We start from the raw sequence: 111,837 nt of genomic DNA on the forward strand, positions 1-111,837 counted from the left end.
CCGAATTCATCGCCGATCTCGAAGGGTGCTGCCCAGAAATAGCGGGTCCGCGCGATCGTTACCGAGCCGGTCGGGTTGGCGGCGGCGAGTGCGCCGATGGTGACGCCGCTGTCGAGCACAGTCGAGGCAGAGCCAAGGCCGCTCTTCAGCCCGGAGCTTAGCGCGCCGGTGCCGGCGCCGATTGTGCCGAGCGGAAAGTCGACTGTTGCCGCCTGAGCTGCTTCGTAGCCGAGGTCGCGGTAGGGAGGATAACGGCCCCAATCCTTGTCGCCGCCATTGCGCAGGTCAAACAGGATCGCCGTCGGCACGATCGGCACCCGAAAGCCGCCGACATCGACGCCAATGCCTTTTTCACGCAACGCCGCCTGCACGCCCGACGCGGCGTCGAGGCCGAAGGCCGAACCGCCCGAAAGCACGACGGCATGAACCGCCTCGATGGAATTGTGCGGTTCGAGCAAATCGGTCTCGCGCGTGCCCGGCGCGCCGCCGAGGATCTGCACGCCACCGACCGCCGGTTCGTCGCACAATACGGTGGTGACGCCCGATTTCAGCCTGGCATCCGACGCGTTGCCGACGCGCAAGCCGGCGACATCGGTGATCAGATTGCGCGGCCCGGTGCGAAACATCAATTCGTCTCCGCCGGCACGAAACGCGTCCCGTCGAAGCGGAAGGCGCGATAGAGGTTTTGGCTCAGATCGCCTTTGTCGTCGAAACGCAGCGGACCGATCGCGGTGGTGAAATCATGCCCGGTTAGCGCGTCGGCCAGCCCCTTGCCCGAGGTCTCGGGCGCGGCGGAGGCCGCCTTGGCAATCTCCACCGCCGCATAGGCCGGCAGGGCATAGCCATCCGGCGCGATGTTTTTGGCCGTAAACGCCGCCAGCACCTTGGGATCGGCGACATCGGCCCATTCCGGCGGCGCGATCATCAGCGTGCCGATGGCGTAAGGCACATCGCCGGGTGGCGTGCGCAAATTCTCGCCGCCGGCAAAGACGATGCCGGCCTCGAGCTGGCCGGCGTCGCGGCCCATAATGGCGATGTCGTCGCCGTCGCCACCGGCAAAGACATGCGTCGCGCCTGATTTCTTCAGCCGGCCGATCAGCCCGATCTGGTTGTCGAGCTGGGGCCGGAACGTGTCTGTGAAGACCGGCTTCAGCGCCGCCTGTTCGGCCGCTGCGCGCAGCGTCTCGGCGGTTTCGCGGCCATAGATGGTCCCGTCATCGACGATGGCGAACAATTCGCTCTGCCACAGCCGGGTCAGGATGCCGGCCACCGCATTGCGCTCGTCGTCGCCGCGTGGCCCCAGCCGGTAGACCGGCCAGCCGGTTTTGGCGCGGCGATCGGTCAGGCTTTCGGTGCGCACGCCAACGGTGATGACCGGTATGTTGGCGTCCTTGAGGATCGGCAGCGCCGCCTGGATCGCCTCGGTGCAGAGGAAGCCGACGACGATATCGACCTTCGCAGCGGCGAATTCCCTGGCGGCGGCAGCCCCGCCAGCGGCGGTGCAGGCATCGTCGACCGTCCTGATCTCGGCGCCGTTGGCTTCTGCTGCCAGGGCAGCGCCCGCCTCGATCTGCTTGCCCAGGATCGCCGACGGACCGGACAGGGGCGCGGCGACGCCGACAAGCAGCGTCTGCGCGCCGGCGCTTGCCGGCAGCAGCCAGAGCAGTGCCGCTATTACAGCTGTTGGGGGTCGCATTCTGACGACGAATTCCTCCGTGCCGGTCGCATGCTTCCAGCGTCTCTTCCGCCAAGACCTAAAGGCTGCCCGCCCCAGGCGCAACACGGGAATTTCCGGATTGGCGTCAACCACTTCGCTTGTGGCCTATTGTGTGCCGCCATATATAACGCTTGGGTTCCCGCTTATGGAAAATCATCGGTGTTGAAGTTGAACGACATAGGGCCTCAGGCCTATCGCGACGCGATGGCCCATTTTGCCGGCCACGTCCATGTGGTGACCACCGACGGCGCCGCCGGCAAGCGCGGCACAACGGTGATCGCCGCCTGTTCGGTGTCGGACACGCCGCCGACCGTGCTCGTCTGTCTCAACCGCGAGAACGTCAAGAACGAGCTGTTCGTGCAAAACGGCCGGTTTGCGCTGAACACCCTGGCTTCGCACCAGCAGCCGCTATCGGTGGCGTTTTCAGGCCTGACCGGGCTGTCGGCCGATGAGCGTTTCGGGCTTGGCGAGTGGGATGTCATATCGACGGGCGCGCCTAGCCTGAAGGGCGCTCTTGCGGTTTTCGACTGCGAATTGATCGACACCAAGGATCTCGCCACCCATCGTGTGCTTTTTGGCAAGGTGACAGGCCTGCGCATGGGCGATAATTTGCGGCCGCTGATCTACCACGCCCGCGACTACCACGTGCTGCAAAGCGGGGCAGAGGCGGCAACGGAGAAAGAATGACCGAGCTGAAACCGCGCCCCGCGCCGCGGACGATCGACGAAACGCTCGATCTCCTGACCGGCGCGGACTATGTCGCGGACCGCTCGCTCGCAACGGTGCTGTTCCTGTCCCTGCGCATGCAGCGGCCGCTCTTCCTCGAGGGCGAGGCCGGCGTCGGCAAGACCGAGATCGCCAAGGTGCTGGCGCAGGCACTCGGCCGCCGGCTGATCCGCCTGCAATGCTATGAAGGGCTCGACGTCTCGTCCGCTGTCTATGAGTGGAATTACGCCGCGCAGATGATAGAGATCCGCATGGAGGAGGCGGCAGGCTCGGTCGACCGCTCCGACATGGAGCGCAATGTCTTTTCCGAAAAATACCTGATCCGCCGGCCGGTGCTCGATGCGCTGACCGGCAAGGCGGGTGCGGCCCCGGTGTTCCTGATCGACGAGCTCGACCGCACCGACGAAGCCTTCGAGGCGTTCCTGCTCGAAATCCTGTCCGATTTCCAGGTGACGGTGCCCGAGCTTGGCACGATCAAGGCGGAGGAGCCGCCGATCGTCATCATCACCACCAACCGCACCCGCGAAATCCACGACGCGCTGAAGCGGCGCTGCCTCTATCACTGGGTCGACTATCCCAATGCCGAGCGCGAGCTGGAGATCGTGCGCCGCAAGGTGCCGCAGGCCAACAGCCGACTTTCCGCGGAAGTGGTGTCGTTCATCCAGAAGCTGCGCCGGGTCGAGCTGTTCAAGGCGCCGGGTGTCGCCGAAACCATCGACTGGGCCGGCGCGCTGACCGAACTCGACAAGGTGGCGCTCGATCCCGAAACCGTCTCCGACACGATCGGCGTTTTGTTGAAATACCAGGACGACATTGCCCGCATCGGCGCGGGCGAGGGCCGGCGCATCCTCGATGAGGTCAAGGCCGAACTGGCGGCGGCGGAGTAGGGCAGTGAAGGCGCCGGGTGCTTACCCCAAAGAGACCGACCCCAGAGAGGCGACGGAAGACGGGCGCATCGCCGACAACATCGTCTATTTCGCCCGCACCTTGCGCAAATCCGGCATGCGGGTCGGGCCGGCTTCGGTCAAGGATGGGATCGAGGCGGTGCTGGCAGCCGGCATCGGTTCGCGCGACGATTTCTACTGGACGCTGCATGCCGTGCTGGTGTCGCGGCACGAGGATCACCCTGTTTTCGACGAAGCCTTCCGGCTGTTCTGGAAATCGCGCGAGCTGATCGAGAAACTTCTGGCGATGTTCTCGCCGGTGGCGCCCGACACCAGGGAGAAGCAAAAGCCGCGCACGGCAGAAAACCGCGTCAGCCAGGCCATGTTCGAAGGCCACGAGAAGAATCGGCCGGTCAGGGAAATCCCGGAGATTGAAGTCGACGCCCGGCTAACCTTCTCTGGGAATGAAGTGCTGCGCGGCAAGGACTTTGCCCAGATGAATGCCGACGAGATGGCAGACGCCAAGAAGGCGATTGCCCGGCTGCGGCTGCCGTTCGACATGGTCCGTAGCCGACGCTTCAAGGCAGACCTGCATGGCCGCCGTATCGATCCACGCGCCATGATGCGCTCGGCCGCGCGCACCGGCGGCGAACTGATCCTGCCGAAATTCCGCTCAGCCCGCGAAGTGCATCCGCCGCTGGTGGTTCTCGCCGATATCTCCGGTTCGATGAGCCAGTACACGCGCATCTTCCTGCACTTTCTGCATGCGCTGACCGAAAAACGGCGGCGCGTGCACACCTTCGTCTTCGGCACGCGGCTGACCAATCTCACGCGGCAGATGCGCCATCGCGACCCCGATGCCGCCCTTGCCGACTGCTCGGCGGCGGTCAAGGACTGGTCGGGCGGCACCCGCATCGGCGATACGCTGGCGGAGTTCAACAAGCACTGGTCACGCCGCGTGCTCGGGCAGGGCGCGGTGGTGCTTTTAATCACCGACGGTTTGGAGCGCGACGATGTTTCCGGCCTGTCGCAAGAAATGGATCGCCTGCACAAATCCTGCCGGCGGCTGATCTGGCTCAACCCGCTTCTGCGCTTTGGCGGCTTCGAGGCGCGGGCCCGCGGCGTCAGAGCGATGCTGCCTCATGTCGACGAGTTCCGCTCGGTACACAATCTCGATGCGCTGGCCGACCTCTGCGCCTCGCTGGACAAGAAATCCGCCGCTTCGGTCGATCCGCGTCGCTGGCTGGACGCTGGTGTCAGGCGCGCCGCATAGCCATATTGGATTCCGAAAACAGGCTCCCAGAGAAAAACAGACTTTGAGGCAAGCGATCATGGACAACAGCATCTATCTCGATGAAGCCCGCGATCCGCTGATTATCGCGGAGGGCTGGATGAAGGACGGCAAGGATGTCGCCATCGCCACTGTGGTCGAGACCTGGGGTTCGGCGCCGAGGCCGGTCGGCAGTCATCTGGTCATCGACGCCGAAGGCAATTTCCACGGCTCGGTCTCGGGCGGCTGCGTCGAGGGCGCCGTGGTAAGCGAGGCGATCGACGTCATCGACAGCGGCAAGGCCAAAATGCTGGAGTTCGGCGTTGCCGACGAGACCGCCTGGCAGGTCGGCCTATCCTGCGGCGGCCGTATCAAGGTCTATGTGGAGCGGCTCGGTTAGGCATGGATCCCTACGCTCTCAAAGCCCTCAATGCCGAACGCCGTGCCCGCCGTGCGGCGATCCTGGTGACCGATCTCGGCGACGGCCGCGACCGCATCGTGCGAGAAGGCGACCAGGTTGCCGGCGATCTCGGGCAAGCGATCGCCAAGGCTTTCCGCACCGGCAATTCGGGTTCGGTCGAGGCTGAAGGGCGCACCTTCTTCCTCAACGCGCATTTGCCGCAGCCGCGCCTGGTGGTAGTCGGCGCCGTCCATATCAGTCAGGCGCTGGCGCCGATGGCCAGGATCGCCGGCTATCCCCTGGAGATCGTCGATCCGCGCACCGCTTTCGCCACGCCGGACCGCTTTCCCGACGTGGCGCTGCATGCCGAATGGCCGGAAGATGTGCTGAAGCGCCAGCCGCTCGACAGCTACACGGCGCTTGCCGCCGTCACCCATGATCCGAAGATCGACGATTTCGCACTGAAGGCGGCGCTCGACGCCAATTGTTTTTATATCGGTGCGCTCGGCAGCCGCAAAACCCACGCCAAACGCGTCGAGCGCCTGCTGGCGCTCGGCGCCAGTGCCGACCAGATCGCCCGCATCCATGCGCCGATCGGCCTCGACATTGGTGCGGCCAGCCCAGCCGAGATTGCCGTGGCGGTGCTGGCGCAGGCCATCCATGCCTTCCGCTCCCGCGGGCTGGAAGCGAAAGGTGCTGCGGCGTGAGATTCGGCCCGGTTCCGATCGACCAGGCCGAAGGCGCGGTGCTCGCGCATGCCACCACGGCCGGTGAGCGGCGCTTTCGCAAGGCCCACAGGCTGAGCACGCAGGACGTGGCGGTGCTGAAGGCGGCCGGCATTGCCGAAATTGTCGCGGCGGTGCTTACCGCTGATGATCTGAGCGAAGATGCGGCGGCTGAAAAGATCGCTGCCAGCATGATCCATCGCAACATCGAGGCAAAACCCGCCGCGACCGGCCGGGTCAATCTCCATGCCAAGGCAGCCGGTGTCTTCACCGTCGACGCGGCCATGATCGACGCTATCAACACGGTCGACCCGACCATCACCATTGCCACGCTGGCGCAGCACGCGCCGGTCGAGCAAGGCCAGATGGTGGCGACGGTCAAGATCATCCCGTTCGCCGTCGCCTCAGCTTTAGTCGACAAGGTGGTGAAAATCTGCGCCGGCGGCGAGATCTTCGCCGTCAACGCTTATCGGCCGGTGCGCATCGGCGTCATCCAGACGGTACTGCCCGGCATCAAGGCCAGCGTGCTCGACAAGACGCTGCGCGTCACCGAGGCGCGGCTGGCACGCTCCGGCGGCCGGCTGACGACGGAGCGCCGCACGCCGCATGAAATTGCGCCCCTCGCCGAGGCAGCGGCCGCGCTGGCGCGCGACAACGATATGGTGGTGATCTTCGGCGCCTCGGCGATGAGCGATTTCAACGATGTCGTTCCGGCGGCGATTGAACGCGCGGGCGGCACGGTGATCCGCGCGGGCATGCCCGTCGATCCCGGCAATCTGCTGGTGCTGGGCACGCTCGACGGCAAGCGCGTCATCGGCGCGCCCGGTTGCGCCCGCAGCCCCAAGGAGAACGGTTTCGATTGGGTGCTCGACAGGCTGATCGCCGGCCTCGACGTCACAGCCAAGGACATCGCCGGCATGGGCGTTGGCGGCCTCTTGATGGAAATCCCGACCAGGCCGCAGCCGCGCGAGCCGCTGCCGGCGAGAGCCGGGCTGAAGGTCGAGATCGTGCTTCTGGCCGCCGGTCGCTCCAGCCGCATGGGCGGGCCGAACAAGCTTCTGGCGCTGTTCGACGGCAAGCCGCTGGTGCGCCGCACCGCTGAACGGGCGCTCGATTCCAAGGCTTCTGCCACCGTTGTCGTCACCGGCCATCAGCGCGAGCGGGTGCACGCCGCGCTCTCGGGCCTTGACGTGATCTTTGCCGACAACCCGGATTTTGCCGACGGCCTGTCCTCGTCTCTAAAAGCCGGCATTGCCCGCGTTGGAGCCGAGGCGGCCGGCGCCATGATCGTCCTCGGCGACATGCCGGGCATTTCCTCGACCGATCTCGACCGGCTGATCGAGGCCTTCCGTAGGGACGGCGGCCGCTCAGTGGTGCGTGCCGCCCATGACGGCCGCCGCGGCAATCCGGTGCTGTTGCCACGCGCGCTGTTTGGAGGCATCGCCCACCTCGAGGGCGACACCGGCGCCCGCCATCTGGTCGAGGCCGAGGGACTAGATGTCATCGACGTCGAGATCGGCGACGGCGCGTCGGTCGATGTCGACACCCGCGAGGCGCTGGAAGACGCCGGCGGCGTGCTGCAGGATTGACAAAGCGAAGCCGAAAAACGCATGCCTTTAGCATGGCTCTCTCTTTACTTGCCTCAGCGCTTCTACCCCCCTCTGGCCTGCCGGCCAGGCCGACAGGCCAGAGGGGGGTAGCCGCGTTCCATACCCTTCTGGTTTCACTTCTTTTCTTGTTCTCCGCCGCCCACGCCGACGCGCTCGAACTAAAACCCTACAAGGATGACCTCTTCGCCTATCCGGCGACGCTCTCGTCCACGGACAAAGGCGCCTACACCGTCATCGACTATCGCGAGATGCGCGACATCAACGACCGCGACGAGGTGCCGGAAAAGCGCGTGCAGGCTAAGTATACCGACACCGGCGTGCGCAAGGTGCAGCGGGATTTGATGCTGAAAACCGATGCCGGCGATGTCAGGCACGTCGCTGTCGGCAAGACCGAGGGCGCGGGCATCATCGTGCTTTACCTGCACGGGCAGGGCGGCAGCCGCAAGCAAGGCGTCGATGACTTCACCTTCGGCGGCAATTTCAACCGCATCAAGAACCTGATGGCCGGCAATGGCGGCCTCTACCTCTCACCGGATTTCACCGATTTCGGCGACAAGGGCGCGGCCCAGGTCGCGGCGCTGATCGGCCACTATGCCGAGGCTTCGCCGGACGCGAAAATCTTCGTCGCCTGCGGCTCGATGGGCGGCATGCTGTGCTGGAAGCTGGCCGGCCGCAACGATACGGGACGGCGCATAAACGGGCTCCTGCTGCTCGGCTCGCTATGGGATGACAGTTTCCTGTCGAGCCCCGCCTACAGGCGCCATGTGCCGGTGTTCTTCGGCCAGGGCAGCAAGGACCCGGTCTTTCCCGTGGAGAAGCAGGAAGCCTTCTTCCGCTCCATCATTGCGAACTCGAAAGCCTATCCGACCCGGTTCGTCCGGTTCGAGACCGGCACCCATGGCACGCCGATCCGCATGGTCGACTGGCGCCAAACGCTGAACTGGATGCTGTCGAAAGCGCCCTGAGGCATATCGCCCAGAGGTGCCCGTTGGTTTTGGCGATCATGGTTCGGCCGATATCCTTACTGGTGTAGGCTGATATGATCCAACAGATCGGAAGCACAGCGATGGACGCTCACCCCTTCAAGATCCAAATTCCGAACGAACAACTTGAAGATCTCCAGCGCCGGCTTAGCGCAACACGATGGCCAATTCCGCTAAGCGAAGCGGGCTGGAGCGATGGGGCCGACCTGCCGTTCATCAAGCGTCTTGCGGATTACTGGCGAGACCGCTTCGACTGGAGAGTGCAAGAGGCGCGGCTGAACCGGCTGCCGCAATATCTGACGAGGCTGAACAACCTAGATGTCCACTTTGTCCGCCAGCCAGGCAACGGACCGGCGCCGCTGCCGCTGATCATAACGCATGGCTGGCCCGGCTCCTTCATCGAAATGGAACACGTCATTCCATTGCTGACAGACCCAGCTGCCCATGGTGGTGACCCGGCCGACGCTTTCCACGTGGTAGTTCCCTCCTTGCCCGGATACGGCTTTTCGCAGGCGCCGACGGAACCAGGCTTCCATTCCGGCCGCATCGCGGAGTTATGGGTACAGTTGATGCGCGGGCTCGGCTACGACCGCTTCGCTTCCCAAGGAGGCGACATCGGCGCAGGCGTTTCCGCCTGGATGGCACGGCTCCATTCCGAAAGCGTGCTTGGCGTCCACGTCAATTACATTCCCGGGAGCTATCGGCCACCCTTGGGTGCAGGTCTGCCACCTGTCACCGTTGAGGAGCAGGCCTTTCTGGACAAGGCCGCGGCCTGGACGGCAACGGAGGGCGCCTATGCCCATCTGCAGGGCACGAAGCCTCAGACGCTTGCTTATGCGCTGACAGACTCGCCGATCGGTCTCGCAGCCTGGATGATCGAGAAGTTCCGTAGCTGGAGCGATTGCGACGGTGACGTGGAGCGCACCTTCGGCATGGACACGCTCCTTACGGATGTTTCTCTCTATTGGTTCAGCAACGCGCTCACCTCGTCCTTGCGGCTCTACAAGGAGAATCGACTGTTCCCTCTTGCGTTCGAGACGCTGGAACGCGTTTCGCCGCCATTTGGGGTAGCGCTTTTCCCTCGCGAGTTGCCGATGCCGCCTCGATCCTGGGTGGCGCGGGTCTTTGACGTTCAGCGATGGACATCGATGCCGCGAGGCGGCCATTTCGCTGCGCTGGAGGAACCGAGTCTTCTGGTCGAGGACATTCGCGCCTTCTTCCGGCCGATGCGTTCGCGGCCTGAAACGAGAAGGCGAATGTGAAGGACTGCTTGAGCGCGGCGGTTCCTGATAAGATCCCTACGGCGCGGTGTTGTAGTCGACCACCGTCTGCGGGTTCTCCTCGCCATCGTAAGACGCGTCCACATCATATTGGACGAGGGAAAAATCGCCGTTACGGAACAGGTATATCCCTTTGTCCGAGGCGTCGCCGATGCCGCGCCATTTGTTGAACGTGGTCAGCGTCTTGGCGTCTTCGTCATATTCGGAATTGGCCGCCCAGCCGGTGGTGCGGAAGCCGATGATATCCATGCCCAGCAGTTTGCCGTCGCTGTCATTGTTCTCGTAACGGATATCCATTTCGGGCTCGGTGAACTGCAACTGCCGCACGCCCGATACTTCGTCGGTCATGTAGTAGACCGAACTTGCGTTATAGGCTGCCGCTTGGCAGTAGAACTCGAAAAGCCGCGTTTCCTTGTCGGGATCGCTGGCAGCCGCGTCCTTTGCCTTGTATTTGATCGAAAAGATGTTCGGCTCCTCGCCGAGAAACTGCTTGTCACACTGATCACCATAATCGGCGGCGAACAGTTTCTTCACCTGCTCGAGTGCGGTGTCCTTCTTCGGCGGCGGCGGCCCGTCACCACAGCTTGGCGGCAGCGCCTCCTCGAAATCGGCCTTGGACGGCTTCAGCGCGCCCTTGTCGATAAAGATCGGTCGGAACGGCGGGGCCTGGATCTGAGCGCTGACCTGGCGCAGCGTGTAGCAGCCGGCGAAGACCGCTTCATTGCCGTCCTTGTCGGTGGCGCGGATTGCGACAGGAACGCTGTAATAGATGCTGCCGGCCGCACCTTCATCGGAAATGGCGCCGGTTTCGACGTCGACCTTGTCGGTGCCGTCATAGCCCTTGACGAAGGTATCAAAATCCTTTGCCGGCTTGGTATCGCCGTAGTAAGCCCAGGCGCGGGCGAATTCGTGCCGGTTGATGGCGCTGTAGAGCGAGCGGATGACGGCTGCGGCGTCCGACCTGTCATCGACGTAAGGGGCTTGGTCATCGGCTGCCTGATCACCGGCTGCTTGTTCATCGTCGGCGAACACAGCCTGGCCGGATGCGGCAAGGGAGCAAAAGGCGGCCGCTGCCAGAAAGACGCGTCTCATCGGAGAATCTCCACCACGAAGGAGTCTATCATAGAGATTGCGGCGACGTGGTGACGCTTGAAAAATCCTCCGGGAAGGCGCTACGTCCCGCCGTCGGCGCTTCAGCCGCAATGGAGATTTGAACGTGACACTATCGATGTACGAAGCCTCGGTGCCGGTGTTTTCGGCCAGGCTGAAGGCGCTGTCCGGCGTGCTGTCGGCGGCCGAACAGAATGCAACCGAGCGCAAGATCGACCCGCAGGTGTTTTTGACCGCGAGGTTGGCGCCCGACATGTACGCGCTGGTCAGGCAGGTGCAGGTCGCCACCGACCACGCCAAGGGCGCGCCATCACGGCTGGCCCGTCGCGAGGTGCCGAAATACGAAGACAATGAAGCGACCTTCGCCGAGCTTCAGGCGCGCCTGACCAAGACGCTCGATCTGCTGGCGTCATTCTCGGCCGCCGAATTCGATGGTTCGGATGAAAGGGTGGTCGAACTGAAGTTTGGCCAGCGCGAAGCCTCGATGCCCGGCATGCAGTATCTGCTGCATGTCGCCATGCCCAACTTCTATTTCCACGTGACCACCGCCTACGACATCCTGCGCCACAACGGCGTGCCGCTGACCAAGGGCGCCTATCTCGGTAATCGTTGAAGCATTCGCCGTTGCGAGGTTTCCCGGCCGCTGCCGGGAAACTTCGTCTGGCGCTGGTTCAGCGCCAAGGCTTACTCAACGCAGTGACATTTCGCGCGCGATGCGCGGGAAATCGGCCGGCTTGACGCCGATGTCGGCGCGGTCGGCATTGCTCATCGAGTGAAGCAAGGCCAGTGCCGAGCGGTAACGCTGATGCTCCTGCGGACGCGGGCGGGCAAACATTTCAGTGAAGAACCCCATGATTCGGCCCCTTGTTGATCCTCCACGGAGCCGAGTATAGGGAAATTGTGAAGATTGTGCAGTGCAGCATTTGCATGGCAGCCATGCCCGGCGAATTTTTTTCGGCACAATTGGCGCATGCGCTGAAACTTGTGGCGCGTCCCCACCGTATGCATAGACGCTGGCACATGGCCGGCTTTTCCTCGCCACTCCTGGCGAATTTCCGGACTGCATGCAAATGCAGTCCGGCTTTTTGTTGGGTCTTGCGCATCGCCAACCGGGCCCGCCCAAACCTCGCAAACGCCTAAACTGGTTAAGATCAGCGGCATTCATTTTTAACGAGCCGGTTCTATGCTGCGACCGGCTCTGTTCGCACGCTTAAACGAGGGGGAGGCTGACATCGGCGCCAAGCGGGATTTCGCTTCCTTGCTCGACGATCTGTTCGTTGCCTCCGACAAGGATGAGGCGGCGGAAGAGACGAGCGCCCGGCCGTCGATCCCGTTCGACTATCTCTCCGTGGCCGACGAGCTTCATTCCGGCCGCATCAAGGTCTCGGGCGAAACATTCGCCGCCGAATACCGCGAGGCGGGAGCCGATCTGGCCGCAGAATTTGCCGCCCTTCTCGATCATGCCAAGCTGGCGCTGGCCGGCGAGGAGGCAAAGCCCGAGGAAAAGCTGCCGCCGATCGACCCTGACGCGATCGCCGTCGAGCTCGGCCTCGATCATCCCGTCAAGAACGCCGATCTCGGCCGCATGCGCCGCAGCTTCGCCTTCGCCAACCACCCCGACCGCGTCGCGCCGCATCTGCGCCAGCGCGCCATGATCCGCATGCAGGTGGCCAATATGCTGATCGATGAGGCCAAGCGGCGCGCGCTGGCCGGCGTCCGGCGCTGACTTTTCCAGGGTTCACGCAAAAGTCGGGTTCCCTGAGGGTTGGAGAGCGGCGCCGCTTTCCCTATACATGCGGCTTCCTTCCCGCGTAGCCGCGCAAATTCCCGCCGGAGAAACCCCATGCACAAACGCCGTCTCGGTCGGACCGATCTTCTTGTTACCCAGATCTGCCTGGGGTCGATGACCTGGGGCGAGCAGAACACCGAGGCCGATGGCCATGCGCAGATGGATCTGGCTTTTGAGCGCGGCGTGAATTTCATCGACACCGCCGAGCTCTACCCGATCCCGCCCAAGGCCGAGACGCAGGGGCGCACGGAAAAGATCATCGGCGGCTGGATGAAGGCCAAGGGCAACCGCGACAAGGTGATCCTGGCCTCGAAGGTGGTCGGCCGCACCGCCAACAGCTGGTTTCGTGGCGACCGTCCGTCGAAATTGGTGCGCGCCGACATCTTTGACGCCATCGACAAATCCCTGTCCAAGCTCGGCACCGACTATCTCGATCTCTATCAGATCCATTGGCCGGAGCGCGACATTCCCTGGGGCGCCAACCCGACCCGCGTGGGTGCTGTGCCGCGCCGTGCCGATGCCGTTGGCGCGCCGGCCGCCGAGACGCCGATCGCCGAGACACTCGCCGTCTTCGAGGAGCTCGTGAAGGCGGGAAAGATCCGCCATCTCGGCCTGTCGAACGAAAGCTCCTGGGGCGTCATGCGTTTCATCGCCGAGGCCGACAAGGGCGTCGGCCCGCGCGTCGTTTCGCTGCAGAACGCCTACAATCTGGTCAACCGCACGTTCGAGGTGAACCTCGCCGAGGCCTGCGAACGCGAGGATGTCGGCTTTCTCGCCTATTCGCCGCTGGCGCAGGGCTATCTCACCGGCAAATACGACCATGGCGCACGGCCGCAGGGTTCGCGCTCGCAGCTGTTCAACCGCGGCCAGCGCTACGAGACGCCAAATGCGGCGGAGGCGCAGCTCGCATACAACAAACTGGCGCGTTCCTTCGGCCTTGAACCGGCGCTGTTTGCCAACGCCTATGTCGCCAGCCGGCCTTTCGTCACGTCCAGCATCATCGGCGCGACGACGATTGCCCAGCTTGAGATGGCGCTGTCGTCAGCCGACGTGACCTGGACCGACGAGATGCAGAAGGGCGTGGATGCGATCCACCAGCGCGTCGGCAATCCGTGCCCATAAGCAGACCGTTTGGCCGGGATTGCCGAGCAAAGACAAGGGGAAGGGGACAGCCATGGATTTTCCGATCGAGACCGTCAGGGGAAAATTTCCGGCGCTGGACCTGACCGACAAGGGCCGCCGGCGCATCTATCTCGACAATCCGGCCGGCACCCAGGTGCCGCAAGCGGTTGCCGACGCGGTGGCGCGCTGCCTCCTCACCACCAACGCCAATCTCGGCGGCTATTTCGAAACCACGCTTGCCGCGCAAAAGGTGTTCGACGACGCCCATGCGGCGATGGCCGATTTCCTGGGTGCAGCGAGCGCGGAGGAAATAATCATCGGCGCCAACATGACGACGCTGACCTATCACATGTCGCGCACGCTCGGCCGCGGCTTCAAGCCGGGCGACGAGATCATCGTCACCCGCATGGATCATGAGGGCAATGTCTCGCCCTGGCTGCAACTGGCCGAAGACCTTGGCCTCGTCGTTCGCTTCCTGCCTTTCGACGAGAAGAGCTGGCAGGTCGAGGAGACGGCGCTGAGCGCTCTGCTCACCGACAAGACGCGGCTCGTTGCGCTGAACTATGCTTCGAACCTCACCGGCTCGATCAATCGGGTGAAAGCGCTGACGGCCATCGCCAAACAGGCCGGCGCGGTGGTCTATGTCGACGCCGTGCAGTTCGCGCCGCATGGGCTGGTCGACGTGCAGGACCTCGGCTGCGACTTCCTGGTTTGCTCTGCCTACAAGTTCTTCGGCCCGCACATGGGCATTCTTTGGGGCCGCCGCGACATCATCGATGCGCTGAAACCCTACAAATGCCGTTGCTCGTCCAATGGCCTGCCGGAGCGCTTCGAACTCGGTACGCCGCAGATCGAACTGATGGCCGGACTTACCGCAGCGGTCGATTACTTCGCCGAACTCGGTGCTGCGGCCGGCGAGGGCGGTTCGCGAAGGCAAAAGATCGCAAAGGCATACGAAGTGTCGATCGCCTACGAGAACCCGCTGGCGCTAAGGCTGATTGAATGCCTGTCGGATATCGAGGGCCTGACCATCCGCGGCATCACCGATCCGGAGCGCGTCAGCGAACGCGTGCCGACGGTTTCCTTCACGGTCGACGGCATCGTGCCAGAGACGATCGTGCGCCAGATGAATGCCGAAAACATCTTCCTGTGGTCGGGCCACAACTACGCCTGGGAGATCGTCCACCAGCTCGGCATTCCGGCCGAGCAAGGCGTCGTGCGCATCGGCATCGCGCATTACAACACGGCAGCCGAGATCGATGAGACGCTTGAGAGCGTGCACCGGGTCATCGCCATGCTGAGGCAACAGCGGGCCTGAATCAGCGCTGTTTGCCTCCGAAACCGGTGAGGAAGGCAGTGAGATTGTCGCCGAGTTCGTCGCAGAGATAGCCGCCTTCCTGGACGATCACCGTCGGCAGCCCGAGTTTGGCAATCGCCTCGCCGATGCGTGCGAAGCCGGGCGTGGTCACCGAAAGCCCGCCGAACGGATCGCCCTCGAACGCATCGAGACCCAGCGCCACGACCAGCGCGTCCGGCGAGAAGGCGCGGATACGTTGGAACGCCACTTCGAGGGCCTCCAGAAACGCCGCGTCGGCGGATTTGCGCGGCAATGGCAGGTTGAAATTATAGCCGAGGCCCGGCCCTTCGCCGCGTTCGTTGGCATGGCCCCAGAAGAACGGATAGAAGCGCACCGGATCGGCATGCAGCGACACCGTCAGCACGTCCGAGCGCCTATAAAAGATGCCTTGCGTGCCGTTGCCGTGATGCAGGTCGACATCGAGGATCGCCACCCGCGCCGCCTGCTTGCGCAACACCTGGGCTGCGACCGCCGAATTGTTGATGAAGCAGAAGCCGCCGGCGACATCGGCAAAAGCGTGGTGGCCGGGCGGCCGGCAGAGCGCATAGGCGGCAGGCGCGCCTGATATCGCCGCTTCGGCTGCCTCGACCGCGCTCCAGGCGCTCCATAGCGCGCTCTGCCAGGTCTCGGCTGAAATCGGGCAGGCGGTGTCGGCCATGTGGTAGCCGGCCTGGCCGACCGCCGAGGCCGGATAGGACCCTGTGCGGGCCAGTGGATGGATGTTGGGGATGACTTCCGCGGATGCGCCCTCGATGCGCTGCCAGCGCGCAAAAATGTGTTCGAGGAAGGCGAGATACTCCGGCGTATGCACGGCCGCCACCGGGCCTAGGCCATGTTCCCTGGGCCGCTCGATCATCAATCCGGCGGATTTTGCGCCGGCTAACAATCGCTCTACCCGCTCCGGCTGTTCGGGATTGGGCTGCGGCGCACCGCTGGACAGAAAGGCCTTCGGGTCGTGGCGTTTCTGCTCCTCGGCAAAGAAGGCTTTCATTCCGCTTCCCCATCCTGCGTTGCATCGGCAAAGGCGAAAAAGGCGTCGCCGACGATCTTCTGCGTCTGCTCATAGCTCGACCAGGCGATGCCCAGCCTCTCGTAAAAGGCCTTGGCGCCGTCATTGTCGGTATCGACCGACAGCCTGAGGTACGCGCCGCCGTCCTTGCGGCAGTCGCGCGCGACCCGGCGCAGCAGTTTTTCGCCGATCTTGCGGCCGCGAAACCGGTCCTCGACATAGAGGTCCTGGATATAGACGCCGGGCCGCCCCATCCATGTCGAGAAGATCGGGAAATGCAGGCAGAGCCCCGCAAAATCGCCGCCGATCTCGGCGATCAGGGTGGAGAAGGCGGGTTTGTCGCCAAAGCCGTAGCGGCGGAGATCGTCGGCAGTGGACGTGATCTCCTGATGCGCGCCGATATGGGTGCCGAGCTTGAGCAGCGCGGCATGGATGGTGTCGACGTCGTCGATGGTGCCGGGGCGGAGGGTGACTGTACTCACGATAGGCAAGGCGCCCAGGCACCCCCCTCTGTCCTGCCGGACATCTCACCCTCAAGGGGGGAGATTGGCAGCTTTGGCGCTGCCATCCATTTTGCAACGATTGAGATTGGCGAAGGCCGCAGTGACATCCGATCTCCCCCCTGTAGGGGGAGATGGCCGGCAGGCCAGAGGGGGGTGTGCCAGAACGCCATCATCGCAGATCAATCATCTCAAAACGCCGCCCTATCGCCACCCTTCAGCGCCAGCATCTCGCGCGCCTCGGTCGGCGTTGCGACTTCCAGCGACAACCCGTCGAGAATGGCGCGTATCCTGCGCACCTGATCGGCATTGGATTTCGCCAATTGCCGTCCATCGTAGAGACTGTCCTCCAGCCCGACGCGGACATTGCCGCCCATCGCCGCCGCGATCGAGATCAGGGGCATCTGATGGCGGCCGGCGGCGAGCACCGAGAACTGGTAGCTGTCGCCGAACAGCTTGTCGGCGATGCGCTTCATATGGATAAGATTGTCGGGATCGGCGCCGATGCCGCCGAGAATGCCGAGCACGAACTGGATGAACAGCGGCCCCGACACCAGCCCGCGGTCGCGAAAATGCGCCAGCGAATAGAGATGGCCGACATCGTAGCATTCGAACTCAAAGCGCGTGCCGCAGCCCTTGCCGAGCTTTTCGAGCACGCCTTCCATATCGGCAAAGGTGTTCTTGAAGATGGTGTCGCGCGTGGCTTCGAGCAGCTTTGGTTCCCACTCGTGCTGCCACTCCCTTGGCTTGTCGAGCATCGGGAACAGCGCGAAATTCATCGAGCCCATGTTGAGCGAGCACATTTCCGGCTCGGCCCGCAGTGGTGCCGCCAGCCGCTGGTCGAGCGTCATCAGCGACGAACCGCCGGTGGTGATGTTGATCACCGCATCGGTCGCTTGCTTGATGCGCGGCAGGAACTGCATGAACACCTCAGGATCGGCGGTCGGCCGGCCGTCTTTGGGATCGCGGGCGTGGAGATGCAGGATTGAGGCGCCAGCCTCGGCCGCCGCGATGGCGTCGGTCGCGATCTGGTCCGGCGTCACCGGCAGATAGGGCGACATGGACGGGGTGTGCACCGAGCCAGTGACCGCGCAGGTGATGATGACTTTCCTCGGCGCCATTCTTTAGCCCTCAGCCTTCGACCGGCAGGTCGAGTTCGGCGGCCAGAACTTCCAGCGAATCGCCGATGATGGAAATGATCTCGCCGACCTCTTCAGCCGTGACGATCATCGGCGGCGCCACCATGAAATTGTCGCTGTCGACACCGCCCTTGACCCTGCGGCCGTAGATGATCAGCCCGCGCTCGTAGGCGAGGTCGAGCAGGCGCTGCGTGGCTTTCTTGCCCTGTTCGATCGGCCGTAGAGTTTCGGGATCGGCAACCATCTCGGCGCCGGTGAGCAGGCCTTTGCCTCGGACATCGGCGATGAACGGAAAACGCTTCGCCAGCCCTTTCAGCCCGTCCATCAGCACGTCGCCCATCGCGGCGGCATTGGCGATCAGGTCGAGGCGGTCCATCTCGCCGAGCACGGCGAGCCCGGCCGCGCAGGCGAGCGGATTGCCGGCATAGGTGTGGCCATGCTGGAAGCCGCCCGACGCCAGCAGCGGCTCGACCAGCCGCATCGGGGCGGCCAGCGCGCCGAGCGGCGCATAGCCGGAGCCAAGCCCCTTCGACAGCGCGACGATGTCGGGCTTGCAGTTCCAATGGTCGCCGCCAAGGAATTTTCCGGTGCGGCCGGCGCCGCTCATCACTTCATCATGGATGAGCAGGATGCCGTAGCGGTCGCAGATCTCGCGTATACGCGGATAATAGCTGTCCGGTGCGACGAGGGCCGAAGTCGCCGCACCGCCGATCGGCTCCATGATGAAGGCGAGCATGCTGTCCGGGCCCTCGGCCTGGATCTTCTCCTCCAGCATGTCGGCATAGCGGACGCCGCGCTGCTCCATCGAAAGATTGTCGCGGTCGCGCCATGCCGTCGGCGCCGGCACGGTCGGCATCACCCGCATCATCGGTGTGAACGTTTCGGCCAGCGCATCGTCGCCGGTTATCGAAAGCGAACCCAGCGTGCCGCCATGATAGGAGGGAAAACGCGTGATAACCTTCCAGCGCTTCGGCTGGCCGGTCGCGACCGCCCATTGCCGCGCCAGCTTGATGCAGGATTCCGTCGCCTCCGAACCGCCGGAGACGAAGAAGATTCGGTCCATGCCCTCCGGCAGTTTGCCGGCGAGCTCCCGCGCCAGTTCTTCCGCCGGCTCGTTCTCGAAATGCAGGCGGTAGGCGAAGGTGGCGCGGTCCATCTGCCGCTTCATGGCGTCCAGCACATTGCGGTTGGAGTGACCGATATTAGCGACCATCGGCCCGCTCGATCCGTCGATGAAGCGGCGGCCGTCCTGCGTCCACATATAGATGCCTTCGGCGCGGTCGATCAGCGGCCGGCGCAGGCTGGAGAGGTAGAACAGGTGCGAGGGCGCGCGCGTTTCTGAACCAGTTGATGAGGGCTTCTGCATGTCAGGACTTTCCGAGGTAGCGATCGATTACATTCCTGGTCACGCGCTCGACCATCGGGTCCTGCCTGAGCAGGCCGGCGACCCATTCGCAGCTTCCGGCGTGGAAAACCTCGCCCTTGCCGCGCGGGAAATTGACGATCATGCCGTTGCCGCGTTTGACCTTTTCCAGATTGGCGTCGGTCGCCTCGCCAAACAGCGTTTCGGCCGTAAAGCGGCCATCCTCGTCGGTGAGAAACTGGTCCTCGATCGGGATATCGGCGCTTTCCTCGACCTGGCTCGCCATGCCGACGGCCAGCACCTGCAGCCCGTCAGGCGCACCGCTGTCCGGTGTCGGATAGGGCAGGCCGCCGCGGATCTCGAAATCGAGCCCGTCGACCTCATAGCCATAGACATGGCTGTCGGCGCCGAGCAGGTCGCCATAGTACATGCCGGTGCCGGCAAAGGCCCAGTGCTCGGGCCGATAGACCGGAAAGCCGCGCACGCCGCGCGGTGCGCATCCGCCCCAGCCGGCATAGACGCCGCGCGTCGCGTTGAGGCCGAACGTCATTGCGCCGGGACGACCGATCTCAGGCGCTTCCCAGGAGTTGGTGGCGCGGGTGACGTCGCCGCCTCGGAAGTAGGCTGGGTCTTCGGCGCGCGCCCGGTATTTGTAGCAGACCTGCCGCCGGCCTTCGTCCTCGAGCCTGGTCTGCCACATGAAATTGCCGGCAAAGCGCGCCGCATGACCGCCGCGCTCGACGTAGCTGTCGACGGCGTCTCGCATTTCCCAGGTCCAGTACTCGTCATGGCCGACGAAGACCACACAGTCGTAGCCGTCGAGAATCTCGGGCGAGAAGTGCAAATCGTGCTGGCTGGCGAGATCGACGCCATAGCCGGCGCGCTCGGCAAAGCGGAAGAAGTGGCTGTCATAGCTCGCCCAGCCGGAGGAGGTGTATTTCTTCGAATGTCCGGTGGCGTACGCCCATTCCATGTGCGGATAGCGCGGCACTGTTTTCGGCGGCACCGCAACCTCCAGCGGCACGCGCGGCGCATCCTTGGGCAGCACCACGAAGCCGCGGCACCAGGGCCGCTGGGTCGACACCATGCGCGCATATTGGTCGCGGCCCGGGCCGGTGATGCCCTGATAGGCGTTGGAGCCGCCCCATGTGTTGTAGGACAGCCAGGTGCCGGTCCCCGCCACCTGCAGCACGCGACCGGGTTTTCTGCCGGGCAGGGGCGCGACGATGATGAGGTGATGGCAATGGATGGGCTCGCGCCCGTCCGCCGTCAGCGTCAGCCGATAGGCGCCGGATGGCCAATCGTCGCTGATGCGAAATTCGAAAGACGCCTCCCAGCCGCAGCCTTCGACCGAGCACTGGTCGGGCGTATCCTGCCAGCGCGCCGAAAGCCCCGTTTGCTCGAAGACCTTTGTCTCGCTGCCGCCGTCGCGGACAATGACAATGCTGAAGCGCGGCGCCGTCGAGCTGACATGCAGCGTCACGGTCTCGCCGGCGCGGTAGGAAAATCGATCAGAATAGCACCAGATCTCGCCCCGCTCGCCGTCCATTCCCGGCCATTCATAGTAATGGCCGCGCACTGCCTCGCGGCGCTGCTCAGGCGTCAGTCCGAAATCGGGAAATTCGGTTGGCAGATGGGTCATGAACACCGGAAAAGTGACAGGCCGCCATTTCGGCCATCTGCCGGCCAAGCGTCAAATGGAAACGATCGGGCCAGCAATTGCATACGACACAATTGCTTGGCCGCTCTTGGCCGCACCCGGCAAACCGACTATCTCAGGCGAGGCGGTATGTTCCGCCTCGGGAGCCGGCATGCTGAGAGTGCAGAAGGTCAAAGTCGACGACATCTACGTGCCGACGGCGCGCAAGAAGACGCTGCATCCCGAAACGGTCCGGCATCTGGCCGAAGACATACTGGAAAACGGCATGAAGACGCCGATCCAGGTTCGCCATGACGGCAAGCGCCACATCCTGGTCGAGGGCCTGCACCGGCTGGAAGCCGCCAAATGGCTCGGCGAGACCGAGATCGACGCCTATCTGGTGCAAGCCAAGCGCCACTGAGGCGCGCGACCGATCGACAACAGCCAAACCGGTCATTTCCTCAGCAGATTTTTTCGCAGGGCCTGTCGGCATGCGGCGTGCTCGCTCGTCCTTGGGGCGGAACCTGAGGAGACCGACATGTCCAGACCAATCTATTTCGCCATTCTTGCCTCGGTCGCTGCCTTGTTTGCAGCGCCCGGCCCAGCCAATGCAGAGGAGACCAAGCCCGCCATGACCACCGAGGCAACAGCCATGCCGAAGCCGGAAAAGTCGGGCCTGCTGCCGATCGACGGCCTGAATTACTACTATGCCGTCTATGGCAAGGGCGAACCGCTGCTTCTGCTGCATGGCGGCCTTGGCACGTCGGACATGTTCGCGCCGCTGCTGCCGAAGCTGGCGGAAAACCGCACCATCATTGCCGTCGACCTGCAGGGCCATGGCCGCACCGCGCTCGGCGAGCGACCCTTCAGCCTGGAGGGGATGGGCGACGACATGGCTGGTATCGTCAAGGCGCTCGGCTATGACAAGGTCGACGTGCTTGGCTATTCGCTGGGCGGCGGCGTCGCCTTCCGCATGGCCGTCCAGCATCCCGAGACGGTGAGACGTCTGGTCCTGGTCTCGACCGGCTTCGCCGCCAATGGCTTCTATGACGAGATGCGCGGCCAGCAGGCGCAGGTGAGCGCGGCCGCCGCCGATTTCATGAAGGACACGCCGATGTACAAATCTTACGTCGCCGTCGCCCCACGTCCCGACGATTTCCCTAAACTGCTCGATGCGCTGGGCAATTTCATGCGCAAGGATTACGACTATTCCGCCGATGTGGCGAAGCTGAAGATGCCAGTTATGCTGGCCTATGGCGACAGCGACATGTACAAGCCCGAGCACGAGATCAAGTTCTACCAGATGCTCGGCGGCGGGCTGAAGGATGCCGGCTGGATGCGTGAGAACCTGTCGCAGAACCGGCTGGCCATCATTCCCAACCGCACCCACTACGACGTCTTCTTCGCACCGGAACTGACGGCCGCGGCACTGCCCTTCCTCAATGGCGAAACCAAGGTGAAGACCTGGGACGAAGTCCTCAGCGAAACGAAATAGCTTGCCTGAAAATACATGCCGGCCGTCTCGAAGAGGCGGCCGGCTTTTTTGTGCCTGCGAAACCACGAAGCCCTGGCGCAGCCATTAGTCCTATCGGCGCAATCGATGGCGCCATCAGGGCTTTTCAATTGACCGAAAGGTACCTGTCGATATCATCAAGAGACCTTCAGTGTGATGGGTTCGAATGATGACGAAATACCAGGGCGGATGCCATTGCGGGGCAGTGCGCTACGGCACCGAGGCGGCGCCGCTCAACCAGCGCGTCTGCCACTGCCGGCGCTGCCAGAAGGTGATCGGCGCGGCCTTCAACGCCCGCCTTTTGTTTCGCATCGACGATGTCACCGTCGAGGGAGAGGTGGCGACGGTCAACACCTCTCCGGACCTAAAGCGCGGCTTTTGCGGCGCTTGCGGCACCACGCTGTTTTCCCGACGCGACTCCGCCGGCATCGTCGGCATCACCACCGGCTCGCTCGACGATCCCTCACTTTTCAAGCCGGAGATGCATATGTGGACCGCCTCGAAGCAGCCTTGGCTGCAGCTCGAAGACGGCCTGCCGCACCATGAAGGCGCGCCGCCTCCGAACTGACGCCGGCCTTACCGGAAATTAATCCCGAAACCACGACATAGCCGGCAAAGCGTCATTGGCGGGCCATGATTGCCTGCCTATCTGTCGTCTGCGGGCGGGTATCGAGGAGACGACCGATGAGCGACAGAATCAGCACCCTGGACGAGCTTTTGAGCGATCCGATGGTCCTCCTCGTGATGGAGCGTGACCGCGTGCGCCCCGAACAGGTTCGCCTGCTGCTCGAACGTGCCCGCCGCCCGGCCGCCGACGCCGTGCCACCGGCGCATGTGGTGGCGAAAAGCTGCATGCAGCAATGGCTGGGAAGGTAAGGCTATGATCCTTCGTCCGGCCAATTCCTAATAACTTGATTCAAACTTTGTTGGTAATTTCTCGTTAGTAATCGAGGCCGGTTTGTCCGGCGGCGTCTGTTTGCCTTCGGTCTGTTGTGTTTTGCGTACAGGTCCAGATGCGGATTTCAGGCGTCGTCAGTTTCATGTTGGCATCGCTGTGGCTTGCCGGCTGTTCGTCCACAGCGGGCGTCGATGGCTTGCAACCGTCGAACGAGACGACCAGTTCGGTCGTGCGTCCGAGCGCGCCGGTCACCGCGGCTCCGGCGGGGACCGCCGACCTCGCGCCGATGCGGTCCGACATGGTGGCCGACAACGCTGTGGCCGACAATGCGCCGCCCTTTTCCATGGTCGAGGAAGAAGAGGCCATCGTCGCGGGCACGCCGCAGGGGAGCACCAGACCACAGCTCGAGCCCGCCGCTCTGATGTCTGCGCCGAAGCGGTTGACGCGCGCTGCGCCGGCCATGCTGGCCTCGCCGGTCACCCGCTACGGTTTTCGCGACGCCAAGCCGATCAATTTCGGCAAGGCTTCGCCACGCTACCTTGCCGTCCACGGCGTCGACGTCTCGCGCTGGCAGGGCAATGTCAACTGGGGCAAGCTGCGCGCCCAGGGCGCCAACTTCGCCTACATCAAGGCGACCGATGGCGGCGACCATCTCGACCCGATGTTCATGAAGAACTGGCGCAATGCCGACGCCGCCGGGCTGAAGCGCGGCGCCTATCATTTCTTCTACTGGTGCCGCACCGCCGGCGAGCAGGCCGACTGGTTCATCCGCAATGTGCCGAGGGTCGAAGGCGCGCTGCCACCGGTAATCGATGTCGAGTGGAACGGCGAATCTTCCTGCAAGCGGCGGCCGTCGCGGGCCACCGTGCTGGAAAAGATGAAGGTGTTCATGGACAAGCTGGAGCGCCATTACGGCCAGCGGCCCATCATCTACACCGCACCGGATTTCTATCGCGACAATCTCAAGGGTGCGTTTCTCGATTATCCGTTCTGGCTGCGCGCTGTGGCGCGGCATCCCTCAAAGGTCTATCCCGGCCGCAAATGGCTATTCTGGCAGTACTCCGGCTCCGGCCTGTCGCACGGCGTGACCGGCCGCATCGACCTCAACGTCTTCCATGGCGACGAGCGCGCCTGGCGGGCATGGGCAGGCGGGCAGACGACCGTCGCCGACGCCGACTGAACGTCAGGCCGGTGCCGGTGCGCCTGCGCTGCCTGCCGCTGCGCCTTGGGTTGAATTTTCAGCGTCTCGCTAACGATCCGCTCACTGTGTCCTTTAGCGGTATCGCAACAGCCTTCCGGTAACGTGCCCGTGATCGGGTTTTCGGAGGGATCCATGCGCAATCCAGTTGTGGCTGTCGCACTTGCCGCCGCCGTCGGCTACGGGTTTTTCAGTTCGCTCGGCCACATGCCGGGCGGAAGTGCCACCTCGCTGGCGGAGTCGAAGCAGAACGTCGTGTCCTATTCCACCGAGGACAAGGCGATGCAGGCCGCCAAGGACAGCGGCCGCTCGACCCTCAAGCGCTTCCACGAACTGATGGACGCCGGCACGCCGGGCACCTACACGGTAAAATTCCCGCTGACCCAGAACGGCGCCACCGAGCATATCTGGCTGCAGCTGGTCGGCTACAGCGACGGCTCCTATATCGGCCTGCTCGCCGACGTCCCGGTCAATGGCAACAAGTACAAGATGGGCGACAGGATGACGGTGACCGAGGCCGACGTCGAGGACTGGATGATCAAGAACGGCAAGGTGATCTATGGCGGCTACACCACGCGCCAGGCGCTTGCGGATATGCCGAAGGAACAGGTTGCAAGATACGGGTTGACCTTCAAGGACTGAGGGTTGAGGCGGGGGCGAGTTTTATCGCGGTGCCTAGAGGGCTGTCGCGCTTTTCGCGTTCGCGTATCTCAGCCGTCTGCGCCAGCACCCAGTCGCGAAACACCTTGATTTTGGGCGCGTTGCGGCGGCTCTCCAGATGCACCAGCCAATAGCCGTCGCCGTCCGATCCAAGCACGTCGAATGGCTGTATCAACTGGCCCTTTTCCAACAGGGCGCTGTAAAGGTTTCTGGTGAGGATCGCGGCGCCCTTGTCGGTCAGCGCCGCCATCGCATCATAGGCCTGCGTACCCAGCTTCGGGCCAGCGATGACGCGATCGGGCTCGAACGGCACGCCGGCAGCCTTGAACCAGATTTCCCACCAGGGATCGTCGGCACAGCATAGCGGCACTTGGTAGAGATCCTCGGGGCGGTGGATGCCGCCAACGCTTTCGGCGAGTCTCGGGCTGAGCATCGGCGTATAGTCCGCCTTGAACAGATAGTGAGCCGTCAGGCCCGGCCAATTTCCACTGCCGGTGCGAATGCCGACATCCATGTCGCCGCGCGTGAAATCGACCAGCCCGTGCGATGTATTCACCTTCACGGCAAGGTCGGGATGCATCAGCTGGAATGTTCCAAGCCATACGGCCAGCCAGTTCGATGCGAAGGTTTCCATGGTCGTCACCGACAGCACGCCGGTCGCTCCACCCTTGGTGGCGACCCATGCGTCGGCCAGGGTCGAGAACGCGCCTGTTGCGTGCGGCGCCAGCTGCTGTCCGGCCTCGGTCAGCGCGATCTGCCTTGTTTTTCTTATGAAAAGCGGCGTTCCGGCACGTTCTTCCAGCACCTTTATCGATAGCTGGCAGCTGATTGGGTCATGCCGAGTTCTTCGGCTGCCTTGGTGAAACTGCCCAGCCGGGCCGCGGCTTCAAAGACCCTGATGGCTCCTAATGGTGGCAGTTCCCAGCTCATGACGCATCAATCCCGCTGATGCATACTACGCGACGTTCGATTGGAAACCAAGCCCGGAAAACGGCATGCTGCATTCATCGGATCAAACCCTGGAGGATACGGCAATGACCACCACCATCGCTCTCTACAACACGCTTCGCCGCCCGGTGCTCGACCTCTTCACCGCGCCGTTCAGGCCTCGCAAGCGCGGCCTGCTCGACCGCCGCTCGCTGTCGGATCATTTCCTCAGGGATATCGGTATGCTTGACGGACGCGTGCCTCCCGGCACCATTGGCTAAGCAAGCTCTTTGACCATGGGGGAAAGATGACTGTGCCATCCGAGGATCTGGCGAAGAGCCGCCAAACGATCAACGCCTATGAGGACTATGCCGAACGCTACGACGCTCTGGTGCGGCACGTTCCGAACCAAAGAGAACAGAAATGGCTGAAGCGCCTGGTGAAGATCGCCGGCAAAGGCGGCCGGATTCTGGAAGTCGGTTCGGGACCCGGATACGATGCGGACTTCGTCGAAGGGCTCGGTGTCCAGGTTCGGCGCGCAGACGCAACGAAGCGGTTTCTCGAGTTGCAGGCCGCACGCGGCAAGCATGGTGAGTTTCTCGATCTCATCACCGACGATCTCGGAGGCCCCTACGACGCGGTGCTGGCCTTGTGCGTCCTGATCCACGTGCCGCGCGAGCAGGCCGACCAGGTGCTTGCCAAGATTGCCGGGTCGTTGCGGCCGGGCGGCGCCTTCCTCGTCTCGATGCGCATTGGCGATGGCGAGAAGAGCGGCGAATATCATACGGTCTACTGGCGCAGGGACGACTTCGCGGCCCGCCTCGAAAACGCCGGGCTGGTCCTTGTCGGAGACGAATTCAACGTCGGCCGCGATCGCGAAGAGTGGACCACCTTTCTGGCTGTGAGGCCGTCATGACGGGCCGCGGACTGTTTTTGTTCGTGCTGCTCAGCCTCCTGTGGGGCATTCCCTATTTGTTGATCAAGCTGGCGGTTGCCGAGGTGTCGGTGCCCTTCCTGGTCTTTGCCCGAACAGCCGTCGGCGCGCTCGCGCTGCTGCCCTTCGTCCTTGTCCAGCGCAGTTTCGGATGGCTGAAGACACATTGGCCGGCGGTCGCCGCATTCTGTCTGGTCGAGATGATCCTGCCATGGGGGCTGATCACCCATGGCGAAGTCAGCATCGACAGTTCCACCGCGGGACTGCTGATTGCCATGACGCCGGCCGTAACCGTCGCGATCTCAAAGCTGATGGGTTCGGATGAGCGGCTGGGGATACGCCGCTGGACCGGCCTTTTCCTCGGTTTTGCCGGTGTCTTCGTGCTGGCGCTGCCGACCTTGGGTGGCGGATTTCTCGCGGTCGTCGAGATTCTCATGGCCGCGGCCTGCTATGCCTCGGGTTCGATCATCGCGTCGCGCTGGCTCAACGATTTGCCGGCAACCTCGCTGACGGCAGTCTGTCTGGCAGGGGCCGCGCTGATCTACGCCGTGCCGGCGGCGTTGGCCTGGCCGGCGGCCATGCCGTCGACAATGGTGGTTGGCGCAATCCTCGGTCTTGGCGTGTTTTGCACGGCGATTGCCTTCGCCACCTACTTCCTGCTGGTGCGGGAGATCGGCCCCGAACGGGCGGTCGTCATAACCTATGTGGCGCCCGCCGTCTCCGTGGCAGCCGGCGTGCTCGTCCTTTCAGAGCCGCTCGATATCGGCATTGTAGCGGCTTTCGCGCTCATCCTGTGCGGATCATATCTCGGCACGTGGCGCGCTCCGCCAGAACCGTCCGTGTCCGCGACCTCGGCAAGTTGACCGGCGGCCGCCAGCCGCCGTCAGAAATAAGGGCGCAGGTTCTCGCGAATGCGGTCCAGCACCGTCTTTCCCGAGATATCGGCGGTGAAGGTCTTGCCGGTGATGGTCTCAAAGGCCTGCGTATAGACACGCGACGTCTGCTCGATGAGTTCGGCGGGGATTTTCGGAATACGGTCCTTGTAGGGATCGCAGCGTGCGGTTACCCAGGCGCGAATAAAGTCCTTGTCGAAGCTTTGCGGCCGCTCGCCTGCCTTGAAGCGCTCCTCATAGCTTGCCGCAAGCCAGTAGCGGCTGCTATCGGGCGTATGGATTTCATCGGCAAGGACGATGGCGCCATCCTTGTCCGTGCCGAACTCGTATTTGGTGTCGACCAGGATCAGGCCGCGCTTGGCGGCCAACGCTTTGCCGCGCGCAAACAGCGCCAGCGCATAGCGCGAGACGGTGTCCCATTGCTCTTCCGACAACAGGCCGCGCGTCAGGATCTCGTCACGCGTCAAGGGCTCGTCATGGCCGCCATCGAGCGCCTTGCTGGTCGGCGTGATGATGGCCTGCGGCAGCTTCTCATTGTCGCGCAGTCCGTCCGGCAGGCGGATGCCGTACATATCGCGTTCGCCGTTCTTGTATTTCGTCAGCACCGAAGTGCTGGTGGTGCCGGCGAGGTAGTCGCGAACAACGATTTCCACCGGCAGAATGTCGAGCCTGGTGCCGACGACGACATTGGGGTCGGGGTAATCGAGCACATGGTTGGGGCAGATGTCCGCCGTTTCCTCGAACCAGTAGCGCGCCGTCTGGGTCAGCAGTTCGCCCTTGAGCGGGACAGCGGTCAGGATCACATCGAAGGCGCTCAGCCGGTCGGTGGCGATGATGATGCGGCGGCCATCCGGCAGATCGTAATTCTCGCGGACCTTGCCTTTGTAGTGGTTCGGGAGTTCCGGAATGAAGGCATCCGAGAGAACGCGCAGTGCTGTCATCCTGGTCTCATGGCTCCTAACAGTTTGGGCGACTCTTAACAAAGTTGAGGGGGCTTCGATACCCGAGGAAGGGCGGTTCGTCCTTTGCGAATAATCAAGACATTGCCTTCGCCGTGCTATCTATTTGCAGCTTCCGGCACTCCTGGGGGACGCGGTGGACGTAGAGCTCAAATTTCTGATTGTCGGATTTGCCTGCGCGATCGCGGGCGGTCTGTCGTTCATCACCTTCGTCAAGTGGCGCGAGGTGCAGGCGATGAGCCACTGGCTGCCGGCGCCGGGCAAGATCATCTCGTCGCGCGTCGAGGCGCGCGAAGTCAGAAGGTCGGGCGTCGGCTCGGACAGCAGCGACACCACCGAGATGCGCAATTTTCCGGCGATCACCTTGGAATACAAGGTCGGTAAAAAGAAATTTCAAAGCTCGCGCTACAGCGTGAAGGAGAATCTGGGGAATTTCGAAGTCACCGAAACCCTGGCGCAGTTTCCCACCGGCGCTGAAGTGACCGTCTTCTACAATCCGGCCGATCCGGGCAAGGCCGTGATCGAACGCACCCTGCCGGACGGCGCCTTCAAGTTCATGGTCAAGCTCTCGGCCGGGCTGGTGATCGGCACGGTGGTGCTGGTGTTTTTGCTCGGTGGCGTGCTGGAGGCGATCCGGCCGCACCTGCCCAAGCCGCAGAACCTCGGCGCCGGAGCGCTGCTGCTGTTCATGGGCCTGATGATCCTGCGCATGGCCTTCGTCCAGAAGTCGCTTGCCGAGCAGGCGGCAAAATGGCCGGTCGCGCCCGGCCGCATCGATTCCTCCGGTCTGCAGGCGCTACGAAACTACAGCGGCCATCGACGCTGGAGCACCGTTTTCAAATCCCGCATCGTGTACAGCTACGGCGTCGCAGGCCAGCACTACACCTCAGACCGCGTCACCTTCGGCGCCACGGTCACCGCTTCAATGCCCGGCCTCGTCAGCGGCCAGGCGCGCAGCTATGCCGAGGGCGGCAAGGTCGACGTGCATTACGACCCAGCCAACCCCGCCTCGGCAGTGCTCGAATGCAGCGTGCGCGGGCTTTGGCTGCTGTGGGTCTGTTCGGCCGCGTTTCTGGGCGGCGCGGCGTGGCTGGTCGGTTTTATCTGAGGCGCCCACTTTCATGACGAGACATCCAATGATCGTCCGCAGGCTGGCTGTCGTTTCCCTGGCTCTGCTCGGCGCCGTGCAGGCAGCGAGCGCAAAAGAATGTCTGCTCAGCCATGCCACCTACCGCGAGCCGCGTTCGGGCGCGGTGATGCAATTCCGGCCGCTGAACAATGAGCCGGCGGCACTGACGGCCGAAGTGTTTTCGGTGACCGTGCCCAACACCGACACGCGCTTGCCGGCCGACATCACCTTGACCAATGGCAAAAATTCGCTTCCGCTCGGCACCATCCACCACGCCTGCACCGACGACGACCGCGAAGCGGGGCTGGAGGATGGCAGCGGTCTCTGCCGGATATGGATGGGCCAGGTCTATGCCTTGACCGGAGGCGGCGCCGAGCAGCTGAATTCGCGCGAAGCGACACCGGCGCCGAAAGGGCTGTTGCTGCCCGATTTCGGCGCGGCCTTCACCGAATTTGCCGATTTCTCCAATGCCAATCCGGACGGCTCGGCCTGGGACGCCTTCACTTTGACAGGATGCAGCGATGAATAACGCCATGAGACTGATTGTCTGGATCTGCACGCTGTTTGCCTCGGCTACGATATCAGCCGCAGCGCGGGCGGACGAGCCGGCGCCATCGCGCCCGCCGATCGACAAATGCGTCTGGGAAAAAATGGCCGACAAGACGGTTGGGCTGGCCGCTTGGGCGCAGCGCTGCGATTTCGGCTTCCGCCAGATCCATTTCGAGTTCGCCGGCAATGCGCTCGCCATCAAATACAGCGATGGCGGCACGCCCGATCCGCTGGTCGAGGTGTTCGACATCAAATCAGGCGAAACCGCCGAGGCCGCAGTGCTGCGCCTGTTGCTGGAAAAGACCGATAAACCAGTCAGCGCCCGCTGCGTGCTGGCGCCCTACACCGAGGGCACCGTGCCCGCCGGCGTCAAACGCTACACATTCAGCCCCGATGCTGCCTATGCGAAAGAGCTGAAGGCGCTAGCCAATGACGAAGTTCCCGAACCGCCCTGCGGCGACTGGGGCGAAATGCCGGATGGTATTCAGTATTTCGAGGCGCCGGCGGGGCGGAAGGTGCTGTTCGTACGGGCGGGGCAGGACGAGCCGTTGTTTGATGAGCAGACGCTGCGGGTGGTGTCGGCGGGGTAGGTGCTGAGATCCTGATCGCAGGATCTGTCTTATGCTTCGACGTATTCCGCGAGGCTGACGCCTTTCGGCACGTCCAGCCCATCGGCACGCAAGCCTTCGATGTGAAAGCGTATAGCGTCGCGAACTTCGGTTTCCACTTCTGGCACGGTCGCACCGGTCGCGATGCAGCCGGGTAAGTCCGGCACATAGGCAGAGAAATTGTTTCCTGTTTTTTCGATCACTACCGCGTAACGCATTGACCACTCACAGATCGGTTTGATCGATCAGCCTACTCAGGCCTTTCTTCGATTGTATGGAGACTGGTTTGTGGGCTTTAGGGACACCCCTTCCTCAGAAGCCTTCGATTGCACCGCTCCCGGTGTACGGCCAAGCTTTAGGCCGATAATGCGTGTAGGGGTGTTATCTTTCGCCAAAACCTTAAGCTGCTTAATCTCTGCCGGTTGCCATATCTTCCCTGAATTGCGTTCTGTCTTCGGTGTCTTAGCCATTTTATGACCTTTATTTGCGTTGCTGCTTTGTTCTACAAGGGTCTTACGTGCAAGGCAATCTGTCTTGCACGTAACGATTTAGTTTCTCGCAGCTAATTTAGGAATATCCCGTCACTCTGCATGCGGCACTCGCAGGCGTTCCTGCAGAGGGGTTTGGTATCTGGAGCAGTATTGCCCTATAGCCGCGCAGCAGCGGCGGATGCCGTCCATGCGGCGTAAATATCTATGCGTTGAGTGAGCCGCGCTGTGATTGCTTGCCGTTAAAAAATAACGAGAGTTGACCGAGGGGGTCCGGAGTCCGTTCCAACGAAGCTCTTTTTGGGAGTTCGGAAATTACAGCTTTGATCCAATTGCCATCGTTGGACGCAACGGTTTCATTTTTTCGTACTTTAAGCCGACTCAAGTGTCGACTAATTCTAATGGCCTGCTTCTCAGTCAATTTATATGACTTCCGAATTTCGTTTGCTGATTTATATTTTTTGCAAAAGGAATACGGATAAAGGAAGCAAAGAGCAAAAGCTGTTGCTTGCCATTCGGCGCTATTAGGTAGGGGGGTATTTCTGACGCTGTCGCTATATACTGCGTCAGCGTTATTCAGGCCAAGCGCCGCATACCTGTGATGTAGAAACAGGTGCCCAACCTCATGGAGGAGAACTTCCATAGCGAACGCCGACTTATTTGCGGCGGCCTCATAGATGCTCTCGGATACAACGATCCCCAGCGGGTCTTCAGAAATGAAGGCGCGCCGCGAGCCCATCGTTACATCGTCTTCTATGAAGAGATAAAGCCCCGGAAAAATCTTAGGTAAATCGATTTCCAGATATCGAATTATATCCAGTTCTCCTTCGCCAGGCCCAAACGCGGACGTCCGAATTGTCTCTGCCAAACGATTGATTTGGTGGAGAGAGGCTCCTTTGGCGACATAGACGTTTTTCATCGCACATCACCGTATCGTGGCTGCGAAACGCGCGTAAGCCTGTAAGTCGGGTCTTGGGCCGCAAGTGCTGCTTCAACCTCTTCGAGATCTAAGCCGAGAACTCCCATCGCCAGCACGACATAGTGCGCAGGGGGTATCTTTTGGCCACTCTCCATAAGAGAAATATCGCGGGGACTTGTATTTACCAGTTTTGCCATTTCAGGTCGGGTCATTGTCATGGCTGTACGCCCTTCGGTACATAGCTGTCCAAAGGGCGTAAGCTGGTAGTGGTCATTCGACGCCACAACTTTTGTTGTAGCCATTTCGGTGCTCCTTCTCAGCTGCACCCGCTCGTAGAACCGCAGGTGTCGCACTTCTCGCAGGTCCCGTTCCGCACCATTGTGAAGTTGTGGCATTCCGAGCATTCGTTGCCGGTATAGCCCTGCATCAATGATTGCTGACGCCGCGTAGAGGCAAGTGCCTTTGCCTCGGCCGCTTCTTTCGCTGCTTCGTCGGTGAACAGCCCGGTTGGGTCGGCTGCCTCTTCGTAAACGATGTCTTCGACCAATTCCTTGGCCCGCTCCTCATAGTCGCGCTTGTAGGCGATGGCTTCGTCGCTTGCTGGTTTCAGCGCTAGCACGTTGGAGCCCGAGAATGCAGTTGGAGTGACACGGGCAGGGGCCGCAGCGGGTGATCCGGCAAAGCCCTTGGGGTCGCCACCTAAGCCCGTCACCAACTTCACTGGTGACGCGCCGCGGGTAAGGCCCTTCGAGAACGGAGTAGCCTTGCCTTCGTTAATGCCGCGTCCGAGCGCCGTCTTGTCGAAATCCGACTGGTCGACATGGGCGAGGTCGTGGCGGCCGAGATAGGACACGGCAAGCTCGCGGAACACGTAGTCGAGGATCGACGTCGCATTCTTGATCGCGTCGTTGCCCTGCACCATGCCGGCCGGCTCGAACTTGGTGAAGGTGAAGGCCTCGACAAATTCCTCGAGCGGCACGCCATATTGCAGGCCAAGCGAGATGGCGATGGCGAAGTTGTTCATCATCGCCCGGAAGGCAGCGCCTTCCTTGTGCATGTCGATGAAGATCTCGCCGATGCGGCCGTCATCGAATTCGCCCGTGCGCAGGTAGACCTTGTGGCCGCCGACGACCGCTTTCTGGGTGTATCCCTTGCGGCGGTTCGGCAGTTTTTCACGATCGCGATAGAGACGTTCGATGACGCGTTCGACGATCTTCTCGGTCACTTGCACGGCGCGCTGTGAAGCGGGCGCAGCGATCAGCTGCTCGACCGCGTCGTCCTCGTCATCCTCGCTGTCGGCGAGCAGCGACGAATTGAGCGGCTGGGACAGCTTTGAGCCGTCGCGATAGAGCGCGTTGGCCTTCAGCGCCAGCTTCCACGACAGCATGTAGGCGCCCTTGGCGTCTTCCACCGTCGCATCGTTGGGCATGTTGATGGTCTTGGAGATGGCGCCGGAGATGAAGGGCTGTGCCGCCGCCATCATCTGGATGTGGCTGTTGATCGACAGCGAGCGCTTGCCGATCTTGCCGCACGGGCTGGCGCAGTCGAACACCGCCAGATGCTCGGCCTTGAGGAAGGGCGCGCCTTCCAGCGTCATCGCACCGCAGACATGGATGTTGGCGGCCTCGATGTCCTTCCTGGAGAAGCCCAGCGCCGGCAGCATCTCGAACGAGAAGTCGTTGAGCTGCTCATCGGTGAAGCCGAATGTCTCCTTCACCCAGTCGGCGCCCAGCGTCCACTGGTTGAAGACGAACTTGATGTCGAAGGCCGACTTCAGCGCCGCATTGAGCGCCGCGATCTTGTCGTCAGTAAAACCCTTCGCCTTGAGCGAGCCGGGGTTGACCGCCGGCGCCTGGTTCATGTTGCCGTGGCCGACAGCGTAAGCCTCGATCTCGGCGAGCTGGCTCTCGGAATAGCCCAGCGTGCGCAGCGCTTCCGGCACGGCGCGGTTGATGATCTTGAAGTAGCCGCCGCCAGCGAGCTTCTTGAACTTCACCAGCGCGAAGTCGGGCTCGATGCCGGTGGTATCGCAATCCATGACCAGGCCGATCGTGCCGGTCGGCGCAATCACGGTCGCCTGCGCGTTGCGGTAGCCATGCTCTTCGCCGAGTTCGATGGCGCGGTCCCAGGCAGCCTTGGCGTGCGTGGCCAATTCCTGCTGCTTCAGGTCGGACGCGACCAGCGGCACCGGATTGACGGCGAGTTTCTCGTAGCCCTGTTTCTCGCCATAGGCGGCACGGCGATGGTTGCGCATGACGCGCAGCATGTTCTGCGCATTGCGGTCGTAATCGGCGAAGGCGCCGAGCTCGCCGGCCATCTCGGCCGAGGTGGCATAGGCAGTGCCGGTCATGATGGCGGTGAGCGCTGCGCAGATGGCGCGGCCCTCGTCGGAATCATAGGGAATGCCGGACGTCATCAGCAGGCCGCCAATGTTGGCATAGCCGAGGCCGAGCGTGCGGTATTCGTAGGACTGCTTGGCGATCTCCTTCGACGGGAACTGCGCCATCATCACCGAGATTTCGAGGACGACGGTCCACAGCCGCACCGTGTGCTCGTAGGCGGCGATGTCGATCGTGCCGTCGGCATTGCGGTAGGGCAGCAGGTTGATCGAGGCCAGGTTGCAGGCCGTGTCGTCGAGGAACATGTATTCCGAGCACGGATTGGAGGCCCGGATCGCACCGGCCGAAGCGCAGGTGTGCCAGTCGTTCATCGTCGTGTTGAAATGCAGGCCCGGATCGGCCGAAGCCCAGGCGGCGTAGCCGATCTTTTCCCAGAGGTCGCGTGCCTTCAGCGTCTTCAGCACCTTGCCGTCCTTGCGGGCGGTCAGGTGCCAGTCGGCATCGTCCTCGACGGCGCGCAGGAAATTGTCCTTCAGCGACACCGAATTGTTGGAGTTCTGGCCGGAAACGGTGAGGTAGGCATCGGAATCCCAGTCGGTGTCGTAGGTCTTGAACGACATCGAGGTGTAGCCCTGCTTGGCGAACTGGATGACGCGGTAGATGTAGTTCTCCGGCACGGCCGACTTCTTGGCCGCCTTGATCTCGCGCTTCAGCGCGGTGTTGATCGACGGGTCGAAGCAGTCGTCATCATGGCCTTCGCAGTTGATGCAGGCCTTCATGATCGCTTCGAGATGTTTTTTCACGATCTTGGAGCCGGTGACCAGCGACGCCACCTTCTGCTCTTCATTGACCTTCCAGTCGATGAATTCCTCGATATCGGGATGGTCGGCGTCGACAATGACCATTTTCGCCGCGCGGCGCGTGGTGCCGCCCGACTTGATTGCGCCCGCCGCGCGGTCGCCAATCTTGAGGAAGCTCATCAGGCCGGACGAACGGCCGCCGCCGGACAGCTTTTCGCCTTCGCCGCGCAGCATCGAGAAATTGGAGCCGGTGCCCGAGCCGTATTTGAACAGGCGCGCTTCGCGCACCCACAGGTCCATGATGCCGCCTTCGTTGACGAGATCGTCCTGCACGCCCTGGATGAAACAGGCATGTGGCTGCGGATGCTCGTAGGAGGACTTCGACTTGGTCAGCTTGCCGGTAAACGGGTCGACATAATAGTGGCCCTGGCTCGGACCATCGATGCCGTAGGCCCAGTGCAGGCCGGTGTTGAACCATTGCGGCGAGTTCGGCGCAACGCGCTGGGTGGCGAGCATATAGGCGAGTTCGTCGCGGAAGGCGCTCGCGTCTTCTTCCGACTTGAAGTAGCCGCCCTTGTAGCCCCAATAGGTCCAGGTGCCGGCCAGCCGGTCGAAGACCTGGCGGGCGTCGATTTCGGAACCGTAGCGCTCGGCTTCCGGCAGCTTGGCAAGCTCGGCCTCGTCGGCGACGGAGCGCCACAGGAAGGAGGGGACGTCGTTCTCCTCGACCTTCTTCAGGCGCGCGGGCACGCCGGCCTTGCGGAAATACTTCTGCGCCAGGATGTCGGCGGCAACCTGCGAGAACTGCGCCGGCACATCGATATTGTCCAAGCGGAACACCACCGAGCCGTCCGGATTCTTGATCTCCGAAAGCGCCTTGCGGAATTCGATCTCCGCGTAAGCTGATTGGCCTGGCTTGGTGAAACGACGCTCGATGCGCATTGGTCCGGTCCCTTTTGTCTATATATAGCGCTTTTCCCCGGGGATTTCTGCCCCCAATGCGAAACGCGCATGTCCGCCGTCTGCCGGCGTTCGAAAACACCGGCTCTCCTTGTGGCAGTCTTCGTCGCCTTGCTGGTCGAACTTCTTGCGAAGCCGCTGTTCCAACTCTGCGCCGAACCCTGCGGGTCCCTCAAAACTGAATTTTTTCCTCGATTCCCTCGACCGAGGGAAATTCACACTATCTAGCGTCGAACCTGCCTGCAAACACTAAATATAGTGTTAACAGACAATTTATTCCAGTCCGACAAATCTCCCTTTTCCTCCCGAAGCCCCACGATCCAACGCTTCCGCCAGCCTCGTAAACAGGCGGAAATCATGGCCAAAACGCACAAAATCCGGGGAAATGACCGGGCTCGAAACTCTCCGGTCGCGCCCTCAACAAGAGCACATGGCACATAAAAGGCGACTCGGTTTGCGTCGTCAAGGATTCGTTTGCGTAGCTTTTGTGACCCCAACATCTTGTGTGTCACATATGTGGATAACGGGGACAAAAAGCGGCTGAGGGAAGCCCGATTCTGCCGGCGTGGACCGCTGGTGAGCGGTTCACCCGAGACAGGCCCGGCCGGATTCTGGCTCACAGCCTTTTCATTTTAGCTGGCGTGCATTATGTCTTTGGCGTCGCGCGGGGGCGCGTCTTGTCAATTCCAAGAGCATCCGTTACGCCCCGCCCATGACAGTTACCGTCCGTTTTGCCCCCTCACCAACCGGCCGCATTCATATCGGCAATGCCCGCACCGCCTTGTTCAACTGGCTGTTTGCCATGAACAACAAGGGCCGTTTCATCCAGCGCTTCGACGACACAGACATTGCCCGCTCGAGGCAGGAATTTTCCGACGCCATCCTCTACGACCTGCACTGGCTGGGGATTTTTCCCGACGCCACCGAATACCAGTCGCGGCGCTTCGAAACTTACGACGCGGCAGTGGAGCGGCTGCAGAGGGCCGGCGTTGTCTATCCCTGCTACGAGACCCCCGAAGAACTCGACCTGCGCCGCAAGGTGCGCCGCACGCGCGGCCTGCCGCCGGTCTATGGCCGCGAGGCGCTGGCGCTTTCGCAGCAGCAGATCGCCGAATACCGCTCCGATGGCCGCCGGCCGCACTGGCGCTTTCTGCTGCCGAATTTCACCAGCGATCCGCTGCTGCCCGAGCGCACCGAAATGCACTGGAACGATCTGGTGCGCGGCGAGGAAACCGTCGATCTGGCCTCACTGTCCGATCCGGTGCTGCGGCGTGAGGACGGCACTTATCTCTACACGCTGCCTTCGGTCGTCGACGACATCGAGATGGGCGTCACTCATGTCATTCGCGGCGACGACCACGTCACCAACACCGGCGTGCAGATCGCGTTGTTCAAGGCGCTAGGCGCCGAGCCGCCTGTCTTCGGCCACCACAATCTCTTGACCACGGCCTCGGGCGAGGGCCTGTCGAAGCGCAGCGGTGCGCTGTCGATCGAAAGCCTGCGCGAGGAGGGCATCGAACCGATGGCTGTGGCTTCGCTGGCCGTCCTTGTCGGCACCTCGGAAAATGTCGCAGCGGTGCATGACATGCCGGCACTGGCCGCGCGCTTCGATCCCGCCGCCACGTCGAAATCGGCGGCCAAATTCGACCCGGACGAGCTGTTCGTGCTCAATCGTGCGCTCATGCACCACATGCCGTTTTCCGAGGCGCGGGATCGGCTGATCGTGCTCGGCATCTCCGGCGACAAGGCCGAGCCGTTCTGGTTGGCGGTGCGCGGCAATCTCGACCGGCTGAGCGACGCGGTCGGCTGGTGGCGCATCCTTGCCGACGGCCCGCAGCCCGCGCCGGAATTTTCCGACGAGGATCGCGACTTCCTGCAGCAGGCCTTCGACCTGTTGCCGGAAGAGCCGTGGACCGGTACGGTCTGGAAAGACTGGACGGCCAGGATCAGGGAAGCCAGCGGCCGCAAGGGCAAGGCGCTGTTCATGCCGCTCAGGCTGGCGCTTACCGGACTTGCTTCCGGGCCGGAGCTTGCAGATCTATTGCCGCTGCTGGGTCGGGAAGGAACGCTGGCCCGACGACCCTGACCTTGCGCTGGTCCGGCGGGATCAGCGACACCGGCGACACCACCGGCTTGACGGCAAGGCGCTTGATGGCGGCGCGGTCGAGCCCGCCTTGTACGTTCGCCAGCGTCTCCGGATCCGCGCCCGGATCGGGTTTGGCCGCCGGCACCGGAATGAACGGCGTGGTCTCAATATCGGGCTGAAACTGCTCGGGCGGTGGCGGGTTACCGCCGATGATCTTGAAATTTCCGGCCTGCGCGTTGCAGCCACATGCCTGCGGCCGCGACTGGTTGGGTTGTTTGTAGAGATAAGCGGTAGGCAACTCGCTGTAGGGCCTCCCGGTCACCGACGACGTCATGTTGGCCGAATCGTCTTCCATGCCGCGCGAATAGAACACCTGCATTTCGGTGCCGGGGCAGCTCGATTCGCAATTCTTCTGGTCGCGCTCGAAATCGCCGAGCGAAGCCGAGTTCGACATCGGGAAGAAATAGCCGTCGCAGGTGCGCACGCAGCTCGTATGGAACTCGCCGCCGACCGTCGGGAAATCCGGCACGCCGGGCTGATTGAGCACCCGGCGCACATTGCGCTCCTCGCCGGGATCATCGGGCTGATCGAGCGTGTCGATCTGCCGGTTGCCGCCGAAAAGCTGGTCGAACAGATTGCCGTCGTCGGGTTCGCGGCTGGCTTCCTGCAGCGGCTCCCGGCGCGGCGCGGGCTCGTCGCGGCAGCCATTGGCGTCGAGCGCGGCCAGGATGCGGCCGCGGTCGCCCCGCGAGCCGCCGCCGGCAAGCTGCGCGCGCTTGGCTTGCAACGCATCGAGATTGGCGTTCATGCGATCGATGCTGCTGTTCAGCGCAGCACATTGGCTGACATTGCGCGAAAACAGCGAAAACCCGCAATTCGCATCGCTCGCACGACCGCGCACCTTTGATAGCTGTTCGAACTGGCGGGAGATGGCCTTGTCATACTTCCGCACCATGCTGGAATTGCCGCCGCCATTCGATGAAGAAGCAAGCTCGGCTTCCAGTTGACGGCAAACGCGGGAGGCGGCCTGCGGTTCAGTGGTGGCGACGGCCGAAAGCACAAGCGCGCCGAGCAGCGCAGCCAGATGCTTCAGCCTCCATCGTCCGCCCGTCATTGGCCGAAACCCCGCTTGCCTGCCTGTCTACCGGATTCGCGGTTAACCGTTCCCTCAACCTACAACCAAAGATGGTCTTAGCCCATAGACGCGTTGCAGGAGGCGTTTGGATAGAGCGGCAACTGTGCGATCTCACCGCTGCATGAAAAAGGCGCAATCGCCCCGGAATTATCCCACGATCCAGCAATGCCCCGGGGACCTGGCATGACCGCGATTACCCGTCGAACCGCACTGCAGTTCGGCCTCCTGTGCCTGGCGGCGCCCGCAGCCTTGGCGCAGGAAAATCCAGCCGCTCCGGACTGGCGCAGCAAATTGGTCGAAGCCGCGCGTGAGCAGATCGGCGTCACCACCTTCTACGACCCGGCCTATGTCCGCCTCGGCTATCCCGGCGGCGACGTCGCGCCGGATAGGGGCGTGTGCACGGATGTCATCGTGCGCGCCTATCGCCGCGCCTTCAATCTCGACCTGCAGAAACTGGTGCATGAGGATATGGCCGCCAATTTCGCCGCCTACCCCAAGACCTGGGGCCTGAAAGCGACCGACCGCAACATCGACCACCGACGGGTCGGCAATCTTGCCGCATTTTTCGGGCGCAACGGAGTTTCCTTGCCCGCCAGCGAGTATCCTCCCGACTTTCAGCCGGGCGATATCGTCACCCAGATGCTGCCCGGCAACCTGCCGCACATCATCATCGTCTCATCCGAACGCTCGGCGGACGTGCCGGAACGAGCGCTGGTCATCCACAATATCGGGGCGGGCGCCCGCGAGGAGGACACGCTGTTCGCCTTCAAGCAGACCGGGCATTACCGCTTCGCGCCTGCGTGAGAAACTCAGCCGAAATGAACCACCGCCTGCGCCTTGTGCGCCGCCTCGACCACCGCAAGCGCCGTCATGTTGACGACGCCGCGCGAGGTCACTGACGGGGTCAAAATATGCGCCGGCTTGTCGGTGCCAAGCAGGATCGGCCCGACATGCAGCGCGTCCATCATCGTGCGCAGCGCGGTCAGCGTGATGTTGGCGGAGTCGAGGTTGGGGAACACCAGGAGATTGGCTTCGCCCTTCAGCCGCGAATGCGGATAGACGCGCTGGCGCAGATGCTCCGACAGGGCTGAATCGGCATGCATCTCGCCGTCGCATTGCAGGTCGGGCGCAACGCGCGCCAGGATCGCCGCCGCCTGCCGCATCTTCAGCGCGCTGGGAGAATCGCGCGAGCCGAAATCCGAATGCGACAGCAGCGCTGCCTTCGGCTCGATGCCGAAGCGCTGGATTTCCTCGGCCGCCAGAATGGTCATTTCCGCGATCTCCTCGGCCGTCGGGTCGACCGAGACATGGGTGTCGGTAAGGAAGATGATGCCGCGTTGGGAGATCAGCATCGACAGCGTCGACAGGTCGCGGTCCTTGACGCCTGCGCGTGGTCCGATGACCAGCGTCACATTGCGCAGATGCCGCTCGAAACGGCCCTCGAGGCCGCAGATCATGGCGTCGGCATCGCCGCGCTTCAGCGCCAGTGCCGCAATCACCGTATTGTCGGTGCGCACCATGGTGCGCGCGGCCTCCGTCGTCACGCCGCGCCGGCCGGCAAGCTCGATCAACAGGTCGACATAATGGCGGTAGCGCGGATCGTCCTCAGGGTTGATCAGGCCGAAATCGACGCCCGGCTTGATACGCAGGCCGTAGCGCTTCAGCCTGACCTCGATGACATGCGGGCGGCCGATCAGGATCGGCTCGGCAATGCCTTCCTCCAGCACCACCTGGGCTGCGCGCAGCACGCGCTCGTCCTCGCCGTCGGCATAGATGACGCGCTTGGCGGTCGACGCCTTGGCCGACGAAAACACCGGCTTCATCACCAGGCCGGAGCGGAAGACGAAGCGGTTGAGCTGGTCGATATAGGCGGCGAAGTCGGTGATCGGCCGGGTCGCGACGCCGGTGTCGCAGGCAGCCTTGGCCACCGCCGGCGCGATGCGCAGGATCAGGCGGGGATCGAAGGGCGAGGGGATAAGGAAGTCGGGTCCGAAGATCGGCGTCTCGCCGGAATAGGCGCGGGCGGCGACGTCGGATGGTTCTTCGCGGGCAAGCGCGGCGATCGCCCGGACCGCGGCCATCTTCATCTCCTCGTTGATGGCGCTGGCGCCGCAATCCAGCGCACCGCGGAAGATGTAAGGAAAACAAAGCACGTTGTTGACCTGATTGGGGAAATCGGAACGGCCGGTGCAGATCATCGCGTCGGGACGAGCGGCGCGCGCGACCTCCGGCATGATCTCGGGATTGGGGTTGGCCAGCGCCAGGATCAACGGCTTAGGCGCCATATGATCAAGCAATTCCGGCTTCAGCACGCCGGCGGCCGACAGGCCGAGAAAAACGTCGGCGCCAGGGATCACATCGGCCAGCGTGCGCGCCTCGGTGTCCTTCACATAGGGGTCTTTCCAGCGATCCATCTCGTCGGTGCGGCCCTTGTAGGCGACGCCGAAGCGGTCGGTGACCCAGATGTTCTCTACCTTGGCGCCAAGCGAGACCAACAGGTTGAGGCAGGCGAGCGCTGCCGCACCGGCGCCTGAGGTGACGATCTTGATGTCGGAAATGGTCTTGCCGGCGAATTCCAGCCCGTTGAGCACCGCGGCGGCGACGATGATGGCGGTGCCATGCTGGTCGTCATGGAAGACGGGAATGCCCATGCGGGCCTTCAACTGCGCCTCGACCTCGAAGCATTCGGGCGCCTTGATGTCCTCGAGATTGATGCCGCCGAATGTCGGTTCCAGCGCCGAGATCGTCTCGACCATGCGCTCTATGCCCGGCGCGTCGATCTCGATGTCGAAGACGTCGATGCCGGCGAATTTCTTGAACAGCACCGCCTTGCCTTCCATCACCGGCTTGGAGGCGAGCGGGCCGATATTGCCGAGCCCGAGCACGGCCGAGCCGTTGGAGACGACGCCGACCAGATTGGCGCGCGCTGTATAATCGGCCGCGGTTGCCGGATTGTCGCGGATTTCGAGGCAGGGCGCGGCAACACCCGGCGAATAGGCCAACGCCAGGTCGCGCTGGTTGCCGAGCGGCTTGGTCGCCTGGATCTCGAGCTTTCCCGGCCTTGGATGCTTGTGGAAGTAGAGGGCGGCTTCGTCGAGGTCCGAACGTGCCGTTTTCTTGTTCTCGCCTTCCATGCGGCCGCTCCCTCAAACCTGCTTTGCAGCCTTTTAGCACGCAAAAATGGTTTTTCGCGACGCCAAATGACGCAAGGGCGGCTAAAACAACCCGGTCCGGAAAGATCGAACTATTTCAGATGATTGCGCTGAAATCCTGCCGATTATCCATCGAGCCCTTCAGAACGCGCTGACATAGAGGCCGCCATCGACCGGGATGTTCTGGCCGGTGAGATAACCGGCATGGACCGAGCACAGAAAGGCGCAGATCTGGCCGAACTCTTCCGGCGTGCCGAGCCGCTTGGCCGGAACGTCGGCGCTGATGCGGGTCTTGCGCGCTGCGGCCGCTGCCGGGTCTTCCATCGTGCCGGCCTCATGCGGGCCGCGCAGCCGGTCGGTGTCGAGCTTGCCCGGCAGCAGGCTGTTGATGGTGACGTTGCGGTCGATCACCGTGCGCGCCACGCCGGCCAGGAACGAGGTCAGCCCGGCTCGCGCGCCGGACGACAGATCGAGGCCGGGAATCGGGACGTAGACCGACAGCGAGGTGATGTTGACGATGCGGCCGAAGCCGCGCATGGCCATGCCGTCGATGACGGCCTGCACCAGTTCGATCGGCGTCACCATGTTCTGCGTCACGCCTTCGAGGATCTTTGCGCGGTCGAGTTCGCGGAAATCGCGCAAGGGCGGGCCGCCATTGTTGTTGACCAGGATATCCGGGTCGGGGCAGGCGGCAAGGAGCGCGTGCTGCACGTCGGGTTTCGAGACGTCGCCGACGATCTCGGTCACCTTCACGCCGTAGCGTTCGCGGAGTTCGGCTGCGGTTTTTGCCAGCAGCTCGGCATTGCGGCCGTTGACAACGAGATCGCAGCCGGCCTCGGCCAGCGCCATGGCGCAGCCGCGGCCCAGCCCCTTGCTCGATGCGCAGACGATGGCCTTCTTGCCCTTGATGCCGAGATCCATGACGATTTTCTCCTGTGAATGGCGCGGCACGCTAGCCCTTTGGCTGGCCCAATCGCAACCGTCATACGGTTGTTGCATGAATCGGGGCATAGCCTGCGCGAAAGCAACGGTGACGATCTGATGTCCGGTACAGAAACCCGCACTTTCCGCAGCATGTTCATATCCGACCTGCATCTCGGATCGAAGGCGGCCAAGGCCGAGTTCCTGATCGATTTCCTGCGGTATCACGACGCCGATATCATCTATCTCGTCGGTGATATCGTCGACGGCTGGCGGCTGCGGCGCAGCTGGCATTGGCCGCAGAGCCACAATGACGTCGTCCAGAAACTGCTGCGCAAGGCGCGCAAGGGCGCCTCGATCACCTATATCGCCGGCAATCACGACGAATTCGCGCGCCAGTTCCAAGGCGTGCATTTCGGCGGCATCGTCGTTGCCGACCGCGCCATCCACGAAACCGCCGATGGCAGGCGCCTGCTGGTCATCCACGGCGACCAGTTCGATACCGTCGTCCACAATGCACGCTGGCTGGCCTACCTCGGCGACTACGCCTATGACGCCGCGATGATGGTCAACCGCGTGGTGACGAAGCTCCGCCATTTGCTGGGTCTCCCTTACTGGTCGTTCTCGTCCTGGGCTAAGGTCAAGGTCAAGAAGGCGGTCAACTTCATCGGTTCGTTCCAGACCGTGCTGACTGAGGAGGCCCGCCGCTCGCATGTCGACGGCGTCATCTGCGGCCACATCCATCACGCCGCGATCGAGACTTATGAGAATGTGCAGTACATCAACACCGGCGACTGGGTGGAGAGCTGCACGGCGGTGGTCGAACATTTCGACGGCAAGATGGAGATCATCCACTGGGCGCTGGTGCTGCCCGAAGCACCGGACGAGCCGTTCATCCCCTTGCTGATCGAAGACAGGGTCGTCGAAGCGGCATAACCCTCCTGTTAATCGACTGGTCCAGGCAGTTTCGGACCGCTTTCGCGCATGTTAAGGGATCGATCTGCGTTGCAGCCCTTTGTGCAGCGTAATTGGATCGATTCATGTCGCTGCCGCCGCTCTCGCCTGAACAACTCGTCAAACCGCGCCATTTCGAACTGCGTATGAGCCTGATCTTCGCGACATTGTTCGTGTCGCTGGGAACGCATGTGCCTTATTTCCCGCTGTGGCTGCATGCCCAGGGTTTCCACGCCGAGCAGATCGCCATCATCCTGGCGGCGCCGATGTTCCTGCGCGTGGTGACGACGCCGCTGCTGACCGCGCTGGCGGACCGGGCGAAGGACAGGGCCGATGTCTATATTGCGCTGGTGGCCGCGACGATGGTGCTTTCCGCCGGCTATTTCCTCAACCCGACCTACGCCATGGTGCTTGCCGTATCGCTGGCGCTGACGGTGGTGTGGACGCCGCATTCGCCGATCGCCGATTCGCTCGCGCTGTCGGGTGTGCGCCGCTTCGGCTCGAACTACACCGCGATGCGCAAATGGGGCTCGATATCCTATCTCTGCGCCAATGTCGCAGGCGGCTTTATCCTCGCCTGGACGAGCCCGCAGGCCGTGCCGGTAATCATCTTTGCGGCATTGTCTGCCGCGCTCGTCGCCGGATTGCTGGCGCCGCGGCTTGGCCGCCCGCGCCGGGCTTCGCCGCTATCTGCCGCCGACATCCAGCATCAGGCGCCGAGCCTTCTCAATCCGTATTTCCTGTATTTCACCCTCGGCGTCGGCATCATCACCGCCAGCCATGCCTTCCTCTACGGCTTTGTCTCAATCTACTGGAAATCGGTCGGCATCAGCGATTCCGTCGTTGGCCTGCTGTGGGCCTGGGGCGTGGTGGCCGAGGTCTGCATGTTCGTGTTTTTCGACCGTATTTTTGCCTCCGTCTCAGTCGTCAAGGTGATGCTGATCGCCGGCGTCGGCTCCATCGTGCGCTGGATCGCCTTTCCGTTGATCTGGCCACTCGGGCTTGGCGTTGCCGGTTTCTTCGGCGTCCAGACCCTGCATTCGGTGTCGGTGGCGATGGTGTTGATCGGCCTGCAGAAGATGATCGGCGAAACGGTTTCGGAAGAACGCACGGGTGCGGCGCAAGGCATCGCCTATTTCTTCAACGGCTTCTTCATGGCGGCGGTGACGCTGGCGTCCGGCCCGCTTTATGAGCGCTACGGCGTCGACGGCTTCCTGGCGATGATCCCGATCGCCATCATCGGCCTGGCGCTGATCGGGCTCGCCGCGCGTTCAGCCCCACAGCATCCTGTCAGGCGGTGACACCAGCGACCCCTGGTAGACGAGCCCGGGCTGGCGGTCGCGGGCAAGCAGCAGCGGGCCGTCGAGGTCGACGAACTCGGCGCCCTGTGCAAGCAACACAGCCGGCGCCATCGCCAGCGACGTGCCGACCATGCAGCCGACCATCACGCCGAATCCCAGCTCCCGGGCGCGGTTGCGAAGGGTAAGGGCGGCGGTCAGGCCGCCGGATTTGTCGAGCTTGATGTTGACGGCGTCATAGAGGCCGACAAGCGCTTCGAGGTCCTTCGCCTCGTGGACGCTTTCGTCTGCGCAGATCGGCACCGGATGCGCGATGTGGCGCAGGATGGCATCATGGCCGGCGGGAAGCGGCTGTTCGATCAGGGCTATGCCATGTTCGGCGGCGAAAGCGAGATTCTCGATGATGTTGGCATCGGTCCAGCCTTCATTGGCGTCGAGGATGATGCGGCTGTCGGGCGCCGCTTCGGTCACGGCGCGGATGCGGGCCAAGTCGTTGTCGCCGCCGATCTTGACCTTGAGCAGCGGCCGCCCGGCATTGGCGCGGGCTTGCGCCGCCATCGCCTCCGGCTCGCCCAGCGACAGCGTGTAGGCCGTCACCAGCGCCGACAAGGGCACAGCGTGGATGGCGTCTGCGACCCCAACGCCGCTGATCTTGGCCTCCAGGTCCCACAAGGCGCAATCGATGGCGTTGCGGGCAGCACCCGCCGGCATCGCATCGAGCAGGTCCTTGCGGCTGATGCCGCCTTCTATCTGCCGGCGCATGGCCTCGGTGGCGTCGCGCACCCCCTCCATGGTCTCGCCATAGCGCTTGTAGGGGACGCATTCGCCCCATCCGCGATTGTCCCCATCGCTGATCGTGCAGGTAATGACTTCGGCTTCGGTCTTCGACCCGCGCGAGATGGTGAAGGTGCCGGCAATGGGAAAACGCTCGGCCTCAACCGAAATGACACGCGCCATAATTTTCTGCTCCGGCTATGCGACAACGCGTCGTCGGCAAATCGACAGGTACGACCCGTCAGGCTAAACAGGACGCCATGTTGACCATCGGCAAACGCGACGCAAGCGGCAACGCCGCCAAGGAGGCCGACCACCAGCCCCGCGTTGCGGTCGGCGAGGAGGGCGGCGTCCTCGGCTGCGCTTTCTCCGGCATCTGGACGACGACGACAGTGGCGCTGATCGACGCCGAGATGCGCAAGATCGAGCAGCGCAAAGGCTTCCAGACGCTCGCTTTGGATCTTTCCCACATCGAGAAGATGGACACCGCCGGCGCCTGGCTGATCGATCGCCTGGTCAGCGTCTTCGAAAAGAAGGGTGTCGAGATCAAGATGCAGGGGCAAAGCGATGTCGCCTCGATCCTGCTCGGCGCCGTTGGCGAAGCTGTCCGGCGCGAGCCCGAATCGCGCGGCGTCCGGCGCCCCAACATCATCCTCCGCGGGCTGGAGGCCGTCGGCCGCCGCATCTATGAGATGCGCGACGATTTCCTCGCCTCGATGAACATCCTCGGCGCCACCATCGGCGGCGCCCAGATGAAGCTCGGGCGCGGCCATGCCATCAATCCGGCGGCGATCTTCAACCAGATCGATCGCATGGGGGTCGGCGCCATCCCGGTGGTGGTGCTGATGTCGGCGATCGTCGGCGCCATCGTCGCCCAGCAGGGCGCCTACCAGCTCAATTATTTCGGCGCCAACATTTTCGTTGTCGATCTGGTCGGCGTGCTGATCCTGCGCGAACTCGGCGTGCTGATGACCGCCATCATGATCGCCGGCCGCTCCGGCAGCGCCATCACCGCCGAGATCGGCTCGATGAAGATGCGCGAGGAGGTCGACGCGCTGAAGGTCATCGGCCTCAACCCGATCGGCGTGCTGGTGTTTCCGCGCCTGGTGGCGCTGGTGATCGCGCTGCCCTGTCTCACCATCGTCGCCAATTTTGCCGCTCTTGGCGGCGGCATCCTAGCCGCCTGGCTTTATTCCGGTATTGCGCCGACGGCCTTCATCGACCGGCTGCGCGGGGCAATCGATATCAGCACCATCTTCGCCGGGCTGATCAAGGCGCCGTTCATGGCCATGATCATCGGTACCATTGCTTCCGTAGAAGGCATGAAGGTCGGCGGCAGCGCCGAATCGCTGGGTCTGCACGTCACCGCCTCGGTTGTGAAATCGATCTTCGTCGTCATCATCCTCGATGGCCTTTTTGCCATCTTCTACGCATCGATCGAGTTCTGACATGATGCACAGAAACTCAAAGGCGACCAAAGCTGTGCAGGGAATGGAAGAAGACGATATCGTGCTGTCGGTGCGCGATATCACCGTTTCCCTGGACGACAAGCTGATCCTCGACAAACTGGCGCTCGACATCAAGCGCGGCGAAATCCTCGGTTTCGTCGGCGCCTCGGGCGCCGGCAAATCGGTGCTGCTGCGCACGATTCTCGGCCTGCTGCACAAGCAGTCCGGCACGATCAAGCTGTTTGGTCTCGACCTCGAAAAGGCCAGCGACATCGAACGGTTGCGCATCGATATGCGGCTTGGCGTGCTTTTCCAGCACGGCGCCCTGTTTTCGGCGTTGACCGTGCAGGAAAACGTGCAGGTGCCGATGCGCGAATATCTCGATCTGCCGAAGAAACTGATGGACGAGCTGGCCTTGCTCAAGATCGAACTGGTCGGCCTGCCGCCGGACGCCGCGCAAAAATTTCCCTCGGAGCTTTCGGGCGGCATGATCAAGCGCGCCGCCCTGGCGCGGGCGCTGGCGCTCGACCCCGACATTGTCTTCCTCGACGAGCCGACTTCCGGCCTCGACCCGATCAGCGCGTCCGAATTCGACGAACTGGTGGTCAAGCTGCGCGATACGATGGATCTGACGGTCTATATGGTGACGCACGATCTCGACACGCTGTTTACCGCTTGCGACCGCGTGGCGGTGCTCGGCAACAAGAAAATCCTGGTCGAAGGCACGATCGACGACATGCTGAAAAGCGAAGAACCGTGGGTCAAATCCTATTTCCGCGGAAAACGCGCTCGGCAACTTGATCTTGCCGCGCGCGCATAGACATAAGTGGGGCAATGGAAACCAGAGCCAACTACGTAATTGTCGGCATTTTCACCCTGGCTGCAATCCTGGCGGCGTTCGGGTTCGTCTATTGGACCGCCCAGATCGGTGATCGCGGCGAGACGGCGGAGCTGCGCGTGCGCATTCAGGGTTCGGCCTCCGGCCTCGGCCCCGGCAGTCTGGTGCTGTTCAACGGCGTCAAGGTCGGGGTGGTCAAGCGGGTCTATTTCGACCGCAATGACCCCAATGCCGCCATTGCTACGACCGAGATCGACCAGACAACGCCGCTCACCAAATCGACGCAGGCCGATATTGGCATCGCCAGCCTTGCCGGTCAGGTCAACATCGAATTGAAGGGCGCCGATCCCAAGGAACCGAACCTGCTGGAAGAGGCGGCAAAGGAAGGCAGGACCGCCGAGATCATCGCCAATCCATCGGCGGTCACCAACCTGCTGCAAACGGCACAGAATATCTTCACCCGTGCCGACAAGGTGCTTTCCGAACTCGAAGGTTTCACCAGGGATGTGCGCGGGCCGCTGACCCAGACCGTCAAGAACGCCCAGACATTTTCCGATGCGCTGGCCAGGAATGCCGACGGCATCGACAAGTTCCTGACCGCCGTCAGCGCGCTGTCGGACGAGTTGAAGGGTGTTTCCGGCAAGCTCGACGGCACACTGAAGGCTGCCGAAGGCCTGCTCAATGCCGTCGACAAGGACAAGATCAAGAGCATCGTCGCCAATGTGGACGCCGTCACGGCCAATCTGAAGGAGACCAGCGGACAGCTCGATGGCGTGATCAAGAACGTCGATACCGCGGTCGGCTCGGTCAACGATTTCGCCAAGCGCACGCAAGGCACGCTGGCAAAGGTCGACAATGTGCTCGACGGCATCGATCCGGCACAAGTGCGCGTGGCGCTCGCCAACATTCAGAAGGCCAGCGAAAACGCCAACAAGGCCGCCGCCGACATCGCCAAGGTGACCGACAAGTTCGCCGACCGGGCCGACGACATCGACGAGACGATCAAGGACGCCAAACAGCTTGCGTCGCGCCTCAACGATGCCTCGGTGCGCGTCGACGGCATCCTGAAAAGGGTCGATACGCTGCTCGGTTCGGGCCAGGCCGACGGCGTCATGGCCGATGCCAGGGACACGCTGAAGTCGTTCAAGCAGGTCGCCGACACGCTGAACGCCCGGCTTGGCACGATCACCGACAATATTGCGCGCTTCTCGGGCCAGGGCCTGTCGAATGTCGAGGCGCTGGTCCAGGACAGCCGGCGTTCGATCAGCCGCATCGAAGAGGCGGTGACCGATCTCAGCCGCAACCCGCAGCGCATCCTGTCGGGCGGCGACGGCGAGGTCCGGCAGTTCGATGGCAGGGCACGGCGTTGACTTCCGTGCCCGCCCGCAGCAATTACATGGACCGCGGATGCGGATTCATCATACGATCCGGGGACAGTGGGGATCACGCGTGACGTTCGGGTTGGGTGGGTATAGATCGGCAGTCGTTTTGCTTGGCTTGACGCTGGCTGGTTGCGCGGCATTGGGAGGCAAGCCGGCGCCGCTCGATACGTTCGAGCTGTCCGCCCCGTCGATCGACGCCCATGGCCACAGCCGCCGCCAGATCCTGATCGCCCAGCCCTCCGCGCTCAAGGCGCTGGACAGCCAGAACATCGTCATCAAGCCGTCAGATCGCTCGATCCAGTATCTCAAGGGCGCGCAATGGGCCGACCGGCTGCCGCTGATCGTGCAGGCGAGGCTCGCCGAAACCTTCCAGCGCTCCGGCAGCTTTGCCGGCGTCGGCAAGCCGGGCGAGGGGCTGGCGATCGACTACCAGGTGATCGTCGAGATCCGCTCCTTCGAAGTCCGCGTCAATGGTGGCGAGCATGCCGAGGTCAATCTCTTCGTGCGCATCCTGAACGACCGCGACGGCGAGGTGCGCGCCTCGAAGAGCTTCACCGCATCCGCTCCCGTCTCGGGCAGCGGCAATCCGGCCTATGTCAGCGCGCTCGACAGCGCCTTCGGCGAGGCGGCGAAGGATATCGTGAGCTGGACGGACTCGGTGATCTGAGCGAACCCGGCGAGGCGCTTGAGACCCAGGAACCTTAGCCGCCTGCCAGACGGTTGGTGACCAGTTCTGCCTTCATCCAGTGGGTTTCACTCTGGACATGTCCTGCCCGTACATATTTGCCCATGCGAATGGGCATGTCTGCCTCAGCAAATGCTTCGGCAACCCTAGCCACAAAGCCTTCTTGCTTGGCCTTATCCAGGGACGCAGCCAGATTATCGAAGAGGTTGGGGCTGAAAGGCCCACGATAGAGCGTGGGAACAGGAGTGATGCCCAGTTCCTCAAACCGGGCCAGGGTCAAATCCCACGGTTGAATCTCGGTCCCGATGATCCATGCAAAGCCAAGAAAAAATGACGGCAGCGCATCATACGCAACCGAATGTCGGGCATAGAGGTTCTCGCCGACAATCCGTTCATCGTCAGCAAGTTGCGGTGAAACATTTGCTGCAAATGCCTTCAGCCAGTCTCGGGATGGATGATAACGGCTATCGGGACTGCGCGCGTGAGAGCCATCGCGATGAAGGGTTGTGTTCTCTCCATCCATCTTCTCGGTGACCACAAGATCAGCCACCCTTAGTCCTTCAAGCGACGCCATGACCTTGTCGTCGCTGGTGGCTCCGACCGATATCGGCAGATGAAAGGTGCGACCGTATTTCCTCATGCTGGAGGCATAGCTTGCAGCCCATCGCGCCAGCAAGGGCAGCCTGAGTTCTTTGCGCTCGTCATTGTTCGATCCATGACAAACGAAAAAGGCGGGAAATTTCCCGCCTTCTTCATTTTGATGCAGCAATCGTAGCTAGTGCAAACGGCCGCTCGCATGGGCCAGCATGGTGTAGACCTTGCCGGTGTCCGACGTCAGGTAGGTCTGCGCCATGATGTTGTCGCGGTCGTTGCGCGAGACGTCCTTGAGCAGCTTCTCGAAATCGTCGCAGTAGCGGTCGACGGCGGCGCGGAACTCCGCCTCGGCCTGATATTTGCGGCGGATTTCGTCAAAGGTCTGCTGGCCCTTGAGCGTGTAGAGGCGGCGCGTGAACACGTCACGCTCGCCGCGCCGGTAGCGGTTCCACAGCTCGATAGAGGCGTCGTGGTCGATCGCCCGGGCGATATCGACCGAGAGCGAGTTGAGCGACTCCATGACATGCAGGGGCGAGCGCTGGGCGGGAGCCGCGCGCGGTGCTTCCGCGGGCGCTGCCGGCCTGGCGACTTCCTCCTCACGGGATGCCCCGGTCAGGAGATCGCGCACCCAGCCGCCTTGCGGCGTACGGGCGTTGGCGTCGCGCTGGCGCGGTGCTTCGGCAGGACGTTCGATATCGAGCGTGCCGCGCAGGCCGCCCAGCGGCGCCTGCGGAGCAGGGCGCTCCGGCTGTGGCGCCGGCGGCGGGCGGCGTACCGGCTCGGCCGGGCGCTGCACTGGCGCCTGCGGCGCCGGGCGCAGGGCGCGCGGTTCGGCATTGTCGCCGCCGCGTCCCGATTTCGCAACGATATCCGAAAGTTCCTTGAGCGCGTTGATCTGCTCGGCAACGGCACGGCGGATCGCCGAGGTCGATTCCTTGGCCTCTTCCGGCATCTCGATGACGCCCTTCTTGAGCTCGGCGCGGGTGAGGTCGAGCTCGCTCTTGATCGAGCTTGCGGTGCGCCGCATCTCCTCGGTCGCGTCGGCGAACCGGCTGGTTGCCGAATCGACCACTTCCGTTATGGCGATGCGGATCTTGTCGGCTGATGCCAGCGTCTTGCCTTCGGCATTCTGCATCGTCTGGCCGACAAGGTTTTCGAACGAACGCATGACCTTCTCGAGGTCTTCCGACTTCTTGACCAGGCCGACGGCTAGGTCTTCGAGCGACGACTGCCGCTCAAGCGTGTGTTCGAGATTGCTCTGCGCCGAGCTCAACAGATCCGAAGCCGAGGACAGCAAGCGGCTGTGCTCGTCGAACTTGGTGGCGATCGATGCCACTTCGCGCAGGGTCGACGACGACAATTCGGTAAGCCGCGTGGTGTTCGAATCGACCAGGCGTGCCGAGCTGGCGAAGGTCTGCGCGGCCTTTTCGGTGGTCGCCGCGAAGCTTTGCGTGCTGCCGCTCAGACGTTCGTCGACCTGGCCGAGGTTGATCGCCGCCTGTTCGATCAGCTCACCAAGCTGCGAACTGGAGACGCTCATGCGGCCGATGAGGTCGGCGACGCTATCGGCGAGCGACGAGCGCGCGCCTTCGACGGCCGACAACGTTTCCGCGGTGCGGCTGGCGAGCGCGTTGACGAGGGCGGCGTTTTCGCTGCGCAGCTTCTCGGTCGCGCGTTCGGTGACCTCTTCCATGCTCTTTTGCAGTTCCGAGCCGCCCTGGGCGAAGCGCTCGACCAGCGGCCGCGCGGTTTCGTCCAGGATCTTCGCCATCTCGGCCGAACGCGCCGCCAGCATCGTGTTGAGCTCGCGGGTATTGGTGCCGATGGTCTTGGCAGCGTCGTTGGTGCTCTGGCCGATGTGCTGGCCGACTGCGGTAAAAGTCTCCGCAATCGTGTTGGCGCGCGAGATCAGCTGAGCTTCTGCGCTGGAAACCTGCTCGTTGAGCTTCTCGCCCATCGTCTCCGTCGTATAAAGAAGGCGGTTCTCGACGCTGGCGACCTGTTCCTCGACGCGCGAAGCTGCGGACGCAACGCTCGCGGCCAGCCGCTCGTCGGCGCCGGCCAAAGCCTGCTCCATCTCGCGGGCGTGGACGGCAAGTTCCTGGCCGGTCTGGCGTGCGCGTTCGGCAACGCGCTGCTCGGTGCTGGCGAAGGCACCGACGATGTTGTCGGCATGCTCGCCGATCGTCGACGTGGAGTCGGCGATGCGCGACACCAGGCGGTGATCGGCCTCGTCGAAGATGCGGCTGATCTCGGTGGCGCGTGCCGACAGCGCGTCCGAACCCTCGGCAATGCGCGAGATCAACTGCTGGTCGGCAGCGGCGAAGATGCGGCCAAGGTCGGAGGCGCGGGCCGCGAGCGCTTCGGCGGATTCGCCGATGCGCATGCTCAGCCGCTGGTCGGCGCCCTCGAAGTTGCGCAGGATGTCGCCGGCGCGGTCGGCCAGCGACTGCGCCGTCTCGACCGCGCGCGCGACCAGCTTCTGGTCGGCGGCGTCGAACGTGCCGGCGATCTCGCCGGCGCGGGCAGCCAGCCGTCCGGCCGTTTCTTCGGCGCGGGCGAGCAGCGAGTTCGACGTCTCGTCGTGCCGGGCAAGCAGCACGCTCGTTGTGTCTTCGGCGCGAGCAAGCAAGGCATTCGTCGTATCCTCGGCGCGAGCAATCAGGGCGCTCGACGTGTCCTCGGCACGGGCGTGCAGACGGCGATCCGCGTCCTCGAAGGTGCGGGCGATGTCCTCGGCCCGGGCCAAAAGGGCGGCCGAGGTCTGCTCGGCACGCTCGGCGATCTTGCGGTCGGCGTCACTGAAGGCAGCACCGGCCTGTTCGTGCAGCGCGCTGGTGACTTCCATCACCTTCTCGCGGAGCGCGCCGGCAACGAAGACGGCGCTCTTTTCGAGCACGCTGCGGACATTGTCGACACCCACCGACAACGCGCGCTCCATGGTTCCGGCGCGCTCTTCGATGATGCCGGTCTGCTTGCTGAAGGCCTGCTCGATCTTCTCGACATCGGCAGCGATTGCCGCTGAGATATCGGTGCTTCTGCCGGCAATCTGGTCGATATGGCCCGACAGCGAGCGGTCGACATCCTTGCGTATGTCGGCGAGCTTTGCCAGATCGTCTTCCAGCGCCTGGGTCAACATGTTGCGGCCTTCGGCCAGCTTGCCGACATGGCCGGCGATGATGTCGTCAACCTCACCGCGGCTTGCCGACAGCTTCTGCAGGTCGGCTTCCAGCGCACGTTTCAGGATGTCTCGCCCCTCGGCCAGCTTCTCGACCTGGCCTGCGACCAGTCCGTCGATGCTCGACCGGCTCTCGGCCAGCTTGGCGAGGTCGTCCTCGAGAGCCTTCGACAGCGTCGCGCGATCCCGGACGAGCTTGTCGCTGTGACCCTCGATCAGGCTGTTGACATTTTCCAAATCCGCTTCCAGCACCCGTGCGAACTCGCCACGGTTTTCGCTCAGCTTCTGCGACTGGTCGGCAATGGCGCTCCTGATCGCATTGAGATCGGCTTCGAGCGCCCGTGTGAGGATGTCCCGGCCCTCGGCAAGCTTCTCGACCTGCCCGGCGACCAGCCCATCGATGTTGGAGCGGCTCTCCGCCAGCTTGGCGATGTCGTCTTCCAATGCCTTTGAGAGCGCCGAACGGTCCTGGACGAGCCTGTTTTGATGATCGGCCATGATGCCGCTGACATTGTGCAAATCGTCCTGAAGCGCCTGGGATAGCGTCGAACGATCCTGGACAAGCCGGCTCGAGTGGTCGGTGATCAGGCTGTTAACATTCTGAAGGTCCTCCTTAAGCGCCTGGGATAGCGTCGAACGATCCTGGACAAGCCGGTTCGAGTGGTCGGCGATCAGGCTGTTCACATTCTGCAGGTCGGCCTCCAGTGCCCTGGAAAGCTGACCGCGCTCTTCCGCCACCTTGTCGGAATGACCCGCGATGGCACCCTTGATGGTGTTGAGGTCGGCTTCGAGCGCGCGCTTGAGGATATCGCGGCCCTCGGCCAGCTTCTCGACCTGGCCGGCGACCAGCCCGTCGATGCTCGACCGGCTCTCGGCGAGCTTGGCGAGGTCGGCCTCGAGCGTCTGTGACAACAGGCCACGATCGTCGGCAAGCCGGCTCGAATGGTCGGAGAGCAGGCCTCTGATGCCGGACAGGTCGTTCTCCAGCGCCTTGCTGAGTTCGGTGCGATCCTCGGCCAGTTTCGCCGAGTGGTTCTCGATCACGCCCTTGATGCCGATAATGTCGTTTTCGAGCGCCTTGGTCAGGATGGCGCGGCCTTCGGCGATCTTTTCAACCTGGCCAGCGACCAGCCCGTCAATCGAGGCGCGGCTGTCGGCGAGCTTGCCGAGATCGGCTTCCAGGGCGCGCGACAGAATGTTGCGGCCTTCGGCCAGCTTACCGACATGCCCGGCGACCATTTCGTCAATGATCGTACGGGCTTGCACAAGTTTTCCGGAGTCTTCATGCAAAGCCTGGTTGAGCCGGTTGCGGCCTTCTTCAAGCCGCTCGAGATGGCTGCCCAGCGACGCGTCGATGGCGGCGCGCGACTCGTTGACCTTGCGCAGATCCTCTTCCAGGGCGCGCGAGATCAGGTTGCGGCCTTCGGCCAGCTTCTGCACCTGGTTGGTTACGGCCGCATCGATGCCGGCGCGGCCCTCGGCGAACTTCGCCAGGTCCGCCTGCATGGCAGCCGCCATGCGTTCGCGGCTTTCGGACAGCTTGCGGCTGTGGTTTTCGACGGCGTCCTCGATGCCGACACGGGCATCGGCAAGACGCTGGATGTCGGTGTCGAAGGAGCGCGACACGACATGGCGGGCGGCTTCCATCCGGCCGGCGAAATCGCTGGCGCGGGCTTCGAGCATCGACGAGGTCGACGAGACGATGTCGGCCATGTCGGCGCCGATCTGGGTCTTGCCCTGATCGATCATCGCCGACAAATGATCCTTGCTCTCGGCAAAGGTGTGGGCGATCTCGCGGGCGCGCTCGACCAGCGTTTCGTTGATCTGGCGGGCGCGCGCCTCGAGCGCGGCGTTGAGCTTCTGCGTGCCGGTATCGAGTGCTTCGGCGCGGGTCTGGAATTCGCTGATCAGCGCCTGGCCGCGCTCGGCCAGCGTCCGCTCGATGCCGTTCAGGCTGGACTCGAATTCCGAACTCAGGGTGCGGGCGGCGCCGCCGAGCAGCGACACCATACCGGTGGTGCGGTCGTCGAGCAGGTCGGTCAGCGACCGGGTTAGGCCGTCTGTGGTGTCCGTCAGCTTGGCGATGCGGGTGTCGAGCAGCGAAGCAAAGGCTTCGCCCGATGTCGACAGCCTGTCGGTGATCGAATCCAGCCGGGTTTCGACCGAATCGAAGATCGACATCGAGCTTTCATTGATGCGGTCGATCAGCGTGTCGCCGGAATTGGTGATCGTCATCGACAGCTTGGTCGACGCGTTGAGGATAGAGTCGCGAATAATGTCGGAGGCGGCGCCGATCTCGTCCTTCAGCGTTTCATGCGCGCCGGTGATCGAGGCGCGCACGCGCTCGGCATGAGTGACGACGGCTTCGCGCTCGCTGCCCAGCCCGTCGACCAGCGACCGGATGCGCGATTCATTCTCCGAATAGGAGCGTTCGATCTGGTTGACCTCGCTGTGGACCAGCGTTTCGAGCTCGACGGCGCGCGCCAGCGTGCGCTCAATGCCTTCGCCCATCGCCGCCACTTCACGGCGAACGGCCTGGCCGATCATCATCACGCGATCCTGGGCGAGGTTTTCCGGCTCCGCCAGACGGAAAGCCACCTCCGTCATCGACTGCGCGGCAATGCGCATTTCCTGCGCGCGGCGGATCATCGCCGCGAAGGCCCAAAACAGGACGACCGGTATGATTGCCGCGATCGCCAGGCCGATCAGTTCAGGGCGGGCCAGGATTTGATCGAATGTACGAATTTTCCAGATGCTGGGGCCAAACAGCAGATTGGCAACGCCGCCGGCGCCGGCGATCCAGGCCAGCGACACGAACGCCACGACCCAATAGATCGTGCTAGACGCGCGCCGGTTGAGGCTGTGCAGCAGCGTCTTGTAATCTTTTTGGCGGTCATCGTTTGCCGGCTTGAAGCCGGCTGGCTGAGCGCTGTTGCGCGATTCGACCGGGCGCAGCTCGGCGGGCTTGGCTGCCGGCTTCGCACTCTGGTTTTGTTGGACGGGCGCGTTTTGAGCGGGGGCGGGCTTCTGGGGGCGGCCTTCGCGCGCCAGTTCGTCCGCGGCCTGCGATATCTGCGCTTCCAGATCTTCCATCGACGCCGCAATATCGAGATCGCCGCTGCCGTCTCCGCTGAGATCGAGGTCTAGTGCCTTTTCGAGTTCCCTGGCTACGTCGCTGTCGAGAGTTCTGGTCGTCGTTGGTTTCTTCGCCATGCCTTCGCTACCCTGTACTAGCTGCCGAGGGACTTCTTATTTTTGCCTGATTCTGGCTCGTCTTATCCCACGCAGGAGGCTGAAAATGGACCTTCGTATCGTAATGACACACAGGGGTAAAGAAAACATGCATTCCGCGAGATACGTAAAACTTTAAATATAAGGTTAACGACAACGTGATCTAACCGCCTCAGCGGCAACAATTTTCCAGCCCATTCATTAACGCGTTGGCGACGGAAATCGCTTAGTTTTTTCGGCGATCGGCACAAGGAGTTTCAAATTGGTACGCGGTGAAAGCGGCATTGCCTTCTCAATGCCGGGCGGCGATGCGTCGGGACCGGCCCGTTCGCGCCCAGTGGATCTGGCCCACCTGGCCCGTCAGACAATGGGCGATCGCGCCCTCGAACAGGAGGTATTGGCACTGTTCGTACAGCAGGCGCTTTCCGTCCGGGACAGAATAGTCGATGCCGACGTCAGGGAGCGACTGCTTCTGGCGCATGGGCTGAAAGGTTCGGCGCGCGGGGTCGGCGCCTTCGCCATCGCCGACTGCGCCACCTCGATCGAACAGCAGCCGGAAGATGCGCGCATCCTCAAGCGCCTCGGCGCCCTGATCGAGGAAGTGCGCGATTTCATCGCCGCCATCAGCCGGTAATGGCTGCCGCTCGGCAGCGGCCACCGGGATGAATCGACGGGGCCAGGGCGTGCTTTGGCCAGCTTTCCGAAAAAACGTCACAAAGCGGCGCTTTCGCGCGGCAGTTGACTTGTCCGGCGGAGTGATTATCTCGGCTGGGACTCCCTTCAGGTGACAAATGACCAAGCTGACCTTCATTGCCCATGACGGCACTCCTTTCGATGTCGAGGCCGAAAACGGCTCGACCGTCATGGAGAATGCGATCCGTAGCGCGGTGCCGGGCATCGAGGCAGAATGCGGCGGCGCCTGCGCCTGCGCGACCTGCCATGTCTATGTCGACGAAGCCTGGACGGCCGAGGTCGGCGAGCCGGAGGCGATGGAAGAGGACATGCTGGACTTCGCCTATGACGTCCAGCCGAACTCGCGGCTGTCCTGCCAGATCAAGGTGCGCGACGCGCTTGACGGCCTCGTCGTGCGCGTGCCGGCTCGCCAGGGTTGATCTCCCGTACCATCTGATTTTTCCCGCCGCCGCTTGGCAGCGGGCCAATGCTCATGCAGTCTCGCGCCAGTTTCGCCCCAGTTTGACAATGAGGCTCGCCTGGCATGACCGATATAATCAAGACGGACGCACTCATTGTCGGGGCGGGGCCGGTCGGCCTGTTCGCCGTGTTCGAACTCGGCCTCTTTGACATGAAGTGCCATCTGATCGATATCCTCGACCGGCCCGGCGGCCAATGCGCCGAACTCTATCCGGAAAAGCCGATCTACGACATTCCAGGCTGGCCCTCGATCTCGGCGCAAGGGCTGGTCGACAAACTGCTCGAGCAAATTCACCCGTTCAAGCCGGATTTTACCTTCAACCGCATGGTCTCCAGCCTGGAAAAGCTGGACGACGGCTCATTTCGGGTCACCACCGACGAGAACGAGGTGTTCGAAGCCAAGGTGGTGGTGATCGCCGCCGGTGGCGGCTCGTTCCAGCCCAAACGGCCGCCCATTCCCGGCATCGAGGCCTATGAGGGCAGGAGCGTCTTCTATTCGGTGCGCCGTATGGAGGAATTCCGCGGCCACGACCTCGTCATCGTCGGTGGCGGCGATTCCGCACTCGACTGGACGCTGAACCTGCAGCCGGTGGCAAAAAGCGTGACACTGGTCCATCGCCGGCCGGAATTCAGGGCGGCGCCCGACAGCGTCAACAAGATGTACGCCATGCAGGAGATGAAGCAGCTGGAGTTCCGGGTCGGCCAGGTGAGCGGCCTGACCGGCGCCGATGGCGAGCTGGCCTCTGCTACCATCAAGGGCGGGCCCGACGGCGACATCGAGGTGCCGTGCACGCGTATGCTGCCGTTCTTCGGCCTGACCATGAAGCTGGGCCCGATCGCCGAATGGGGGCTCAACCTTCATGAGAACCTCATTCCGGTCGATACCGAGAAATTCCAGACCTCCGTGCCAGGCATCTTTGCCGTCGGCGATATCAACTGGTACCCAGGCAAGCTGAAGCTGATCCTGTCGGGTTTTCACGAGGTGGCGCTGATGGCGCAGGCCGCCAAGCGCATCATCAGCCCCGGCGAACGCATCGTCTTCCAGTACACGACGTCGTCGACGAGCCTGCAGAAGAAGCTCGGCGTCGTGGAGTAGGTCCTACAGGGCTTTCCGGATCACTCCACCAGAACGACCGGCGCCTCGGCGTCGTCGCGGCCGCGCAGTGACTTCTCCGGCATCAGCGCCAGCGTGATCAGCGCCAGCACGAGCGTGACGGCCGCGGCAAGGAAGATCATCATGAAGGGCGTCGCCGAGACGATCTGTCCGGCAGCCGGCGCGCCTTCGCCGGCAAGCGGCAGGCCATAGCCGAGCGCGACGGCGCCGAGCATGGCGACACCGAGCGCGCTGCCCAGCGAACGCAGGAAGGTCAGCGCGCCGGTGGCAACGCCGAGATGCGCGCGGTCGACGGCGTTCTGCACCGATACGGTGGCGACCGGGAAGGTGGTGCCGCTTCCAAGGCCGATGCAGATGGTCAAGAGCTCGACCACCAGCAGCGAGGCGCGGCCGGCGACCAAGCTGAGCACGCCAAGACAGATAATGGCGAAGAGAACGCCGACCATGGCGATACGCTTGTAGTGGAAGAAGCGCGGTATCGTGCGGCCGCTGAACGTCGCGCCGGCGACCGTTCCGAGCAGCAGGCCGAGCATGGCAAGGCCCGACTGGCTGACCGACAGGCCGATGATCGACTGCAGATAGACCGGCAGGTACACCGACAGGCCGATATTGGCCGCCTGCAGCAGAAACATCGACGCCGTGCCGGCAAGCACGATCGGATTGCTCAGCACTTCAAGCGAAATCAGCGGCTCGGCCGCACGCATCAGCCTGAGCGCGAACGCACCCCAGAAGACCGCCGAACAGGCGAGCAGGCCGACGATCTCGCGGGAGACCCATGAATAGGCGCTGCCGCCCCAATTGAGGGCCAAAAGCAGCAATGCCGTCGCCACCACCAGAAGCAGCGCGCCCAGCGCGTCGATGCGATGCCGCTTTGCGGCGACCGGCAGTTTGCGCAGCGGCTTGTTGATGATGGCCATGGCCAAGATGCCGAGCGGGATATTGATCCAGAAGATCAGCGACCAATGCAGATGTTCGGCAAATCCGCCGCCGAGCAAAGGCCCGGCGATGCTGGCGACAGCCCAGGTGCCCGAAATCCAGGCGGCATAACGCGCGCGTTCACGCGGCGGCACCAGGTCGCCGATGACGATCTGCGCCAGGGCGAACAGGCCGCCGCCGCCCGCACCCTGGATCGCCCGGCCGACAACCAACACGAACATGTTGGGGGCCATGGCGCTGACCAGCGATCCCAGAAGGAAGATCAGGATCGCCGCATAGACGGTCGGCCGGCGGCCATAGACGTCGGAAATCTTGCCGTAGAGCGGCGCCATGGCCGTCGCCGTCAGGAGATAGCCGGTCACGATCCACGGCAGGTAGTCGGCATGGCCGAGCGAACGCCCGATGGTCGGCATGGCCGGCGCGACGATTGTCTGGTCGAGCGCCGCCAACAGCATCGACAAAAGGATGCCGGCGATTATGACGTTCTTCTCGCTTTCCGTCAGCGGTGCGGCGGGAGGCAGCCTAGCCGGCTTGTCGACAGCTTGGTCCATATCATTTCATCCATAAAGTTTGAGAGCGATTGCGCGGCGCCAAATGGCCGCTCCGCTACGCGCCGCCTCAATTGGTCTTGATCTGGTGTTTCGAAGCTCGCGCCTTGCCAGCCTGACATATCTTGCGAGCCTGACATATGTCGTCCCGTATAGGCCGATTTCGACCTATGCCCGAAAATTTTCTGGGGCTGGCCTCATGTTTCGGCAGAATTGGCTTGGTATCAGTCCGTGTTTCAGCCGGGCGGAAGCTGGCCCTTCTCGACGCGCTGCATGCGGTAGCGCAGCAGCCGCAGGATGCGGCTTTCGAAATTCACGCCTTCCACGCGGTCGAAGCGCAATTGGTCCTGGTCATGCCTGGCGAGTTCGGCCGCGGTGATCTGCGCCGCCTTCGCCTTTGCCCCGGCGCAGGTCTTTTGCGCAAAGCTCGCGTTCAGCGCGTCTTCGAGCAGACGGCCGTGGTTCTTGGCGATCTCGACATGACGCTCCTCATGGCGCTTGATGTCGGCCGACAGCGTGTCCCAGAACAGTCTGACATCGGGATCGGCCTTGCGCGGCCTGCGCCACTCCGGAAGGATGACCTTGACCTTGACGGTAACGGCGGCCTTGGCGATGCGGCAGGTGTCTGCGGTTTGCGCGTAGCTGATGCGGGTGGTGAACGCCATCTGGGTGGCGCCTGGATGCCGCATCCCGGTGCTTTTCACCTCGGGTCCATGCTTCGACAATTGCGTCTCGATGTCATCGAGCGTGCTGCCGCCGATGGCAAAATAGCTGTAAGTCTTCACCAGATTGGCAGCATTCGCCGGCAGGACGGTCAAAGCCAGCATCAGGGCGCAGAGCAGGGGTCGTTTCATCATGTTGCCTCTTCACTCACCTTGCTTTACGGCCGTTGCCGGCGCAACGGAATTGATCTTCCACCGATCACGCATCGTTGATGGATTGCAAGCGCTCGATGAGCCACATGCCAATGAGCCACATGCCAATGAGACACATGGTTGAAGGACAATGACGACAAGGCGATGGCAACTGGCGCATAAGTGCCATCTCGACCTTGGCGAGAAAGCCATTGTGGTCGGCATTCTCAACGTCACGCCCGACAGTTTTTCGGATGGCGGACTGTTCATCACGCCTGACCAGGCGGTGGCGCAGGCGCACCGCATGGTGGAAGAAGGCGCCGCCGTCGTCGATATCGGCGGGGAATCGACGCGCCCCGGCGCCTCGCCCGTGACGCCTGAAGAAGAGCAGGCCCGCATCCTGCCGGTCATCGCCGCGCTCGCCAGTTCAGGCGAAGCCCTGATTTCGGTCGACACCTATCGCGAGGAAACCGCGCGCCTCGCCGTCGCCGCCGGCGCGCATATCGTCAACGATGTCTGGGGCTTGCAGCGTGAACCCGGCATCGCCCGCGTCGCCGCCGAGACCGGCGCCGGACTGGTCATCATGCATACCGGGCGCGGGCGGCAAAAACTGCCCGACGTCATCGCCGACCAGTTTTTGTTCCTCAAGGCTTCGCTGGAAGTCGCCAGGCGCAGCGGCGTTGCGGACGATCATATCGTACTCGATGCCGGCTTCGGCTTCGCCAAGGAGACGGCTGAGGAAAACCTCGACCTGATGGCGCGGTTTTCCGAGCTTAAGGAGCTCGGTTTTCCCTTGATGGCCGGCACCTCCAGAAAACGCTTCATCGGCACCGTCACCGGCCGCGAAGCCGGCGCGCGCGCCGCCGGGACGGCAGCCACCAGTGTCATTCTGAGGCTGAAGGGCGCCGATCTGTTTCGCGTCCACGATGTCGCAATCAACGTGGACGCACTGGCGGTCGGCGATGCTATGCTGGCGCGCGAAAAGCCAGGACGCTGAGCCCAGGACACTAAGAAATGTACGTCATCCGCATGAAGAACTGCGCCTTCTTTGCCCGGCACGGCGTGCTGGATGAGGAAGAGGCGCTTGGCCAGCGTTTTTATGTCGATGCCGAGTTGACGGTCGAGCCCAGCCGCCCGCTGGAGGATGATTCCATCGAGGACACCGTCAATTACGGCATCGCCTTCACGGTGATTGAAAAGATCGTCACTGGACATCGCCGCTTCCTGATCGAGGCGCTGGCGCTCGAAGTGGCGAAGGCGCTGACTTCACGGTTCCCGCAGATCAGGAAGGCCGAGATCACCGTGCGCAAACCCAACGCACCGGTGCCCGGCGTGCTCGATTATGTCGAGGTGACCGTTGTCTGGCCAGAGTAACAATAACACGGTCTATCTCAGCCTTGGCGGCAATCTCGGCGATCCCTCGGCCTCGATGGCGGCGGCGCTGCGCCTGCTCGACGCCGACGAGAGCACGCGCGTCGTCGCCGTCTCCTCACTTTACCGCACGCCGCCCTGGGGCAAGCTCGACCAGCCGGATTTCCTCAACGCCGCTGCCGAAATCTCGACCTCGCTGGCGCCAAGGGCGCTGCTCGACCTCTGCCTCGAGGCCGAGCGCAAGCTGAAGCGGGTGCGCGAGGAGCGCTGGGGTCCGCGCCTGATCGACATCGACATATTGGTGTTCGGCGACCGCACAATCCACGAAACCGGGCTGGAGGTGCCGCATCCCCGAATGGTGGAGCGCGCCTTCGTGCTGGCGCCCTTGGCAGAGATCGCGCCGGATCTGGCGGTGGGCGGCAGGAGCGTGACCGAGCGGCTCAGCGCCGTCGATACGTCAGGCATAGAGCGGCTGGCTTCCGGCCGCGATTGGTGGCTGGGTTAACCGGAGAAGCCGCCGCCATCGAGAAATGCCTGTTCGTCCGCCGTCGTCTCGCGGCCAAGCATCTTGTTCCTGTGCGGAAAGCGGCCGAAGCGCTGGATGATGTCGCGGTGCTCGATGGCGTATTTCACATACTCCGGCGCCCTGGCGGTGGTGAGCTCGACCGATCTGTCCTGGTCGGCGGGCAGTTCCGAATGTTCGTAGGGCAGGTACAGGAAGACGCGCAGGTTTTCTTCCAGCGAAAGGTCATGGCCGGCCGCAATCGCCTTGGCGGCAAAGTGCCGTGCCAGCGGATCGGTGGCGTACATATGGCCTGAGCCGCGAAAGCAGTTGCGCGGAAACTGGTCGAGCAGGATCATCAGCGCCAGCGAACCCTCGGCATGCTCCGACCATGCGTCGCACTCGCGCCGCGCGGCGGCAAAGTGCAGGTCGAGAAACCTGCTGCGGAAATCCGCGTCGAAGACGTCGTTCTTCTCGAACCACGCGTCTTCGCCGGCCTCGCGCCAGAATTTGGTGACGGCGAGCGCGCTCTCATCCGATGCGGTCATCAGCTTTCCCCCTGATCGGCGGGCTCGGGCTTGTGCAGCACGCCGGCCGTCTCTTCGTTCAGCGCCTGGCCGGGCCGGCGCGGTTGCGTCAGCGGCGTCGGGATCGGCGTGCCGGTATTGCCCCTGAGGAAACGTTGCCCGGCGCGGACGCCTTCGGCCAGCTGCGTCTCCAGTCGGGCATTGTCGCGCCGTCGCACATCCTCGATGACATCGGCGACATCTTCCGGCTCGACGCCCAAAACCTCGAGCGCGGAACCGCCGAAGACGAGGGCCGATTCGAAGGTCTCGCGCAGCTGGAAGTCGACCCCGGCGCGGATGAGCGACAGGGCGGTGCCGCGATCGAAGGCACGCGCCAGGACAGTCAGCAACGGGAACTCCGCCTTGATCAGTTCCGCCATGCGCACCGTGGCGTCCGGCTTGTCGACGCAGATCAGCACGGCGCGCGCGCGGCCTGCACCTGCGGCGCGCAGAATGTCGAGCCGCGTGCCGTCGCCATAGTAGACCTTGAAGCCGAAATCGGCGGCCGCCTGTATCATTTCGACATCATTGTCGATGATCGACACATCGATGCCGCGCAACAAAAGCGGCTGGCTCGCGATCTGGCCGAAACGGCCGAAGCCGATGACCAGTACGCTGCCGGTAAGGCCGTCGGCGATGTCGACGCCTTCAAGCGACTGCTCGTCGCGCGGCGTCAAATATTTGAGCGCAATGATGGCCAGCGGCGTCAGCACCATGGAGATGATGATGATAGCGGTCAGCGTTGCGTTGGCCCGGCTGTCGATGATGCCAACCGCCGCTGCGGCCGAATAGAGGACGAAGGCGAATTCGCCGCCTTGCGCCATGATCACGGCGCGTTCCAGCGCTTCACGATGACCGCTCTTCAGCATGCGGGCGACGAGGTAGATGCCGAGCGCATTCATCGCCATGTAGGCGACGACATAGACGGCGATCAGCCGCCAGTTGTCGGCCACCACATGCAGGTCGAGCGACATGCCGACGGCGAGGAAGAACAGGCCAAGCAGGATGCCGCGGAATGGCTCGACGTCGGCCTCCAGCTGGTGGCGGAAGGTCGATTCCGACAACAGCACGCCGGCCAGGAAGGCGCCCATCGCCATCGAGAGGCCGGAAAGCTGCATAACCAGCGCCGACCCCAGCACGACCAGAAGTGCTGCCGCCGTCATGACTTCGCGCGCCTTGGCGTCGGCCAGGATGCGGAAGAACGGATTGAGCAGATAGCGGCCGGCCACCACCAGCCCGACGATGGCGCCAAGACCGATGCCGATTTCGGTCAGCCTCTGCTGCAGGGTCATCTCGCTGCCGCCCGGCGCCAGGAAGGCGACCAGCGCCAGAAGCGGCACGATTGCCAGATCCTCGAGCAGCAGGATGGACACGATGCGCTGGCCCTTGGGGCTGGCCATCTCGCCACGCTCTTCCAGAAGCTGCATGACGATCGCCGTCGAGGTCAGGACAAAGCCGGCGCCGGCAACGAAGGATTGCGCGATCGGAAAGCCGCCGGCGAGACCAACACCGGTGAGCAGCAATGCGCAGACGCCGACCTGCAGCGCGCCGAGGCCGAAAATCTCGCGGCGCAGGCCCCATAGCCGCGACGGCTGCATCTCCAGCCCGATGATGAACAGGAACATGACCACGCCGAGTTCGGCGACATGCAGGATGGCTTCCGATTCGGAAAAAATGCCAATACCGAACGGGCCGATGACCACGCCCGCGGCGAGATAGCCGAGGATCGAGCCCAGCCCCATGCGTTTGAAGATCGGAACGGCGACGACGCCTGCGGCAAGCAGCGCCACCACCTGAATGAGATCGCTGCCCGATGCTTCCGCTGCCATGCCTCTTGTCCCTGTGTCCGACAGCACTCCTTGCATGCACTGGGAGCGGGAGGCAAGGGCGGGAAGCCTGCCAGGATGGGTAGGGTGCCGCGGCAGCGATTCCCCGGTGGAACAACAGTCTGCGCTTGCCTGTCGGACGGCCGGTATCTATATCTGACAAATGCCTGATTATTCGTCCCGGCCGTCGCCGCTGCCACATATCCCGATGGATGCGCTCAGCGAAGTTCTGCAAGACTTTCGCTTGAGTGGCGTCAACTATGGCCGCTGCGAACTCCGGCACCCATGGAGCATAGACTTTCCGCAACAACAACTGCTTCGTTTTCACTTTGTCGGCCAGGGTCCATGCTGGATTCACACCGAAGCGCAAGGCTGGCAGGAGTTGCGCGATGGCGATCTGGTGCTGCTGCCGCAAGGCATCGCCCATCGGCTGGCGAGTGCGCCGGACGTGGTGGGCGATTCGCTCGAGGGCTGCCAGGTGATCAAGTTGGGCGGCAACGTTTGCGAAGTGATACGGCAGGGAACGGGCGCGACAAGCACCCTTTTCTGCGGCTCCATGTCTCTCGGCTCCTATGCGCTCAATCCGTTGATCACGTTGATGCCGCCTCTCATCAAGGGTTGCGACGTGGCCGGCAATGACCCGATGGTCGGCCCTTTGCTGGCGGCCATGACGGTGGAGGCCGCGCAACCGCAGATGGGCAGCGCCACCATCCTGTCGCGTATGGCGGATTTGCTGACAGCCAGGCTCATACGCTGCTGGGTCAATTGCAACGGCGCCTCGACCATCGGTTGGCTTGCAGCCATCCGCGACCCCCATATAGGGCGCGCTCTGGCGGCCATGCATCGCGATCCCGGCCACAACTGGACGCTGGGAAGCCTGGCCGGCGTGGCAGGCCAATCGCGTTCGATTTTCGCCGAGCGCTTCAGCGCGGTATTGGGTGAGGGCGCCGCACATTATCTCGCCCGCCTGCGCATGCAGCTTGCCCGCGAATTGCTGGGCCAAAACGGCTTGTCTGTTGCCGAAGTCGCTACCCGTTTGGGCTATGATTCCGAGGCGTCCTTCGCCCGCGCGTTCAAGCGCATCACCAATGTCTCGCCAGGCGTTGTGCGCCGCACAATTCCCGGACGAATGGATATGAATTTCGGATTTTAAGGTACATAACATCCGGGCGGACTCGCCTATCTAAGATCTCCAAACTGTGGAGATCTTCCCGTGACTGACACAACATTACAGCTTGAAGACGCCGCCATTGGCCTTGATGCCGATGCACCAGCCGCGTGGAGCGCGGCCACCTGGTTCGCGGTCCTTTCATTGGCGGCCACCAGCTTTGCCCTGGTGTCTGCCGAATTCTTGCCGGCAGGTCTGTTGACGCCGATGGCGCGCGATCTCGGCATCAGCGAGGGAACGGCCGGACAGGTCGTCACCGCCACCGCTTCCGTTGGCGCCGTGACGGCCATGTTGAGCAATGTTCTCATAGGTCGATTGAACCGCAAGGCGGTGCTGGTTGGCCTCATGGCCCTGGCGGTCGGTTCCAATATTCTTGCGGCGCTGGCGCCCAATTTCTGGCTGCTGTTGCTGGGCCGGGCCGGGTTGGGGATCGCTCTTAGCGCTTTCTGGGCACTTTCCGTTGCCGTCGTGGCGCGGCTGGTTGGCGCCAATGCGACAGGTCGCGGCATGGCGATCGTGACCCTCGGCGTCTCGCTCGCCACCATTGCCGCGCCGTCGATGGGTGCGTTGATCAGTGACTGGCTGGGATGGCGCAGCGCCATGGCCATGACGGCGGGGCTGGCCGCGCTTGCCATGCTGCTGCAGCTTCTCAGCCTGCCGACCTTGCCTGCGGCGGCAAGCAACAGCCTTGCAGACGTCTTTCGGCTGACACGGCGGCGTGGCATCCAACTCGGCATGCTTGCCATTGTTCTGCTGATGACCGGGCATTTTGCCGGCTCGGTCTATGTGCGCCCGTTCCTCGAACAGGTGACGCTCCTCACAACCGGGCCGATTGCCCTGGCGCTGCTCGGGTTCGGCATCGCCGCTGTGATCGGCAATATTGCCGGTGGCCGCCTGGCCGACACCAACATCCACATGGCCCTCGCAGTTACCGCCGCGTTGATGGCGTTTGCGGCACTCGCTTTGGTGCTTTGGGGCGCGCAAACCGGCGTTGCCTTCGGCTTTGTTACGCTGTGGGGCTTCGCCTTCGGCATGGCGCCGGTGGTGCTGCCGACCAATATGTCTCGCGCGGCATCTGATGCGCTGGAAGCAGCAGGCAGCCTGATGGTCACTTCCTTCCAGGTTGCCATCACCGTCGGTGCGGTTGTCGGCGGCTATGTCGTGGACACCTATGGCGCTACGGGACCTTTGACCCTAACCGCCGTCCTTGCCGCGGCGACGGCCGCACTGGCGCTGCTGCAGCCTCGTGGCTGAAACCTCGCTTCGTCTGACACGGGCGGCCTCAATCAGGCCGTCCGCGCCGTTGCAGCAGCGCTGCACAGGTTTATGCGCCGCACACGTTGCGTTTTGCCGCAATCGGCGGCTATGGGACGCCAGGCTTCGGCCGTTGGAAGGCAGCGACGATCAAGTTCTGCCTTCGTGAGGAGAATGACTGACATGAAGAAGTTTTTGCTCGTCGGCGTGGGTGTCGCCATGCTTGCCGCATCGGCCTGTTCGAAGGCGCCTGAATGCACGCAGGAAATCGCGGCCAAGAAGGCGCAGGAAATGACCGCCGCGCTGCAGGAAGCGATCACCAAGGATCCGACCAAGGCCGCCGACCTGACCGCCAAGGTGCAGGCTGTGACGACCAAATATCAGGGCGCCACCACGCCGGCCGACGCCTGCAAGGCCTATGACGATCTGACGGCCGCCATCAAGGGCTGATTCTTCGTTCGGAAATTGAGGAAGGCGGTGGCTCGAGTAGCCGCCGCCTTTTTTGCTGGTGTTCTTAAAGCGCATCGCGCTGACACGGAGGACCGCCGGCACGCACAGGACCATGACACGTTGGCCTTGCTGTGGCTTGGGCCATCGGAGACGCTGACATCGTCGGTTGCGCGCCACATGTCCGGTCGCGGCAGAAAGGTGCCGCCCGAGCGGCCCGTGCTTGAGGAGCGCCAACCTGGCCGCAAGGTGGCGTGTCCTTCCCGACATCGAGCTGAGCGGAACAGCTCAGCTAACGCGCAGTGCAACCCCGTTCCGCGCTTTTTTCGGGGAACCGCTTGAGAGTCAGTTTTTGGCGATGGAGCCGACTTCGACGGCGTCGACGCGCTTGAGGCTCATGCCGATGACCGGCACCAGCTGCTGGTCGACGCGCACGGCGATGGTCACCGTCATCGAATTGTCGTCGGGAATGCGGGCCTGCATGACGCCGCGCAGCTGGTTGCGGTTGATGGTGAAGACGACTTTGCGGGCATCGACCACGTTGCCGCCGATGATGTCCAGGCCCGACCCCGCGGCGCCGCCCATGAAATTGCCCTTGTAGTCGCGGCCCTTGCGCTCGACGGTCGCCGACATTTTCTGGGTGAAGACACCGACGCGGCAGTCGCCATCGAGCGTCATGCCGGTCTTGTTGTCCGGCGTCGAGCCGTCGAAGCTGCAGGTGAACTTCGTGCCCTTGTATTTGCCGGCGATGATTTCGCCCGGGCCGACCCATTTGCCTTCAACGGTGCGGAAGAACTGCTTGTCGGGCTCCGCTGCAAAGGCTTTCCCGGTCGGGCCCAGAGGTGCTGCAAGCGCGACCAGGGGCAGGACGCAGGACAAGATTACGCTTTTCATAGACGACACCCGGCAACAAGGAGGCTGTTGTTGGACGACCATGAACAAGATTGGTTAATGCTTGGTGACCGCGAGAGGGCGTTCACTTGGTCGAGGCGGGTGCTTCATTCTCTTTTTTGGCCGCAAACGAGGTCAGCGCCGACAGGAAATCGCCCATACCCGGCCGCCTGCCGGCAATGAAGGGCAGGGGCCGCGCCGTCTCCATGGCAGCGATGCCGATACGCGCCGTCATCATGCCGTTTACCACGCCTTCGCCGAGTTTCGCCGACAGCCGGGCGGCAAGGCCATGGCCGACGATCTGCTGGACGAAGCTGTCGCCGACGGCGATCGAGCCGGTCACCGCCAGATGGGCAAGAACGCTGCGCGCCAGCCGGAAAAAGCCCAGCGTGCCCGGCCTGCCGCCGTAGAGTTCGGACAAGCGGCGGATCAGGCGCCCGGCCTCGAACACGACATAGGCAACGTCTACTAGTGCGCGGGGGCTGACGGCGGTGACCAGCGACACGCGTTTGGCTGTTTCGAGGATCATCACCTTGGCTCTCGCATCGAGCGGCCCGAGAATCTCGGCCTCGGCCAGTCGCACCAGATTGCCGCCGTCGATGATCTCGCCGCGCAATTCGGCCAGGGAGCGCCTGCCGGCCGCGGTTTCGGGTTTCGCAGCGACAAAGGCCGAAAGCTCTTCGACGACGGCCCTTGCAGCCTTCGGATCGTCGCGCGCCACGGCATCGAGCGCCCGCTTTTGCAGTTTTTCGACCTCGGCCAGCCGGGCAATAGCCAGGAATTCCCGCACCAGCACGACCGCGAGCGCCAACACGACAATTGCGGCCATTGCCGCTGCCAGCCAACCCAGCCACTCTGCGCGCTCGAACAGGTCGCGGATGAGCTGGTCGGTCCACAGGCCGACGGCGAGCGAAACCAGCACGCCGGCCGCGCCGAAAAACAGGCTGGATAACAGCTAGCGCCTGCGCGGTGCGGTCGCCGGCGGCGGTTCGGCGGCGACAATGTCGGGTTCGTCGAAGACATCGATCTCGGCCGGCACGACGACGGCGCGCGGCTTGCGCGGCGGCTCGGCATGGGGGCGGCGCGTTTCCTGCTTCGGTCCGGCCTCCGGCTCGATGCGGAAAGCTGCCGGTCTGCGGGGCGCGGTCATGCCAGATGGTCTCCGATCAGGAACTGCAAGGCGCGGTCGAGCCTGATATGCGGCAGCGACAGCGTGACGCCTTCGGCGGTGCGTTCGAGCTTTGGCGGGCGAAAGCGCACGAAACGGATCGCCGGATCGTCGCTGCTCTGCCGATGGTCAGATTCGGAAACGTCGAAAACCTCATCAATTTTTTCCGGCAAGTCCCCCGGAAATATCGCGGTTTCGGTTTTGCCATCGAAGGTTTCGTCGTTGATCTTCTCGCCTTTCAGCGGCGTGCCGATGATCACCGGCAGGGTGTCGCGGCCTTGCTTGACCGTGCCTTCGCGCGTCGCGCGCACCGCCGCCATGGCGACCACGTCGACATCGGCGCCGGTGAAATTTGCCCGCGCCACGGCGCGGTCGGCAAGCCGCCGCACGATTGCCTGCAGCCGGTCATGGCTTTCGTGATGCAAATGGTCGGCCTTGGTCGCGGCAACCAGGATGCGGTCGATGCGGCGTGAAAACAGGTCGGTGAGGAAATTGCCTCGGCCAGGACGGAAACAGGAGAGGATTTCGGTCACCGCGCGTTCCAGGTCGGCCATCGCGCCGGGGCCGGCGTTCAGCGCCTGCATGGCGTCGATCACCACGATCTGGCGGTCGAGGCGGGTGATGTGTTCGCGGAAGAACGGTTTCACCACATGCGTCTTGTAGGCCTCGTAGCGGCGCTCCATCATCGCTTGCAGCGAGCCGGAGCGCGGCCGTTTCTCACCCTTGAGCAGCAAGGGCGCGAAGGTCAGCGCCGGCGATCCCTCGAGGTCGCCAGGCATCAGGAAACGGCCGGGCGGCAAGGTCGAAAGCGCCCGCTCGTCGAGCTTGCAGGCCTTGAGGTAGGCGGCAAAACTCTCGGCGAGGCGCCGCGCCGTCATCTCGTCGGCGTCGGCATTGGGGTCGATCCTCGCCGACAGCGCCCGCCAGTCCTGCGACAGGTCGGCCCGCACCGGCAGCATAGCCATCTCAAAAGCTTCATGCGAAAAATCGGCGAAGGATTTGCCGAGCAGCGGCAGGTCGAGCAGCCATTCGCCGGGGTAGTCGACGATGTCGACCGACAATCGGCCGCTGGAAAACATCCGGTTCCAACCGGAGGCAGACTCATATTCGATGGTGAGCCTGAGTTCCGAAATGGCGCGCGTCGAGTCCGGCCAGACACGGTCGTTGACCAGGGCGGAGATATGGTCCTCGTACTGAAAACGCGGCACGGCATCGTCCGGCTGTTCCTCGAGGAAGGCGCGAGCGATCCGTCCCGACTTCTGCGCCTCGAACAGCGGCAGGCGCCCGCCATGGATGAGATTGTGGACGAGAGCCGAGATGAACACCGTCTTGCCGGCCCGGGACAGGCCGGTGACGCCCAGCCGAAGCGACGGCGAAAAAAGCCCGCTCGCACGCCCCGACAGCGTATCCAGGGCAATTCTCGCTTCGTCGGTGAAAGTGGTCAGCGATGATGCCAAAATCTGTTCTCTCAGGCGTGCTCTTGCGCCCGATATAGGCTTTGCGGTTCAAGTTTGAAATGGCGCCCGGCCTCGGCCGGCTCGGCTCAGAGATCGACGGGCGTCAGGAAGGCTTCGAGGTAGCCCGCGCCTTGCGCAGCCTCGGTGAGGGTGCCGTCGAAGCGCACGACCGCAAGGCCGGAGGTCGGGAAACCATGGTTCATGATGGCCCGAGCAGCCTCGTCGCCGTCGCCCGAGACCGCCATGGCAAGGTCTTCCGTCATCGGATTGTGGCCGATGACCAGCAGCGAGCCGGGGCCGCCATTGCTGCGGATGATGGCGAGGTAGCCGGCGGCATCCTCGCTGTAGAGCGTGTCGAAGAACAGCACCCGGCCGGTATCGGTGTGGCCGGCGATGCCTTCCAGCGTCTGGCGCGCCCGCTTGGCGTTGGAGCAGAGCGTGATATCGGGGATGTAGTTGCGGGCACGCATCGCCGTCCCCATCATTTCGGCATCGGCAATGCCGGATGCGTCGAGCGGGCGATCGAAGTCGCGCACGCCGGGCAGGGCCCAGCCAGCCTTCGCATGCCTCAACAGATACAGTCTGCTCACCGGACCCCCAATGGTGTGCTGCCCACCAATGACACAACTGGATTAGCCACGAGAAAGGCCTGAGGCACAATGGGCGCCGCCGCCCAAGCGCAACGAATCATGTGCGAATTCGCCCGCGCCCCTGCTATGGAAGGCTTTGCTGAGGATCGCCCGCGCGGGCATTAATAATTGCGTGAAACGCGCGCGGATTACGCTTGTGCAGCCTTCTCTGCGCGAATATATAGGCGCCAAATTTGGGGTTGTTGGGTGAGTCGAATGAACGATATCGTTACAGCCAATTACGTACCCTCCGAAGACGAGCCGTTCATGAACGAACGGCAGAAATCCTACTTTCGCCTGAAGCTCGTCACCTGGAAGACCGACATACTGCGCGAAGCGCGCGAAACACTCGAAATCCTGCAGCAGGAAAACGCCAACCACCCCGATCTCGCCGATCGCGCTTCCTCGGAAACCGACCGCGCCATCGAGCTTCGCGCCCGCGACCGCCAGCGCAAGCTCATTTCAAAGATCGATTCGGCGCTGCAGCGCATCGATGAAGGCACTTACGGCTATTGCGAGGAAACCGGCGAGCCGATCGCGCTGAAGCGTCTCGACGCGCGTCCGATCGCGACCTTGTCGATCGAAGCGCAGGAGCGCCACGAACGCCGCGAGAAGGTCTATCGCGACGATTGAGCCGCTGCCGTCAGGCAGGACTGTTTCATCGAAATGGCCGGGTTTCCCGGCCATTTGTGTTTTTAGCGAAGGGTTTAATCGCACGAAGTTAAAGCGCGTTGCGCTGAACGGATTTGTGCGACGCGCTTTAAGCGGCGTTCCGATCGGGAATCGGCAAGATGACGGCTCGCCGGGCTTTATCGTTTCTGGCTGGCGAGTTCGCCGAGCAGCTTGGTCATCTCGTCGTCGAGAGACTGCGGTGCCTTCGCAGCCGGCTTGCTTGCCGGTTTGGGGTGCGAATCGTCGAGCGAGACCTCGAGCTCCCGCATCAGGGTATCGTCGATGGACTCATGCTTCGGTGGCGGGGCCTGCCGGGCAGTATTGGCGGCGGAGCCATAGGCCGGCAGCGGTGTCACATTGCTCGCCTGGTAGATTTGAGCCGGTTTCGCCGCCGGTGCGGCCTGGCGCGGCGGAACGGCGGCTGGAGCAGCCCTTACCGGTTGCGGCGGTGGCGCCTGCCTTGCGGGCGCGGTGGGAGCGGGTTGTGCTGCGCGCGGCCGCGGCGCCTGTTGCTGCTGGCCAACACCGCCATCGCCGGTCAATGCCGGACGGCGTGGCGCTGCAAGCCTGATATCGCGCTCGACGACAACGTCGGTTGGGCCGCCGATCAAAAGCAGGTGTTCGATGTCGTCGCGACGGATGAGCACCAGCCGGCGGTGGCTGTCGACCGCCGTGGCGTCCATGACCGCCAGCCGTGTCTTGCGGTTCCTGCCGCCGGCAACGAAGGTGCCGAAGGTCAGGTTGCGGACCAGCCTGATGATGATGAGCACGATGACCAGCAGGACAAGGGCAGCAAACGTCCACAGCAGCGCTGCGGCATATCCGGGACCCGCCACATTATCCAGCCACTGCATTGGTGCCCCCAATCGGCTTTTGAAGTGGAGGGACACTAGACCGTTGCGGCCAGCCACCGCAAGTTGCCTTCACGCTTCGTGAACAGCTTGAAAACACCGACGCGTCATTTTTATCCGACATTTGCCGCCAAGGCCTTTTCCGGATTAGGAGAATGTGATTCAACCGGCCGGGGGCGGTGTCGGACAACTCACGAGCAGGGGGCATATGGCCAGGGAAACGCGCGGCGATTTCTATCCGGTACCGATCGTCGATCAGAACACGCGGCCAGGCGCGGTTACCCGGCTCATCGTGTTCATCATCGTCCTGACCGGGGCCGCGATCGTTTTCGGCATTTTCCGCGAGCGTCTTGGCGATCCGTTCTTGCTCGGCATGCTGGGCGTGCTTGCCATGATCGGCGTCGGCTTCCTGTTCGCCACGGCCATCGGCTTCGTGCAGATCGCGCCGCGTTCGACCGGGGACGAACTGTCGAAGGCCTTCGTCGATTCCATGTCGCAGGGCCTGATCGTCACCGACACCAAGGGCCGCGTCGTCTACGCCAACCGGGCCTACGCCGAGATGACCGGTGCTGCGTCGGCCGCCGATCTGAAGACGGTCGAAGGCCTGCTTTCCGATGTCCCCGAAGCTTCGGTGACCATATACCGGCTGGCCTCGGGTTTGCGCGACGGCCAGGCCGGCGACGGCGAATTCCGGCTGGCGCAGTCGATCCGGCCGGGCGCCGAACCCGGCGCGCGCTGGTACCGGGCGCGGGCCCGGACCTTCAGCGTTCCCGGTCAGCGCCTGCCGATGCTTGCCTGGCAGCTTGCCGACATCTCGCAGGAACGGGCCGAGCAGGAGCGTTTCTTCCTCGACTTGCAGAAGGCCATCGACCATCTCGACCATGCGCCGGCCGGTTTCTTCTCGGCCGACCAGGAAGGCCGCGTCACCTACATCAACGCCACGCTCGCCGAATGGCTGGGCATCGATCTGGCGAGCTTCACCCCTGGCGCCGTGACACTCCCGGAAATCGTCGCCGGCGATGGCATGGCGCTGGTGCGCTCGGTCAAGGCCGATCCCGGCACCACCCGCAACGCCGTCATCGATCTCGATCTTACGACGACGACCGGCGAGGCGCTGCCGGTGCGCTTCATGCATCGGGTCTCGGCCAGCCGCGAGGGGACCAACGGTCCCACCCGCACCATCGTGCTCAACCGCACGCAGGGCGAGGACGCATCGGCCGATCTTCGGGCTTCGGAGGTACGCTTCACTCGCTTCTTCAATTCGACGCCGATGGCCATTGCCGCCGTCGACAATGGCGGCCGCATCCTGCGCACCAATGCGCCGTTCCTGTCGCTGTTTTCCTCCGTCGTCGACGGCGACGCGGTCGACCGCCGCGTGCGGCTGGACACCGTGATCCACGAGCGCGACCGGCCGGCCTTTGCCGCCGCGTTCGAAAAGGCGCGGCTGAGGCAGGCCGACATCGAGCCGATCGACACGCTGCTGCCCGGCAATGAGGAGCGTCACATCCGCTTCTACGTCAACGCCGTCGCCGACGGCACCGGCGAGGGCGCCGAGGAATCGGCCATCGTCTATGCCGTCGAGACCACCGAGCAGAAGGCGCTCGAGGGCCAGATGGCGCAGAGCCAGAAGATGCAGGCGGTCGGACAGCTCGCCGGCGGCATCGCCCACGACTTCAACAATGTGCTGACCGCCATCATCATGGCGTCGGATCTTTTGCTGACCAATCACCGGCCGTCGGACCCATCCTTCCCCGACATCATGAACATCAAGCAGAATGCCAACCGGGCGGCCTCGCTGGTGCGGCAGTTGCTCGCCTTCTCGCGCAAGCAGACATTGCGGCCGGAAGTGCTGAACCTGACCGACGTGCTTGCCGATCTCCGGATGCTGCTTGCCCGCCTCGTTGGCAACGAGATCAAGCTGAAGGTCGACCACGGCCGCGATTTGTGGCCGGTCAAGGTCGATATCGGCCAGTTCGAGCAGGTGGTGGTCAACCTGGCCGTCAACGCGCGCGACGCCATGCCGGCCGGCGGCGACCTCACCGTGCGCACCCGCAACGTCACCGCCGAACAATGCAAGAGCTTCTCCTACCGCGAGCTCACGCCTGCCGACTATGTCGTGGTCGAGGTCGAGGATAGCGGCTCGGGCATTGCCCCGGACGTGCTGAAGAAGATTTTTGAGCCGTTCTTCACCACCAAGGAAGTCGGCAAAGGCACCGGCCTTGGCCTGTCGATGGTCTATGGCATCATCAAGCAGACCGGCGGTTTCATCTTCTGCGATTCCGAAGTCGGCAAGGGTTCGACCTTCCGCATCTTCCTGCCGCGCCATATCGTGGAGGCGAAGAAGCCCGGCGACGTCAGCGAGGCGCCGGCTGCGCCGGTGAAAGCCGCCGACAGCGCCAAGGACCTGTCGGGCTCGGCCACTGTGCTCCTCGTCGAGGACGAAGACGCCGTGCGCATGGGCGGCTCGCGGGCGCTGACCTCGCGCGGCTATACCGTCCATGAGGCCTCCTCGGGCGTCGAGGCGCTGGAAGTCTTCGAAGCGCTCGGCGGCAAAGTCGATATCGTCGTGTCCGACGTGGTGATGCCGGAAATGGACGGACCGACGCTGCTCGGCGAACTGCGCAAGCGCCAGCCCGACATCAAGTTCGTCTTCGTGTCCGGCTATGCCGAAGACGCTTTCGCCAGAAACCTGCCGCCGGACGCGCAATTCGGCTTCCTGCCGAAGCCGTTCTCCCTCAAGCAACTGGCCACCGTGGTCAAGGATGTATTGGAGTCCTAGGGCGCCCTAATTCAAAGCTTGCGCAATGACGTGACACTGCCATGATTGCAGGCGAAACGGGCGGCGGGTTTTGGGGAGCATGTCGTGACGCCGCACAACGAGGCTGCCAGGGGCGACTATGCCGCAACGGTGCTGTTGCCGGGCGATCCGCAACGCGCCGAGTGGATGGCAAAGACATTTCTTGAGGCGCCGCGCTGCGTCAACCGCCGCCGGGGCGCACTCGGCTTCACCGGTCTCTATCGCGGCCGTCCCATCAGCATCCAGGCCACCGGCATCGGTGTCCCGTCCTTCCTGGTCTATGCGCATGAACTCCTGGATGTTCACGGCGTAAAAACGCTAATCCGCACAGGCACCTGCGGCGGCCTGACACCCCGCGTGCCGCTGCGCTCCTTGGTGATCTCGCAGTCGGTGCGCGCCGAAAGCGACCAAAGCGGCCAGGTCTTCGGCCTCTACGATGCTGCCGCCGGGCCCGATCCCGGCCTGTTCGCCCACGCTTTGGCCTGCGCCGCCCAGCTCGGCATCGACCACCAGGCCGGGCTGACCATCTGCAGCGATGTCTTCTACCACCCTGAAGGGCGCGACCGCTTTGCCGAAGCGCAGGCGCTTGGGGCTCTCGCTGTCGATATGGAAACCAGCGCACTCTACCGAATCGCGGCGCATTTCGGCGCCCGCGCGCTGTCGCTGCTGACCGTCGTCGACAACATCGTGACCGGCGAACAGACTGCCTATTCCGAACGTCAGGCGCTGTTCACCGATATGGCGCGGCTCGGGCTCGACGTTGCGGCGGAAGGCTAGCTTCCTCAGGCCGCTTCGCGCTTCGGCGTCAGCTCATCCATGTCTGGCCGGTGACCGCGCAGATAGAGCGCGCAGGTGGTACGCAGCATCGACGCGAAATTGGGAATGGCGCCGTTGATCTCGATCGCCTCGTCATAGAGTTTTGAGATGAACTTCGGCGTCGTCAGGCCCTGGCTGTCGGCAATTTCGTCAAGCAGCGCCCAGAACGTTCCTTCAAGCTGGATACTCGTAGAGTGACCGTCGATGCGGATCGACCGGTTGATCTGTCGATAGCCTTCCGGATCCTGCCCGGCAAAAACCCTGCACATCCTTACCTCCCGATATTGTTGGTTTTGGGCGCAGCGTGTCGCGCCTTCAAGTTGTGGTTGTCCCTGCATGTTCGGCCTTGTGGGCCGAATCGGCAATCGGACTTTCGTCTTTAGGCGCAGGCATAGCAGCGATTGCAAATTTAGCCGTGGTAACCGGCTGCCACCACCTTTCGCGCGTGCCGCCCATAATCGCCTCCAGCATGCAGCGGCGGAGACTGATTTGGCGAAGGCAATCCACTCCATGATCCGGGTTCTCCAAGAGGCCAGATCCGTCGATTTCTACAGAAACGCTTTCGGGCTCGATGTCGCCGACAGGCTGGATTTCGAGACATTCACGCTGATTTACCTTGCCAACGCCGAAACGGGGTTCGAGCTCGAACTCACCGTGAACAAGGGCCGCACCGAGCCTTATGAGCTAGGCGACGGTTACGGCCATCTGGCGGTCTCGGTGTCCGATCTCGACAGTGAACACGACCGGATCGGCGCGCTCGGCCTCAACCCCAAGAAGATCGTCGAATTCAACCGCGACGGATCGCTGATCGCGCGCTTTTTCTTCATCGAGGACCCCGACGGCTACAAGATCGAGGTTCTGCAGCGTGGAGGGCGCTTCCAGTAGGGGATTATCGGCCGCATTCAGCCGCGCGACGCCAGCAACGGCGCTGTTCAAGGGCGCAAACAGCAAGCAGGGAGGAACAAAATGGTCACGATCTATGACGCGAGGCTCTCACGTCGTGAACTTCTCAAACGCGGCGGCATCGGCGCGTTGCTCGTCATTTCCGGCAGCGCCGTCAACAGCCCTGAAAATGCCTGGGGGCTCGAGACATCGGCGCTCAAGCCCGAAACCATGGCAACGCTGATCCAGATGGCGCGCGACATCTATCCGCACGATCAGGTGCCCGACAAATACTACGCCATCGCCGTAAAAGGGCATGATGAGCAGGCCGGCAAGGACGCTGCCTACAAGACGATGATCGAAGACGGCATCGCCGACCTCGACAAGAAGTCGGGCGAGGGCGGCTATCGCGGCCTCGGCTGGGAGGAGCAGCGCGTCGCCGTGCTGCAGCAGATCGAGGCGACGCCGTTCTTCCAGTCCATCCGCGGCGGCCTCGTCGTCAGCCTCTACAACCAGCAGGAGGTGTGGCCGATCTTCGGCTACGAGGGCGAATCCTACTCCAAGGGCGGCTACATCGCGCGCGGTTTCGACGACATAGAGTGGCTCTGAGCCCTTCCGTCGTTCTGAAACCCCGCAAACAGGAATTCATGGGAGGAAACCATGGCAGCTTCATTTGATCTCAACAACGACGGCGTGGTCGTGATCATCGGCTCCGGCGCCGGCGGCGGCACGCTCGGCAACGAACTCGCCCAGAAAGGCGTCGATGTCGTCATCCTCGAGGCCGGCGCGCGTCACGAATACGAGGATTTCATCAATGACGAGTGGGGTTCCTTCAGCCAACTCGCCTGGACGGACAGGCGCACGACGTCCGGCGACTGGCGGGTGTCGAAGGATTTTCCGAATTTGCCGGCCTGGATAGTCAAATCGGTCGGCGGCTCGACCACGCACTGGGCCGGCGCCTCGCTGCGCTTCCAGGAGCATGAGTTCAAGACGCTCTCGACCTACGGCAAGCTGGAAGGCGCCAACCTGCTGGACTGGCCGGTCACATTGGCCGAGATGGAGCCTTACTACGCCAAGGCGGAAGCCAAGATGGGCGTCACCGGCACCAATGGCTGGCCGCGGCTGCCCGGCAACAACAATTTCAAGGTGCTCAAGGCCGGCGCCGACAAGCTCGGCTATAAGGAATGTCATACCGGCAACATGGCAATCAATTCGGTCGAGCGTGATGACCGGAACTCCTGCCAACAGACCGGCTTCTGCTTCCAGGGCTGCAAATGGGGCGCCAAATGGTCGACGCTCTACACCGAGATTCCCAAGGGTGAGGCGACCGGCCATCTCGAGGTCCGGCCAAACGCCATGGCGATCAAGATCAACCATGACGCTAGCGGAAAAGTGACCGGCGTCGTCTATGCCGACAAGGACGGCAATCTGCAGGAGCAGAAGGCCCGCATCGTCGCCGTCGCCGGCAACTCGATCGAAAGCCCGCGCCTGCTGCTGAACTCCGAGTCAGCGAAGTTTCCGCAAGGGCTTGCCAATTCGTCGGGGCAGGTCGGCAAGAACTACATGCGCCACACCACCGGTTCGGTCTACGCCATTTTCGACCAACCGGTGCATATGTATCGCGGCACCACCATGGCCGGCATTATCCGCGACGAGGCGCGGTACGATCCCTCACGCGGCTTTGTCGGCGGCTATGAATTCGAGACGCTGTCGCTCGGCCTGCCCTTCATGGCCGCCTTCCTCAATCCCGGCGGCTGGGGCCGTTCCTTCACCACCGCGCTCGACCACTATGATCACATGGCTGGCCTGTGGATCGTCGGCGAGGACATGCCGCGCGCGGAAAACCGCGTCACGCTGCACAAGGACGAGAAGGAGGCGCACGGCATGCCGATCGCCGACGTGCATTTCGATGATCATCCCAACGACACGGCGATGCGCAATCATGCCTACAAGCAGGCCACAGCGCTTTACGATGCGGTCGGCGCGACGCGCTCCTTCCCGACGCCGCCCTATCCCTCAACCCACAATCTCGGCACAAACCGGATGAGCGAAAAGGCGGAAGACGGCGTCGTCAACAAGCACGGCCAGGCGCACGACATCAAGAACCTGTTCGTGTCGGACGGCAGCCAGTTCACGACCGGTGCGGCTGAAAATCCGACGCTGACGATCGTGTCGCTGGCTATCCGCCAGGCCGAATACATCGCTTCGCAAATGTCGGCCAAGACGATCTGAGCCGTCCTCCCGGATCGCTACGCGGAACGCGCATGGCGCGTTCCGCCTTTTTCACTAGGACTCACTATGCGCCGACCGGCTGTCCGTCCATGCGGCGGATGGCGACGACGGAAGGTCGCGGCAACTGGCCGTCTTTGAAATCGGGCCATAGCGTCTGCACCTTGTCGAGCGTCGCGGCATCTTCCGCAGGGTGCTGCACCGACAGGAACAAAGTCGTGCCGTCCGGCGTGAAGCACGGGCCGGTCGCTTCGGCGCCGTGCGGGCAGGTGAACAGCAGCTTCGGCAGGCCGCGCGCCGCACCTTCGGTGTCGACGCCATAGACGCCGTCCGGCAGGTCGAAATCATTGGCGCCGTCCGTCGCCACCCACAGCCGCCCCGTAGGGTCGAAGGTGATGTTGTCGGGGCAGACGAACCAGCCATTGTCCGACGTAGCCGGATGAAAAGTGGCGCCGACCTTGGCATCTTTCGGGTTGCCGCAGAGCACGAACAGGTCCCAGGCATAGTTTTCGGCCGTGTGGTCGGCGTCCGCGCCGCGGCCGCCAGGCGGGATCAGTTCGACAATATGGCCCCAGAGATTTTCCGGCCGCGTGTTGGCCGGATTGACCTTCGACTGGTCGCGCTTCTTGTTCTTGGTCATCACCGCATAGACGCGGCCGGTCACCGGATTGGTCTCGATGTCCTCTGGCCGGTCCATCGGCGTGGCGCCGAGCGCATCTGCCGCAAACCGCGTCTTCAACAGCACCTCGGCCTGGTCGGCAAAACCGTTCTCGACGGTAAGCTTGCCCTGGCCGTGCACCAACGGCAGCCACGTCATCGAGCCATCGGCATCGAAGCGGGCGACCGACAGCACGCCATCGTCGAGCAGATCGGCGCCGGAGGCCGGGTTGGCCTTGTCATAGGCCTTGGCCGAGACGAAGCGGTACATATATTCGAAATAGTCGTCGTCACCCATATAGACGACAACGCGGCCGTCCTTGTTGAGGACCACGGTCGAGGCCTCATGCGACATGCGGCCAAGTGCCGTGCGCTTCACCGGCCTGGACTGAGGATCGTAAGGGTCGATCTCGACCACCCAGTCGAAGCGGTTGGCCTCGTTCGGTTCCTTGTCGAGGTTGAAGCGGTCATGGAAGCGGCCGCGGCCATAGATGTCGGAGCCATCGAAGCCGTAACGGTCAAGCAGGTCGGCGATCGGCGCCCTTTTCGGGTCGCCGCCGAAAATGTCGGACACGCCTTCCTCGCAGGTCAGCACCGTACCCCAGGGGGTGAAACCGCCGCTGCAGTTGTAGCTGGTGCCGAGCACTTTGGTGCCAGTCGCGTCGGCCGAGGTCTTCATCAGCGCATGGCCGGCAACCGGTCCGGAAACGGTCATTTCGGTGTTGGCGGTGATGCGGCGGTTCAGCGGACTGTCGGCTACGGTTTCCCACTTGCCGTCCTTCAATTGCACCTCGACGATCGAATGGCCCATCGCGGCCATGCCGAGATCGACCTGTTCCCTGGTCATCGTCTTGCCGGCATCGCCCTCGGTCATCCCCGGAAACATCACATTGGGCGAGATGTATTCGTTGTTGACGCAGAGCAGGCCATGATCAGAATTCACCGTGCCCTTCGGCAGCGGCATGAAGGCGATGTAGTCGCAATTGTAGCCGAAGCGCTTTTCCTGTTCCTCCGCCGCGACCTTGTTGCCGTCGAATTCGGCGAGGCCAGCTGCAAGCGGATCGCCCCAGCGCGCGACGATGGTCGTCTCATAGCCTTCGGCGGCGGCATGGGTCTTGTCGTAGACCCGCTTCAGCTCGGGAAAGCCGAGCGTCGACTGCGCTGCGGCGGCATGCGTTTCGCCGGCAAACAAGGAGCCGACAAAGCTGCCGCCGGCAATCAGCGCGCCGGAGGCGAGGCTGCCTTTCAAAAGAGACCGGCGCGAGACGCGCTCGGCAATGATTTCGCGGATGAAGGGGGAGGATGAAGACGGTGTATTGGCCATGGTGTCTGCCTCTCAGGGTGGATGTTACGGCGCACCGTTGCCCTAGTCTGCTTAGGCAACATTCACATGACATAGGAGGAAGGTTTTGCCGCAACTGGGCGCGGCACTACGCATCGCTCAGCCCTTGGTGCAGGTCGAGGCGGTGAAGGCGCCGTCGGGCTGCTTCAGAATGATGTCGAATGACGGGGCGGTCTCGCCGTCCAGTGTTGCCTGTGTCATGGAGACGGAGTTGCCACCGGTGGTATAGCCGCCCAGCGGCCCGAGCCAGGTTATCTCGCCATTGGCATTCATCTGATAGTTGTAGCCTTGCGTCCCGGTGCCGAATGTCACCGGGCCGGTATAGACATTGCCCTTGATGGTGATGTCGCCGAGGTTGAGGAAGGCGCCGAGCAGGTAGACCTCGCAATGATAGGTGCCGTCCGGAAGCTTGCCCTCGCCGAAATCGGCGCGCGCGGCGCCGCTCGTTGCCATCAGCAGCAGGATGCAGGAAATGCGGGAGATGCGAGATGTCATGACGTCTCTCTTTTGAAGGGCGAGCTTGCCCTATTTTTGCGCGGTGCCGCAACATTGTTCGCCCGGAAACCACGGCCGGAGATCAAAAACTAGGCATTTGTCTCAATTGGGCGAAAATTAGGCAAAAGTCGTGTGCGCTGCGCAAATTTGCCTCAATCAATTTTACCGGCTGCCTTTGTTGTTTCTCCAGGCTAATATACCAACCGGCTGATAACGCTCGGCTATTCCATCTTTATGAGCGGCGCCTTCGCGTTTGGCACGGCAGTTGCTTTGCATTGTCGCGGTGCAATCAAACAGCTTGGGAGTCTTCGGTATGAGGGGTAATTTCTCCACAATAACAAAAATGTTTTCGGCGGGCGTGATCGCCGCCGGCCTGTCGATGTCGTCTCCGGCCAAGGCCGCCGAAGACACGATCAAGGTCGGCATTCTGCATTCGCTGTCGGGGACCATGGCGATTTCGGAGACGACGCTGAAAGACGCCATGCTGATGCTCATCGAAGAGCAGAATGCCAAGGGCGGTCTGCTCGGCAAGAAGCTCGAGGCGGTCGTTGTCGATCCGGCCTCCAACTGGCCGCTCTTCGCCGAAAAGGCGCGCGAGCTGATCTCGAAGGACAAGGTCGCCGCCGTGTTCGGCTGCTGGACCTCGGTGTCGCGCAAATCGGTGTTGCCGGTGTTCTCGGAACTCGACAACATCCTGTTCTACCCCGTCCAGTATGAGGGCGAGGAAAGCGAGCGCAACGTGTTCTACACCGGCGCCGCCCCAAACCAGCAGGCGATTCCTGCCGTCGATTATCTCATGAGCGAGGACGGTGGCTCGGTGAAGCGCTGGGTGCTGGAAGGCACCGACTACGTCTATCCCCGAACCACCAACAAAATCCTCGAGGCCTATCTGAAGGCCAAGGGCGTCGCCGCCGAAGACATCATGGTCAACTACACGCCGTTCGGCTTCTCCGACTGGCAGACCGAAGTCTCCGCAATCAAGAAATTCGGCTCGGCCGGCAAGAAGACCGCCGTCGTCTCGACCGTCAATGGCGACGCCAACGTTCCGTTCTACAAGGAACTCGGCAACCAGGGCATCAAGGCCGAGGACATCCCGGTCATGGCCTTTTCGGTCGGTGAGGAAGAACTGGCCGGTCTCGATACCGCGCCGCTGGTCGGCCATCTCGCTGCCTGGAACTATTTCGAGAGCGTCGACACACCCGAAAACAAGAAGTTCATCGCCGACTGGCACAAGTTCATCAAGAATGACAAGCGCACCACCAACGACCCGATGGAAGCTCACTATATCGGCTTCAACATGTGGGTGAAGGCGGTCGAAAAGGCTGGCACCACCGATCCCGACAAGGTCATCGACGCCATGGTCGGCGTGTCCGTGCCGAACCTCACCGGCGGCTATTCGACCATGATGCCGAACCATCACATCACCAAGCCGGTGCTGATCGGCGAGATCCAGGCCGACGGCCAGTTCGAGACCGTGTCGCAGACGCCCGGCCTCGTGATGGGCGACGAATGGTCCGACTATCTGCCCGATTCCAAGGACCTGATTTCGGATTGGCGCGCGCCTCTGTCCTGCGGCAACTTCAACGTTGCCACCGGCAAATGCGGCGGCAAGGGCACGAACTGATCCCTCCCGGGACTGACCGATCGTGGACGCGTCCACGATCGGTACCGCCAAGCGTCCGGGCGCTTCAGCCCGCCCGGACGCGGAATTTCCCCACAGAAGAGTATCTGAACGGATGATCCTGTTGCGCACTCTCGGCCTCATGCTGGTGTTCCTGGTGGCAAGCCTATTGCCGTCGAACGCAGCCGAAGCCGATCTGCGCGCCATCGTCGCCAAATTCGCCACGGGCACGGGCTTTGCCGCCACTGAGGCTGTGGTGCGCGAACTTGCCGCCACCGGCGATCCGCTGGTTGAACGGCCGCTTGCAGCCCTCGCCGAAGGCAATCTCTACATTCGTAAAGCCGATTCAGCCGTCTTCGTCGGCAGTGAGGCCGCCGACAGCGTCACGCTGCTCGACCCGCTGAGCGGCGAGAAAGCCGGCGACGCCGCCAAGGCCGACATCACCAAGATCAAGGTCAACAACACGCTGCGCCGTGTCATCCGAGATGCGCTGGGAACGCTGACGTTGCGCGCGAGAGATCCTTCTGTTCGCATCGCCGCCGCCGACACCATGTTCAAGACCCCCGATGCCGCCAATATCGAGCCGCTCGATGCAGCCATCGCCGCCGAGACCGACGCCAAGGTCAAGGCATTGTTCGAACAGGCGCGCGCGGCATCGGTGCTGGTCTCCGATAAGCCGGAGGCCGACAAGCTTGCCGCCATTGCCCTGATCGGCGCGCGCGGCGACCGCGACGCGGTCTCGCTGCTCACCGCGGTCGAGGCCAATGCGCAAGGCGCGGTCAAGGATGCCGCGACGGCGGCAATCGCCAGCATCAATTCGAGCCTGGCGCTGTGGGATGCCGGCCAGAACATATGGTACGGCATCTCGCTTGGCTCGGTGCTGCTGCTGGCCGCCATCGGCCTCGCCATCACCTTCGGCGTCATGGGCGTCATCAACATGGCGCATGGCGAGATGGTGATGCTCGGCGCCTACACCACCTTCGTCGTCCAGCAGGTGATCCGAACCTCATTCCCCGGCCTGTTCGACTGGTCGCTGGTGATCGCGCTGCCGCTCGCCTTCCTGGTTGCCGCTTCCGTCGGCCTGATCATCGAGCGCGGCGTCATCCGTTTCCTCTACGGCCGGCCGCTGGAAACGCTGCTCGCAACCTGGGGCGTCTCGCTTGTCCTGCAGCAGGCGGTGCGCTCGATCTTCGGACCGACCAACCAGGAGGTCGGCAACCCCTCCTGGATGTCGGGATCGTTCGATGTCGGCCAACTCGCCGTCACCTGGAACCGCCTCTGGATCCTGGTGTTCGCGCTCACCGTCTTCGGCGTGCTGCTCTTTGTTATGAAGCGCACGCCCTGGGGCCTTCAGATGCGCGCCGTCACCGCCAACCGCCGCATGGCCGCCTCGATGGGCATCAGGACGCCTTGGGTCGATGCGCTGACCTTTGCGCTCGGCTCCGGCATTGCCGGCATTGCCGGCGTCGCGCTCAGCCAGATCGACAATGTCTCGCCCAATCTCGGCCGCGGCTACATCATCGACAGCTTCATGGTCGTGGTCTTCGGCGGCGTCGGCAATCTCTGGGGCACGCTGGTCGGCGCCTTCTCGCTCGGCATCGTCAACAAGGTTCTCGAACCCTATGCTGGCGCGGTGCTCGGCAAGATCGTCGTGCTGGTGCTGATCATCCTGTTCATCCAGAAGCGCCCGCGCGGCCTGTTCGCGCTCAAGGGCAGGGCGGTGGAAACATGATCACGGGACGCTTCTTCGCCGCGGGTGCCGACCGTCGCATCGCCATCACTATTTTCATCCTGCTGACGGCCGCCATTATCGTGCCGCTGCTCAACCTCGCAGTGTCGCCGCAAAGCGCGTTCTATATTCCGTCCTACATCGTCGCGTTGACGGGCAAGTACCTCTGCTATGCATTGCTTGCCTTGGCGCTCGATCTCGTCTGGGGCTATTGCGGCATCCTCTCGCTCGGCCATGGCGCCTTCTTCGCCCTCGGCGGCTATGCGATGGGCATGTACCTCATGCGCCAGATCGGCTCGCGCGGCGTTTACGGCAATCCGATCCTGCCCGATTTCATGGTGTTCCTGAACTACAAGGAATTGCCCTGGTTCTGGACCGGTTTCGACCACTTCTGGTTCGCCGCCATCATGGTGCTGGCGGTGCCCGGCCTGCTCGCCTTCGTCTTCGGCTGGTTCGCCTTCCGCAGCCGCGTCACCGGCGTCTATCTCTCCATCATCACCCAGGCGATGACCTACGCGCTGCTGCTCGCCTTCTTCCGCAACGACATGGGTTTCGGCGGCAACAACGGCTTGACCGATTTCAAGGATATTCTGGGCTTCAACGTGCAGGCCGACGCCACCCGCTCGGCCCTGTTTGCCGCCAGCGCCATCATACTCGCGCTCGCCGTCTTCATCACCTGGGCGATCGTCGGCTCCAAATACGGCAAGCTGCTGATGGCGGTGCGCGACGCCGAGAGCCGCACCCGCTTCCTCGGCTGGCGGGCGGAGAACGTGAAGCTGTTTGCCTTCACCGTCTCGGCTGTCATGGCCGGCATCGCCGGCGCGCTCTATGTGCCGCAGGTCGGTATCATCAATCCCGGCGAATTCGAGCCATCCAATTCCATCGAAGTCGTGATCTGGGCAGCCGTCGGTGGGCGCGGCACCATTGTCGGCCCGATCGTCGGCGCGCTGCTGGTCAACGCCGGCAAATCCTGGTTCACCGGCCTGCTGCCGGAGTTCTGGCTGTTTGCGCTCGGCGGCCTGTTCGTCGCCGTAACCCTGTTCCTGCCCAAGGGCATCGTCGGCATGTGGGATTCCTGGCGCGGTAACGCTCGGGCGATGCGGGCTGCAGCGATTGCAGAGGAAGCGGGCACAGACCCTGATGCCCCGCCGCCATCGAAGATCGTGCGCAGCGCAGCAACAACGCCCGGTGCCTGGTCCGCGTCCGGGCCTGAACCGCAGCCGGCGGAATAGAGCGATGTCGAAGTCCAACACCATCCTCTATCTCGACGGCGTCTCGGTCTCCTTCGACGGTTTCCGCGCCATCAACAATCTGTCGCTGGTGCTCGACAAGGGCGAGATGCGCGCCATCATCGGTCCCAACGGCGCCGGCAAGACGACGATGATGGACATCGTCACCGGCAAGACCCGGCCCGACGAGGGCGAAGTGTTCTTCGACGGCCAGGTCGATCTGACCCGGCACGACGAGGCGGAGATCGCCATGATGGGCATCGGCCGCAAATTCCAGAAGCCGACCGTCTTCGAAAGCCACAGCGTCGAAGACAATGTGATGCTGGCGCTGAAGGGCCCGCGCTCGATCTTTCCGGCGCTGTTCCATCGCCGCTCGGCCGCCGAAGCCAGACAGATCGACGACATCCTCGGCATCATCCGGCTGGGCGACAAGCGCCACGATCTGGCAGCCAATCTCAGCCATGGCCAGAAACAGTGGCTGGAGATCGGCATGCTGCTGGCGCAGGACCCGAAGCTGCTTTTGGTTGACGAGCCGGTCGCAGGGATGACCGATGCCGAGACCGAGGAAACCGCGCGGCTGCTCAAGGACATAGCGCGCGAGCATTCGGTCATCGTCGTCGAGCACGACATGCATTTCGTGCGCGAACTCGGCGTCAAGGTCACCTGCCTGCATGAGGGCTCGGTGCTGTCGGAAGGCTCGCTCGATTTCGTCTCGGCCGACGAGCGGGTCGTCGAAGTTTATCTCGGGAGATGAGCATGGTCTGGCGGGTGCAATTCCATCGCTTCGACTTTTCGTTCCTCCGCTTCTGGAGAAGGCGCTGACATGCTCGAAGTTTCCAACGCCACGCTCCATTACGGCGCCGCCCAGGCGCTGCGCGGCGTGTCGCTGACGGCAGGTGCCGGCAAGATCACCTGCGTGCTCGGCCGCAACGGCGTCGGCAAGACCAGTTTGATGAGATCGATCGTCGGCCACCACCGGCTGACGAGCGGAAGCGTTGCCTTCGAGGGGAAGGCGCTCGACCGGAGCGCGGCGTATGACCGCGCCCGGTCGGGCATCGCATTCGTACCGCAGGGCAGGGAGATCTTTCCGCTGCTGACGGTGCGCGAAAACCTGGAGTCCGGCTTTGCGCCGTTGAAGCGCGCCGACCGCAACGTGCCGGCGCATGTCTTCGAACTGTTTCCGGTGCTGAAGCAGATGCTGGGGCGGCGCGGCGGCGATCTCTCAGGCGGCCAGCAGCAGCAGCTCGCCATCGGCCGGGCGCTCGTCATGCGGCCGAAACTGCTGGTGCTCGACGAGCCGACCGAAGGCATCCAGCCCTCGATCATCAAGGACATCGGCCGCGCGATCCGCTATTTGCGCGATCAGGCCGGCATTGCGGTGCTTCTGGTCGAGCAATATCTGGATTTCTGCCGCGAGCTCGCCGACGAGGTCAACATCATGGACCGCGGCCAGATCGTCCACACCGGCCCGGCCGAAGATCTCGACCGGGCGGACGTCAGGAAGTTTCTGACGGTTTAACGCAGGTCGACGGCTGCACGGATCGTACACGTCGAAGATTGGCTGAAATGCCCACAATCACTTCGTCATTCTAGGGCGGAGCCAAGGAGCGGAGCGACGCGCGCAGACCCCAGAATCCATGCCGCGACATCAGCCAAAGAGTGCCGCGATGCAGAACAAGATCGCTTCTGCGGCACATGGCCATTCCACATTCTGCACCGTTAATGACGCTTCTTCGTCCCGGCATGGATCCCTGGGTCTTCGCTCCGCTTCGCGTCGCTACGCCCAAGGATGATGAAGTCGCGAAGGTCCGCGCCCGTTGCGTCGGACTTTCGTCCGAGGCCGCCACCTCTGGCACGCCGAATACTGCATGCTAGTCTTTCCTAGGCCTCGGTGAGTCGGCCGCTTCCGTATCAGTCTGGTTCTGTAGCAGATCGAGGGAATATGCTGGCTCAGCCTGCAAGTTCCACGCAAGCAAGCCACCCTAGCTTCCCTCGCAGTTCTGATTGTCGGTCAATGCGTTCAGATAATCTTGCCAGGAGAATAGGGCTATGGAACGGTTCGTCGAGGACCACCAGAAACGACGGCTGACAGAGCGTGTCGACATCATTACCGCCATCAACATTCTGCGCTCGCAAGGCTACCAGCAGGATGAGCTGATCGGCGAAATCACCAAGGTTTTCTACGTCGACCTCGACACTTACAACGAGATCGTCATAGCGGCCTAAAAACGCCTCGCGCCTGAACGGCCTCATGCGACGCGCTTTAGGTTGTTGTTTTACGTGTGGTGAGGTTCAGGCCGGCTGAATATCAGCCAGCCTACCCGGCGCGCCGGAAGGCGAGCACACGATTGCGGCCGCCGCGCTTGGCGCCGTAAAGCGCCTTGTCGGCGGCGCTGAGCACCTTGTCGAATTTGGTGCCGCCCTCGCTGCCGAAGGCGTAGCCGGCGCTGACCGTGCAGGAGAGCAGGCGGGTCTCGGTATCGATCCGGCGCATGGCAAAACTGGCCCGGATGCGCTCGGCTATGAATTCCACCTTTTCAGGCAAGGTGCGATCGAGCACCAATGCAAATTCCTCTCCGCCCATGCGCGCGGCGACATCGCCTGGCTGGAGATTGGCGGTCAAATCCTTGGCGAACAGTTTCAGCACCTCGTCGCCGGTGGCATGGCCGAACTCGTCATTTATGGCCTTGAAGCCGTCGAGATCGAACACGATCACGGCGGTGAAGGACCGGACCGGCGTTTTGCCATGCAGGTCGAACAAAGCGCGCCGGTTGAGCAGGCCGGTCAGCGGATCGGTCAGCGCTTCGCGGCGATGATGCTGCGCCAGGCGTCCCTGGTTGAGCGCCAGCGAGAGCGCGCCGATGCCGGTCATGCAGGCGATGACGACGATGAGGCTGAAATCCTCGGCCCAGTTGCTCGGCGCATGGCCAAGCACCAGCCTGCCATCCCAGACAAGTGCACCGGAGCACAGCACGAAGGAAATTCCGGTGGCGGTGTAGAGCCCGGCAATGCCGAGGATAGGGGCAGGGAACTCCGTACGACCCTTCCAGTATTCATAGGCCGTCGCAAACAGGAGCAGCGCGGCAAAGGCATTCTCCAGCATGAAGCCCAGCCCGTCATAGCCAAGCGCCATCGGCGGCAAGGCGACTGCCAGCGAGACGCCGGCGCCGACAGCAATGCGGGGCAGCGGTGACCTCCCTGTCGTGAACTGATGGGCCGCGCCCAGCATGGTCGCGAAGCCGAGCAGCAGGAACGTGAAGCTGGCGAGGCCGAGCAGGCGTCCGGGCGCGTCGATATAGGCCTGGTAGGCGAAGACGTCGGCGACGATCAGAAGCACGCTGACGGCCCAGGTCAGCAGGAATTTTTCCGAGCGCGCGGTAAGCCAAATGCCGAACAGCGTCAGGCCGAGGCAAGCGGCGGAAAACCCGACAGCCAACAGAAGGGAACTGTAGTCGAGCGACATGCCCTCGTCCTTGCGCGCGGCGGCCGGCCTCTAGAAAGGACCCGCACCGGATTTATGCAGGATGGAGGTATCGATAAGGTTACGATGCGCATAAGCTATCACGCTTCGGTTCATCGTAGCAATTCTGGGTTGAAACCCTTTTCAAGGGAAAGCGCTGACCGCTTTCCCGGGAAAACCGTTCCACACTTTTCCTGGAATTGCTCCTAATGCATGTCGCCCAGAAGTGTGCCGCGGTTCTGGGACAACGGCATGCATCAAGACAAAGACTTAAATCGCGTCGTATGAATCCGTTTCAGCGCGACGCGCTTTAACCGATCAGCTCACGCGCTTCATCAGCGCCATGGCGCCGAACGGCGCGCGCACCTTGCCCTCGGTGATGAAGTAGACGAACACATCGCGCGGTTTCACCGGCGCGTCGAAAGTCGGATCGGCGCGCCGCAGATCGGCCGGCTGCTTGCCTTGCGCCCAGGTCTTCACCCGCGCTGCCCATTCGTCCAGGCCATTCGGCGTATAGCAATCCGGATTGTCGTCGCTGCCGGTCTGCAGCCGCGCATAGATAAAATCGCCGGTGATGTCGGCGATACCAGGATATTTGGCATGGTCGGCATAGACGATTGCCGCCTTGTATTTGCGCGCCAGGCCCACAAATTCCGGCACGCTGAAACTGTCGTTGCGCACTTCCAGCGCATGGCGCAGCGCCACGCCATCCTGCTTTTCCGGCAGCAGCTTCAGGAAGGCCTCGAAATCGTCGGCGTCGAACTTTTTCGTCGGCGCGAACTGCCACAGGATCGGGCCCAGCTTGTCGCCCAGCGCGGCAATGCCGGAGCCGAGGAAGCGCGTCATGGACTCGCCGGCTTCGCCAAGCACGCGGCGGTTGGTAACGAAGCGATTGCCCTTCAGCGAATAGACGAAACCCTTCGGCGCCTCGCCCGCCCATTTGACGAAGGTCGGCTCCTTGAAGCTGGAATAGTAGGTGCCGTTGACCTCGATGCTCGGTACCTGGCGGGTGGCGTAACTCAGCTGTTTGGCCTTGGAAAGCTTGTCCGGGTAGAAGGACGTATCCCAGGGTTCGAAAGTCCAGCCGCCCATCCCGGCGCGGATTGTTCCTTGGCTGATCATCGTCTTCCTCCCAGTTCTAAAAATGCGGTCAGGCTATTTTTCCAACCGGTTTGATCATGTCGACCACGGTCCATCCGGGACGGTGGGGATTGGCTCGGCGGCCCGTTTCGTGGAAGCCATAGGCCGTATAGATCTCGATGTTCCGCTCCATGCGCGAATTGGTGTAGAGCCGCACCTCCGGCACACCCCATAGCCGCGCCTGTTCCTGGGCGAAGTCGAGCAGCGCGGTGCCGAGTTTCCTGCCCTGGAAAGCGGGGGAGACCGCGACGCTGAAGATCATCGCATGATCGGGATGGCGCTCAATAACGATCAGCCCGGCGAGTTCCGCGCCGCTCTCCAAGAGCCAGACCTCGCCACGCTCGATGCGTGGCGCATAGTCCTCGGTGACTGGGAGCGGCGGCGCGCCTAACAGGGGCGTGTAGTGCTCATAGGCGGTCTGCGTCAGCGAGACGACTGCGTCGAGATCACCGGCAAGCGCCTGTCGGACTGTCATTCAAAGCTCTCCAGGCGCCCGACCGGTCTGTCAGTTACTCCGCCGCTTCGCGCTTGCCTCCGGGCCGCCGCTCCAAAAGCTCCTTCAGGAACTGGCCGGTGTAGCTGCGCTTTTCGCGCACGATGGCTTCCGGTGTGCCCTGTGCCACCAGTTCGCCACCGCCATCGCCGCCTTCGGGGCCGAGGTCGAGCACCCAGTCGGCGGTCTTGATGACTTCGAGATTGTGCTCGATGACCACCACCGTGTTGCCCTGGTCGACCAGTTCGTGAAGCACTTCCAGCAACTTGGCGACGTCGTGGAAGTGCAGGCCGGTGGTCGGCTCGTCGAGGATGTAGAGCGTCTTGCCGGTCGCCTTGCGCGACAATTCCTTGGCGAGCTTGATGCGCTGCGCCTCGCCGCCCGACAGCGTCGTCGCCTGCTGGCCGATATGGATGTAGCCGAGGCCGACCTGCTTCAGCGTCTCCAGCTTGTCGCGCACCCCGGGCACGGCGGCAAAGAAATCGACGCCTTCCTCGACCGTCATGTCCAGGACGTCCGCGATCGACTTGCCCTTGAACACGACATCCAGCGTCTCGCGGTTGTAGCGCTTGCCGTGGCAGACGTCGCACGTGACGTAGACGTCGGGCAGGAAGTGCATCTCGATCTTGATGACGCCGTCGCCCTGGCAGGCCTCGCAGCGGCCGCCCTTCACGTTGAAGGAGAAGCGGCCCGGCTGATAGCCGCGGGCCTTGGCCTCGGGCAACCCGGCAAACCAGTCGCGGATCGGTGTGAAGGCGCCGGTGTAGGTGGCCGGGTTCGAACGCGGTGTGCGGCCGATCGGCGACTGGTCGATGTCGATGACCTTGTCGAGGAATTCGAGGCCCTCGATGCGGTCGTGATCGGCCGGATGCTCGCGCGAGCCCATGATGCGGCGCGACGCCGCCTTGAACAGCGTCTCGATCAGGAAGGTCGATTTGCCGCCGCCAGACACGCCGGTGACGGCGGTAAAAGTGCCGAGCGGGATTTCGGCAGTGACGTTCTTGAGATTGTTGCCGCGCGCGCCGACGATCTTCAGCCGGCGGTTTTTCTTGGCCTCGCGCCTGACACCGGGCGTGGCGACTTCGAGCGCGCCCGACAGATATTTACCGGTGATCGAGTTGGGATTGGCCATCACCTGCTGCGGCGTGCCCTGGGCGATGATCTCGCCGCCATGAATGCCGGCGGCCGGACCCATGTCTACGACATAATCGGCATGCAGGATGGCGTCCTCGTCATGCTCGACGACGATCACCGTGTTGCCGATGTCGCGCAGATGCTTGAGCGTGTCGAGCAGGCGGGCATTGTCGCGCTGGTGCAGGCCGATCGACGGCTCGTCCAGCACATAGAGCACGCCGGTGAGGCCGGAGCCGATCTGCGACGCCAGCCTTATGCGCTGGCTCTCGCCGCCCGACAGCGTGCCGGAATTGCGCGACAGCGTCAGATAGTCGAGGCCGACATCGTTGAGGAAGCGCAGGCGGTCACGGATTTCCTTGAGAACGCGCACCGCGATCTCGTTCTGCTGGTCGTTGAGATGTGGCGGCAGTTCGGTGAACCACTGGTCGGCCTTGCGGATCGACAGCTCTGTGACTTCGCCGATATGCTTGCCGGCGATCTTCACCGCCAGCGCTTCCGGCTTCAGCCGGTATCCCTTGCAGACCGGGCAGGGCGTCGCCGACATGAAGCGCTCGATCTCCTCGCGCATCCAGGCGGATTCGGTTTCCTTCCACCGCCGTTCGAGATTGGGAATGACGCCCTCGAACGTCTTGGTGGTCTTGTAGGAGCGCAGGCCGTCATCATATTGGAAGGTGACCTCGCGCTCGCCGGTGCCGCGCAGGACGGCTTCCTTGGCCTCTTCGGTCAGGTCTTTGAACTTGTCGCCGAGCTTGAAGCCGTATGCCTTGCCCAGCGCTTCCAGCGTCTGCGCATAATAGGGCGAGGTCGATTTCGCCCACGGGCTGACGGCGCCGTCGCGCAGCGAGACGTTTTCGTCCGGCACGATCAGGCTGGCGTCGATGGCGCGCTGATTGCCGAGGCCGTCGCAGGTCGGGCAGGCGCCGAACGGGTTGTTGAACGAGAACAGCCTGGGCTCGATCTCCGGAATGGTGAAGCCGGAAACCGGGCAGGCGAATTTTTCCGAGAACAGGATGCGCTCATGCGTCTCGTTCTTCGATTTGTTGACCGAGTCCTCGCCGGTCTGGCTGGCGTCGAGCGGCCGGTCGGCGAACTCGGCCACCGCCAGCCCTTCGGCGAGCTTCAGCGCCGTTTCGATGGAATCGGCAAGCCGTGTCGCCAGGTCGCCGCGCACGACGATGCGGTCGACGACGACGTCGATGTCGTGCTTGTACTTCTTGTCCAACGCCGGCACATCGGCGATCTCATAGAAGACGCCGTCGACCTTGACGCGCTGAAAGCCCTTCTTCTGCAGCTCCAGCAGTTCCTTGCGATACTCGCCCTTGCGGCCGCGCACGATCGGCGCCAGCAGGAAAAGGCGCGTGCCTTCCTCGACCGCCAGCACCCGGTCGACCATCTGTGAAACCGTCTGGCTCTCGATCGGCAGGCCGGTCGCCGGCGAATAGGGGATGCCGACGCGCGCGAACAGCAAGCGCATGTAGTCGTAGATCTCGGTGACGGTGCCGACCGTCGAACGCGGGTTCTTCGACGTGGTCTTCTGCTCGATCGAGATGGCCGGCGACAGGCCGTCGATCTGGTCGACATCCGGCTTCTGCATCATTTCGAGGAACTGGCGCGCATAAGCCGACAGGCTCTCGACGTAACGGCGCTGGCCCTCGGCATAGATGGTGTCGAAAGCAAGCGACGATTTGCCGGAGCCCGACAGGCCGGTCATGACGATCAGGCTGTCACGCGGCAGGTCGAGATCGACATTCTTTAGGTTGTGTTCGCGTGCCCCGCGAATGGAAAGGTATTTATGGTCGGCCATCGCCGGTCGCCGCCTCAGGTCTGGTGTCAGTGGGATCGGCGGGTTTTCCCGGCCATTCCCTATGTAGGTATTTTTGCCGCCACGTCGAGAGACGCCACACTTCTCGACCAAAGCCGTTTAACCGTCTTTCGCGCGAACGGGCAAGCGGAAAGAACAAAGACCGAACACGCTCCTGACAACGCTGTGCAGAAACTGACAAGGGTGTTTCAGAAACTGACCCTGACGTAAGCTCCCGACGATCACATTTTCCGTAACCGGCTATTCAAGGTTGACGCCGTCGAATCAGGGGCGCACTCTGCCGGAGTCAACGGAGCCGGCCGTCTTTGATGGCCTCGCCGCCCATAGCGGCCTGCGAGACGCCGCAGGTTTTTGCGATTTGTGCTTCGGATTGACACCAGTCGCAACGGACATAGGAGCGGAGCATGACGCCACCGGATAGTCCCTTGAGGCTCCACCTGCTAGTGGAGCCGCGGCGGGCATAAGTGCCAGGTAGTTTCAAGGCATTGGAGTGTATGCGTCCAAACGAACGCATCGCGTCAGTCCAACAAACCACCAGACAAACCGTGACCTGCCGAATCCCACAAAAATCAGAGACGGCTAGTCGGATCGTCGGCTGAATGCCGCGAAGCATCCGAAATCAAAGTCGGTATAACACTACCGGCAGTTTGGATTTGGAATCCAAAAAAAGCCCCGACCGTTAGCGGAAGCAACGGCGGGGCTGTTCTTTTGCGAGGAAGTCGTCGGCGCAGGCTTTCTCTCCCGTATAGTAGCTGGGAGAAGGGGCTACCGGCGCGGCGGCTTGATCCCACCCGTGCCGACATCGACAGTGATGCTGCCGGAAATCCTGACATCGGTGTCGCCGATCTTGAACGTGCCGTTCTCGACGGCAGGCAGCGCGTCGTCCGGCTCCGGCTGCGGCGCGGGCTTGGCGATGCGGTAGTCGCCGGCCACGCCGGGCAGGGCGCCTTTCCGCGACGTGCTGGTGCTGCCCCCGGCAAAGGCCATGCTCGATGTCGCCGCCGTGATGGCAATGGCTATGGTCAGTCTGTTCAGGTGGTAGCGCATGGCAAGACTATAGTGCCGCGCTCAAGGCGAGGCCAGACCAGCGGCGTTGAAATTGAGGGAACACCGGCCTGCATTCAATCCGCCGATCAGGCCGCTGCCTGCTTGCGGGTGTCGAAGACGTGGTCGACGAGGCCCCAGTCCTTGGCCTCCTTCGCGGTCATGAAGAAATCGCGGTCGAGTGTGCGTTCGACCTCTTCGTGGGTGCGGCCGCAATGGTGAGCGTAGAGGTCGGCCATGTGCCGCTTGGTGCGCAAAATGCCTTCGGCATGGCGCTGGATGTCGGAGGCCTGGCCCTGGAAGCCGCCCAGAGGCTGGTGCAGCACGATGCTGGCATTGGGCAGCGCGATGCGCCGCCCCGGCGTTCCCGCCATCAGCAGGAAGGAGGCCATCGACGCGGCAAAGCCCATGCACACGGTCGACACCGGGCAGCTGACATATTGCATCGTGTCGTAGATGGCGAAGCCGCTGGTCACCACGCCGCCCGGCGAGTTGATGTAGAGCGAGATCTCCTTGTCGGGATTGTCCGATTCCAGCGACAGGAGCTGGGCGCAGACCAGCGCCGACATGCCGTCATTGATCTCGCCATTGACGAAGATGATGCGCTCGCGCAGCAGCCGCGAGAAAATGTCGAAGGCACGTTCGCCGCGGCTCGATTGCTCGATCACCATCGGCACCAGATTGGCAAAGCCGCTCATCTCATTGTCTCCGTTTTGATTTTTCCGGGTCAGGCAGCGCGCAGCAACAGGCGTGGCGCGTTGGCGGCGACAGGCGGTTTGGGCTTGTATGCGCGCAGCCAGAGCCGGCAGCCGGCGCCGGCCATCGCGACCGCAGGCGTCAGGACAAACCCGTCATGGACGATGCGCAGATGCGTGCCGCCGGAAACGGTGCGGGCGAGTGTGAAGGTGACGATGCTCTCCAGCTCCTCGCGGTTGGCGTCGCCGGAACGCTCGCGCCAGGAATAGCGCAGCAGGCGCCCCGGTTCGGCATCGAGCACTTCGCACTCGATCGGCTTCTCAGGCCCGGCAAAGGCAAAGCGGCTGCCGGTTTCCGGATTGATGTCGTTCGGCATCATCCATTCCGCCAAGAGGTCCGGCACGGTCAGTGCCCGCCACACTTTTTCCGGTGCGTCCGGCAGATCGCATTCGAAGGCGAGGGCATCCTTGGCGGTCTGCGTCTGCTTTTCGTCGGTCATTGGTCCATGTCCTTCAAAACGGCCTTCAGTCTTTCGATGCGCTCCGGCCAGAATGCGCGGTAGCGTTCGATCCAGCCGAGCAGCGGCTCGAGCCCTTGCGGATCGGCGCGATAGTAGGCGTTGCGGCCGGCGCGTCTTTCGCTGACCAGGCCTGCGCCGCGCAGCACGGCAAGGTGCTGCGACACCGCCGGCTGCGACACGCTCATGCCGGTGCGCAACTCCGACACGCTCATCTCGCCGGAAGTCAGCCGCTCGTAGACGGCGCGTCGCGTCGGGTCGGCCAGGGCGCGAAAAATCTCTGCTTCGATCATGGCAAAAGCATAAGTCGATACTTATCGATTTGGCAAGGGGTGTTTTGAATGCCGCGTATTGATTGGATCCTGCCGGGCCTCTAAGCCGTGGGGAACAAGATGGGCCGATCATCGCGAGGCAGGAGTAGTATTTATGAATTCCAACGTCGATCTTTCGTCCGCCGAGAACCTCAACGAGGCTCTGAGGCTCTATCGCCGCCTCGTACTCGGTATAGGAGCGATCGCCGTCATCGGTTTCGTGGCCGTGATCTTGTTGGCCAAGCTGGGTACGGCGCTATCCCCGCCATACGGGATTTACATCTTCGGCGAAGGATTGGGGACCTGGGGCCTGATCGCGGTGGTAGCGGCGCTCGTCGCTCAGGTGTGGTGGCACGGGCGCGCGATCGGGAAATTGCTGAATGACCCGGCTCTGAAATCTGAACCTGCAGTCGGGCTGATGTCGGCGCCAACCGTGATCGCACAGCGCGCCCATGGCATGGGCATGGAGTGGAGCGGCTTTTTCGGTCCGTTGCCACCAGCTAAAAAACGGCGCTGACGACACCGCTTCTCGCCCCTGCGTGTCAGCTAAATCCACGCGCCCGCGTCGGCGATTGCTGCCATTCCTTGACAATCCGTGGTTAACAGTATAGGAACGAAAAGGGAACAAAAACCTTGTGGGAAAAGCCAGCCGCGGCAAGCCAGGATTGTGCGCGGCCTGTAAGGTGAACGACTTGAAATTTGTTTCGGATGAGCACGGAGAAGTGTCATGGCGGGTAGCGTCAACAAGGTCATTCTGGTCGGTAACCTCGGCGCGGACCCTGAAATCCGCCGCCTGAATTCCGGTGATCCGGTCGTCAACATCCGCATCGCCACGTCGGAAAGCTGGCGCGACAAGAACTCCGGCGAGCGCAAGGAAAAGACCGAATGGCACAACGTGGTCATTTTCAATGACCAGATCGCCAAGGTCGCCGAGCAGTACCTGAAGAAGGGCATGAAGGTTTACGTCGAAGGCCAGCTGCAGACACGCAAATGGCAAGACCAGACCGGCGCCGACAAGTACACGACCGAAGTCGTGCTGCAGAAATTCCGCGGCGAGCTGCAGATGCTCGATTCTCGCGGCGAGGGCGGCGGTCAGGTCGGCAACTATGCCGGCGGCGGCGCGAGCCGTGGCTCGGATTTCGGCCAGTCTGGCCCCAATGAGAGCTTCAACCGCGGCGGCAATAGCGGTGGCGGCGGTTCCAAGGGCGGCGGTGGCGGCGGCTCGTCGCGCGAACTGGACGACGAAATCCCGTTCTGAGCTGACGATAGTCAGCGATATCTGAGGAGAGGGTGCGATGTCGCTCGGACCGCTTCTATCGGCGCGCCCTCCCATTCCATGGCACGCCTTCGCGGCCCTTGCCGCGCTGGCCGTTGGCGCTACGCAACTGGCGCTGCCGAAAGGCACGACGCGTCATCGTGTCGTCGGCTATGCCTGGGCGGCGCTGATGATGGTCGTCGCCATCTCCAGTTTCTGGATCCAGCAGATACGCCTCGTCGGTCCGTTCAGCCCGATCCATCTCTTGTCGATTTTAGTGTTGATCGCCGTGCCGCTTGCGGTCTGGCACGCGCATATGCATCGGGTCGCCAAACATCGCAGGGTGATGATATCGCTGTATGTTTTCGCCCTGATCGGCGCCGGCGTGTTCACGCTGCTGCCGGGGCGGATCATGCACACGGTCGTCTTCGGCCAGTGACGCTTTCTGAAAGGAAGATTGCCGTGAAAGCACGGATTAAATGGGTCGAGGAGCGCACCTTCGTCGGCGAGTCCGGCAGCGGCCACAAACTGGTGCTGGGGACCGCCCCCGGGCCGGAAGGCAAGACGCCAGGTCCGAGCCCAATGGAGCTGGTGCTGATCGGCACCGGCGGCTGCTCGGCCTATGATGTCGTCCACATCCTCGAAAAAGGCCGCGAGGCGATCGAGGACTGTGTTGTAGAACTCGACGCCGACCGGGCCGAAACCGACCCCAAAGTCTTCACCCGCATCCATATGCATTTCATCGTCACGGGCCACGCGCTGTCGCGCGACAAGGTCCAGCGCGCCATCAACCTGTCGATCGAGAAATACTGCTCGGCGTCGGCCATGCTGGCCAAGACGGCTGTCATCACTCACGATTTCGAGGTCGTCGATACGGCGGTGGAGTAGGGGCTGCCGCTTACCCCGCCATCAGCGCCTTGATGCCATCCGCGACGAACTGAACCGCAAGCGCGGCCAGGATGACGCCGAGCAGGCGGGTTAGGATCGAGCGGCCGGTCTGGCCGAGGATGCGGTCGATGCGCTCCGACAGCACGAACACCAGATAGGTGATGGCAAGGCAGACGAAGATGATGCCGACCAGCGCCGCTTGTGCTGCAAAACCCTGAAACGAGCCCGACAGTAGCACAGTCGCCGAAATCGCACCGGGGCCGGCGATCAGCGGGATCGCCAGCGGGAAGGCCGCGATGTTGTGGATCATGTCCTTGGTGATGGCGACGTCGCCGATCTTCTCCTTGCGATCTTGGCGGCGCTCGAACACCATTTCGAAAGCGATGAAGAACAGCAAAAACCCGCCGGCGACACGGAAAGCCGGCAGCGTGATGCCGAACACCGACAGGATGGACGCCCCGGCCACCGCAAACAGCGCCATCACGAGGAAGCCGATGATCGAGGCGCGCACCGAAACCTGCTGACGTTCCTCGCGGTTCATGCCGCGTGTCACCGCGAGGAAGAGCGGCGCGAGACCTGGCGGGTCGATGGTCACCAGAATGGTGACGAAGGCGTTGAACAGGCTGTCGAAACTCGGCATCGCTGACCCCTCCCGCCGGGCCGGACCCCTGCGCCACCATAGTGGTAGAGCAAAGCCCGACCGGTGGGAACCGTCTGACATGGCGATACCGGAGACGGCGTCAGTGTTAGGCGGCAGCGTTGCAATAGGCCTCCCGGCGATAGCCGTCGGGATCGACGACGAAGGCAGCGTAATAGTTCTCGCCATATTCGGCGCGCAGGCCCGGCGCGCCATTGTCGCTGCCGCCTGCACGCAAGGCGGCGGCATGGAAGGCAACGACACTCTGCCTCGTCGGCGCGGTAAAGCAGAAATGCAGACCGGACTTCTCGTCCGATGACACTGGCCGCTCCGCGTCGTTCACCCACAGCGCCACGGTTTGCGCACCATAACCCAGTGAGCCTGGCGACTGGCTGAGGCAGGAATAACCGAGCGGCTTTAGCGCGGCATCGTAGAAGGGCTTCGAAAAATTGGTGTCGCGGACGCCGATCGAGACATGGTCAAGCATGTTTTTTCACCTTTTTTGCAATATGTTGCGTCATCAGTTCCTGGGCGACGCGGCGCGCCAGGAACTCGACTTCGAGACGCCATGTCTTGCCATCGTCGTGCGAACGCTCGCCGAGCCAGCGGAAGCTGTCTTTGGTGATGCGCGAAAAGCTCCAGCGGACCGAGGAACCAGTGCCGTCGGCGCCGACCTGCACAATTGTGTCGCCTTCGGCGCGACCAAGCTGGCGGCTGTAGTATTGGTTTCGCGGGTCGCTCCAGAAGATGTGCCAGGCATCCGAGCCGGGATCATAGGCCCGCAGCGTTGTGCCATTGAAAGTCCATTTGCCGAGCGAGGGCGAGGGGCCGGCATCCCGCGCGGGCAGGATCCATACGTCCTGGATCGCCCTGCCTTCCAGGACCCAGCCGAAATGCACCTCGCCGCGTCCGGTGAGAACCGTGCCGTCCTCGAGATGGCGCGTGGCATCGAATGTCCAGGCGCCGACGAAGCGGCCGTAGAGATCCAGCTTTTCAGCCAGGCCGGGATTGGGGCCGTCGCTGTGGAGCGCTTCGGCAAAGGAGGATGTACCGCTCATACTTGCTGCCTTCGTTATGTCAGGAGGCTGCAAGCGATAGGCCCCGACCGGCTGTCGCGCTTGGGAAAAATTGCTATCTTTCAAGCCATGACGACGAGCGAACAAAACCTGGCATCGGGGCAGGGTTGGTACGTCTGTGACGTGCTGTGCACGGCCGGCGCCGGCGACCGCCCGTTCGAGGAGGCGCACGACACCTTCTGCGTTGCCGCTGTCACCAGCGGCACCTTCCGCTACCGCACCAGGCAAGGCGCCGCCATGCTGGCGCCGGGCGCGATCCTGCTCGGCAATGTCGGCGCCTGCTATGAATGCGGGCATGAGCATGGCGCCGGCGACCGTTGCCTGTCCTTCCACTTCGCTCCGGCCTATCTCGACCGCATCGCCAGCGACGTGCCCGGCGCGAGCAAGCTCGCCTTCGGCGTGCCGCATATGCCGCCTTTGCCGGCGCTCGCATCGCTGCTGGCCGAGGCGGAAGCGGCGCGCGAGATGGTCGACATCGACGCCTTTGAGGAGCTTGGCCTGCGAATTGCCGGCGCAGCACTGGCAGTTGCCGGCGCAGCACTGCCCGTCGCCAGCGATGCGGTGCCTGGCGTTCGACCGCCGAGCCGCCGCGACCAGAAACGGGTTGCCGAGGCGGTGCGGCAGATCGAGCTCAATGCCGACAGGCCGGTCTCGCTTTCCGAGCTTGCCTGCGCGACGGCGACCAGCCCGTATCATTTCCTGCGCACCTTCCGGCAGGTCGCAGGCATGACGCCCTATCAGTTTCTGCTGAGAACCCGGCTGCACCGCGCGGCGGTGCGGCTGCGCATGTCAGGCGATGCCATCTCGGCAATCGCCTTCGAGGCCGGTTTCAACGATTTGTCGACGTTCAACCGCCGTTTCCGGCGCGTCATGGGCGAAACGCCTGGCCACTATCGCGCCCGGCGGGTGGCTACCCGCTGATGCGTCCGCCTGCCTCCTGATACGCTCTTTGCTTTGAAAACGGTCCATCGCAGGCTTTTGCCCTTGCGGCGGCGAAATGCGTTATGGCCAAATCGTCGCAATCAACGGTATCCATTTGAAATTGCCGCCAAAATTGTCGTTGGAAAACCGCCACGAATATTGGAGTTTCGGCCGTGCTTCCTATATAAGCGGTCAGTGATTCCTGATTAGATTGTGATCCGATTTGACCGACCAAAAACCCCCGCGCGGCGCCGACGGCGGCCCTACCGGCATCGAGCCCATCTCCATCATCGAGGAGATGCAGAGCTCCTACCTCTCTTATGCCATGAGCGTCATCGTCAGCCGTGCGCTGCCCGATGTACGCGACGGCCTGAAGCCGGTTCACCGCCGCATTCTCTATGCGGCGCATGAGAGCGGTTACCACTGGAACCGCAAATATGTGAAGTCGGCCCGCCCGGTCGCCGACGTGATGGGTAAATACCATCCGCATGGCGACGCCTCGATCTACGACGCCTTGGTGCGCATGGCGCAGGACTGGTCGCTGCGCGTTCCGCTGATCGACGGGCAGGGTAATTTCGGCTCCATCGACGGCGATCCGCCGGCGGCGATGCGCTACACCGAATCGCGGCTGACCAAGGTCGCGCATGAACTCTTGGAGGACATCGACAAGGAAACCGTCGATTTCCAGGAGACTTATGACGCATCCGACACCGAACCGAAGGTGCTGCCGGCCCGCTTCCCCAATCTTCTGGTCAACGGTTCCGGCGGCATCGCCGTCGGCATGGCCACCAACATCCCGCCGCACAATCTGGCCGAGATCTGCAACGGCGCCATCGCCATCATCGACAATCCGGCGATCGATTTGCCGGCGCTGATGGAGATCATTCCGGGTCCCGATTTCCCGACCGGCGGCATCGTGCTCGGCCGTTCCGGCATCTACAGCGCCTATGCGACTGGCCGTGGCTCCATCGTCATGCGCGGCAAGGTCAATGTCGAACAGCGCGGAAACGACCGTGAATCGATCATCATCACGGAAGTCCCGTACCAGGTGAACAAGGCCTCGATGATCGAGAAAATGGCCGAGCTGGTGCGCGACAAGCGCATCGAAGGCATTTCCGACATTCGCGACGAAAGCGACCGCCAGGGCTACCGCGTCGTCATTGAGCTGAAGCGCGACGCTGTCGCCGACGTCATTCTCAACCAGCTTTACCGCTTCACGCCGCTGCAGACCTCCTTCGGCGCCAATATGGTGGCGCTGAACGGCGGCAAGCCGGAAGTGATGAACCTGACCGACATGCTGAAGGCGTTTGTCGGCTTCCGCGAAGAGGTGATTAGCCGGCGCACGAAATTCCTGCTGCGCAAGGCGCGCGACCGCGCCCACGTGCTGGTCGGCCTCGCCATAGCCGTCGCCAACATCGACGAAGTGATCAAGCTGATCCGCACCGCGCCCGATCCGCAGACGGCGCGCGAGCAGTTGATGGAGCGGCGCTGGCCCTCCGGGGACGTGGAGTCGTTGATTCTGCTTATCGACGATCCGCGCCATCGCATCAACGAGGATGGCACCTACAACCTCTCCGAGGAACAGGCGCGCGCAATCCTCGAACTGCGCCTGCAGCGCCTGACCGCGCTCGGCCGTGACGAAATCGCCGACGAGCTGAACACCATCGGCGACGAGATCAAGGATTACCTCGACATTCTGTCGTCCCGCGCCCGCATCCAACAGATCGTCAAGGACGAGCTTGCCGCCGTGCGCGACGAGTTCGGCACGCCGCGCCGCACCGAGCTCACCGACGGCGGCGCCGACATGGAAGACGAGGACCTGATCCAGCGCGAGGACATGGTCGTCACCGTCAGCCATTCCGGCTACATCAAGCGCGTGCCGCTGTCGCTCTACCGGGCGCAACGCCGCGGCGGCAAGGGCCGCTCCGGCATGTCGACCAAGGAAGAGGATTTCGTCACCCGGCTGTTCGTCGCCAACACGCATACGCCGGTGCTGTTCTTCTCCTCGCGCGGCATCGTCTACAAGGAAAAGGTCTGGCGGCTGCCAATCGGCAATCCGCAGTCGCGCGGCAAGGCGCTGATCAACATGCTGCCGCTGGAGCAGGGCGAGCGCATCACCACCATCATGCCGCTGCCCGAGGACGAGACCAGCTGGGGCGAACTCGACGTCATGTTCGCCACCACGCGCGGCACCGTGCGCCGCAACAAGCTGTCCGAATTCGTCCAGGTCAACCGCAACGGCAAGATCGCCATGAAGCTGGAGGAGGAGGGCGACGAGATCCTCGGCGTCGAGACCTGCACAGACAATGACGATGTGCTTTTGACCGCCAGCTCCGGCCAGTGCATCCGCTTCCGCGTTGGCGATGTGCGCGTCTTCCAGAGCCGCAATTCGGTCGGCGTGCGCGGCATAAGCATGGCCGAGACCGACCGCATCATCTCCATGTCGGTGATCGAGCATGTCGATGCTTCGCCGGCGGAACGCTCCGCCTACCTCAAGCGGGCAGCACTGGAGCGGCGGCTTGCCGCCGAGGTGACCGGCGAGGAAGAAGAGATTGCACTCACCAATGAGGAGATTGGCGAGGAGACCGAGCTTTCCGACAGCCGTTACGAAGAGCTCAAGGCGCATGAGCAGTATGTGCTGACGGTGACCGAATATGGCTACGGCAAGCGCTCGTCATCCTACGATTTCCGCCTGACCGGACGCGGCGGCAAAGGCATCCGCGCCACCGACGTGTCGAAGGTGGCCGAGATCGGCCAGCTGGTGGCGACGTTCCCGGTCGGCAATGACGACCAGATCATGCTGGTTTCGGACGGCGGCACGGTCATCCGGGTGCCGGTCAACGGTATCCGTTTCGCCAGCCGCGCCACCAAGGGCGTGACCATCTTCAACACCGCCGAAGGCGAGAAGGTGGTCTCGGTCGAACGGATCTCGGAGCCGCAGGCCGACGAGGATGTCGAAGAGGGTGTCATTGAGGCCGGCGCCGGAGATGCCGTACCGGACGGCGCCGAATAAGTTTTGACCAACAACGCCGGCCCGAGGGCCGGCGCAAACAAGAAACCAGCAATAAATCAGGGGCGATGGTGGGGCCAGCGAGCGCCGAAACCTTCGAACCGCTTTGTGCGGACACGGACGCGTGCTGCCTCGCTATGCAATCCGAATGCGGTGGCGATCAGCATGGCGACGGTCATTGCGGTGGCGAGCATGTAGATCAGCATGTGCGTGTTCTCCTGCGCCTATCCAACGGTTAGATCGGGTTTTGGTTTCATCTTCCGAAGTGCAAACTAGCGAACGCGGCGTGAAGTCTTCGTGATCAAGGCATTCATCTGTCGTTCATGTCTGCGAAAAGGTTCACGCAGATGTTCCCAATCGCATTTGCCTTCCGGCCAATGCCCCGCTAGAAGCACCTCCCATGACCGATCGCATCGCCCTTTATGCCGGCTCCTTCGACCCGCTGACCAACGGCCATCTCGATGTGCTGAAGGCATCGCTGGCTGTCGCCGACACGGTATATGCGGCGATCGGCACCCATCCCGGCAAGACGCCGCTGTTTTCCTTCGACGAACGGGTGAAGCTGATCGAGGCCGCGACCAAGGCCGAATTTGGCCGCGACGGCGACCGTATCAAGGTCGTCGCCTTTGACGGGCTGGTCATCGACGCGGCCCGCAAGCATGGCGCCTCGATCATGATCCGCGGCCTGCGCGACGGCACCGATCTCGATTACGAGATGCAGATGGCCGGCATGAACGAGACCATGGCGCCGGAACTGCAGACGGTTTTTCTGCCCGCCAGCCCATCGGTACGCACCATTACCGCCACACTTGTGCGCCAGATAGCCTCGATGGGCGGAGACATCCGTCCCTTCGTACCGGCCGCCGTTGCCGGTGCGCTCACCGCCAAATTCGCGAAATAGTGCATGTCGCCCCAAAGTGGATGCCGGTTTTTTTGGGCAACGACATGCACCCTAACAAAGACCTTCGGAGATCCCTTATGCAGCTGAAAAAGCTCGCCTCGTTCCTCGTCGTGCTTGCCGGTCTCGTGACCGCATCCGTTTCGGCCTTCGCCGCCGAACCGGAAAACACCATGGTCATCACCTTGAAGAACGGCGACGTCACCATCGCGCTACGCCCCGACCTGGCACCCAAGCATGTCGCGCAGATCAAGAAGCTGGTGCGTGAAGGCGCTTATAACGATGTCGCATTCCACCGGGTCATCAACGGCTTTATGGCGCAGACCGGCGACGTCAAGTTCGGCAACATGAAGAAGGGGTTCAGCCCCGAGGCCGTCGGCACCGGCGGTTCAGACCTGCCCGACCTGCCGGCCGAATTCTCGCAGAGCGAACATTTCAAGCGCGGCACGCTCGGCATGGCCCGCTCGCAGGACCCGAACTCCGCCAATTCGCAGTTCTTCATCATGTTCGCGCCGGCGCCGAACCTCGATGGCCAGTACACCATCGTCGGCAATGTCGTCAGCGGCATCGAACTGGTGGACAAGATCAAGAAGGGTGACGAGGCCGACAACGGCACGGTCAGCGAGCCCGACCGCATGATCAAGGTACGCATCGCCGCCGACAAGTAAACCAATCAAATCAATCTGTTTTCTGAGATAAAGGATATACGACATGGCTGAGATCAAGGACCGCGAAAACGCGCTCATCCTGGAAACGACCAAGGGCAAGGTCGTCATCGAACTGTTTCCCGACCTGGCTCCCGGCCACGTCGCCCGCATCAAGGAACTGGCGCGTGAAGGCGCCTATGATGGCGTGGTCTTCCACCGCGTCATCGAAGGCTTCATGGCGCAGACCGGCGACGTGAAGTTCGGCAATTCGACCAAGCCCACTTTTGCCCCCTCCCGCGCGGGCATGGGCGGCTCGGAAAAGCCGGACCTGAAGGCTGAGTTCTCCAACGCCAACCATGGTCGCGGCACCTGCTCGATGGCCCGTTCGCAGAACCCGAACTCCGCCAATTCGCAGTTCTTCATCTGCTTCGACGATGCCGCCTTCCTCAACCGCCAGTACACGGTCTGGGGCCAGGTCATCGAAGGCATGGACAATGTCGACAAGATCAAGCGCGGCGAGCCGGTGGTCGATCCCGACAAGATCGTGTCGCTGAAGGTCGCGGCCGACGTCAAGTAAGGACAAACGACGATGATGGGCGTGGTCTGGTCGCTGCTCGGCATCCTGTCCGGCGCCTTCATCGCCATTCAGGCACCGATCAACTCGCAGCTGGCGCGCGGCCTGGGGCTCCCGGTCGCGGCGGCGGCGTTTTCGTTCCTGTCGGGTGCGGTTGTGCTCGGCATCATCTCCGTCGCCGTTGTGCGGCTGCAGGACATCTCGCTCGACTGGAAGGCGCCGGCGCCCTGGCTGTTCATCGCCGGCGGCATGCTCGGCGGTTTCTATGTCACGCTCTCGACCATTCTTACGCCGCGCATTGGTGCAGCCGCGCTGATGGCGTTCCTGGTTGCCGGCCAGTTGCTGGCCGGCATGCTGATCGACCGCGTCGGCTTTCTCGGAGTGGCGGTGCGCGAGATTTCGCTCGGCCGCATCGCCGGCGCGGTGCTGCTCTTGGCCGGAGCGCTGCTCGTTCGGCTCTACTGATGCGCGTCGACCTCTTCGACTTCGACCTGCCTGAGGAGCGCATCGCGCTTCGCCCGGCCGAGCCGCGCGACAGCGCCAGAATGCTGGTGGTCAGGCCGGGCGAGGGTCTTTCGGATCGCACGGTTGGCGACCTGCCGTCCCTGCTCAGGGCTGGCGATGTTCTGGTCTTCAACGACACCAAGGTCATACCTGCCCAGTTAAGAGGCATCAGGCGACGCGGCGAAGCGCAGGCGCAGGTCGACGCCACGCTGCATATGCGCATGGCGCCTGACCGCTGGCTGGCCTTCATGCGGCCGGGCAAGCGCGTCGCCGCCGGCGACCGCATCCATTTCGGCCATGACGGCAATTCCTGTTTTCTCGGCCAACTCGACGCCACGGTGATCGAGAAGGGCGACGCCGGCGAGGCGTTGCTCGGCTTCGACCTCTCCGGCCCGTTTCTCGACGAGGCGCTGCATGCCGTCGGCCACATCCCGCTGCCCCCCTATATCGCCTCCAAGCGCGACGACGACGCGCGCGACCTGACCGACTACCAGACCATCTATGCCAAAGAGGAAGGTGCTGTGGCAGCGCCCACCGCCGGCCTGCATTTCACGCCGGAACTGTTTGCAGCACTCGACGCTAAAGGCATCGAACGCCGCTTCGTCACCTTGCATGTCGGCGCCGGCACCTTCCTGCCGGTCAAGGCGGACGACACCGCTGACCACAAGATGCATGCCGAGACCGGCTCGGTCAGCGAAGCAACAGCCGACGCTCTGAATGGCGCCAAGGCGCGGGGCGGGCGCATCATCGCTGTCGGCACGACCTCGCTGCGCCTGCTGGAGAGCGCGGCACGGCCTGATGGCTCGCTGACCGCCTGGTCCGGCCCGACCGACATCTTCATCACGCCGGGCTATCGGTTCAAGACCGCCGACCTGCTGATGACCAATTTCCATCTGCCGCGTTCGACGCTGTTCATGCTGGTTTCGGCCTTCAGCGGCCTAGATACGATGCGTGCGGCCTATGCTCATGCCATCGGGAACGATTACAGGTTCTATTCCTACGGAGATGCAAGCCTGCTTTATCGAGCGGAGATGAGCGATGGACGATGACTTGCAGGCCTTTGATCGCGAAAGCCTGATCGCCGAAGTGAAGAAATTGCGTGCCGGCATTCGCCAGCACCGAGATTCTACCGGCCATGATTTATGCTGGCATCATCCCAACCTGTGGGACCTGCTGCCGGAAAAGACCGATCCATCGATTGCTGTGCCGCCATGGCCGAAATTCATGCGCGGCTGCATCCAATACCGGCAGTCGCTCGACAGGCAGGCGCCAGGCGCGCCTGTCCATGACAAGGAATTCAATGGCTGAGACATTCACCTTCAAGATTCTCGCCACCGACGGCAAGGCGCGGCGCGGTGTCATCGACATGCCGCGCGGCGAAATCCGCACGCCGGCCTTCATGCCGGTCGGCACCGGCGGCACGGTCAAGGCCATGTATATGGACCAGGTGCGCGGCGTCGGCGCCGACGTCATTCTGGGCAATACCTATCATCTTATGCTGCGGCCAGGCGCCGAGCGCGTGGCGCGGCTTGGC

At 63.0% G+C, this 111,837-nt stretch carries 109 protein-coding genes and 2 pseudogenes (2 of these 111 running past the window's edge); 66 read left to right on the forward strand and 45 right to left on the reverse strand.

The genetic code is table 11. The features are described 5' to 3' along the window. Both NKI88_RS01440 and NKI88_RS01445 read right to left on the reverse strand, forming a co-directional pair. On the reverse strand, positions 1-626 hold the 5' portion of the coding sequence (locus tag NKI88_RS01440) for a P1 family peptidase (protein WP_352653576.1). Its footprint begins 394 nt before the window's first position; 626 of the gene's 1,020 nt are visible here — the first part of the coding sequence; the start codon lies at positions 624-626; its stop codon lies beyond the left edge, outside the window. Further along, positions 626-1,696 carry a branched-chain amino acid ABC transporter substrate-binding protein gene (locus tag NKI88_RS01445; protein ID WP_352653577.1) on the reverse strand — a complete coding sequence of 357 codons (1,071 nt, stop codon included), beginning with the start codon at positions 1,694-1,696 and terminating at the stop codon, positions 626-628. The genes NKI88_RS01440 and NKI88_RS01445 overlap by 1 nt, the downstream gene beginning before the upstream one ends. Before the next feature lie 180 nt (positions 1,697-1,876). Here NKI88_RS01445 and NKI88_RS01450 point away from each other — a divergent pair, with 180 nt between their 5' ends. From NKI88_RS01450 to NKI88_RS01485, 8 genes are all read left to right on the forward strand, one after another. Continuing rightward, positions 1,877-2,404, forward strand: coding sequence for a flavin reductase (locus tag NKI88_RS01450; protein ID WP_023684899.1), 528 nt, complete (start codon positions 1,877-1,879; stop codon positions 2,402-2,404). Then, the gene (locus NKI88_RS01455) at positions 2,401-3,330 is read left to right on the forward strand and encodes an AAA family ATPase (protein WP_023700847.1); all 930 of its coding nucleotides are present in this window, start codon (positions 2,401-2,403) and stop codon (positions 3,328-3,330) included. Before NKI88_RS01450 ends, NKI88_RS01455 begins: the two co-directional genes overlap by 4 nt. A 4-nt stretch (positions 3,331-3,334) precedes the next feature. Next, entirely contained in the window at positions 3,335-4,600 is a 1,266-nt protein-coding gene (locus NKI88_RS01460) for a vWA domain-containing protein (RefSeq protein WP_352653578.1), read from the forward strand. A 58-nt stretch (positions 4,601-4,658) separates the two neighbouring features. Further along, positions 4,659-4,997 carry an XdhC family protein gene (locus NKI88_RS01465; protein WP_023734542.1) on the forward strand — a complete coding sequence of 113 codons (339 nt, stop codon included), beginning with the start codon at positions 4,659-4,661 and terminating at the stop codon, positions 4,995-4,997. A 2-nt stretch (positions 4,998-4,999) separates the two neighbouring features. Then, entirely contained in the window at positions 5,000-5,704 is a 705-nt protein-coding gene (locus NKI88_RS01470; protein ID WP_352653579.1) for an XdhC family protein, read from the forward strand. Beyond that, on the forward strand, positions 5,701-7,311 hold the full coding sequence (locus tag NKI88_RS01475; RefSeq protein WP_352653580.1) for an NTP transferase domain-containing protein: 1,611 nt from the start codon (positions 5,701-5,703) through the stop codon (positions 7,309-7,311). The genes NKI88_RS01470 and NKI88_RS01475 overlap by 4 nt, the downstream gene beginning before the upstream one ends. Before the next feature lie 146 nt (positions 7,312-7,457). Further along, entirely contained in the window at positions 7,458-8,297 is an 840-nt protein-coding gene (locus NKI88_RS01480) for an alpha/beta hydrolase (protein ID WP_023711475.1), read from the forward strand. A gap of 74 nt (positions 8,298-8,371) precedes the next feature. Next, positions 8,372-9,577 carry an epoxide hydrolase family protein gene (locus tag NKI88_RS01485; protein ID WP_352653581.1) on the forward strand — a complete coding sequence of 402 codons (1,206 nt, stop codon included), beginning with the start codon at positions 8,372-8,374 and terminating at the stop codon, positions 9,575-9,577. Between the two features lie 36 nt (positions 9,578-9,613). On the opposite strand, the gene NKI88_RS01490 is transcribed toward NKI88_RS01485, so the two are convergent. After that, positions 9,614-10,687, reverse strand: a complete 1,074-nt coding sequence (locus NKI88_RS01490) for a DUF1176 domain-containing protein (RefSeq protein WP_352653582.1) — start codon at positions 10,685-10,687, stop codon at positions 9,614-9,616. Positions 10,688-10,811: 124 nt separating this feature from the next. On the opposite strand from NKI88_RS01490, the gene NKI88_RS01495 reads away from it, so the two are divergent. After that, on the forward strand, positions 10,812-11,318 hold the full coding sequence (locus NKI88_RS01495; RefSeq protein WP_023669071.1) for a DUF1993 domain-containing protein: 507 nt from the start codon (positions 10,812-10,814) through the stop codon (positions 11,316-11,318). Positions 11,319-11,393: 75 nt separating this feature from the next. On the opposite strand, the gene NKI88_RS01500 is transcribed toward NKI88_RS01495, so the two are convergent. Beyond that, complete coding sequence (locus NKI88_RS01500; RefSeq protein WP_023690170.1) at positions 11,394-11,558, reverse strand: hypothetical protein; 165 nt, start codon at positions 11,556-11,558, stop codon at positions 11,394-11,396. A 330-nt stretch (positions 11,559-11,888) separates the two neighbouring features. Between NKI88_RS01500 and NKI88_RS01505 the strand changes: the two genes are divergently transcribed. The 3 genes from NKI88_RS01505 (at position 11,889) to NKI88_RS01515 (ending at position 14,934) form a co-directional block, all read left to right on the forward strand. Continuing rightward, entirely contained in the window at positions 11,889-12,431 is a 543-nt protein-coding gene (locus tag NKI88_RS01505; protein WP_023706484.1) for a hypothetical protein, read from the forward strand. Positions 12,432-12,548: 117 nt separating this feature from the next. After that, positions 12,549-13,616 (forward strand): aldo/keto reductase, encoded by a 1,068-nt coding sequence (locus NKI88_RS01510; RefSeq protein ID WP_352653583.1) that lies wholly within the window; start codon positions 12,549-12,551, stop codon positions 13,614-13,616. 52 nt (positions 13,617-13,668) lie between these two features. Continuing rightward, a complete protein-coding gene (locus NKI88_RS01515; RefSeq protein ID WP_352653584.1) occupies positions 13,669-14,934 on the forward strand; it encodes a cysteine desulfurase-like protein in 1,266 nt (421 codons plus the stop codon). 1 nt (position 14,935) lies between these two features. Here NKI88_RS01515 and NKI88_RS01520 read toward each other — a convergent pair whose 3' ends face one another. The 5 genes from NKI88_RS01520 to NKI88_RS01540 form a co-directional block, all read right to left on the reverse strand. Beyond that, the gene (locus tag NKI88_RS01520) at positions 14,936-15,964 is read right to left on the reverse strand and encodes a histone deacetylase family protein (RefSeq protein WP_352653585.1); all 1,029 of its coding nucleotides are present in this window, start codon (positions 15,962-15,964) and stop codon (positions 14,936-14,938) included. Next, positions 15,961-16,464, reverse strand: coding sequence for a GNAT family N-acetyltransferase (locus NKI88_RS01525; RefSeq protein WP_352653586.1), 504 nt, complete (start codon positions 16,462-16,464; stop codon positions 15,961-15,963). The genes NKI88_RS01520 and NKI88_RS01525 overlap by 4 nt, the downstream gene beginning before the upstream one ends. A gap of 209 nt (positions 16,465-16,673) precedes the next feature. Further along, a complete protein-coding gene (gene kce / locus NKI88_RS01530) occupies positions 16,674-17,603 on the reverse strand; it encodes a 3,5-dioxohexanoate:acetyl-CoA acetone transferase (protein WP_352653587.1) in 930 nt (309 codons plus the stop codon). Positions 17,604-17,613: 10 nt separating this feature from the next. After that, entirely contained in the window at positions 17,614-18,987 is a 1,374-nt protein-coding gene (locus tag NKI88_RS01535) for an aminotransferase family protein (protein ID WP_352653588.1), read from the reverse strand. A gap of 1 nt (position 18,988) precedes the next feature. Beyond that, complete coding sequence (locus NKI88_RS01540) at positions 18,989-20,626, reverse strand: N,N-dimethylformamidase beta subunit family domain-containing protein (protein ID WP_352653589.1); 1,638 nt, start codon at positions 20,624-20,626, stop codon at positions 18,989-18,991. Between the two features lie 169 nt (positions 20,627-20,795). On the opposite strand from NKI88_RS01540, the gene NKI88_RS01545 reads away from it, so the two are divergent. From NKI88_RS01545 to NKI88_RS01570, 6 genes are all read left to right on the forward strand, one after another. Continuing rightward, positions 20,796-21,044, forward strand: a complete 249-nt coding sequence (locus NKI88_RS01545; RefSeq protein WP_008875526.1) for a ParB N-terminal domain-containing protein — start codon at positions 20,796-20,798, stop codon at positions 21,042-21,044. Positions 21,045-21,161: 117 nt separating this feature from the next. Then, complete coding sequence (locus tag NKI88_RS01550) at positions 21,162-22,118, forward strand: alpha/beta fold hydrolase (RefSeq protein WP_352653590.1); 957 nt, start codon at positions 21,162-21,164, stop codon at positions 22,116-22,118. A gap of 187 nt (positions 22,119-22,305) precedes the next feature. Continuing rightward, positions 22,306-22,704 (forward strand): GFA family protein, encoded by a 399-nt coding sequence (locus tag NKI88_RS01555; RefSeq protein ID WP_352653640.1) that lies wholly within the window; start codon positions 22,306-22,308, stop codon positions 22,702-22,704. 116 nt (positions 22,705-22,820) lie between these two features. After that, positions 22,821-23,012, forward strand: coding sequence for a hypothetical protein (locus NKI88_RS01560; protein ID WP_023669058.1), 192 nt, complete (start codon positions 22,821-22,823; stop codon positions 23,010-23,012). A gap of 137 nt (positions 23,013-23,149) precedes the next feature. Continuing rightward, the gene (locus tag NKI88_RS01565) at positions 23,150-24,214 is read left to right on the forward strand and encodes a glycoside hydrolase family 25 protein (RefSeq protein ID WP_023711465.1); all 1,065 of its coding nucleotides are present in this window, start codon (positions 23,150-23,152) and stop codon (positions 24,212-24,214) included. 153 nt (positions 24,215-24,367) lie between these two features. Then, entirely contained in the window at positions 24,368-24,874 is a 507-nt protein-coding gene (locus NKI88_RS01570; protein WP_352653591.1) for a DUF2314 domain-containing protein, read from the forward strand. On the opposite strand, the pseudogene NKI88_RS01575 reads toward NKI88_RS01570, so the two are convergent. After that, positions 24,864-25,822: pseudogene (locus NKI88_RS01575) on the reverse strand (LysR substrate-binding domain-containing protein). The gene NKI88_RS01570 and the pseudogene NKI88_RS01575 overlap by 11 nt on opposite strands. A 104-nt stretch (positions 25,823-25,926) precedes the next feature. Here NKI88_RS01575 and NKI88_RS01580 point away from each other — a divergent pair. From NKI88_RS01580 to NKI88_RS01590, 3 genes are read left to right on the forward strand one after another with little or no spacing between them, the layout of a single operon-like run. Then, complete coding sequence (locus NKI88_RS01580; protein WP_023669054.1) at positions 25,927-26,100, forward strand: hypothetical protein; 174 nt, start codon at positions 25,927-25,929, stop codon at positions 26,098-26,100. 26 nt (positions 26,101-26,126) lie between these two features. Next, entirely contained in the window at positions 26,127-26,735 is a 609-nt protein-coding gene (locus tag NKI88_RS01585) for a class I SAM-dependent DNA methyltransferase (protein WP_352653592.1), read from the forward strand. Continuing rightward, the gene (locus tag NKI88_RS01590; protein WP_352653593.1) at positions 26,732-27,616 is read left to right on the forward strand and encodes a DMT family transporter; all 885 of its coding nucleotides are present in this window, start codon (positions 26,732-26,734) and stop codon (positions 27,614-27,616) included. The genes NKI88_RS01585 and NKI88_RS01590 overlap by 4 nt, the downstream gene beginning before the upstream one ends. A 20-nt stretch (positions 27,617-27,636) precedes the next feature. On the opposite strand, the gene NKI88_RS01595 is transcribed toward NKI88_RS01590, so the two are convergent. Then, positions 27,637-28,578, reverse strand: coding sequence for a phosphoribosylaminoimidazolesuccinocarboxamide synthase (locus tag NKI88_RS01595; protein WP_023684926.1), 942 nt, complete (start codon positions 28,576-28,578; stop codon positions 27,637-27,639). Positions 28,579-28,741: 163 nt separating this feature from the next. Here NKI88_RS01595 and NKI88_RS01600 point away from each other — a divergent pair, with 163 nt between their 5' ends. Genes NKI88_RS01600 through NKI88_RS01610 form a run of 3 tightly spaced genes read left to right on the forward strand, consistent with a single transcriptional unit; the run spans position 28,742 to position 30,873 of the window. Continuing rightward, positions 28,742-29,713 (forward strand): DUF3592 domain-containing protein, encoded by a 972-nt coding sequence (locus NKI88_RS01600; protein WP_352653594.1) that lies wholly within the window; start codon positions 28,742-28,744, stop codon positions 29,711-29,713. 13 nt (positions 29,714-29,726) lie between these two features. Next, positions 29,727-30,263: a hypothetical protein gene (locus NKI88_RS01605; protein ID WP_352653595.1), complete on the forward strand. Its 537-nt coding sequence runs from the start codon at positions 29,727-29,729 to the stop codon at positions 30,261-30,263. A gap of 4 nt (positions 30,264-30,267) precedes the next feature. Next, the gene (locus NKI88_RS01610; RefSeq protein WP_352653596.1) at positions 30,268-30,873 is read left to right on the forward strand and encodes a hypothetical protein; all 606 of its coding nucleotides are present in this window, start codon (positions 30,268-30,270) and stop codon (positions 30,871-30,873) included. A 29-nt stretch (positions 30,874-30,902) separates the two neighbouring features. Here NKI88_RS01610 and NKI88_RS01615 read toward each other — a convergent pair whose 3' ends face one another. The 4 genes from NKI88_RS01615 to NKI88_RS01630 all read right to left on the reverse strand — a co-directional run bounded on the left by NKI88_RS01615 (position 30,903) and on the right by NKI88_RS01630 (position 36,379). Then, positions 30,903-31,109, reverse strand: coding sequence for a type II toxin-antitoxin system HicB family antitoxin (locus NKI88_RS01615; protein ID WP_023816570.1), 207 nt, complete (start codon positions 31,107-31,109; stop codon positions 30,903-30,905). A 475-nt stretch (positions 31,110-31,584) separates the two neighbouring features. Further along, positions 31,585-32,298 carry an ImmA/IrrE family metallo-endopeptidase gene (locus NKI88_RS01620; RefSeq protein WP_155929802.1) on the reverse strand — a complete coding sequence of 238 codons (714 nt, stop codon included), beginning with the start codon at positions 32,296-32,298 and terminating at the stop codon, positions 31,585-31,587. Then, positions 32,295-32,600, reverse strand: coding sequence for a helix-turn-helix domain-containing protein (locus NKI88_RS01625; RefSeq protein WP_155929804.1), 306 nt, complete (start codon positions 32,598-32,600; stop codon positions 32,295-32,297). Before NKI88_RS01625 ends, NKI88_RS01620 begins: the two co-directional genes overlap by 4 nt. Before the next feature lie 14 nt (positions 32,601-32,614). After that, on the reverse strand, positions 32,615-36,379 hold the full coding sequence (locus NKI88_RS01630; RefSeq protein WP_352653597.1) for a vitamin B12-dependent ribonucleotide reductase: 3,765 nt from the start codon (positions 36,377-36,379) through the stop codon (positions 32,615-32,617). Positions 36,380-37,109: 730 nt separating this feature from the next. Here NKI88_RS01630 and gltX point away from each other — a divergent pair. Next, a complete protein-coding gene (gltX, locus tag NKI88_RS01635) occupies positions 37,110-38,483 on the forward strand; it encodes a glutamate--tRNA ligase (protein ID WP_352653598.1) in 1,374 nt (457 codons plus the stop codon). Here gltX and NKI88_RS01640 read toward each other — a convergent pair. Continuing rightward, the gene (locus NKI88_RS01640) at positions 38,401-39,597 is read right to left on the reverse strand and encodes a DUF2865 domain-containing protein (RefSeq protein ID WP_352653599.1); all 1,197 of its coding nucleotides are present in this window, start codon (positions 39,595-39,597) and stop codon (positions 38,401-38,403) included. The two genes, gltX and NKI88_RS01640, sit on opposite strands and share 83 nt — an antisense overlap. 204 nt (positions 39,598-39,801) lie before the next feature. Here NKI88_RS01640 and NKI88_RS01645 point away from each other — a divergent pair, with 204 nt between their 5' ends. Beyond that, positions 39,802-40,422 carry a DUF1287 domain-containing protein gene (locus NKI88_RS01645; RefSeq protein ID WP_352653600.1) on the forward strand — a complete coding sequence of 207 codons (621 nt, stop codon included), beginning with the start codon at positions 39,802-39,804 and terminating at the stop codon, positions 40,420-40,422. 5 nt (positions 40,423-40,427) lie between these two features. On the opposite strand, the gene NKI88_RS01650 is transcribed toward NKI88_RS01645, so the two are convergent. Beyond that, positions 40,428-42,752 (reverse strand): NADP-dependent malic enzyme, encoded by a 2,325-nt coding sequence (locus tag NKI88_RS01650; RefSeq protein ID WP_023684938.1) that lies wholly within the window; start codon positions 42,750-42,752, stop codon positions 40,428-40,430. A 159-nt stretch (positions 42,753-42,911) separates the two neighbouring features. Next, positions 42,912-43,691 carry an SDR family oxidoreductase gene (locus NKI88_RS01655; RefSeq protein WP_023746000.1) on the reverse strand — a complete coding sequence of 260 codons (780 nt, stop codon included), beginning with the start codon at positions 43,689-43,691 and terminating at the stop codon, positions 42,912-42,914. Between the two features lie 120 nt (positions 43,692-43,811). Here NKI88_RS01655 and NKI88_RS01660 point away from each other — a divergent pair, with 120 nt between their 5' ends. Together NKI88_RS01660 and NKI88_RS01665 are read left to right on the forward strand one after the other, a co-directional pair. Continuing rightward, a complete protein-coding gene (locus NKI88_RS01660) occupies positions 43,812-44,627 on the forward strand; it encodes a UDP-2,3-diacylglucosamine diphosphatase (RefSeq protein WP_023746001.1) in 816 nt (271 codons plus the stop codon). A 104-nt stretch (positions 44,628-44,731) separates the two neighbouring features. Further along, a complete protein-coding gene (locus tag NKI88_RS01665; RefSeq protein WP_352653601.1) occupies positions 44,732-45,946 on the forward strand; it encodes an MFS transporter in 1,215 nt (404 codons plus the stop codon). On the opposite strand, the gene dgcA is transcribed toward NKI88_RS01665, so the two are convergent. Next, positions 45,917-46,900 carry an N-acetyl-D-Glu racemase DgcA gene (dgcA, locus tag NKI88_RS01670; RefSeq protein ID WP_352653602.1) on the reverse strand — a complete coding sequence of 328 codons (984 nt, stop codon included), beginning with the start codon at positions 46,898-46,900 and terminating at the stop codon, positions 45,917-45,919. The genes NKI88_RS01665 and dgcA overlap by 30 nt on opposite strands. 77 nt (positions 46,901-46,977) lie before the next feature. On the opposite strand from dgcA, the gene NKI88_RS01675 reads away from it, so the two are divergent. The 4 genes from NKI88_RS01675 to NKI88_RS01690 are packed head-to-tail and all read left to right on the forward strand — an operon-like array spanning position 46,978 to position 51,052. After that, positions 46,978-48,165, forward strand: a complete 1,188-nt coding sequence (locus NKI88_RS01675) for an MlaE family ABC transporter permease (protein ID WP_023708615.1) — start codon at positions 46,978-46,980, stop codon at positions 48,163-48,165. A gap of 1 nt (position 48,166) precedes the next feature. Then, positions 48,167-48,985 carry an ABC transporter ATP-binding protein gene (locus NKI88_RS01680; protein WP_488377171.1) on the forward strand — a complete coding sequence of 273 codons (819 nt, stop codon included), beginning with the start codon at positions 48,167-48,169 and terminating at the stop codon, positions 48,983-48,985. Between the two features lie 14 nt (positions 48,986-48,999). Then, positions 49,000-50,373 carry an MlaD family protein gene (locus NKI88_RS01685; protein ID WP_352624627.1) on the forward strand — a complete coding sequence of 458 codons (1,374 nt, stop codon included), beginning with the start codon at positions 49,000-49,002 and terminating at the stop codon, positions 50,371-50,373. 37 nt (positions 50,374-50,410) lie between these two features. Continuing rightward, positions 50,411-51,052: an ABC-type transport auxiliary lipoprotein family protein gene (locus NKI88_RS01690; RefSeq protein ID WP_502909414.1), complete on the forward strand. Its 642-nt coding sequence runs from the start codon at positions 50,411-50,413 to the stop codon at positions 51,050-51,052. 34 nt (positions 51,053-51,086) lie between these two features. Here NKI88_RS01690 and NKI88_RS01695 read toward each other — a convergent pair whose 3' ends face one another. After that, positions 51,087-51,839: an RNA ligase family protein gene (locus NKI88_RS01695; RefSeq protein WP_352653604.1), complete on the reverse strand. Its 753-nt coding sequence runs from the start codon at positions 51,837-51,839 to the stop codon at positions 51,087-51,089. Positions 51,840-51,845: 6 nt separating this feature from the next. Continuing rightward, on the reverse strand, positions 51,846-58,055 hold the full coding sequence (locus tag NKI88_RS01700; protein WP_352653605.1) for a kinesin: 6,210 nt from the start codon (positions 58,053-58,055) through the stop codon (positions 51,846-51,848). Between the two features lie 313 nt (positions 58,056-58,368). Between NKI88_RS01700 and NKI88_RS01705 the strand changes: the two genes are divergently transcribed. The 3 genes from NKI88_RS01705 (at position 58,369) to NKI88_RS01715 (ending at position 60,321) form a co-directional block, all read left to right on the forward strand. After that, a complete protein-coding gene (locus NKI88_RS01705; RefSeq protein ID WP_023706163.1) occupies positions 58,369-58,707 on the forward strand; it encodes an Hpt domain-containing protein in 339 nt (112 codons plus the stop codon). Between the two features lie 157 nt (positions 58,708-58,864). Continuing rightward, on the forward strand, positions 58,865-59,185 hold the full coding sequence (locus tag NKI88_RS01710; RefSeq protein ID WP_023673507.1) for a 2Fe-2S iron-sulfur cluster-binding protein: 321 nt from the start codon (positions 58,865-58,867) through the stop codon (positions 59,183-59,185). Positions 59,186-59,289: 104 nt separating this feature from the next. After that, complete coding sequence (locus NKI88_RS01715; RefSeq protein WP_023715858.1) at positions 59,290-60,321, forward strand: NAD(P)/FAD-dependent oxidoreductase; 1,032 nt, start codon at positions 59,290-59,292, stop codon at positions 60,319-60,321. A 20-nt stretch (positions 60,322-60,341) separates the two neighbouring features. Here NKI88_RS01715 and NKI88_RS01720 read toward each other — a convergent pair whose 3' ends face one another. Together NKI88_RS01720 and NKI88_RS01725 are read right to left on the reverse strand one after the other, a co-directional pair. Beyond that, on the reverse strand, positions 60,342-61,826 hold the full coding sequence (locus NKI88_RS01720) for an MDR family MFS transporter (protein WP_352653606.1): 1,485 nt from the start codon (positions 61,824-61,826) through the stop codon (positions 60,342-60,344). A 233-nt stretch (positions 61,827-62,059) separates the two neighbouring features. Beyond that, a complete protein-coding gene (locus NKI88_RS01725; protein WP_031208961.1) occupies positions 62,060-62,680 on the reverse strand; it encodes a DUF922 domain-containing Zn-dependent protease in 621 nt (206 codons plus the stop codon). 148 nt (positions 62,681-62,828) lie between these two features. Here NKI88_RS01725 and folP point away from each other — a divergent pair, with 148 nt between their 5' ends. The 3 genes from folP to folK are packed head-to-tail and all read left to right on the forward strand — an operon-like array spanning position 62,829 to position 64,553. After that, positions 62,829-63,674 carry a dihydropteroate synthase gene (gene folP / locus NKI88_RS01730; RefSeq protein ID WP_023752194.1) on the forward strand — a complete coding sequence of 282 codons (846 nt, stop codon included), beginning with the start codon at positions 62,829-62,831 and terminating at the stop codon, positions 63,672-63,674. 17 nt (positions 63,675-63,691) lie between these two features. Continuing rightward, complete coding sequence (folB, locus tag NKI88_RS01735; RefSeq protein WP_023673502.1) at positions 63,692-64,051, forward strand: dihydroneopterin aldolase; 360 nt, start codon at positions 63,692-63,694, stop codon at positions 64,049-64,051. Then, complete coding sequence (folK, locus tag NKI88_RS01740) at positions 64,035-64,553, forward strand: 2-amino-4-hydroxy-6-hydroxymethyldihydropteridine diphosphokinase (protein WP_023685987.1); 519 nt, start codon at positions 64,035-64,037, stop codon at positions 64,551-64,553. The genes folB and folK overlap by 17 nt, the downstream gene beginning before the upstream one ends. Here folK and NKI88_RS01745 read toward each other — a convergent pair. Beyond that, positions 64,550-65,098, reverse strand: coding sequence for a DUF924 family protein (locus NKI88_RS01745; RefSeq protein ID WP_352653607.1), 549 nt, complete (start codon positions 65,096-65,098; stop codon positions 64,550-64,552). The two genes, folK and NKI88_RS01745, sit on opposite strands and share 4 nt — an antisense overlap. Next, positions 65,098-66,945: a monovalent cation:proton antiporter-2 (CPA2) family protein gene (locus NKI88_RS01750; RefSeq protein WP_023742508.1), complete on the reverse strand. Its 1,848-nt coding sequence runs from the start codon at positions 66,943-66,945 to the stop codon at positions 65,098-65,100. The genes NKI88_RS01745 and NKI88_RS01750 overlap by 1 nt, the downstream gene beginning before the upstream one ends. 160 nt (positions 66,946-67,105) lie before the next feature. Between NKI88_RS01750 and NKI88_RS01755 the strand changes: the two genes are divergently transcribed. From NKI88_RS01755 to NKI88_RS01765, 3 genes are all read left to right on the forward strand, one after another. Next, positions 67,106-68,095 carry an AraC family transcriptional regulator gene (locus NKI88_RS01755; protein ID WP_023706171.1) on the forward strand — a complete coding sequence of 330 codons (990 nt, stop codon included), beginning with the start codon at positions 67,106-67,108 and terminating at the stop codon, positions 68,093-68,095. Between the two features lie 60 nt (positions 68,096-68,155). Then, the gene (locus tag NKI88_RS01760) at positions 68,156-69,364 is read left to right on the forward strand and encodes an MFS transporter (RefSeq protein ID WP_023715852.1); all 1,209 of its coding nucleotides are present in this window, start codon (positions 68,156-68,158) and stop codon (positions 69,362-69,364) included. A 183-nt stretch (positions 69,365-69,547) separates the two neighbouring features. Beyond that, positions 69,548-69,814, forward strand: coding sequence for a hypothetical protein (locus NKI88_RS01765; RefSeq protein WP_023685989.1), 267 nt, complete (start codon positions 69,548-69,550; stop codon positions 69,812-69,814). A 342-nt stretch (positions 69,815-70,156) separates the two neighbouring features. Here the strand turns inward: NKI88_RS01765 and NKI88_RS01770 are convergent, their stop codons facing one another. From NKI88_RS01770 to NKI88_RS01785, 4 genes and pseudogenes are all read right to left on the reverse strand, one after another. After that, on the reverse strand, positions 70,157-70,705 hold the full coding sequence (locus NKI88_RS01770; protein WP_023673495.1) for a hypothetical protein: 549 nt from the start codon (positions 70,703-70,705) through the stop codon (positions 70,157-70,159). 82 nt (positions 70,706-70,787) lie between these two features. After that, positions 70,788-71,852: pseudogene (locus NKI88_RS01775) on the reverse strand (YcjF family protein). After that, complete coding sequence (locus NKI88_RS01780) at positions 71,849-73,327, reverse strand: YcjX family GTP-binding protein (RefSeq protein ID WP_352653608.1); 1,479 nt, start codon at positions 73,325-73,327, stop codon at positions 71,849-71,851. The pseudogene NKI88_RS01775 and the gene NKI88_RS01780 overlap by 4 nt, the downstream one beginning before the upstream one ends. Positions 73,328-73,413: 86 nt before the next feature. Beyond that, positions 73,414-73,917 carry a SixA phosphatase family protein gene (locus NKI88_RS01785; protein WP_023693370.1) on the reverse strand — a complete coding sequence of 168 codons (504 nt, stop codon included), beginning with the start codon at positions 73,915-73,917 and terminating at the stop codon, positions 73,414-73,416. A 255-nt stretch (positions 73,918-74,172) separates the two neighbouring features. On the opposite strand from NKI88_RS01785, the gene dksA reads away from it, so the two are divergent. Beyond that, a complete protein-coding gene (gene dksA, locus NKI88_RS01790) occupies positions 74,173-74,589 on the forward strand; it encodes an RNA polymerase-binding protein DksA (RefSeq protein ID WP_023673491.1) in 417 nt (138 codons plus the stop codon). 176 nt (positions 74,590-74,765) lie between these two features. Here dksA and NKI88_RS01795 read toward each other — a convergent pair whose 3' ends face one another. Beyond that, positions 74,766-75,482: a hypothetical protein gene (locus NKI88_RS01795; RefSeq protein ID WP_352653609.1), complete on the reverse strand. Its 717-nt coding sequence runs from the start codon at positions 75,480-75,482 to the stop codon at positions 74,766-74,768. A gap of 205 nt (positions 75,483-75,687) precedes the next feature. Here NKI88_RS01795 and cckA point away from each other — a divergent pair, with 205 nt between their 5' ends. Both cckA and NKI88_RS01805 read left to right on the forward strand, forming a co-directional pair. Beyond that, positions 75,688-78,258: a cell cycle histidine kinase CckA gene (gene cckA / locus NKI88_RS01800; protein WP_023670922.1), complete on the forward strand. Its 2,571-nt coding sequence runs from the start codon at positions 75,688-75,690 to the stop codon at positions 78,256-78,258. Between the two features lie 84 nt (positions 78,259-78,342). Further along, complete coding sequence (locus NKI88_RS01805; protein WP_023670923.1) at positions 78,343-79,053, forward strand: purine-nucleoside phosphorylase; 711 nt, start codon at positions 78,343-78,345, stop codon at positions 79,051-79,053. Positions 79,054-79,058: 5 nt separating this feature from the next. Here NKI88_RS01805 and NKI88_RS01810 read toward each other — a convergent pair whose 3' ends face one another. Beyond that, a complete protein-coding gene (locus tag NKI88_RS01810) occupies positions 79,059-79,361 on the reverse strand; it encodes a ribbon-helix-helix domain-containing protein (protein WP_023670924.1) in 303 nt (100 codons plus the stop codon). Between the two features lie 220 nt (positions 79,362-79,581). Here NKI88_RS01810 and NKI88_RS01815 point away from each other — a divergent pair, with 220 nt between their 5' ends. The 3 genes from NKI88_RS01815 to NKI88_RS01825 all read left to right on the forward strand — a co-directional run bounded on the left by NKI88_RS01815 (position 79,582) and on the right by NKI88_RS01825 (position 82,206). Further along, positions 79,582-79,977 carry a VOC family protein gene (locus tag NKI88_RS01815; protein WP_023670926.1) on the forward strand — a complete coding sequence of 132 codons (396 nt, stop codon included), beginning with the start codon at positions 79,582-79,584 and terminating at the stop codon, positions 79,975-79,977. An 81-nt stretch (positions 79,978-80,058) separates the two neighbouring features. Further along, entirely contained in the window at positions 80,059-80,583 is a 525-nt protein-coding gene (locus NKI88_RS01820) for a gluconate 2-dehydrogenase subunit 3 family protein (protein ID WP_352653610.1), read from the forward strand. Positions 80,584-80,634: 51 nt separating this feature from the next. Further along, positions 80,635-82,206: a GMC family oxidoreductase gene (locus NKI88_RS01825; protein WP_352653611.1), complete on the forward strand. Its 1,572-nt coding sequence runs from the start codon at positions 80,635-80,637 to the stop codon at positions 82,204-82,206. Between the two features lie 64 nt (positions 82,207-82,270). Here NKI88_RS01825 and NKI88_RS01830 read toward each other — a convergent pair whose 3' ends face one another. Next, the gene (locus NKI88_RS01830) at positions 82,271-84,184 is read right to left on the reverse strand and encodes a PhoX family protein (RefSeq protein ID WP_352653612.1); all 1,914 of its coding nucleotides are present in this window, start codon (positions 84,182-84,184) and stop codon (positions 82,271-82,273) included. Between the two features lie 117 nt (positions 84,185-84,301). Then, positions 84,302-84,697: a hypothetical protein gene (locus NKI88_RS01835; RefSeq protein ID WP_023742499.1), complete on the reverse strand. Its 396-nt coding sequence runs from the start codon at positions 84,695-84,697 to the stop codon at positions 84,302-84,304. Positions 84,698-85,010: 313 nt separating this feature from the next. Here NKI88_RS01835 and urtA point away from each other — a divergent pair, with 313 nt between their 5' ends. From urtA to NKI88_RS01865, 6 genes are all read left to right on the forward strand, one after another. Next, entirely contained in the window at positions 85,011-86,321 is a 1,311-nt protein-coding gene (gene urtA, locus NKI88_RS01840) for an urea ABC transporter substrate-binding protein (RefSeq protein ID WP_023684621.1), read from the forward strand. Between the two features lie 112 nt (positions 86,322-86,433). Then, positions 86,434-88,050, forward strand: a complete 1,617-nt coding sequence (gene urtB, locus NKI88_RS01845; RefSeq protein ID WP_023742498.1) for an urea ABC transporter permease subunit UrtB — start codon at positions 86,434-86,436, stop codon at positions 88,048-88,050. After that, the gene (gene urtC, locus NKI88_RS01850; protein WP_023670933.1) at positions 88,047-89,279 is read left to right on the forward strand and encodes an urea ABC transporter permease subunit UrtC; all 1,233 of its coding nucleotides are present in this window, start codon (positions 88,047-88,049) and stop codon (positions 89,277-89,279) included. The genes urtB and urtC overlap by 4 nt, the downstream gene beginning before the upstream one ends. Positions 89,280-89,283: 4 nt before the next feature. Then, positions 89,284-90,030: an urea ABC transporter ATP-binding protein UrtD gene (gene urtD, locus NKI88_RS01855; protein ID WP_023730167.1), complete on the forward strand. Its 747-nt coding sequence runs from the start codon at positions 89,284-89,286 to the stop codon at positions 90,028-90,030. 69 nt (positions 90,031-90,099) lie between these two features. Then, positions 90,100-90,795, forward strand: coding sequence for an urea ABC transporter ATP-binding subunit UrtE (gene urtE / locus NKI88_RS01860; RefSeq protein ID WP_023688639.1), 696 nt, complete (start codon positions 90,100-90,102; stop codon positions 90,793-90,795). Between the two features lie 530 nt (positions 90,796-91,325). Continuing rightward, positions 91,326-91,502: a hypothetical protein gene (locus NKI88_RS01865; protein ID WP_023670936.1), complete on the forward strand. Its 177-nt coding sequence runs from the start codon at positions 91,326-91,328 to the stop codon at positions 91,500-91,502. A gap of 91 nt (positions 91,503-91,593) precedes the next feature. On the opposite strand, the gene NKI88_RS01870 is transcribed toward NKI88_RS01865, so the two are convergent. The 8 genes from NKI88_RS01870 to NKI88_RS01905 all read right to left on the reverse strand — a co-directional run bounded on the left by NKI88_RS01870 (position 91,594) and on the right by NKI88_RS01905 (position 99,875). After that, a complete protein-coding gene (locus NKI88_RS01870; protein WP_023742497.1) occupies positions 91,594-92,739 on the reverse strand; it encodes a GGDEF domain-containing protein in 1,146 nt (381 codons plus the stop codon). A 315-nt stretch (positions 92,740-93,054) separates the two neighbouring features. After that, positions 93,055-93,858 (reverse strand): DUF72 domain-containing protein, encoded by an 804-nt coding sequence (locus tag NKI88_RS01875; RefSeq protein WP_352653613.1) that lies wholly within the window; start codon positions 93,856-93,858, stop codon positions 93,055-93,057. 28 nt (positions 93,859-93,886) lie between these two features. Continuing rightward, positions 93,887-94,351, reverse strand: coding sequence for a GNAT family N-acetyltransferase (locus tag NKI88_RS01880; protein ID WP_023706185.1), 465 nt, complete (start codon positions 94,349-94,351; stop codon positions 93,887-93,889). A 34-nt stretch (positions 94,352-94,385) separates the two neighbouring features. Beyond that, a complete protein-coding gene (uvrA, locus tag NKI88_RS01885; protein ID WP_023736557.1) occupies positions 94,386-97,307 on the reverse strand; it encodes an excinuclease ABC subunit UvrA in 2,922 nt (973 codons plus the stop codon). 783 nt (positions 97,308-98,090) lie between these two features. After that, the gene (locus tag NKI88_RS01890) at positions 98,091-98,312 is read right to left on the reverse strand and encodes a hypothetical protein (RefSeq protein ID WP_245261915.1); all 222 of its coding nucleotides are present in this window, start codon (positions 98,310-98,312) and stop codon (positions 98,091-98,093) included. 146 nt (positions 98,313-98,458) lie between these two features. Further along, complete coding sequence (locus NKI88_RS01895) at positions 98,459-99,067, reverse strand: ATP-dependent Clp protease proteolytic subunit (protein WP_023684630.1); 609 nt, start codon at positions 99,065-99,067, stop codon at positions 98,459-98,461. Between the two features lie 29 nt (positions 99,068-99,096). Further along, the gene (locus tag NKI88_RS01900; protein WP_023696505.1) at positions 99,097-99,564 is read right to left on the reverse strand and encodes an SRPBCC family protein; all 468 of its coding nucleotides are present in this window, start codon (positions 99,562-99,564) and stop codon (positions 99,097-99,099) included. Continuing rightward, positions 99,561-99,875: an ArsR/SmtB family transcription factor gene (locus NKI88_RS01905; RefSeq protein ID WP_023670944.1), complete on the reverse strand. Its 315-nt coding sequence runs from the start codon at positions 99,873-99,875 to the stop codon at positions 99,561-99,563. Before NKI88_RS01905 ends, NKI88_RS01900 begins: the two co-directional genes overlap by 4 nt. Positions 99,876-100,008: 133 nt before the next feature. Between NKI88_RS01905 and NKI88_RS01910 the strand changes: the two genes are divergently transcribed. From NKI88_RS01910 to NKI88_RS01925, 4 genes are all read left to right on the forward strand, one after another. Further along, positions 100,009-100,410 carry a hypothetical protein gene (locus tag NKI88_RS01910; protein WP_023815803.1) on the forward strand — a complete coding sequence of 134 codons (402 nt, stop codon included), beginning with the start codon at positions 100,009-100,011 and terminating at the stop codon, positions 100,408-100,410. Positions 100,411-100,620: 210 nt separating this feature from the next. After that, on the forward strand, positions 100,621-101,151 hold the full coding sequence (gene ssb, locus NKI88_RS01915) for a single-stranded DNA-binding protein (RefSeq protein WP_023715842.1): 531 nt from the start codon (positions 100,621-100,623) through the stop codon (positions 101,149-101,151). 37 nt (positions 101,152-101,188) lie between these two features. Continuing rightward, positions 101,189-101,587 (forward strand): DUF2306 domain-containing protein, encoded by a 399-nt coding sequence (locus tag NKI88_RS01920; protein WP_023726685.1) that lies wholly within the window; start codon positions 101,189-101,191, stop codon positions 101,585-101,587. A gap of 23 nt (positions 101,588-101,610) precedes the next feature. Further along, entirely contained in the window at positions 101,611-102,036 is a 426-nt protein-coding gene (locus tag NKI88_RS01925) for an OsmC family protein (RefSeq protein WP_023706191.1), read from the forward strand. Positions 102,037-102,046: 10 nt separating this feature from the next. Here NKI88_RS01925 and NKI88_RS01930 read toward each other — a convergent pair whose 3' ends face one another. The 3 genes from NKI88_RS01930 to NKI88_RS01940 form a co-directional block, all read right to left on the reverse strand. Further along, a complete protein-coding gene (locus tag NKI88_RS01930) occupies positions 102,047-102,676 on the reverse strand; it encodes a MarC family protein (protein WP_023670949.1) in 630 nt (209 codons plus the stop codon). 106 nt (positions 102,677-102,782) lie between these two features. Continuing rightward, positions 102,783-103,160 (reverse strand): VOC family protein, encoded by a 378-nt coding sequence (locus tag NKI88_RS01935; RefSeq protein ID WP_023815801.1) that lies wholly within the window; start codon positions 103,158-103,160, stop codon positions 102,783-102,785. Next, positions 103,153-103,731: a hypothetical protein gene (locus tag NKI88_RS01940; RefSeq protein WP_023815800.1), complete on the reverse strand. Its 579-nt coding sequence runs from the start codon at positions 103,729-103,731 to the stop codon at positions 103,153-103,155. The genes NKI88_RS01935 and NKI88_RS01940 overlap by 8 nt, the downstream gene beginning before the upstream one ends. A gap of 87 nt (positions 103,732-103,818) precedes the next feature. Here NKI88_RS01940 and NKI88_RS01945 point away from each other — a divergent pair, with 87 nt between their 5' ends. Together NKI88_RS01945 and gyrA are read left to right on the forward strand one after the other, a co-directional pair. Continuing rightward, positions 103,819-104,670 (forward strand): helix-turn-helix transcriptional regulator, encoded by an 852-nt coding sequence (locus NKI88_RS01945; RefSeq protein ID WP_023750732.1) that lies wholly within the window; start codon positions 103,819-103,821, stop codon positions 104,668-104,670. Between the two features lie 223 nt (positions 104,671-104,893). After that, positions 104,894-107,683, forward strand: coding sequence for a DNA gyrase subunit A (gene gyrA, locus NKI88_RS01950; protein ID WP_352653614.1), 2,790 nt, complete (start codon positions 104,894-104,896; stop codon positions 107,681-107,683). Positions 107,684-107,739: 56 nt separating this feature from the next. On the opposite strand, the gene NKI88_RS01955 is transcribed toward gyrA, so the two are convergent. Further along, entirely contained in the window at positions 107,740-107,886 is a 147-nt protein-coding gene (locus NKI88_RS01955) for a hypothetical protein (protein ID WP_352653615.1), read from the reverse strand. A gap of 194 nt (positions 107,887-108,080) precedes the next feature. On the opposite strand from NKI88_RS01955, the gene coaD reads away from it, so the two are divergent. The 7 genes from coaD to tgt all read left to right on the forward strand — a co-directional run. Then, entirely contained in the window at positions 108,081-108,581 is a 501-nt protein-coding gene (gene coaD, locus NKI88_RS01960) for a pantetheine-phosphate adenylyltransferase (protein ID WP_023670954.1), read from the forward strand. Positions 108,582-108,751: 170 nt separating this feature from the next. Continuing rightward, the gene (locus NKI88_RS01965; protein ID WP_245270985.1) at positions 108,752-109,246 is read left to right on the forward strand and encodes a peptidylprolyl isomerase; all 495 of its coding nucleotides are present in this window, start codon (positions 108,752-108,754) and stop codon (positions 109,244-109,246) included. A gap of 43 nt (positions 109,247-109,289) precedes the next feature. Beyond that, positions 109,290-109,802 (forward strand): peptidylprolyl isomerase, encoded by a 513-nt coding sequence (locus NKI88_RS01970; protein ID WP_023730156.1) that lies wholly within the window; start codon positions 109,290-109,292, stop codon positions 109,800-109,802. 12 nt (positions 109,803-109,814) lie between these two features. Continuing rightward, positions 109,815-110,264 (forward strand): DMT family transporter, encoded by a 450-nt coding sequence (locus tag NKI88_RS01975; protein WP_023730155.1) that lies wholly within the window; start codon positions 109,815-109,817, stop codon positions 110,262-110,264. Next, positions 110,264-111,352 carry a tRNA preQ1(34) S-adenosylmethionine ribosyltransferase-isomerase QueA gene (gene queA / locus NKI88_RS01980; protein WP_352653616.1) on the forward strand — a complete coding sequence of 363 codons (1,089 nt, stop codon included), beginning with the start codon at positions 110,264-110,266 and terminating at the stop codon, positions 111,350-111,352. The genes NKI88_RS01975 and queA overlap by 1 nt, the downstream gene beginning before the upstream one ends. Further along, complete coding sequence (locus NKI88_RS01985) at positions 111,342-111,611, forward strand: hypothetical protein (RefSeq protein ID WP_023684641.1); 270 nt, start codon at positions 111,342-111,344, stop codon at positions 111,609-111,611. The genes queA and NKI88_RS01985 overlap by 11 nt, the downstream gene beginning before the upstream one ends. After that, a protein-coding gene (gene tgt / locus NKI88_RS01990; RefSeq protein ID WP_023688620.1) for a tRNA guanosine(34) transglycosylase Tgt crosses the window boundary here: on the forward strand, positions 111,604-111,837 show its beginning. Its footprint extends 897 nt past the window's final position; the window shows 234 of its 1,131 coding nt (coding positions 1-234); the start codon lies at positions 111,604-111,606; its stop codon lies beyond the right edge, outside the window. Before NKI88_RS01985 ends, tgt begins: the two co-directional genes overlap by 8 nt.

Source organism: Mesorhizobium sp. M0317, from assembly GCF_040321555.1.
GTDB lineage: Bacteria > Pseudomonadota > Alphaproteobacteria > Rhizobiales > Rhizobiaceae > Mesorhizobium.

Excerpts from the sequence above, each read along its gene's own strand:
- NKI88_RS01970 (WP_023730156.1), top strand. The coding sequence starts at position 109,290 with ATGGCTGAGATCAAGGACCGCGAAAACGCGCTCATCCTGGAAACGACC.
- NKI88_RS01680 (WP_488377171.1), top strand. The coding sequence starts at position 48,167 with ATGATGCACAGAAACTCAAAGGCGACCAAAGCTGTGCAGGGAATGGAA.
- NKI88_RS01510 (WP_352653583.1), top strand. The coding sequence starts at position 12,549 with ATGCACAAACGCCGTCTCGGTCGGACCGATCTTCTTGTTACCCAGATC.
- urtD (WP_023730167.1), top strand. The coding sequence starts at position 89,284 with ATGTCGAAGTCCAACACCATCCTCTATCTCGACGGCGTCTCGGTCTCC.
- NKI88_RS01515 (WP_352653584.1), top strand. The coding sequence starts at position 13,669 with ATGGATTTTCCGATCGAGACCGTCAGGGGAAAATTTCCGGCGCTGGAC.
- NKI88_RS01470 (WP_352653579.1), top strand. The coding sequence starts at position 5,000 with ATGGATCCCTACGCTCTCAAAGCCCTCAATGCCGAACGCCGTGCCCGC.
- queA (WP_352653616.1), top strand. The coding sequence starts at position 110,264 with ATGCGCGTCGACCTCTTCGACTTCGACCTGCCTGAGGAGCGCATCGCG.
- NKI88_RS01870 (WP_023742497.1), bottom strand. The coding sequence starts at position 92,739 with ATGTCGCTCGACTACAGTTCCCTTCTGTTGGCTGTCGGGTTTTCCGCC.
- NKI88_RS01655 (WP_023746000.1), bottom strand. The coding sequence starts at position 43,691 with ATGGATCTCGGCATCAAGGGCAAGAAGGCCATCGTCTGCGCATCGAGC.
- dgcA (WP_352653602.1), bottom strand. The coding sequence starts at position 46,900 with ATGGCGCGTGTCATTTCGGTTGAGGCCGAGCGTTTTCCCATTGCCGGC.
- NKI88_RS01620 (WP_155929802.1), bottom strand. The coding sequence starts at position 32,298 with ATGAAAAACGTCTATGTCGCCAAAGGAGCCTCTCTCCACCAAATCAAT.
- NKI88_RS01725 (WP_031208961.1), bottom strand. The coding sequence starts at position 62,680 with ATGATGAAACGACCCCTGCTCTGCGCCCTGATGCTGGCTTTGACCGTC.
- urtC (WP_023670933.1), top strand. The coding sequence starts at position 88,047 with ATGATCACGGGACGCTTCTTCGCCGCGGGTGCCGACCGTCGCATCGCC.
- NKI88_RS01505 (WP_023706484.1), top strand. The coding sequence starts at position 11,889 with ATGCTGCGACCGGCTCTGTTCGCACGCTTAAACGAGGGGGAGGCTGAC.
- NKI88_RS01905 (WP_023670944.1), bottom strand. The coding sequence starts at position 99,875 with ATGATCGAAGCAGAGATTTTTCGCGCCCTGGCCGACCCGACGCGACGC.
- NKI88_RS01895 (WP_023684630.1), bottom strand. The coding sequence starts at position 99,067 with ATGAGCGGCTTTGCCAATCTGGTGCCGATGGTGATCGAGCAATCGAGC.
- NKI88_RS01930 (WP_023670949.1), bottom strand. The coding sequence starts at position 102,676 with ATGCCGAGTTTCGACAGCCTGTTCAACGCCTTCGTCACCATTCTGGTG.
- NKI88_RS01755 (WP_023706171.1), top strand. The coding sequence starts at position 67,106 with ATGCCTGATTATTCGTCCCGGCCGTCGCCGCTGCCACATATCCCGATG.
- NKI88_RS01545 (WP_008875526.1), top strand. The coding sequence starts at position 20,796 with ATGCTGAGAGTGCAGAAGGTCAAAGTCGACGACATCTACGTGCCGACG.
- NKI88_RS01560 (WP_023669058.1), top strand. The coding sequence starts at position 22,821 with ATGAGCGACAGAATCAGCACCCTGGACGAGCTTTTGAGCGATCCGATG.
- NKI88_RS01645 (WP_352653600.1), top strand. The coding sequence starts at position 39,802 with ATGACCGCGATTACCCGTCGAACCGCACTGCAGTTCGGCCTCCTGTGC.
- NKI88_RS01715 (WP_023715858.1), top strand. The coding sequence starts at position 59,290 with ATGACCGATATAATCAAGACGGACGCACTCATTGTCGGGGCGGGGCCG.
- NKI88_RS01520 (WP_352653585.1), bottom strand. The coding sequence starts at position 15,964 with ATGAAAGCCTTCTTTGCCGAGGAGCAGAAACGCCACGACCCGAAGGCC.
- NKI88_RS01675 (WP_023708615.1), top strand. The coding sequence starts at position 46,978 with ATGTTGACCATCGGCAAACGCGACGCAAGCGGCAACGCCGCCAAGGAG.
- NKI88_RS01665 (WP_352653601.1), top strand. The coding sequence starts at position 44,732 with ATGTCGCTGCCGCCGCTCTCGCCTGAACAACTCGTCAAACCGCGCCAT.
- NKI88_RS01500 (WP_023690170.1), bottom strand. The coding sequence starts at position 11,558 with ATGGGGTTCTTCACTGAAATGTTTGCCCGCCCGCGTCCGCAGGAGCAT.
- NKI88_RS01810 (WP_023670924.1), bottom strand. The coding sequence starts at position 79,361 with ATGTGCAGGGTTTTTGCCGGGCAGGATCCGGAAGGCTATCGACAGATC.
- NKI88_RS01920 (WP_023726685.1), top strand. The coding sequence starts at position 101,189 with ATGTCGCTCGGACCGCTTCTATCGGCGCGCCCTCCCATTCCATGGCAC.
- NKI88_RS01900 (WP_023696505.1), bottom strand. The coding sequence starts at position 99,564 with ATGACCGACGAAAAGCAGACGCAGACCGCCAAGGATGCCCTCGCCTTC.
- NKI88_RS01455 (WP_023700847.1), top strand. The coding sequence starts at position 2,401 with ATGACCGAGCTGAAACCGCGCCCCGCGCCGCGGACGATCGACGAAACG.
- NKI88_RS01605 (WP_352653595.1), top strand. The coding sequence starts at position 29,727 with ATGACGAGACATCCAATGATCGTCCGCAGGCTGGCTGTCGTTTCCCTG.
- NKI88_RS01935 (WP_023815801.1), bottom strand. The coding sequence starts at position 103,160 with ATGCTTGACCATGTCTCGATCGGCGTCCGCGACACCAATTTTTCGAAG.
- NKI88_RS01940 (WP_023815800.1), bottom strand. The coding sequence starts at position 103,731 with ATGAGCGGTACATCCTCCTTTGCCGAAGCGCTCCACAGCGACGGCCCC.
- NKI88_RS01745 (WP_352653607.1), bottom strand. The coding sequence starts at position 65,098 with ATGACCGCATCGGATGAGAGCGCGCTCGCCGTCACCAAATTCTGGCGC.
- NKI88_RS01985 (WP_023684641.1), top strand. The coding sequence starts at position 111,342 with ATGGACGATGACTTGCAGGCCTTTGATCGCGAAAGCCTGATCGCCGAA.
- NKI88_RS01640 (WP_352653599.1), bottom strand. The coding sequence starts at position 39,597 with ATGACGGGCGGACGATGGAGGCTGAAGCATCTGGCTGCGCTGCTCGGC.
- NKI88_RS01535 (WP_352653588.1), bottom strand. The coding sequence starts at position 18,987 with ATGCAGAAGCCCTCATCAACTGGTTCAGAAACGCGCGCGCCCTCGCAC.
- NKI88_RS01945 (WP_023750732.1), top strand. The coding sequence starts at position 103,819 with ATGACGACGAGCGAACAAAACCTGGCATCGGGGCAGGGTTGGTACGTC.
- NKI88_RS01825 (WP_352653611.1), top strand. The coding sequence starts at position 80,635 with ATGGCAGCTTCATTTGATCTCAACAACGACGGCGTGGTCGTGATCATC.
- NKI88_RS01765 (WP_023685989.1), top strand. The coding sequence starts at position 69,548 with ATGAAGAAGTTTTTGCTCGTCGGCGTGGGTGTCGCCATGCTTGCCGCA.
- NKI88_RS01700 (WP_352653605.1), bottom strand. The coding sequence starts at position 58,055 with ATGGCGAAGAAACCAACGACGACCAGAACTCTCGACAGCGACGTAGCC.
- NKI88_RS01685 (WP_352624627.1), top strand. The coding sequence starts at position 49,000 with ATGGAAACCAGAGCCAACTACGTAATTGTCGGCATTTTCACCCTGGCT.
- NKI88_RS01555 (WP_352653640.1), top strand. The coding sequence starts at position 22,306 with ATGACGAAATACCAGGGCGGATGCCATTGCGGGGCAGTGCGCTACGGC.
- urtB (WP_023742498.1), top strand. The coding sequence starts at position 86,434 with ATGATCCTGTTGCGCACTCTCGGCCTCATGCTGGTGTTCCTGGTGGCA.
- NKI88_RS01965 (WP_245270985.1), top strand. The coding sequence starts at position 108,752 with ATGGTCATCACCTTGAAGAACGGCGACGTCACCATCGCGCTACGCCCC.
- NKI88_RS01585 (WP_352653592.1), top strand. The coding sequence starts at position 26,127 with ATGACTGTGCCATCCGAGGATCTGGCGAAGAGCCGCCAAACGATCAAC.
- NKI88_RS01750 (WP_023742508.1), bottom strand. The coding sequence starts at position 66,945 with ATGGCAGCGGAAGCATCGGGCAGCGATCTCATTCAGGTGGTGGCGCTG.
- NKI88_RS01830 (WP_352653612.1), bottom strand. The coding sequence starts at position 84,184 with ATGGCCAATACACCGTCTTCATCCTCCCCCTTCATCCGCGAAATCATT.
- NKI88_RS01875 (WP_352653613.1), bottom strand. The coding sequence starts at position 93,858 with ATGATCAGCCAAGGAACAATCCGCGCCGGGATGGGCGGCTGGACTTTC.
- NKI88_RS01570 (WP_352653591.1), top strand. The coding sequence starts at position 24,368 with ATGCGCAATCCAGTTGTGGCTGTCGCACTTGCCGCCGCCGTCGGCTAC.
- coaD (WP_023670954.1), top strand. The coding sequence starts at position 108,081 with ATGACCGATCGCATCGCCCTTTATGCCGGCTCCTTCGACCCGCTGACC.
- NKI88_RS01660 (WP_023746001.1), top strand. The coding sequence starts at position 43,812 with ATGTCCGGTACAGAAACCCGCACTTTCCGCAGCATGTTCATATCCGAC.
- NKI88_RS01705 (WP_023706163.1), top strand. The coding sequence starts at position 58,369 with ATGCCGGGCGGCGATGCGTCGGGACCGGCCCGTTCGCGCCCAGTGGAT.
- urtA (WP_023684621.1), top strand. The coding sequence starts at position 85,011 with ATGAGGGGTAATTTCTCCACAATAACAAAAATGTTTTCGGCGGGCGTG.
- NKI88_RS01880 (WP_023706185.1), bottom strand. The coding sequence starts at position 94,351 with ATGACAGTCCGACAGGCGCTTGCCGGTGATCTCGACGCAGTCGTCTCG.
- NKI88_RS01710 (WP_023673507.1), top strand. The coding sequence starts at position 58,865 with ATGACCAAGCTGACCTTCATTGCCCATGACGGCACTCCTTTCGATGTC.
- NKI88_RS01615 (WP_023816570.1), bottom strand. The coding sequence starts at position 31,109 with ATGCGTTACGCGGTAGTGATCGAAAAAACAGGAAACAATTTCTCTGCC.
- NKI88_RS01625 (WP_155929804.1), bottom strand. The coding sequence starts at position 32,600 with ATGGCTACAACAAAAGTTGTGGCGTCGAATGACCACTACCAGCTTACG.
- NKI88_RS01590 (WP_352653593.1), top strand. The coding sequence starts at position 26,732 with ATGACGGGCCGCGGACTGTTTTTGTTCGTGCTGCTCAGCCTCCTGTGG.
- NKI88_RS01865 (WP_023670936.1), top strand. The coding sequence starts at position 91,326 with ATGGAACGGTTCGTCGAGGACCACCAGAAACGACGGCTGACAGAGCGT.
- NKI88_RS01465 (WP_023734542.1), top strand. The coding sequence starts at position 4,659 with ATGGACAACAGCATCTATCTCGATGAAGCCCGCGATCCGCTGATTATC.
- NKI88_RS01890 (WP_245261915.1), bottom strand. The coding sequence starts at position 98,312 with ATGGCCTTTGCCGGGGGCAGCACCAGCACGTCGCGGAAAGGCGCCCTG.
- kce (WP_352653587.1), bottom strand. The coding sequence starts at position 17,603 with ATGGCGCCGAGGAAAGTCATCATCACCTGCGCGGTCACTGGCTCGGTG.
- NKI88_RS01820 (WP_352653610.1), top strand. The coding sequence starts at position 80,059 with ATGGTCACGATCTATGACGCGAGGCTCTCACGTCGTGAACTTCTCAAA.
- NKI88_RS01485 (WP_352653581.1), top strand. The coding sequence starts at position 8,372 with ATGATCCAACAGATCGGAAGCACAGCGATGGACGCTCACCCCTTCAAG.
- uvrA (WP_023736557.1), bottom strand. The coding sequence starts at position 97,307 with ATGGCCGACCATAAATACCTTTCCATTCGCGGGGCACGCGAACACAAC.
- dksA (WP_023673491.1), top strand. The coding sequence starts at position 74,173 with ATGAACGATATCGTTACAGCCAATTACGTACCCTCCGAAGACGAGCCG.
- NKI88_RS01690 (WP_502909414.1), top strand. The coding sequence starts at position 50,411 with ATGCGGATTCATCATACGATCCGGGGACAGTGGGGATCACGCGTGACG.
- NKI88_RS01650 (WP_023684938.1), bottom strand. The coding sequence starts at position 42,752 with ATGGAAGGCGAGAACAAGAAAACGGCACGTTCGGACCTCGACGAAGCC.
- folB (WP_023673502.1), top strand. The coding sequence starts at position 63,692 with ATGTACGTCATCCGCATGAAGAACTGCGCCTTCTTTGCCCGGCACGGC.
- gltX (WP_352653598.1), top strand. The coding sequence starts at position 37,110 with ATGACAGTTACCGTCCGTTTTGCCCCCTCACCAACCGGCCGCATTCAT.
- NKI88_RS01910 (WP_023815803.1), top strand. The coding sequence starts at position 100,009 with ATGAATTCCAACGTCGATCTTTCGTCCGCCGAGAACCTCAACGAGGCT.
- NKI88_RS01720 (WP_352653606.1), bottom strand. The coding sequence starts at position 61,826 with ATGGACCAAGCTGTCGACAAGCCGGCTAGGCTGCCTCCCGCCGCACCG.
- NKI88_RS01955 (WP_352653615.1), bottom strand. The coding sequence starts at position 107,886 with ATGCTGATCTACATGCTCGCCACCGCAATGACCGTCGCCATGCTGATC.
- NKI88_RS01610 (WP_352653596.1), top strand. The coding sequence starts at position 30,268 with ATGAGACTGATTGTCTGGATCTGCACGCTGTTTGCCTCGGCTACGATA.
- NKI88_RS01795 (WP_352653609.1), bottom strand. The coding sequence starts at position 75,482 with ATGCAGTGGCTGGATAATGTGGCGGGTCCCGGATATGCCGCAGCGCTG.
- urtE (WP_023688639.1), top strand. The coding sequence starts at position 90,100 with ATGCTCGAAGTTTCCAACGCCACGCTCCATTACGGCGCCGCCCAGGCG.
- folP (WP_023752194.1), top strand. The coding sequence starts at position 62,829 with ATGACGACAAGGCGATGGCAACTGGCGCATAAGTGCCATCTCGACCTT.
- NKI88_RS01550 (WP_352653590.1), top strand. The coding sequence starts at position 21,162 with ATGTCCAGACCAATCTATTTCGCCATTCTTGCCTCGGTCGCTGCCTTG.
- cckA (WP_023670922.1), top strand. The coding sequence starts at position 75,688 with ATGGCCAGGGAAACGCGCGGCGATTTCTATCCGGTACCGATCGTCGAT.
- NKI88_RS01540 (WP_352653589.1), bottom strand. The coding sequence starts at position 20,626 with ATGACCCATCTGCCAACCGAATTTCCCGATTTCGGACTGACGCCTGAG.
- NKI88_RS01975 (WP_023730155.1), top strand. The coding sequence starts at position 109,815 with ATGATGGGCGTGGTCTGGTCGCTGCTCGGCATCCTGTCCGGCGCCTTC.
- NKI88_RS01630 (WP_352653597.1), bottom strand. The coding sequence starts at position 36,379 with ATGCGCATCGAGCGTCGTTTCACCAAGCCAGGCCAATCAGCTTACGCG.
- ssb (WP_023715842.1), top strand. The coding sequence starts at position 100,621 with ATGGCGGGTAGCGTCAACAAGGTCATTCTGGTCGGTAACCTCGGCGCG.
- NKI88_RS01770 (WP_023673495.1), bottom strand. The coding sequence starts at position 70,705 with ATGAAAAGCGTAATCTTGTCCTGCGTCCTGCCCCTGGTCGCGCTTGCA.
- NKI88_RS01445 (WP_352653577.1), bottom strand. The coding sequence starts at position 1,696 with ATGCGACCCCCAACAGCTGTAATAGCGGCACTGCTCTGGCTGCTGCCG.
- NKI88_RS01490 (WP_352653582.1), bottom strand. The coding sequence starts at position 10,687 with ATGAGACGCGTCTTTCTGGCAGCGGCCGCCTTTTGCTCCCTTGCCGCA.
- NKI88_RS01580 (WP_023669054.1), top strand. The coding sequence starts at position 25,927 with ATGACCACCACCATCGCTCTCTACAACACGCTTCGCCGCCCGGTGCTC.
- NKI88_RS01565 (WP_023711465.1), top strand. The coding sequence starts at position 23,150 with ATGCGGATTTCAGGCGTCGTCAGTTTCATGTTGGCATCGCTGTGGCTT.
- NKI88_RS01835 (WP_023742499.1), bottom strand. The coding sequence starts at position 84,697 with ATGACATCTCGCATCTCCCGCATTTCCTGCATCCTGCTGCTGATGGCA.